General features: G+C 63.8%; 88 protein-coding genes (2 of these 88 only partly in view). 48 read left to right on the top strand and 40 right to left on the bottom strand.

Going from position 1 to position 115,343, the window contains the following annotated elements:
* Positions 1–4,034: the 5' portion of an RHS repeat-associated core domain-containing protein gene (locus ABIC75_RS17995; protein ID WP_354015267.1), read on the bottom strand. The gene continues 1,324 nt to the left of window position 1, outside the view; 4,034 of the gene's 5,358 nt are visible here — the first part of the coding sequence; it begins with the start codon at positions 4,032–4,034; its stop codon lies beyond the left edge, outside the window.
* A gap of 155 nt (positions 4,035–4,189) precedes the next feature.
* Entirely contained in the window at positions 4,190–11,344 is a 7,155-nt protein-coding gene (locus ABIC75_RS17990) for an IPT/TIG domain-containing protein (RefSeq protein ID WP_354015266.1), read from the bottom strand.
* Positions 11,345–11,571: 227 nt separating this feature from the next.
* On the opposite strand from ABIC75_RS17990, the gene ABIC75_RS17985 reads away from it, so the two are divergent.
* Together ABIC75_RS17985 and ABIC75_RS17980 are read left to right on the top strand one after the other, a co-directional pair.
* The gene (locus tag ABIC75_RS17985; RefSeq protein ID WP_354015265.1) at positions 11,572–12,075 is read left to right on the top strand and encodes a hypothetical protein; all 504 of its coding nucleotides are present in this window, start codon (positions 11,572–11,574) and stop codon (positions 12,073–12,075) included.
* A gap of 17 nt (positions 12,076–12,092) precedes the next feature.
* Positions 12,093–13,142 (top strand): cytochrome-c peroxidase, encoded by a 1,050-nt coding sequence (locus tag ABIC75_RS17980; protein WP_354015264.1) that lies wholly within the window; start codon positions 12,093–12,095, stop codon positions 13,140–13,142.
* A 71-nt stretch (positions 13,143–13,213) separates the two neighbouring features.
* Here ABIC75_RS17980 and ABIC75_RS17975 read toward each other — a convergent pair whose 3' ends face one another.
* Together ABIC75_RS17975 and ABIC75_RS17970 are read right to left on the bottom strand one after the other, a co-directional pair.
* The gene (locus tag ABIC75_RS17975; protein WP_354015263.1) at positions 13,214–14,305 is read right to left on the bottom strand and encodes a PA0069 family radical SAM protein; all 1,092 of its coding nucleotides are present in this window, start codon (positions 14,303–14,305) and stop codon (positions 13,214–13,216) included.
* Between the two features lie 52 nt (positions 14,306–14,357).
* Complete coding sequence (locus tag ABIC75_RS17970) at positions 14,358–16,577, bottom strand: hypothetical protein (RefSeq protein WP_354015262.1); 2,220 nt, start codon at positions 16,575–16,577, stop codon at positions 14,358–14,360.
* Between the two features lie 199 nt (positions 16,578–16,776).
* Between ABIC75_RS17970 and ABIC75_RS17965 the strand changes: the two genes are divergently transcribed.
* A complete protein-coding gene (locus ABIC75_RS17965) occupies positions 16,777–17,037 on the top strand; it encodes a GlsB/YeaQ/YmgE family stress response membrane protein (protein WP_354015261.1) in 261 nt (86 codons plus the stop codon).
* A 65-nt stretch (positions 17,038–17,102) separates the two neighbouring features.
* On the opposite strand, the gene ABIC75_RS17960 is transcribed toward ABIC75_RS17965, so the two are convergent.
* Both ABIC75_RS17960 and ABIC75_RS17955 read right to left on the bottom strand, forming a co-directional pair.
* Positions 17,103–18,761 carry an MFS transporter gene (locus ABIC75_RS17960; protein ID WP_354015260.1) on the bottom strand — a complete coding sequence of 553 codons (1,659 nt, stop codon included), beginning with the start codon at positions 18,759–18,761 and terminating at the stop codon, positions 17,103–17,105.
* A gap of 176 nt (positions 18,762–18,937) precedes the next feature.
* Positions 18,938–20,446, bottom strand: a complete 1,509-nt coding sequence (locus tag ABIC75_RS17955) for a hypothetical protein (protein WP_354015259.1) — start codon at positions 20,444–20,446, stop codon at positions 18,938–18,940.
* Between the two features lie 217 nt (positions 20,447–20,663).
* Between ABIC75_RS17955 and acs the strand changes: the two genes are divergently transcribed.
* Both acs and ABIC75_RS17945 read left to right on the top strand, forming a co-directional pair.
* The gene (acs, locus tag ABIC75_RS17950) at positions 20,664–22,604 is read left to right on the top strand and encodes an acetate--CoA ligase (RefSeq protein WP_354015258.1); all 1,941 of its coding nucleotides are present in this window, start codon (positions 20,664–20,666) and stop codon (positions 22,602–22,604) included.
* Between the two features lie 82 nt (positions 22,605–22,686).
* A complete protein-coding gene (locus ABIC75_RS17945; RefSeq protein WP_354015257.1) occupies positions 22,687–23,361 on the top strand; it encodes a response regulator transcription factor in 675 nt (224 codons plus the stop codon).
* 91 nt (positions 23,362–23,452) lie between these two features.
* On the opposite strand, the gene ABIC75_RS17940 is transcribed toward ABIC75_RS17945, so the two are convergent.
* Positions 23,453–26,917, bottom strand: a complete 3,465-nt coding sequence (locus ABIC75_RS17940; protein ID WP_354015256.1) for a hybrid sensor histidine kinase/response regulator — start codon at positions 26,915–26,917, stop codon at positions 23,453–23,455.
* A 106-nt stretch (positions 26,918–27,023) separates the two neighbouring features.
* On the opposite strand from ABIC75_RS17940, the gene ABIC75_RS17935 reads away from it, so the two are divergent.
* Positions 27,024–27,665, top strand: coding sequence for a 4'-phosphopantetheinyl transferase family protein (locus tag ABIC75_RS17935; protein ID WP_354015255.1), 642 nt, complete (start codon positions 27,024–27,026; stop codon positions 27,663–27,665).
* Between the two features lie 72 nt (positions 27,666–27,737).
* Positions 27,738–28,481, top strand: a complete 744-nt coding sequence (locus ABIC75_RS17930; protein WP_354015254.1) for a pyridoxine 5'-phosphate synthase — start codon at positions 27,738–27,740, stop codon at positions 28,479–28,481.
* Positions 28,482–28,816: 335 nt separating this feature from the next.
* Here the strand turns inward: ABIC75_RS17930 and ABIC75_RS17925 are convergent, their stop codons facing one another.
* The 9 genes from ABIC75_RS17925 to dnaA form a co-directional block, all read right to left on the bottom strand.
* A complete protein-coding gene (locus ABIC75_RS17925) occupies positions 28,817–29,233 on the bottom strand; it encodes an ExbD/TolR family protein (protein WP_038622740.1) in 417 nt (138 codons plus the stop codon).
* 5 nt (positions 29,234–29,238) lie between these two features.
* Positions 29,239–29,652 (bottom strand): ExbD/TolR family protein, encoded by a 414-nt coding sequence (locus tag ABIC75_RS17920; RefSeq protein ID WP_354015253.1) that lies wholly within the window; start codon positions 29,650–29,652, stop codon positions 29,239–29,241.
* Between the two features lie 11 nt (positions 29,653–29,663).
* A complete protein-coding gene (locus tag ABIC75_RS17915) occupies positions 29,664–30,410 on the bottom strand; it encodes a MotA/TolQ/ExbB proton channel family protein (RefSeq protein ID WP_354015252.1) in 747 nt (248 codons plus the stop codon).
* Between the two features lie 49 nt (positions 30,411–30,459).
* A complete protein-coding gene (locus tag ABIC75_RS17910) occupies positions 30,460–31,119 on the bottom strand; it encodes an energy transducer TonB (protein ID WP_354015251.1) in 660 nt (219 codons plus the stop codon).
* A gap of 198 nt (positions 31,120–31,317) precedes the next feature.
* A complete protein-coding gene (locus ABIC75_RS17905; RefSeq protein ID WP_354015250.1) occupies positions 31,318–32,607 on the bottom strand; it encodes a tetratricopeptide repeat protein in 1,290 nt (429 codons plus the stop codon).
* Positions 32,608–32,919: 312 nt separating this feature from the next.
* The gene (gene gyrB, locus ABIC75_RS17900) at positions 32,920–35,334 is read right to left on the bottom strand and encodes a DNA topoisomerase (ATP-hydrolyzing) subunit B (protein WP_354015249.1); all 2,415 of its coding nucleotides are present in this window, start codon (positions 35,332–35,334) and stop codon (positions 32,920–32,922) included.
* Positions 35,335–35,409: 75 nt separating this feature from the next.
* Complete coding sequence (recF, locus tag ABIC75_RS17895; protein WP_354015248.1) at positions 35,410–36,504, bottom strand: DNA replication/repair protein RecF; 1,095 nt, start codon at positions 36,502–36,504, stop codon at positions 35,410–35,412.
* A 79-nt stretch (positions 36,505–36,583) separates the two neighbouring features.
* Positions 36,584–37,684, bottom strand: a complete 1,101-nt coding sequence (dnaN, locus tag ABIC75_RS17890) for a DNA polymerase III subunit beta (RefSeq protein ID WP_354015247.1) — start codon at positions 37,682–37,684, stop codon at positions 36,584–36,586.
* Positions 37,685–37,935: 251 nt separating this feature from the next.
* Positions 37,936–39,288 (bottom strand): chromosomal replication initiator protein DnaA, encoded by a 1,353-nt coding sequence (gene dnaA, locus ABIC75_RS17885; protein WP_354015246.1) that lies wholly within the window; start codon positions 39,286–39,288, stop codon positions 37,936–37,938.
* Positions 39,289–39,500: 212 nt separating this feature from the next.
* Between dnaA and rpmH the strand changes: the two genes are divergently transcribed.
* From rpmH to ABIC75_RS23100, 6 genes are all read left to right on the top strand, one after another.
* Positions 39,501–39,638: a 50S ribosomal protein L34 gene (rpmH, locus tag ABIC75_RS17880; protein ID WP_038622724.1), complete on the top strand. Its 138-nt coding sequence runs from the start codon at positions 39,501–39,503 to the stop codon at positions 39,636–39,638.
* 13 nt (positions 39,639–39,651) lie between these two features.
* The gene (gene rnpA / locus ABIC75_RS17875; RefSeq protein WP_354015245.1) at positions 39,652–40,050 is read left to right on the top strand and encodes a ribonuclease P protein component; all 399 of its coding nucleotides are present in this window, start codon (positions 39,652–39,654) and stop codon (positions 40,048–40,050) included.
* 58 nt (positions 40,051–40,108) lie between these two features.
* Entirely contained in the window at positions 40,109–41,800 is a 1,692-nt protein-coding gene (gene yidC, locus ABIC75_RS17870) for a membrane protein insertase YidC (RefSeq protein WP_354015244.1), read from the top strand.
* 74 nt (positions 41,801–41,874) lie between these two features.
* A complete protein-coding gene (gene mnmE, locus ABIC75_RS17865; protein ID WP_354015243.1) occupies positions 41,875–43,215 on the top strand; it encodes a tRNA uridine-5-carboxymethylaminomethyl(34) synthesis GTPase MnmE in 1,341 nt (446 codons plus the stop codon).
* 137 nt (positions 43,216–43,352) lie between these two features.
* A complete protein-coding gene (locus tag ABIC75_RS17860) occupies positions 43,353–43,703 on the top strand; it encodes a DUF805 domain-containing protein (protein WP_354015242.1) in 351 nt (116 codons plus the stop codon).
* 159 nt (positions 43,704–43,862) lie between these two features.
* Complete coding sequence (locus tag ABIC75_RS23100; RefSeq protein ID WP_436407940.1) at positions 43,863–46,424, top strand: DNA translocase FtsK 4TM domain-containing protein; 2,562 nt, start codon at positions 43,863–43,865, stop codon at positions 46,422–46,424.
* Here ABIC75_RS23100 and rbsK read toward each other — a convergent pair.
* Both rbsK and ABIC75_RS17840 read right to left on the bottom strand, forming a co-directional pair.
* Entirely contained in the window at positions 46,416–47,312 is an 897-nt protein-coding gene (gene rbsK, locus ABIC75_RS17845) for a ribokinase (protein WP_354015241.1), read from the bottom strand. The genes ABIC75_RS23100 and rbsK overlap by 9 nt on opposite strands.
* 133 nt (positions 47,313–47,445) lie before the next feature.
* On the bottom strand, positions 47,446–47,892 hold the full coding sequence (locus tag ABIC75_RS17840; protein ID WP_354015240.1) for a hypothetical protein: 447 nt from the start codon (positions 47,890–47,892) through the stop codon (positions 47,446–47,448).
* 146 nt (positions 47,893–48,038) lie between these two features.
* Between ABIC75_RS17840 and ABIC75_RS17835 the strand changes: the two genes are divergently transcribed.
* Together ABIC75_RS17835 and ABIC75_RS17830 are read left to right on the top strand one after the other, a co-directional pair.
* Positions 48,039–48,737 (top strand): glutathione binding-like protein, encoded by a 699-nt coding sequence (locus tag ABIC75_RS17835; RefSeq protein ID WP_354015239.1) that lies wholly within the window; start codon positions 48,039–48,041, stop codon positions 48,735–48,737.
* A 124-nt stretch (positions 48,738–48,861) separates the two neighbouring features.
* Positions 48,862–51,138 carry a S9 family peptidase gene (locus ABIC75_RS17830; RefSeq protein ID WP_354015238.1) on the top strand — a complete coding sequence of 759 codons (2,277 nt, stop codon included), beginning with the start codon at positions 48,862–48,864 and terminating at the stop codon, positions 51,136–51,138.
* Positions 51,139–52,102: 964 nt separating this feature from the next.
* On the opposite strand, the gene ABIC75_RS17825 is transcribed toward ABIC75_RS17830, so the two are convergent.
* From ABIC75_RS17825 to lptM, 7 genes are all read right to left on the bottom strand, one after another.
* Entirely contained in the window at positions 52,103–52,717 is a 615-nt protein-coding gene (locus ABIC75_RS17825; RefSeq protein WP_354015237.1) for a hypothetical protein, read from the bottom strand.
* Between the two features lie 36 nt (positions 52,718–52,753).
* Positions 52,754–54,091 (bottom strand): ATP-dependent protease ATPase subunit HslU, encoded by a 1,338-nt coding sequence (gene hslU / locus ABIC75_RS17820; protein WP_354015236.1) that lies wholly within the window; start codon positions 54,089–54,091, stop codon positions 52,754–52,756.
* A 126-nt stretch (positions 54,092–54,217) separates the two neighbouring features.
* The gene (hslV, locus tag ABIC75_RS17815; protein ID WP_354015235.1) at positions 54,218–54,751 is read right to left on the bottom strand and encodes an ATP-dependent protease subunit HslV; all 534 of its coding nucleotides are present in this window, start codon (positions 54,749–54,751) and stop codon (positions 54,218–54,220) included.
* A 204-nt stretch (positions 54,752–54,955) separates the two neighbouring features.
* A complete protein-coding gene (xerC, locus tag ABIC75_RS17810; protein ID WP_354015234.1) occupies positions 54,956–55,843 on the bottom strand; it encodes a tyrosine recombinase XerC in 888 nt (295 codons plus the stop codon).
* 4 nt (positions 55,844–55,847) lie between these two features.
* Positions 55,848–56,531 carry a DUF484 family protein gene (locus ABIC75_RS17805; RefSeq protein WP_354015233.1) on the bottom strand — a complete coding sequence of 228 codons (684 nt, stop codon included), beginning with the start codon at positions 56,529–56,531 and terminating at the stop codon, positions 55,848–55,850.
* Positions 56,532–56,616: 85 nt separating this feature from the next.
* Positions 56,617–57,450 (bottom strand): diaminopimelate epimerase, encoded by an 834-nt coding sequence (gene dapF, locus ABIC75_RS17800; RefSeq protein ID WP_354015232.1) that lies wholly within the window; start codon positions 57,448–57,450, stop codon positions 56,617–56,619.
* Entirely contained in the window at positions 57,450–57,821 is a 372-nt protein-coding gene (gene lptM, locus ABIC75_RS17795) for an LPS translocon maturation chaperone LptM (protein ID WP_354015231.1), read from the bottom strand. The genes dapF and lptM overlap by 1 nt, the downstream gene beginning before the upstream one ends.
* Before the next feature lie 156 nt (positions 57,822–57,977).
* On the opposite strand from lptM, the gene ABIC75_RS17790 reads away from it, so the two are divergent.
* On the top strand, positions 57,978–58,661 hold the full coding sequence (locus ABIC75_RS17790; protein WP_354015230.1) for a hypothetical protein: 684 nt from the start codon (positions 57,978–57,980) through the stop codon (positions 58,659–58,661).
* Positions 58,662–59,524: 863 nt separating this feature from the next.
* Here the strand turns inward: ABIC75_RS17790 and ABIC75_RS17785 are convergent.
* Positions 59,525–59,989 (bottom strand): GNAT family N-acetyltransferase, encoded by a 465-nt coding sequence (locus ABIC75_RS17785; RefSeq protein ID WP_436407939.1) that lies wholly within the window; start codon positions 59,987–59,989, stop codon positions 59,525–59,527.
* A 387-nt stretch (positions 59,990–60,376) separates the two neighbouring features.
* Between ABIC75_RS17785 and ABIC75_RS17780 the strand changes: the two genes are divergently transcribed.
* Positions 60,377–61,897 (top strand): RimK family protein, encoded by a 1,521-nt coding sequence (locus tag ABIC75_RS17780; protein ID WP_354015228.1) that lies wholly within the window; start codon positions 60,377–60,379, stop codon positions 61,895–61,897.
* Between the two features lie 187 nt (positions 61,898–62,084).
* Here the strand turns inward: ABIC75_RS17780 and ABIC75_RS17775 are convergent, their stop codons facing one another.
* Positions 62,085–62,342 (bottom strand): hypothetical protein, encoded by a 258-nt coding sequence (locus tag ABIC75_RS17775; protein WP_354015227.1) that lies wholly within the window; start codon positions 62,340–62,342, stop codon positions 62,085–62,087.
* 155 nt (positions 62,343–62,497) lie between these two features.
* Between ABIC75_RS17775 and aroE the strand changes: the two genes are divergently transcribed.
* The 6 genes from aroE to ABIC75_RS17745 all read left to right on the top strand — a co-directional run bounded on the left by aroE (position 62,498) and on the right by ABIC75_RS17745 (position 67,751).
* Positions 62,498–63,328 (top strand): shikimate dehydrogenase, encoded by an 831-nt coding sequence (gene aroE, locus ABIC75_RS17770; RefSeq protein ID WP_354015226.1) that lies wholly within the window; start codon positions 62,498–62,500, stop codon positions 63,326–63,328.
* Between the two features lie 10 nt (positions 63,329–63,338).
* Positions 63,339–63,626 (top strand): YkgJ family cysteine cluster protein, encoded by a 288-nt coding sequence (locus ABIC75_RS17765; RefSeq protein ID WP_354015225.1) that lies wholly within the window; start codon positions 63,339–63,341, stop codon positions 63,624–63,626.
* A gap of 127 nt (positions 63,627–63,753) precedes the next feature.
* A complete protein-coding gene (locus tag ABIC75_RS17760; protein ID WP_354015224.1) occupies positions 63,754–65,520 on the top strand; it encodes a peptide-N4-asparagine amidase in 1,767 nt (588 codons plus the stop codon).
* Positions 65,521–65,672: 152 nt separating this feature from the next.
* Positions 65,673–66,710 (top strand): energy transducer TonB, encoded by a 1,038-nt coding sequence (locus tag ABIC75_RS17755; protein WP_354015223.1) that lies wholly within the window; start codon positions 65,673–65,675, stop codon positions 66,708–66,710.
* Between the two features lie 58 nt (positions 66,711–66,768).
* Positions 66,769–67,059, top strand: a complete 291-nt coding sequence (locus ABIC75_RS17750; RefSeq protein ID WP_354015222.1) for a hypothetical protein — start codon at positions 66,769–66,771, stop codon at positions 67,057–67,059.
* Between the two features lie 143 nt (positions 67,060–67,202).
* The gene (locus tag ABIC75_RS17745; RefSeq protein ID WP_354015221.1) at positions 67,203–67,751 is read left to right on the top strand and encodes a hypothetical protein; all 549 of its coding nucleotides are present in this window, start codon (positions 67,203–67,205) and stop codon (positions 67,749–67,751) included.
* 533 nt (positions 67,752–68,284) lie between these two features.
* On the opposite strand, the gene ABIC75_RS17740 is transcribed toward ABIC75_RS17745, so the two are convergent.
* Together ABIC75_RS17740 and ABIC75_RS17735 are read right to left on the bottom strand one after the other, a co-directional pair.
* Entirely contained in the window at positions 68,285–68,821 is a 537-nt protein-coding gene (locus tag ABIC75_RS17740) for a gamma carbonic anhydrase family protein (protein ID WP_354015220.1), read from the bottom strand.
* Between the two features lie 49 nt (positions 68,822–68,870).
* Complete coding sequence (locus ABIC75_RS17735) at positions 68,871–70,586, bottom strand: patatin-like phospholipase family protein (RefSeq protein ID WP_354015219.1); 1,716 nt, start codon at positions 70,584–70,586, stop codon at positions 68,871–68,873.
* Between the two features lie 140 nt (positions 70,587–70,726).
* Between ABIC75_RS17735 and ABIC75_RS17730 the strand changes: the two genes are divergently transcribed.
* The 10 genes from ABIC75_RS17730 (at position 70,727) to ABIC75_RS17685 (ending at position 80,665) form a co-directional block, all read left to right on the top strand.
* Entirely contained in the window at positions 70,727–72,769 is a 2,043-nt protein-coding gene (locus ABIC75_RS17730) for a M3 family metallopeptidase (RefSeq protein WP_354015218.1), read from the top strand.
* A 60-nt stretch (positions 72,770–72,829) separates the two neighbouring features.
* Positions 72,830–73,609: an exodeoxyribonuclease III gene (xth, locus tag ABIC75_RS17725; protein WP_354015217.1), complete on the top strand. Its 780-nt coding sequence runs from the start codon at positions 72,830–72,832 to the stop codon at positions 73,607–73,609.
* Between the two features lie 31 nt (positions 73,610–73,640).
* The gene (locus ABIC75_RS17720; RefSeq protein ID WP_354015216.1) at positions 73,641–74,318 is read left to right on the top strand and encodes a YecA family protein; all 678 of its coding nucleotides are present in this window, start codon (positions 73,641–73,643) and stop codon (positions 74,316–74,318) included.
* Between the two features lie 183 nt (positions 74,319–74,501).
* On the top strand, positions 74,502–75,335 hold the full coding sequence (locus ABIC75_RS17715; RefSeq protein WP_354015215.1) for a pirin family protein: 834 nt from the start codon (positions 74,502–74,504) through the stop codon (positions 75,333–75,335).
* Between the two features lie 362 nt (positions 75,336–75,697).
* A complete protein-coding gene (locus tag ABIC75_RS17710; protein ID WP_354015214.1) occupies positions 75,698–76,156 on the top strand; it encodes an SPFH domain-containing protein in 459 nt (152 codons plus the stop codon).
* A 163-nt stretch (positions 76,157–76,319) separates the two neighbouring features.
* Complete coding sequence (gene rsmG / locus ABIC75_RS17705; RefSeq protein WP_354015213.1) at positions 76,320–76,955, top strand: 16S rRNA (guanine(527)-N(7))-methyltransferase RsmG; 636 nt, start codon at positions 76,320–76,322, stop codon at positions 76,953–76,955.
* Between the two features lie 52 nt (positions 76,956–77,007).
* On the top strand, positions 77,008–77,871 hold the full coding sequence (locus ABIC75_RS17700; protein ID WP_354015212.1) for a ParA family protein: 864 nt from the start codon (positions 77,008–77,010) through the stop codon (positions 77,869–77,871).
* 2 nt (positions 77,872–77,873) lie between these two features.
* On the top strand, positions 77,874–78,746 hold the full coding sequence (locus ABIC75_RS17695) for a ParB/RepB/Spo0J family partition protein (RefSeq protein WP_354015211.1): 873 nt from the start codon (positions 77,874–77,876) through the stop codon (positions 78,744–78,746).
* Positions 78,747–79,471: 725 nt separating this feature from the next.
* Positions 79,472–80,188, top strand: a complete 717-nt coding sequence (locus tag ABIC75_RS17690; RefSeq protein ID WP_354015210.1) for a glycosyltransferase — start codon at positions 79,472–79,474, stop codon at positions 80,186–80,188.
* A gap of 108 nt (positions 80,189–80,296) precedes the next feature.
* Complete coding sequence (locus ABIC75_RS17685) at positions 80,297–80,665, top strand: DUF488 domain-containing protein (protein ID WP_354015209.1); 369 nt, start codon at positions 80,297–80,299, stop codon at positions 80,663–80,665.
* A gap of 4 nt (positions 80,666–80,669) precedes the next feature.
* Here ABIC75_RS17685 and ABIC75_RS17680 read toward each other — a convergent pair whose 3' ends face one another.
* Together ABIC75_RS17680 and ABIC75_RS17675 are read right to left on the bottom strand one after the other, a co-directional pair.
* The gene (locus tag ABIC75_RS17680) at positions 80,670–81,629 is read right to left on the bottom strand and encodes a patatin-like phospholipase family protein (protein ID WP_354015208.1); all 960 of its coding nucleotides are present in this window, start codon (positions 81,627–81,629) and stop codon (positions 80,670–80,672) included.
* 94 nt (positions 81,630–81,723) lie between these two features.
* The gene (locus tag ABIC75_RS17675) at positions 81,724–82,695 is read right to left on the bottom strand and encodes a helix-turn-helix transcriptional regulator (RefSeq protein WP_354015207.1); all 972 of its coding nucleotides are present in this window, start codon (positions 82,693–82,695) and stop codon (positions 81,724–81,726) included.
* A gap of 143 nt (positions 82,696–82,838) precedes the next feature.
* Here ABIC75_RS17675 and ABIC75_RS17670 point away from each other — a divergent pair, with 143 nt between their 5' ends.
* Together ABIC75_RS17670 and ABIC75_RS17665 are read left to right on the top strand one after the other, a co-directional pair.
* The gene (locus ABIC75_RS17670; protein WP_354015206.1) at positions 82,839–83,738 is read left to right on the top strand and encodes a hypothetical protein; all 900 of its coding nucleotides are present in this window, start codon (positions 82,839–82,841) and stop codon (positions 83,736–83,738) included.
* 112 nt (positions 83,739–83,850) lie between these two features.
* Positions 83,851–84,675, top strand: a complete 825-nt coding sequence (locus tag ABIC75_RS17665; RefSeq protein WP_354015205.1) for a DUF481 domain-containing protein — start codon at positions 83,851–83,853, stop codon at positions 84,673–84,675.
* 66 nt (positions 84,676–84,741) lie between these two features.
* Here the strand turns inward: ABIC75_RS17665 and hemC are convergent, their stop codons facing one another.
* Positions 84,742–85,659 (bottom strand): hydroxymethylbilane synthase, encoded by a 918-nt coding sequence (gene hemC / locus ABIC75_RS17660; RefSeq protein WP_354015204.1) that lies wholly within the window; start codon positions 85,657–85,659, stop codon positions 84,742–84,744.
* 137 nt (positions 85,660–85,796) lie between these two features.
* Between hemC and ABIC75_RS17655 the strand changes: the two genes are divergently transcribed.
* Positions 85,797–86,465: a tetratricopeptide repeat protein gene (locus ABIC75_RS17655; RefSeq protein ID WP_354015203.1), complete on the top strand. Its 669-nt coding sequence runs from the start codon at positions 85,797–85,799 to the stop codon at positions 86,463–86,465.
* A 25-nt stretch (positions 86,466–86,490) separates the two neighbouring features.
* Here ABIC75_RS17655 and ABIC75_RS17650 read toward each other — a convergent pair whose 3' ends face one another.
* The 3 genes from ABIC75_RS17650 to ABIC75_RS17640 form a co-directional block, all read right to left on the bottom strand.
* Positions 86,491–87,195, bottom strand: coding sequence for a LytR/AlgR family response regulator transcription factor (locus ABIC75_RS17650; protein WP_354015202.1), 705 nt, complete (start codon positions 87,193–87,195; stop codon positions 86,491–86,493).
* A gap of 10 nt (positions 87,196–87,205) precedes the next feature.
* A complete protein-coding gene (locus ABIC75_RS17645) occupies positions 87,206–88,252 on the bottom strand; it encodes a sensor histidine kinase (protein ID WP_354015201.1) in 1,047 nt (348 codons plus the stop codon).
* A gap of 61 nt (positions 88,253–88,313) precedes the next feature.
* Positions 88,314–88,979 (bottom strand): alpha/beta hydrolase, encoded by a 666-nt coding sequence (locus tag ABIC75_RS17640; RefSeq protein ID WP_354015200.1) that lies wholly within the window; start codon positions 88,977–88,979, stop codon positions 88,314–88,316.
* A 215-nt stretch (positions 88,980–89,194) separates the two neighbouring features.
* Between ABIC75_RS17640 and ABIC75_RS17635 the strand changes: the two genes are divergently transcribed.
* Both ABIC75_RS17635 and ABIC75_RS17630 read left to right on the top strand, forming a co-directional pair.
* Positions 89,195–91,630: a S9 family peptidase gene (locus ABIC75_RS17635; RefSeq protein WP_354015199.1), complete on the top strand. Its 2,436-nt coding sequence runs from the start codon at positions 89,195–89,197 to the stop codon at positions 91,628–91,630.
* Positions 91,631–91,896: 266 nt separating this feature from the next.
* Positions 91,897–98,673 (top strand): autotransporter outer membrane beta-barrel domain-containing protein, encoded by a 6,777-nt coding sequence (locus ABIC75_RS17630; RefSeq protein WP_354015198.1) that lies wholly within the window; start codon positions 91,897–91,899, stop codon positions 98,671–98,673.
* Positions 98,674–98,766: 93 nt separating this feature from the next.
* On the opposite strand, the gene ABIC75_RS17625 is transcribed toward ABIC75_RS17630, so the two are convergent.
* Positions 98,767–99,591 carry an AraC family transcriptional regulator gene (locus tag ABIC75_RS17625; RefSeq protein ID WP_354015197.1) on the bottom strand — a complete coding sequence of 275 codons (825 nt, stop codon included), beginning with the start codon at positions 99,589–99,591 and terminating at the stop codon, positions 98,767–98,769.
* 238 nt (positions 99,592–99,829) lie between these two features.
* Here ABIC75_RS17625 and ABIC75_RS17620 point away from each other — a divergent pair, with 238 nt between their 5' ends.
* The 5 genes from ABIC75_RS17620 to ABIC75_RS17600 all read left to right on the top strand — a co-directional run bounded on the left by ABIC75_RS17620 (position 99,830) and on the right by ABIC75_RS17600 (position 105,007).
* Complete coding sequence (locus ABIC75_RS17620) at positions 99,830–100,069, top strand: hypothetical protein (RefSeq protein ID WP_354015196.1); 240 nt, start codon at positions 99,830–99,832, stop codon at positions 100,067–100,069.
* A 170-nt stretch (positions 100,070–100,239) separates the two neighbouring features.
* Positions 100,240–100,611, top strand: a complete 372-nt coding sequence (locus tag ABIC75_RS17615; RefSeq protein WP_354015302.1) for a MarR family winged helix-turn-helix transcriptional regulator — start codon at positions 100,240–100,242, stop codon at positions 100,609–100,611.
* A 29-nt stretch (positions 100,612–100,640) separates the two neighbouring features.
* Positions 100,641–102,110, top strand: a complete 1,470-nt coding sequence (locus ABIC75_RS17610) for an efflux transporter outer membrane subunit (protein WP_354015195.1) — start codon at positions 100,641–100,643, stop codon at positions 102,108–102,110.
* Positions 102,111–102,121: 11 nt separating this feature from the next.
* Entirely contained in the window at positions 102,122–103,318 is a 1,197-nt protein-coding gene (locus ABIC75_RS17605) for an HlyD family secretion protein (protein ID WP_354015194.1), read from the top strand.
* Positions 103,319–103,486: 168 nt separating this feature from the next.
* Positions 103,487–105,007 carry a DHA2 family efflux MFS transporter permease subunit gene (locus ABIC75_RS17600; RefSeq protein ID WP_354015193.1) on the top strand — a complete coding sequence of 507 codons (1,521 nt, stop codon included), beginning with the start codon at positions 103,487–103,489 and terminating at the stop codon, positions 105,005–105,007.
* Positions 105,008–105,631: 624 nt separating this feature from the next.
* On the opposite strand, the gene ABIC75_RS17595 is transcribed toward ABIC75_RS17600, so the two are convergent.
* A complete protein-coding gene (locus ABIC75_RS17595) occupies positions 105,632–106,147 on the bottom strand; it encodes a lipid A 3-O-deacylase (RefSeq protein ID WP_354015192.1) in 516 nt (171 codons plus the stop codon).
* A 265-nt stretch (positions 106,148–106,412) separates the two neighbouring features.
* Complete coding sequence (locus ABIC75_RS17590) at positions 106,413–107,333, bottom strand: bestrophin family protein (RefSeq protein ID WP_354015191.1); 921 nt, start codon at positions 107,331–107,333, stop codon at positions 106,413–106,415.
* A gap of 121 nt (positions 107,334–107,454) precedes the next feature.
* Between ABIC75_RS17590 and ABIC75_RS17585 the strand changes: the two genes are divergently transcribed.
* The 3 genes from ABIC75_RS17585 to ABIC75_RS17575 all read left to right on the top strand — a co-directional run bounded on the left by ABIC75_RS17585 (position 107,455) and on the right by ABIC75_RS17575 (position 111,301).
* Complete coding sequence (locus tag ABIC75_RS17585; RefSeq protein ID WP_354015190.1) at positions 107,455–108,048, top strand: DUF2239 family protein; 594 nt, start codon at positions 107,455–107,457, stop codon at positions 108,046–108,048.
* Between the two features lie 28 nt (positions 108,049–108,076).
* The gene (locus tag ABIC75_RS17580) at positions 108,077–109,555 is read left to right on the top strand and encodes an MATE family efflux transporter (RefSeq protein ID WP_354015189.1); all 1,479 of its coding nucleotides are present in this window, start codon (positions 108,077–108,079) and stop codon (positions 109,553–109,555) included.
* Positions 109,556–109,654: 99 nt separating this feature from the next.
* On the top strand, positions 109,655–111,301 hold the full coding sequence (locus ABIC75_RS17575; RefSeq protein ID WP_354015188.1) for a multicopper oxidase family protein: 1,647 nt from the start codon (positions 109,655–109,657) through the stop codon (positions 111,299–111,301).
* An 818-nt stretch (positions 111,302–112,119) separates the two neighbouring features.
* Here the strand turns inward: ABIC75_RS17575 and ABIC75_RS17570 are convergent.
* Positions 112,120–112,431, bottom strand: a complete 312-nt coding sequence (locus ABIC75_RS17570) for a hypothetical protein (protein ID WP_354015187.1) — start codon at positions 112,429–112,431, stop codon at positions 112,120–112,122.
* Between the two features lie 250 nt (positions 112,432–112,681).
* Here ABIC75_RS17570 and ABIC75_RS17565 point away from each other — a divergent pair, with 250 nt between their 5' ends.
* Complete coding sequence (locus ABIC75_RS17565) at positions 112,682–114,694, top strand: alkaline phosphatase family protein (RefSeq protein WP_354015186.1); 2,013 nt, start codon at positions 112,682–112,684, stop codon at positions 114,692–114,694.
* Between the two features lie 72 nt (positions 114,695–114,766).
* A complete protein-coding gene (locus ABIC75_RS17560; protein ID WP_354015185.1) occupies positions 114,767–115,237 on the top strand; it encodes a DUF3617 domain-containing protein in 471 nt (156 codons plus the stop codon).
* A 43-nt stretch (positions 115,238–115,280) separates the two neighbouring features.
* On the opposite strand, the gene ABIC75_RS17555 is transcribed toward ABIC75_RS17560, so the two are convergent.
* Positions 115,281–115,343, bottom strand: partial view of an efflux RND transporter permease subunit gene (locus tag ABIC75_RS17555; protein ID WP_354015184.1) — the 3' end only. Its footprint extends 3,093 nt past the window's final position; only the last 63 of its 3,156 coding nucleotides appear in the window; its start codon lies off the right edge, out of view — the gene reads right to left on this strand; the stop codon is at positions 115,281–115,283.

Genomic DNA, 115,343 nt, shown 5'->3' with positions numbered 1-115,343 from the left:
CGGTTGTCCGTGTCATACGCAAACTGCACGGACTCCGTACCCTGGGTGATTGTGCTGAGTCGATTGGCATCGTCATAGGCGTAGTTGACGATCGCTTGAGCAGCTGGCGTCATGCTTGTACGTCGGCCCGCGGCGTCGTAGGTGTAACTAACGCTCCCCTGCGCGCTCGCCTCGCTCGTCAATCGATCCAGACCATCGAAAGTCCAATTGGTCGCGCCGGCAGCCGAATCCATCAGACTGGTCACGCGGTTTCCTGCGTCATAGCTCGCTTGCGTGCCGGACCCGTCAGCGTAGGCAACGAGCGTGCGGCGATTGAGCGCGTCGTAACTGTAATCGGTCGTTTGACCTTTTCGGTCGGTGTGGGTGAGAACGTGACCGATGCCATCGTACGTCCAGGACTCGCTCTGCTTCAGCGCGTCCGTCCGTGTGCTTGCTCTGTTACGACCGTCATAAACGAGATTTATCACGCCCTGGTTGGGTAGCGTGACACTCGTTGCATTGCCATTGCCGTCATAGGTGATCGACGTGGTCTGGTTTAGCGCATCGATCACTGACGTGACGCGATCGTTGACGTCGTACTGCGTCAGCGCCACGTTCGCCATGGGATCACGTACGGCGATACGGCGCCCCAAGTTGTCGACGGCAAAGCTCACGGTTCGATTCAGGGGATCGGTCACGCTTTGCAAGTCATAACCTTGGTACGCGAAGAGCGAAGTATTGCCCATGGCGTCTTTGGCTGCCACGGGCTGACCGAAGGCATTGCACTGAAGCGTAGTGGCGTTCCCCAAGGGGTTGGTGACCTTCGTGAGGCACCCGCTGGTGTAGCTGAGCTGCGTGACATGACCCAATGGATCTCTGATCGACGCCAGCTGAGCATAGTCGGACGTGTACGTAAACTGCGTGGTCACCGCGTTGGCAGTGCCGGCCAGCTTCGTCACGGTCAGCACGTTGCCCAGACTGTCATAGGTATAAGACGTTGTGCGGCCCAGCGCGTCGGTTGCGGAATCCACCAACCCGGATGCTTCACGCACAAAAGTTGTTGTCTGGGCCAGCGACGTACCGTAAGCGGCGGTGACACTCGACGGATAGCCACTGGTCGGATCGAAAACGATCTGTTGCTGATGGCCGTTCGGATCCGTGACGATCGTCGAGGTGACTTTCTTGTTGGCATCAAGATTGTAGGCAAACTGATTGCTGGTGTTATCCGCGTAGGTCTGTTTCGTGGTTCGGCCATTAGCGTCGTACTGATTGGTGACCCATACCGTACCGCGCCGATCCTGCATGGTGAGCATGCGGTGGTTGGCGTCGTAGGTGTACTGCTCGGTGGTTTGGTCAGGGTACGTCACCGTGGCGAGGCTACCGGCAGTGTTGTATGCGTACCCTACTGTGCGGCCTGAGTTGTCTGTTGCGCTCGTTACCCGGTTGCTGCTGTCGTAGTTGAAGTTGATAGTGCGTCCGCTGGGCGACACCATCTGGGTCATGAGCCCACCGTTGTAATTGAACTGGACCTGGTTACCGTAGCGGTCCTGGATCCACGAGAGCGAGTTGGGTATGTGACGGGTGAACGCCATTTGCGTTCCATCTTTCAGTGTCACGAGCCAGTGCGCGCCGATAGCCGTCGTGTCGAACTGAAACTGCATGGTGGCGCCGTAGTACGCGGAACGTGTCGCCGTGTGTTGCCAGAGCGTGCCCGCCGGGAAGGGCCAAGTCGCGGAGCCACTTACAAGGTTGAAGTTAATGGCCTCGCCGCAGGGAAGTACCAGAGTACTTGAGGTGAAGGTGCTGCCATTGCTGCTGCTGTAGAGATGCATGCCGAAGTTGGCATTGCCGCCTATACCAAAGGCATGTGAACTGATGTCCGCGGACGAATAGGCACGTGTCAGAACCAAAGGAACAATGTCGCGAATGGCCAAATCATTCCACTCGTGGAACAAGATGCCCGTCTGCAGGTCGATGGGTTCGCCCGTGGAGCAATTGTTTGGCTTTTGCGAAGTCGGAGGATTTGTATTGTTCTCCGATGCGCCCGCACCGAGCGCCATCGTCAACGCCACGCCGGGGTCCGGTGCAAGATGCCTGGCGTCGGTCGTGACATGCCCCTGGCCATACATCTGCCAGCCTTCCTTCGTGTTGTAAACCCAGAAGTCGCCCGATGATGTGGGCTTTGCGCCGCTGTAGTTGGGGTACACCACGCGGATACCTTTGGCAGCCTCTGGAGTAAGCCCCTGCACCACCGCATCACCCGGCTGGATGGTGAAGTACATCGGGAAGTTGGCGGGTAGCGGGAACGGTGCGTGGTCCACCGGCGTGGGAACGATCGCTATATGCGTGAGCACATGGCCGTCCTTATCCTTGAACACCGCGCCGGCCGGCACGTGCAGTTCAAGGCCAGGCATGTCGGGGTGATGGATCACCACTTCCTGCGTCGTGGGTGATGGCAATGCGACCTCGTCGCGCGGCAGCACGCGGGGCAAGTACATCACATACGGCATGTGCGAGACGGTGTGCGCCTTGATGTCGGCACCCACCAGAAAGCGGCCATAGTTCACCGCATCATGGCTCGCACTACCGCCATCGACGAAAAGATCCTGTCGACCTCGGGGAATGTCGGCAAGCACAAAGACACCGCGGGCATCGGTGCGCACTTTACGATCACCGATACTTATTTCCACATTTGCGACAGGCGATTCATCAATCTGCCTGACCTGACCCACGAGTGCCGTCGCGCCCTTGGGCAGCAAGGCTTCCATGGCGCGCGTGTCGGGCAAGATCTGGTTGGACGTATAGAGACGCCAGTGGCCACCGGTGAAGTCCGGGATGTTGTTGCGTCCGGGGAACCACGCACCGTCTTTGATATAGCTGTGCTGGCGACAGACCTGGTCGTCCTTGCATTCCTCACGGCCGGCACCGGCCATGATCTGCATGGCCGGTAAGCCTGCGTCGGTTTGCGGCATGGCAGGCGCGGGACGCTCGCCCGAACCGGAAATAACCACACTCGCATCGCCAGCCTTGGCTGTCTTGAAGCCAATCGCTTCGAACGGCAACTCTATGCCGTCGGTCGTATGCAGTCCTTTGACGAACAGGGTGTATTGCGATGCCGGGTAAAGGTCGTCTGGCAATTGCACGAAGGCGAGGCGACCGCCTTCTGTACCCACTACGCGCGCCGACACTGTGCCTTCCGGCCCAAGTAGCGTGACAGTGCCGTTCGCAAGCTGTTTCACATCGACCGGTGATGTAAAGCGTAGTGAGAGCGGACCGTGGATGGATGCATCGGTGCTGTTCTTGGCGGGGAAGCTTGCCGCGATTCCAACATTGATGTGTCCGTCATGCGCATAACTGACATCGACCATACGAGATGCTGAGGGATCGAGCCGCGTGGAATCGACAACGGGATGCCCGAAGTTATCCACACCGCCTTGCAGCAGCAGCGAGCCATCCGCGGTCAACGTCGTGCTGCCACCGATGCGCGACGCATGCGTTGTGCCGACCGGAAGATCGACGAGCTTGCGCGGCGTGTCTTGCCAGAGCGTCACGGTGTCCGCTAGGTCGCCTTTATCCGTCCAGCCACCGGCGAGCACTAGCCGACCGTCGCTGAGCACCGACAGGGTATGTCCCGCGCGCGCCGGCAAGCCCAGACCATTGGCATGGATCAGCTGACCGGTGACGGGGTTGAGCCAGTCGCCATCGCCGAGCACCCTTCCTTGATCGTCGATGCCACCCCATAGCAGCACCTGACCGCCAGGCATGACGGTTATGGAGGTGAAGCGCCGGCGCTCGGGTAGCGTGATCTTCTGGCGGTTGGAGCCGCTGCCCAGATAGATCACGCCTTCGTCGCCGCGAAGTTCCATGCTGCGACCATCGGGCAAGGTAGCTCGTACGATATTCGCACCGGCAGGAATGAACAGCTCATGCCCGGCGCTTTGAATACGCTCCGGAGCATTGGCTGATGGCATGGCCAGCGCGAGAGCAGTCAACGCGCTGACGCCCAGCAAGCCGACCACGTGAGCTACGCCCAGCCCCTTCCCCTTAATACCCATTGCCCACTCCCTTGATCCATGCGATGCCGTGTGTCGGTATCACCGACTTCATCCACGGCTCCAACATCTGCTATCGGCGTCACACGCGCTGCCACGACTCCGGTGTTCACCATGGGCCATCGCACTATGCCCCGTGCGGCGGCCCCCAGCATTGATTACTGCGGTGACAAACTCAGCGATGCAGCCGACGGCAAGCCGCCGTTCTGAATCACGATCACGGTATACGTGCCGCTCACCGGCAAGTTCGGCAGGCTCAACGTGCTGGAGTCACTCGAGCTTGTCTGTGCATACGCGTTGGCCGGTGTGATCGTGCCGACATCCGGCCGATACACGTAGATCGATACCGGCTGCCCGTTGGGGCTCGTCGTGATATTGGCAAGCTGTAGTGCGAGATTGTCGCCAGCATTGGCATTGAACATGAAGCGTTCGACCGGTGTGGTGGTGGGACCAAAAAGGATGGGGTTGCCGCTAGTAAGCAGCCCGCCCATCACGTCACGCTTGAGCTTGGCCCGCACTTGCACCGTGCCAGTGGCAGACCCGGAGATCGCCACGCCATACGTTCCGCCCGCAAGATTCCACAAGGGGAGATTGCAGCTCGCGCCGGGAGTTTGAGCACTACAGTTGAAATTGCTGACGTTCTTCCCACTCGCATCGTAGATGCCGATCGAGACCAGACCGTTGCTTCCTCCGCTGGCGACCATGTTGTCGAGCGTCAACTCCAGATTGTCACCTGGACTGCTACCCAAACTCAGATAGGTACGCGCACCGGTTGTCAGAGCCATTGTCTGGCCATCGCCATCAGCGACAAGCGTGGGGTTGAATGCCGGGTTCAAAGCAAGCTGGCCAGAGAAAGGCACACCATATGTCGCATACGCAAGCACCGTGTACGTACCACTGACCGGCATCGATGGCATGTTTAGGGTGCCACCATTGGATGTCGACAACTGTGCGTAGTAGTTGCCGTTGCTGGCGCTGCCACTCCCATCCGTGAGGATGGCGCCTGCATCCGGGCGATAGACGCTCATGTAAATCGTTTGGTTCGCTGGAGTTATCTGTATCGACGATAGGGTAAGAGCAATATTCTGACCCGCTGCAGCGTTGAAGGTGAATCGTTCGATGTGACCCTGAGGAATCGAGAACAGTGTGGGTTTTGCGCTATCGAGCAGCGGACCGACCACGTCAGATACAAGCTGGGCGTTGAAAGTCATGGCTCCGTTAAAACCGGGCGAGACCACTGCCTTATAGTCACCGCCAGACGCATTCCATAGGGGGAACATGCACACGGCCCCGCCGCATGTGCCCGAGTAGTAAACCTGTCTTCCTGCCGGGTCGTACAGCTGTATGGCAATCGCGCTCGTGAACGTGTTCTGAGGCACGTTGACGCTGTTGAAAGCTAGCTCAAGATTGTCACCAGGGTTTGTATGCAGGGTGATGTTGTACTTCTCGTTGGTTTGCTGCGCCGTGAAACTCTGGGAGGGACCATCAGCGACAAGTGATCCTTGCAGGCCATTGCCCAGAGTCATCGTGCCTGTGACGGGAACACCGGAAGGTTGTGCCGTGAGAATGACCGTGTAAGTGCCACCCACCGGCATATTCGTCATGTTCACGGTAGGTCCGTTGCTGCTGCATATTTCAACGTACTCATTACCATAGTAGCCCGAAGCCCTTGGATAGTTATCGGGGCGATATACGTCGGCACATAGACCTTGGCCTGACGGATTTGACACGACGTTGGACAAGGTGAGGGCCAGGTTGTCGCCCAGGTTCGCGTTGAACGTATAGCGCTGCGTTTCGCCCTGACTCAGGCTAATGGGCAACGGCACATTCAGAGTAATTGGCGGCTCGAGAGTGTCAGGTTTGATGAGGACATTGAAACTGTAGCCATACGAACTGGTGACAACTATCGAATAGTCGCCACCCGCCAAGTTCCAGAGTCCGTTGACACAGCTCGCTCCCTTGCTGCCTGAGCTGCAACTGAGGGTCCCCACTTGCACGTGATTTTTGTCGTAAACCGTCGCAGCAACGGATCCCGTGTTGTTGAGCAGACTGAACTCCAGATTATCCCCACGGTTGGCGCTGAAGGTCAGATAGGTGTTCTGTCCGCCTATGCTCGTCCCATAGGTTGGTGACATCGCTCCGACAGCAACCGTGCCTGTAATACCGGGCAGCAGCGTCAATGTGGCTTGGGCTGGTTCGGCATTGTCACTGGAGAGGACTACGGTATAGGTCCCACTCTCAAACAGGTCGGGCAGGTTAAGCACGGTGGAACCGCCGGTAGATACCTGTCCGTTGTTAAAGCTGGTAAGCGGAATACCCGAATCTGGCCTATAAATCGTCGCGGTAACAGTTCCTCCGCTCGGCACGGTGCTTACCGATGCGAGGTTCAGCGCAACCGTATCCCCGGCATTTGCGCTAAACGTCACGCGCTCTACCTGACCGAATGCCAGGCTCACGGGAGTCGGCGCGTTAAACGCCAGCGCCGGTCCGGTGATATCCGTCAGCAATTGCATGGCAAAACTCATCTGTACCGTACTCTGTGGCGTAATCAGCACCGAATACTGGCCGGGTGCCAGGTTCCACAATGAAAGGTGACAGTTCCCGGCTCGCGAACTGGAATAACAAGTCCCGTAACTCACTTGGTTACCAGCCGGGCCAAGCACTTGAATCTGGGCGCTGATCGATGCGCCACCGTTCCCCTGAAGATTGCCAAGCGTGAGTTCGAGATTGTCGCCTCGGGCTGCATTGAAGGTCGTGTATACGGCTTGGCCGGCTGCAGCCGTGCTTACGCTCCGCGCTGCGGCGTCCTTGACCAACGCCGGCAAGCTGGCTGGCACGAAATTCAGGTTGACACTGCCAGGTTCACCGTAAGCCGTATAAACCACTACTGTGTACGTACCACTCGCCGGCAGGTTGGCCAGATTGATGGCGCTCGCACTTGTGGTGGATGTAGTGGCATAAGGCGTTCCGAAGAAGCCGGTGTCCGGTCGATAAACGTTCACGGAAACGGGCTGCCCCGCGGGCGTCGTTGATGCCCCCGATAGCGCCAATGAAATATTGTCTCCCGCGTTGGCTGTGAACGTCAGACGCTCTACTCCGCCCAACGGTAGGCTGACAGGCGTCAGCGTATTGGCTGCAAGAGCTGGCCCGACAATGTCCGGCATGATCTGTGCGTTGAAGTTGATCGTCCCACCCCAGCTTGGGGAGGCGACCACCTTGTAGGAACCCGCAATCAGATTCCACAGTGTGAAACGACAGGCGCCACCGGGATTGGAGGCGTAGCAGTTGGCCCAAGTCACCTGCTTACCTGACGGGTCGTAGACGTCCACGCGGAAGCCGTTGGTGCTGGCTCCAATCACGTTGATGCCGCTGAAGGTCAGCTGCAAGTTATCGCCGTCGTTAGCGTTAAACGTCATGGTGACGTTCTGACCTGCAGCAGATGCCGTTTGCGTTATCGGCGTGCCGTTGTTACTAAACGTTGGCGTGCCATACACGGGTACCGTCGATGCATCAGACACCAAGCTCACCTGGGCATTGCCCTGTAAGCCGTACTGAGGCATTACCACCATGGTGTATGTGCCACTGACCGGCAGCACGGGCAAAGTGATGTTCTGCAGACTGCTCGTCACCAGATAGGAGGCAAAACTTGCGGCGGTTTGGGAGAAGGCGCCTATGTCCGGACGGTAGAAAGCCAAGGTCACGCCGTAACCGGTGGGCCAGGTCGATTCGTTCTGGACCAGGAACTTGACCGTGTCTCCCGCACGACCGCTGAACGTTACACGTTCCACCTGACCTGCGTTCAGAAGGAATCCTTGATAGCCCGGAACTGTGAGCGGTGGTCCCACAATGTCCGGCTGAAGTGAAGCATTGAACTTCAGGGTGCCGCCGTTCGAACCGGAATAGGGCGACACAATGGCCGTGTAGGTGCCTGCTGCCAAATTCCACAGCGGCTGCATGCAGCTTCCATTGGGATTACTTTGGGCGCAATTGAACGATGTGATTTGAGAGCCGGCAGCGTTGTATACGTTGACGCTGGCAATGGCGCTACCTCCGCCCGAGATAGTGACACCGTTCAACGCTAGCTCCAGGTTGTCGCCTGCCTGGGCTGCAAATGTGAGATAGGAAGCCTGTCCCGATACATTGGTAGTGACGCTCTGTTGCGCACCCGTGTTAGGCAAGGCTCCTACGGACCCTCCGTACAGTCTTAGCTGTGCGGTTGCGGGCGTATACATGTCCGGCACCATGATGACGGTGTATTTGCCGCTGAACGGTAGGTTCCGGAGATTGAACGTCGACGTCCCCATGACGTCGGTCGACGCATAGACATTGCTGAACCGAGAAATCGCAGACGGCGGTTGATAGACGTAGAACGTGACCCCTCGGTTGGTCACCGTTGGCGTGGTAGATACGTTGGCCAACTGCAGCGCCACTGTGTCGCCCGCGTTCGCGCTGAAGGTAAAGCGTTCTACCTGACCTATGGAGTTGTTGACGGTTACCGGATTACCTGAAGTGAGGTCCGGTCCAAGCACATCGCGTTGCAGCTGCGCACTGAAACTCTGGATACCGGTCAGGGAGTAGAGGCTGGCAGTGATGCGATAGGTGCCGGCCTGCAAATGCCAGAGGTGTATCTCGCAACTTGGTAGTTCGGTGCCGTCTGAAGTCTTCTGGGCCGAGCAGTTGGCACTGGTGATGTTGTTTCCGTTCGAATCAACGATATTGAAGGTCGCCATTGCGTAGCTGGCTGCGGTGACCGACATGTGCGTGATCAATAGCTCCAGGTCATCGTCCTGCTGCGCAGTAAAGGTCATATAGACGATCTGACCTGACGCACTGGAGGCGAACGACGTCGGCTGATCGCCGGCTACCAGGTTGCCGGCGAGTCCCGGCAATACGGCGACTTGCCCCGTCATAGGCAAGCCGTAGAAAGGTATGACTACGATGGAATAAGTGCCAGAAACCGGCAGATTGGGCAGATTAACTGTGGGAACGCTGTCAGTGCGCGTAGATGCATAGATTGCTCCGCCACCGTCCGGCAGATAGACATTTATCGCTACCGGCTGGTTTCCAGGTATCGTCGCGAGGTTGGACAGGTTCACCGCGAGCGTGTCGCCCGCATTGGCATTGAACGTATAACGTTCAGCTTGGCCTGCACCGAGATTGATGGCTTGCGGCGTGCCTACCTGCAAAGACCCGCCTTTGATGACATCCTGCAGCAGCACGTTGAAACTCATGGGGCCGCCCTGCGTCTGAGACACAAAAACGGTATAGGTTCCGGCCCACATGCCCCACAGATTCAATATGCAGCTGCCGGCCGGGCTCGACACATAGCAGGTTGTATAGGTCACCTGTCCACCCGCCGAGTTGTAGACGTAGACGTTGACGCTGCTATTTCCGGCGACTGTCAGCTGGTTGAGAGTGAGTTCAAGGTCCTCACCCTGCGTTGCAGTAAACGTGAAGTACACGCTCTGCCCCGACCCGTTCGCGGTTAGCTTGGTAGCTGCCCCATTGGTGGTAATTCCACCCGTCGTGCTTGGATACAACTGCACTTGTCCCGTGGCGGCAAGGCCGTAGTCCGCCGTCGCAACGATGGTATAGGTGCCGCTGACGGGGAGTGCGGGTAAGTTCAGTACGGCGACGTTTGCCGTATCGAAGGACGCAAATACCGTCGTGGCACTTGTGATAGGCCCAGCATCAGGGCGATAGACTTGATATGTCACACCCACTCCACCAGCAGCGGGCGTGGTGCTTGCGTTAGCTTGGATGGCAAGGAACTGTCCAGCTTGTCCAGTGAAGGTGAAGCGCTGGACCTGACCTGCAGGAAGAGCAACGGCCTGCGCACTGTTGGGAGAAAGGGGCGACACACTGTCCCGCTGGAGCACGGCATTGAAGCTCATTGTCGCGGCACTGCCTGGCACGACGATCACCGTATACATCCCACCCGCTGTCTGCCAAAAATGTTGCAGGCAGCTGCCCCCTGGGTTATTCGAATTGCACGTGAACTTTGCGACCTGCGTGCCTACTGCGTTGTACACATAGGCAGTGAGACTCGGATAGAGCGTTGTTCCGACGGTGACGTTATTGAGCGTCAACTCCAGATCCTGCCCAACGAGCGTATTGATCAGGAATCGCTTGTTCTGCCATCCGCCAGGTGTCACCACGTTCAGCGGCTGCCCCGCAGCGAGCACGGAATTAGCTTCCAGGCTCAGCGTCATCTGTGCCGCCGCCGTGGTGGGCGTGAACGTCACCAAGTAAGTGCCATTGGCAGGCAGCTGTGCCAGATGGATGCTCGGTGCCGTCGAGGAGATGCTACCCGTCTGCATCACCACATTGCCCGGCGCGTATACGGTGAAGTTGATCGCGCTGGAGGTCGTTGTAATGGCACCGGCTTGCAAGCTGAGCCAACTGCCGATCGTTCCGTCGAACAGTACAGCTCCGATCTGGTTGGCTGCGGGAATATTGAGACTTGCCGTCTGCCCGGCGGTCGAAACGTAACCGGTGCTCACCACATTCGCTGGATTGATGCTCGGAGGAACCACGATGACCGGCGCGAGACTTCTCGCCTTGCCATACGGCGTTTGCACCGCTACGTAGCCACTGGAGCCGTTAGCCGGCACTGCCGATTGCAGCCGGGTATCCAGCGCACCGGACAGCGACATCTGCTGACCACCAATCTGAACTGTCGTCTCGCCAGTCACTGGATAAAGATGTGTGCCGGTAGTCGTCAGGGTCGAACCCGCTGTCGCTACGTTGGGGCTTATTTGCGTGATGACTGGTGGCAATCCGGTATTGTCGATGACGAACGGCGACGAGCTGGCTGCCGTCTGCATGCCTGCGGTGACACTGATCGGGCCGGTGCTGGCACCGTTGGGAACGGTAACGACCAGTTGATTCGCGGAAGCAGAGAGGACCGTGGCCCCTGCGCCGCTAAAGGTGACCGCGTTGCTCGCCGGTGTGCTCGCAAAGCCCTTGCCGGAGACGACCACTTGCGTACCCGCCGCGCCATGCGTCGGCATGAAGGAGAAGATGGCGAGCTGCCCGGGCCCTGCCGAGCTAATCTGCAACAGGTTACCGTTGGCGTCGTAACTGTACTGCGCGGCGTTATCGTTCTGTGTCACACCCACAAGACGACCGTTGGCGTCGTAGGCGTAATTGCTGGACTGCGCCAGGGCGGCGACGTTCCAGCAGAGCAGCGCCAGTAGGACGAGCGCCACGCGAAATGGGATGGCCGAATGCTTCAACCAGACCGCCCCGCGCATGCCATCACACGCCATGGCGCGAGCACGCGCCATCCACACACAGCCCTGCGAGTCCATACGCACGCCCTTATCGCCGTTCCTTCGGATCGGCTGGCTAATTGTCTATATCACTTCCCCTGGGAGCGGACTCCCCTATCGCGCACTATTGAGTGACACGTTTTTAGTTGTCAATATCACTAAAGTGATCCAGACGAAGACAATGTGATGCCGTTCGCACTCGCTGGCGATGCGATCACCTCAGGATTACACACTGAAATGGATTGCCCCGTGTCTCAGGAGAACATATGAATCGGATCGTTCATTGGATGGGTATGGGCGCATTGCTTGTTGCGCTAGCAGGATGCAACCACCCGTCTGCCACAGAGACAACGTCTGCCAATACCAGCCCGGAAGCCAAACTTCAAAAGCCTGCAGCCACGGCAGATGAAAACACCTGGGGCAGTTACCTCGCGGAGCAAGGCAAGCTGCACGGTAAGGATGTCGGCATGCATCCTTACATCTACGTTATTCCGGCTGGCGAGAGCATTGCCGCCAATGATCGTCGCGAAAATGAGATCGATTCGGTCGTGCACAGCATCGGCCCCATCTTGATGCCTGGCGGCATGCTGATCCTTGGCGGTGCCGATGGCAAACAGACAACAGCATTCATCGCCGACTTAGCCAAGCAAGTTAAGGCCGACTCACTTAAAGGGATTGTCGTGCTCGTGGTGAGCGAGCGCAGCGAAGAGGCGACAGTGAAGGAGTCGCTGAAAGCCAGCGGTGCGGCCGTTCGATTCGTCGCGATGTAAACCACCCTGTGTTTGACATGCGCTCTAGCGCCAACGGAATACGGTTGATCCTAAGGCGGTCGGCTTGGGCGTGGCTCACGCTAGCCCTTCTCGGATGTTCTCAGCCATACGGTAACGCCGATGCAGCGCTCCAAAGGGAGCGCATTGACCTGGGCCGCAGGCTTTTCAGCGACCCACACTTGAGCGCCGACAACAACATCAAATGCGCTTCGTGCCACATTCCTTCGCTTGCCTATACCGACGGCAAGCAGGTTGCTGTTGGGGTCGGTGGAAGGACGGGATCACGAAATACACCGAGCCTCTCTGCGCTGGATTCAATGGACACGAATGCCTCGTTCTTCTGGGACGGTCGGCGCAGGCAACTGGAAGAGGCCGTGCTTGATCCGATGACCAATCCCGTCGAAATGGGGTTGCGTGATCGAGGCGAATTGCTCCAGCGCGTTCAGGGTAATGTTGAATACCGAGAGCGCTTTGAGCATATCTTTCATCGCCAGAACATAGAAGGCGAAGATATCGGAATCGTCTTGGCTGACTATGTCCGTTCGCTTAGTGCAGAACCCAGTGCATACGACCGCTATGTGACGCAGGGGGACCGTATGGCACTCGATACCCGCGCCGTGCTGGGCCTGACACTTTTCGCGGGTAAGGCCGGGTGCTCTCAATGCCACTTGTTGAGCGGCAAGCCCGCCGCGCTGACAGACGAGAAGTTTCATCGCACAGGCGTCGGCCTTGATGACATTGCGCCCAGTCTTTCGATGCTGACCCAGGAGGTTGTGAAGTCGTCGCTGAAAGGTTCAGCCATCGGTGATCGCCTGGCGACGCATCCTGATGAAGCGCAACTTGGGCGCTTCAATGTGACGCGCGAACCGGCAGACATCGGTCTGTTCCGTACACCGTCGCTTCGGGGTGTCGCGAATACAGCGCCTTACATGCACGATGGCAGCGTACCGACGCTGGAAGATGCTATCGATCGCGAGATCTACTACCGAAGCCTCCAGGCTGGTGAACCGCTGAACTTGAGCGCGGAAGAACGGGCGAACCTGAGGGCTTTTCTGGAAACACTCTGAGCGACGAAACCTGATAAATCGACCTGTGGTGGAACCTAACTCATGACGCGGCCCCAGAAACTCAGCGACGCTCAGAACAGTTGCCCCTGCGGCGACGGCTTGCGAGGCGGAACGAACTTGGTGGTGTCGAGCGACAGCTCGCGGGTGCGACCAAAGCCATGCTTGCGGCACGCGACGTCGAAACGGCGACGGATGGGTTCGGCGAACACGCCCTGCCCGCGCATGCGCGTGCTGAAGTCGCTGTCGTAGTCACGGCCGCCGTGCATCTGCTGCATCAGGCTCATCACGTGCGCCGCGCGTTGCGGCACGTGCAACGCCAGCCATTCGCGAAACAAGGCCTTCAATTCGTACGGCAGGCGCAGCGTGGTGAAGCCCGCGCACGTGGCGCCGGCGTCAGCGGCTTGTTCCAGCACGGCTTCCATGTCGCTGTCGTTGAGCGCGGGGATGATAGGAGCCACCAGCACGCCTACCGGTATGCCTGCCTCGTGCAACGTTCGCACGGCCTTGATGCGCCGATGCGGCGCGCTGGCGCGTGGTTCGAGTTTCGCGGCGAGATGATTGTCCAGCGAGTTGATCGACACGAATACCTGCACCAGGTTCTCGCGCGCCATCGGCGCAAGGATGTCGATGTCGCGCTCCACCATCGCGTTCTTGGTGACGATGGTGCATGGATGACGACACTCGGCCAGCACCTCCAGCGCCGCGCGCGTGAGCTTCCAGCGACGCTCGATGGGTTGATAAGGATCGGTATTGCTGCCGATGTTGATCGGACTCACCGTGTACGAAGGCCGCGCCAGCTCGTGGCGCAACACTTCGGCGAGATTGCTCTTGGCACGTAGCTTCGTTTCGAAATCGAGGCCGGGCGAAAGATTGAGGTAGCTGTGCGAGGGGCGCGCGAAGCAATAGATGCAACCATGCTCGCACCCGCGGTAGGGATTGAGCGCCTGGTTGAAATGGACGTCCGGCGAATCGTTGCGTGTGATGACGCTGCGTGCGCGTTCTTCCGTCACCTCGGTGCGAGGGCGCGGCGCTTGCTCGTCGAGCAACAGGCTTTGCCAGCCGTCGTCTTCCGCGTGATGACGGATCGACTCGAAGCGTCCTTCCGGATTGGAAGCCGCGCCCCGGCCTTTGAGGGCCTGCGGTGGGAGAAAGGATTCAGCCATGCCGACAGTGTGCACCGGCCATGTCTCAGCCGACGCGACACCTCGGCCTGCGTCACTGCGCGTTTGGTGCGAGCTGCGCCTGCAGGGCCTTGCCCATCGTCTGCAGCGGGTAGAGGTCCAGTTGCCGGCCGAGTTCGGTGAAGACCGGCGTGGAGATGGTCCAGCCCAACGGAATGGGATAATTGCCTGGGCACAGGCGGAAGTGCCACAGCAAGTCGCCGCGCGCGGGGTCCGCCTCGTTGGGCCGAAGCGTGTTGAGCAGTTGCACGCGTGCGTACTCGCCGCGTGCGCTGCGCGTATCGAGCAGCGCATTCAACGGCGCAATGGCTTCGCCACTCACCGGTTCATGCACCACGCCGGGTACCGAGGGGCATGCGGCGGAATAGAACGGCATCGGATGGCTGGCGTCGTGTTGCTCGATGAAGTCGGTCATTAGCGGATCATTGCTGATATGGATCACGATGAAGCGCAGCGACAAGCCTTGCTGTTTCGCCTTGCCGCGCAACAGCCGCAGGAGTTCGAGCAGCGTGGTGGTGCCGGAGTTTTCGAAGTAACCGCCATCGACAAGTTGCATGCGATCGGGCACGGGCGGATTGGCCAGATGCGTCTCCAGCGTGCCGGCCGGGCTCACATAGGTGAAGCGCGCGCTGTTGAGCACCACTTCGCTCAGCGGTACGCGCGGATCAAGCCAGCTCGAGCCATCCAGTCCCGCCGTCCACGGTTGTCGTTGCGGCGTGGCAACCGGCTGGAACGGATGCTGGATGAAACGCTTGCCGTCGGCCACCGTGGTGCTGTTGAGGAACAACGCTGGCAGTCGCGTCGACGGCAGCGTGCCTGCCTGCCCATAGAGTGCGGAGAACGGTTCATCGAACGCCGGCATACCTTCCTTGCGCGCTGCCGATTCCCAGGCTCGCGTCAGAGCGCGCGCACGATCGTCGAGCCACGCACCCGGCAGCCAGCGCTGCGTGAAGTCGACAAAGAACGTGTTGGCCAAGGTGGGTGCGAGGAAATCGTGGCTGAGCATGCGCTGCGCACGCGCTTCCAGCGTGGATGCGTCCACTGGTTGCGGCTGCGCCAGCGAACTCACATAGACGGCCAAACCCAGGCTTCCCCCTGAAACGCCGCTCGCGCCGAACAGATAGCGGGCAAACAGTGGCCCAACGTTCGACGGCTGACCTTGCTGCGTGACGGCGGTGAGACGGCTGAGCACCAGCGCCGACCACGCCGCACCGCGAATGCCGCCACCCTCCGCCGCCACGAGGATCACCGGGCACGGGTGGTGACCCACGCAGCGGTCCGCAAGCCACGCATCCACATAGGCATCGAACGAAGGCCGCGTGTCGGCTGGCTGCAACGCGGGGTGCTCGTGCGTGCTCATGCCCGCGTACTGCCGCACCTTGTGGTTGTCGTTGAGATGCAGCCAATGCAGCGAGGCACTGAGCAGCAGCATGATCGTGAGCAAGGGCACGCCGCGCCGGTCGCCGACCATGCACAGCAAGCTGCCGCTGTAGCAGAGAAAGGTGGCCGCGATGAGCAGGATGGCCAAGGGGCCCATGCCATCGAGCAGTTCGGGCACGAAGGCGATCAGCACGGTAGCGAGCACATTGAGCGTCACCACACTGATGTACATGACTATCGCAAACCTGCCGAGGTCGCGCACGCGCCACACGCGCTTCTCGTCGCGGGGCCGTGCATGCGGCGTGCTCACGCGCGGCACGCGGCGTGACAGCGCGCTCCACAGCCGGCGGCGAGTGACAAAGAACACGATGAGGACCGCCGACTCCACGACCAGACCGAGCGCACGCCAGCTACGTTGTACACAGTGCTCGGTGATGCCGCAGGGCCCATGGGGCAGTTTGGTCAGCGCGAGCACGTAGCCCAGGCACACCAGCATGGGCACCGAGGCGCCGAGCAGGCGGGGCAGCCAGTCGCGCAGAAGGGCGGCGCGTTCGTCCTGGAGCGCGGGCCAGCGCGGATAGCGCAAGCGGTACGCGTTGCGCGCCGCATGCCACATCGCCAGACCCGCCAACGCGCTGCTGAGCAGCAAGGCCACGTAGCGCGCTTCGCTGGGGTCGGTCCACAAGGCGATAAGAAAAAGTTCGGCGGCCTGGTCGACGCCAATGGCCACGACCACCGCGACAGCCACGATGAGCAGCGACACGCGCACCGGCTTGAGGTGATCGAGCACCAGCGCGGTCCAGCCCAGCATGCGTCGCCAGCGGCGGCGAATCGTGGGTTGCCGGGTATCCCTTGTGCGTTCGATGTCGGGCATGCGGCTCCCTCCCAGGTGCCGTGCATCGCCATGGCCGCGACCATAGTAGAGCGGCACCGTGCTGTCACCCGTGACCGCGTTGGCATGCACGTTTCGGCGACGTCGCCGTCTCGACGCTGAAGGAAGGTTCTTGCGTCACACCCATGCGACGCGGGGCTGTGGATACTTTCGTCCACCGTTGCGCGGCAAGGAGAATGCAATGACCACTGAGGGCCTGCTCGTTTTCCTGTTGATCGGCGCCATCGCCGGCTGGCTCGCCGGGCTGATCGTGCGCGGCTTTGGTTTCGGGCTGATCGGCAACATCGTGGTGGGCATCATCGGCGCGTTCTTCGCGGGATGGTTGCTTCCAAGGCTGGGCGTGCATTTCGCGATGGCCAGCCCGTTCGTCAACAGCGTGCTGCATGCGTTGATCGGCGCGGTGGTGCTTCTGGCCATCGTCGGCGTGATACGCAGCGTCTGATGCGAGTGCGTGAGAAAGGCGCGACGGTTGCCCGTCGCGCCTTTTCGTTGTCGCCAGGCAGGTAATCAGCCGCGGATATCGACATCCTTGGTTTCACGCAGGAACAGCAGGCCGATGAAGAACGTGGCGATGGCCACGATGATCGGATACCACAGGCCGTAGTAGATATCGCCCTTCCACGCCACCAGCATGAAGCCGATGGTCGGTACGAAGCCGCCGAACCAGCCGTTGCCGATGTGATACGGCAGGCTCATCGAGGTGTAGCGGATGCGCGTGGGGAACATCTCCACCAGCCAAGCGGCGATGGGGCCATACACCATGGTCACGTAGAACACGAGGATGGCGAGCAGCACGATCAGCATCGGGTAGTTGCTTTGCGCCGGATTGGCCTTCTCGGGATAACCGGCCTCCTTGAGTGCACCCGTGAGTTGCGCACCGAACGCCTTGCTCTGGTCGCCAAACGCCTTGCCGTCCAGTGCCGCTCCTTCAAACGAGCTGATGGTGCGATCACCGATCTTCACTTCGGCGATGCTGCCGGGCTCGGCCGCCACGTTGGAATACGGAATGCCCTTCTTCGCGAGGGCGCTCTTGGCCACGTCGCACGAGCTGGTGAATTTCGCCTTGCCCACCGGATCGAACTGGAAGCTGCAGCCGTTGGGGTCGGCGACCACCTTCACCGGTGAGGTTGCCGCTGCCGTCTCGATGGCCGGATTGCCGAAATGCGTGAGGCCCTTGAAGATCGGGAAGTAGGTGAGCGCGGCGAGCAGGCAACCGGCGAGCACGATGGTCTTGCGGCCGATGCGATCGGATAGCCATCCAAACAATACGAAGAACGGCGTGCCGATGGCCAATGCCGCGGCAATCAGCAGGTTGGCCGTGGTGCCGTCGATCTTCAGACTCTGGGTGAGGAAGTACAACGCATAGAACTGGCCCGTGTACCACACCACCGCCTGGCCAGCCGTGGCGCCGAGCAGCGCGAGTATCACCAGCTTGAGGTTCTTCCACTGGCCGAACGCTTCGGTCAGCGGCGCCTTGGAGTGCTTGCCCTCGGCCTTCATCTGCTGGAACACCGGCGACTCGTGCAGTTGCATGCGGATGTACACCGACACGATCAGCAGGATCGCCGAGACCCAGAACGGAATACGCCAGCCCCAGGATTCGAACGCTTCCGTGCCCAGGCCAAGTCGCGTGCCCAGGATGACCAGCAGCGAAAGGAACAGGCCGAATGTCGCCGTGATCTGGATGAAGCTGGTGTACAGGCCGCGCTTGCCCTGCGGCGCGTGCTCGGCCACGTAGGTCGCGGCGCCGCCGTACTCGCCACCCAGTGCAAGGCCCTGCAACAGGCGCAATGCGATGAGGATGGTCGGTGCCGCCACGCCGATGGTGGTGTACTCGGGCAGCACGCCGACCAGGAAGGTCGACAGGCCCATGATGACGATGGTGATGAGGAAGGTGTACTTGCGGCCGATCAAATCGCCCAGACGGCCAAACACGATGGCGCCGAACGGACGCACCGCAAAGCCTGCTGCGAACGCGAGCAGCGCGAAGATGAATTGGCTCGTTTCGTTCAATCCGGTGAAGAAGTGCTTGCCGATGAGCGCGGCGAGCGATCCGTAGAGGTAGAAGTCGTACCACTCGAACACGGTGCCCAGGCTGGAAGCCAGGATGACGCGGCGGTGGCCGGTGTCGAGCGATCCCCGCATGTCGACGGCGGTCGTAGCCATGATGTAGCCCTCAGTTGTGACACCCCATCGAATCGATGGATGTGGTTTCAGGTGCAACGTGATGGAGCGGCGCGTGCCACTCGGTATGCCTCTCCACTAACCGGTTCGGGCGCCTCCCGTCGCCCCGCCCGGTGGTGCCGATGGCAACGCCGCCTGGCGGTGCCATCGTCGCTTGCCTAGAACTTGTACATGCCGCTGAAGCTGACCTGGTTGCCGTTGACGGTCTGGCTGGAAGACGAATTCTTCAGCTGGTAACGCAGATCGTCGTAAATCCACTCCACGCCCAGCTCGTAGTTACCCGAGGCATATTGCAGGCTCAAGGCAGACATGTTGTTGCGCAGGAGTGCGGTGCCCGGGGCCGCCGCCGTGCCGGCCGGCGTCCATGCAAGCACGTCGTCGCGGTTGGGACGCGCCGCCGCGAAGAATCCATTGACGCTCCACTTCGGCGTGAAGTTGTAGCCCGCCTGCACGAAGCCGCCCGCTTCCTTGATGTTGCCGAACTGCGACATCGCACCGAAGATTTCACCCAGTGCCTTGCCGGTATAGATGAGGCCCTTGAACGTCCACGGACCGGGCTTCCACTGGCCGCCCAGGTCGTAGCCGATGCTGTTCAACTTGTCGCGCGGCGGCTTGGGCGCGATGTCGCCCACACCGTGCAGATCGATTTCGGAATAGTGCGCGGTGAGGTAAGCCAGCCAGTCCTTGCCCTGCGCATGCAGCCGCGCTTCGAATTGCGGATTGAAATGCGCCGCGCCGGCATTGAGGTAGTTGGTGGTGGCGTTGCCGGCGGGGTTCTGCGGGCCGCTCCAGTTGCCTTCGAGCAAGGCGAAGTCGAAGCGCCACTTCACGCCTTCGGTGCCGTGGTTGAGGTCCTGCATCACGATCACACCGGGATAGCGCCAGCCCACCACGCCCGAGCCATAAGCCAGCGGGAAGGCGATGTGCGACAGCGAGGTCGGCGTGTTTTCCAGCGGGAACATCAGGTCCCACATCTGGCCCACGCGCACGGTGGTGCCCCAGTTGGGGTTGATGATGTCCATGTACGCCTGGCGCAGGCGTGGAATCGGCTGCTGCTGCGCATACGCGCCGGTGCCGTTGTTGCCGCCGAAGAAATCCATCTCGATGCGGCCGCTGCCGTTCCAGTCCTCGTTCAACTTGGCGCCGGTGAAGTCGAGCCAGAAGCGTGTGTTGCGCACGTCCGCACCGCTGAGCGAGCCGGTGTAGCCGTTGGCCTTGTTGGCGGCGGTGGGCGGCGCGGGAATCTCCGCATTCTGGCCGTTGCCGTAGTTGATGAAGGTGCGGTCCTGGCCAAATACCGTGGCATCGACGAAACCATGCAAGGCCACCGTGAGGCCCGGCGCCGTGGTGAACTGCGGCTTGGGCGCGGCTTCCACCTTGGTGGAGGTGGCCTGCGCGGTGGTCTGTGCCTGCGTGGCGGCCACCTGTGCCTGCTGGGCCGTCTGCGTGGCCTGCGTGGTGGCGGCCTTCTGCTCCTGGATCATGGCCTTCAGTTCGGCCAGTTGTTGCTCCAGCTGGTTCACACGCTGCTCGAGTTGTTGTTCGCGCGTGGTGCCTTTGCTGCTTTTCGTCGTGCTCTGCGCATGGACGCCCAAGGGCAGGCTCAGCGCACAAGCGATGCTGAGAGCCAACAGGCCATGGCGGCGTGTGGTGGTGGTCAATGTCATAGCAGGCCTCCCCAGGTCGATGACCACCCGAGCATGTCCATGCTGCAATGCGGACGCCTATTCACCATTGGTCGAACCTCGACCAAAGTCGAAAGTGGGGCGAAACGTCTCGATCACCGGCCAGCCGCTACACTCGGTCGTTATCGCCGACAGTGGGTTGCTGCGGCGACATTCAACGCATGAGGAGGCCGGCAGGGCCGGCCGCAGGAGCCCCACGATGACCAAGCTCTACCCCGTCAAGCCCGATTTCGCCGCCAAGGCACGCATCCGCAAGGACGATTACCAGCGGCTCTACGCCGAGTCGGTGAAGGATCCGGAGGGTTTCTGGGGCAAGGTTGGCCAGCGCCTGCAGTGGAGCAAGGCGCCGTCCCGGATCAAGAACGTCTCGTTCGACCCCAAGGACCTGCACATCAAGTGGTACGAAGACGGCGAGCTGAACGTGTCGGCCAATTGCCTGGACCGTCACCTCGCCGAGCGTGGCGACAAGACCGCCATCCTCTTCGAAGGCGACGACCCGAACGAGTCGCGCCACATCACCTATAGGGAACTGCACGCCGAAGTGTGCAAGTTCGCCAACACGCTGAAGCACCTTGGCGTGGCCAAGGGTGATCGCGTAGCCATCTATATGCCGATGGTCCCCGAAGCGGCGGTGGCCATGCTGGCTTGCGCGCGCATCGGCGCCATCCATTCGGTGGTGTTCGGCGGCTTTTCGCCCGATTCGCTGGCCGGCCGCATCGCCGACTCGACCTGCAAGGTGGTCGTCACCGCCGACGAAGGCGTGCGTGGCGGCAAGAAGATTCCGCTGAAGACCAACGTGGACGCCGCACTGGAACGCCCGGGCACCAACAGCGTGGAGACCGTGATCGTGGTGCGCCGTACCGGCAGCGCCGTGCCCATGCAGTCGCCGCGCGACCGCTACTATCACACGCTGATGGAAGGCCAGTCCGCCGATTGCCCGCCCACGCCGGTGGAAGCGGAGCATCCGCTGTTCATCCTCTACACCTCCGGTTCCACCGGCAAGCCCAAGGGCGTGCTGCACACCTCGGGCGGCTATCTGGTCTACGCCAGCTATACGCACGAGCTGGTGTTCGACCTGCGTGAAGACGACGTCTACTGGTGCACGGCCGACGTGGGTTGGGTCACCGGCCACAGCTACGTGGTGTACGGGCCGCTGGCCAATGGCGCGACCACCGTGATGTTCGACGGCGTGCCCAACTATCCCGACACCAGCCGCTTCTGGAACGTGGTGGACAAGCACAAGGTCACGCTGTTCTATACCGCGCCCACGGCCATCCGCGCTTTGATGCGCGAGGGCGAGGGGCCGGTGAAGAAGGCTTCGCGTGCATCGCTGCGCCTGCTGGGTTCCGTGGGCGAGCCGATCAATCCGGAAGCCTGGGAGTGGTACTACCGCGTGGTGGGCGACGAGCGTTGCCCCATCGTCGATACGTGGTGGCAGACCGAAACCGGCGGCATCCTCATCACGCCGCTGGCCGGCGCCATCGACGAGAAGCCCGGTTCGGCCACGCTGCCGTTCTTCGGCGTGAAGCCGGCGATCGTCGATGCCAGCGGTGCGGTGCTGGAAGGGGCGACCGAAGGCAACCTCGTCATCACCGATTCGTGGCCGGGCCAGATGCGCACGGTCTACGGCGATCACCAGCGTTTCATCGACACGTATTTCAGCGCCTATCCCGGCAACTACTTCACCGGCGACGGCGTGCGCCGCGACGAGGACGGCTACTACTGGATCACCGGCCGCGTGGACGACGTGATCAACGTGAGCGGTCACCGCATCGGCACGGCCGAAGTGGAGAGCGCGCTGGTGTCGCATCCCAAGGTGGCCGAGGCCGCCGTGGTGGGCGCGCCGCACGACATCAAGGGTCAGGGCATCTATGCCTTCGTCACCCTGGTGGCCGGCGAAGAGGGAAGTGACGAACTGCGCAAGGAACTGGTCGCCTGGGTGCGCAAGGAAATCGGCCCCATCGCCACGCCCGATTTCCTGCAGTGGGCGCCGGGTTTGCCGAAGACACGCTCGGGCAAGATCATGCGCCGCATCCTGCGCAAGATCGGCGAGAACCAGCCGGACCAGCTCGGTGACATTTCCACGCTGGCCGATCCGGGCGTGGTGAAGAACCTGGTGGACGAACGTCTCATCAAATGACAAAGGAGTGAGTGAAGAGGAGCGAGACACGAGAGGGCAATGCAGCTCTCACTACTCACTCCTCTCCACTATTTTCTGCCCTATGCCCGACGTACTGATTGCCGATGATCACCCGCTGTTTCGCGATGCCCTGCAACGCGCGGTTGTCGCCGCGATTCCGGACGCCGACGTGCACAGCGCGGACAGCGTCTATTCGCTGCTTGGCCTGATCGAGCAGTTTCCCGACGCGGAGCTGCTCCTGCTGGATCTGCACATGCCTGGCGCGCGCGGCTATTCCGCACTCGCGCATATTCGCGGCCAGAACCCCGGCCTGCCCACCATCGTGGTGTCGGGCCACGAGGACGTACAGGTGGCGCGCCGCGCGCTTGCGCACGGCGCATCGGCATACATTCCCAAATCAACGCCGGGCGAAGACATCATCACCGCGATCCGCAAAGTGCTCGACGGCGATGTATGGCTGCCACACCAGCTGGTGGGCGGCGGCATGGAGCTGAAACCCGACGAAGCCGCCGTGGCCGACCGCGTGGCCACGCTGACGCCGCAGCAATTTCGCGTACTCACCATGATTGCCGAAGGGCTGCTCAACAAGCAGATCGCCTATGACCTTGGCGTATCCGAAGCCACGGTGAAGGCGCACATGACCGCCATCATGCGCAAGCTCGGCGTGAACAACCGCACGCAGGTCGCGCTCGCCGCCAGCCATCTCGCCATCGACCAGGAAGCGATGCCGGCGTTGCCGGCGGATGAGGAAGGCTGAGTAAAGCCAGAAGTGAGTGAAGAGGAGTGAGCAGCGAGTCGGCCGAACGGTGCCACTCTTACTTCTCACTCCTCTTCACTCACTCCTGCCCCTAAGCCGTCTGCCTGCGCACCAGCGCACTCAGCAACGCACGCAACGCCGCTGGCCGCACCGGCTTGTGCAGGATCGGATAACCCAACGCCCGCGCGCGCTGCTTCAACTCACTGCTGCCATCGGCGGTTATCATCGCAATGGGCGGAAGATCGCCAAGCACATGGCGCAACGCATCGAGCGCCTGCAAGCCATCCATGTCATCCGTGAGATGGTAGTCGGCGAGGATCAAGTCCACGCCGCCACGCCGCAGTTCCTGCTCGGCCTGCGCCACGTCGATGGCGGTACGGCAATCCACGCCCCAGCGCCGCAGCAGCGCACACATGCCGTCGAGAATGGCGGTGTCGTTATCCAGGCACAGCACGGTGAGCGGCAACTGTTCGCTCGACACCGGATGGACGTTCGTGCGCCGACGCGGTATCGCACTTTCCGCGCGTGGCACGCGCACAGCGAAACGGCTGCCCTTGCCTTCGCGCGAATCCAGTTCCAGCTTGTGATGCAGGATGCCGGCGATGCGTTCGCAGATGGAAAGGCCAAGGCCCAGACCCTTTTCGCCCCAGGGTGAAGGACGATCCAGCCGCTGGAACTCGCCGAAGATGCGCGCGCGTTGCTCGGCGGCAATGCCGGGCCCCGTGTCCCACACTTCGATGCGCACTTCGTCGCCCATGCGACGCGCGCCGACCAGGATGCCGCCTTCGCGCGTGTAACGCAGCGCATTGGAGATGAAGTTCTGCAGTACGCGGCGCAGCAGTTGAGGATCGCTGCGCACCGCCAGCTTGGTGGACACCACGCGGAGTCGTAGCCCACGCTGCTGCGCAATCACCGCGAACTGCGCCTTGAGCGACTCGAACAGATCCGACAGCGCCACGTTGCTTACATCGGCGCGATAACTGCCGGCATCCAGGCGCGAGGTATCCAGCAGCGCATCGAGCAGATCTTCGGCGGCGCGGAACGAGGCATCGATGCGCTCGGCGAGCAGGCTTGCCTCGCCATCGAGGCCCGGGTGTTGACGCAAGGCCGCGGTGAACAAACGCGCTGCATTCAACGGCTGCAGCAAATCATGACTCGCCGCCGCGAGGAATCGCGTCTTGGATGCGTTGGCCATCTCTGCTTCGCGGCGCGCATGCGCTGCGGAGTTCAGCGCTTCGCTCAACTCGGCTGTGCGTTGATCGACACGCTGTTCGAGATTCTCGTTCGCTTCAATGAGCGCCTGTTCCGCATTCTTGTACGCGGTGACATCGGTGTAGGTGGTGACGTAGCCGCCGCCCGGCAGCGCGCGGCCACGCATTTCAATCACTGATCCGTCGGGGCGGGTGCGTTGAAAGATGTGCGGCGAACCCGCGTGCATGTGCGCGATGCGCTTGGCCACATGCGCCTCGACTTCCCCGGGCCCCAGTTCGCCGTGCACGGCGTTCCAGCGGATGAGATCGGCCACCGGCATGCCGACATAGACCATGCCATCCGGGTAGTCGAACAATTCCAGATAGCGCCGGTTCCATGCCACCAGGTGCATGTTCGCATCGACCACGCTGATGCCTTGCGACACGTTCTCCAGCGTCGTGGAAAGCAGTTCGCGATTGAAACGCAACTCTTGCGACGCTTCGTCCATCAGCGCCATGGCTTCGGCTATGTCCAGGCCCGAGCCGGACAACGCGCCCATCAGGATACGGCGCGCGCTCGCGGCACCGACGGCCGAGGCGAGCAGCCGCTCCGTGTACTGGATGAGGGCGCGATCGGCCGCTTCGCTGGACTGCAGCGGCTTGCCGCGGCGCTCCGCATATTCCTCGAACGCGCGCTGGCTGCTGCGTTCGCCCACGATGCGCTCGGCGATGGTGCGAAGATCGGCCACCGCTACGCGTCCGCGCCAATCACCGGCACCGCGGCTATCGATCGCATACGGATCGATGAACATCGCCGCATGCAGGCGTTCTTCCAGGTTGGGACGAAAGCGTAGCGAGACGAAGATAAGGCACGACACGTTCACCAGCAGCGACCAGAACGTGCCATGCATCACCGGGTCCCAGCCACTGAGGTGGAACAGCGCCTGCGGCTGCAACCAGCTGAGGTGCATGGGTCCGGTGTCCAGCCAGTCGGCCGTGCGATTCATGCCGGGCAGCAACAACGTATAGACCCACACGAGGAATCCTGCCGCCAGACCGGTGGCCACGCCCTTTCGACTGGCACCGCGCCAATAGAGCGCCGCGACAATGCCGGGCGCAAACTGCGCCACCGCTGCGAAGGCGAGCAGGCCGGTGGTCGCCAGGTTGGTCGTGTCGGCGACCACGCGGTAGTAGACGTACGCCATCGCCGCCAACGCGATGATCGCGACGCGTCGTACCAGCAGCACAAGTTGCGAGAGATCGGCACGCTGCTCGAGCTTGAACGCGTGGATGCGCAACAGCATCGGCATCACGATGTCGTTGCTGATCATCGTGGACAAGGCCACGCACGCGACGATCACCATGCCCGTGGCGGCGGAGAAGCCGCCAATGAATGCGAGCAACGCCATGCCGCGATCGCCATAGGCCATGGGCAGCGTGAGCACCCACGCGTCCTTGTTGCCCGCTTGCAGCTGCGGCAGGTGAAGTCCTGCGGCCACGATGGGAAGCACGGCAAGACTCACGATCACCATGTAGATGGGGAACAGCCAACGCGCACGCGTGACGTCGTGCGGGTCTTCGCATTCCACCACGCCGATCTGGAACTGGCGCGGCAGGCAGAACATGGCGCAGAACGCGAGCAGGGTCTGCGCGAGGAAGCCTGGCGAGACGCCTTCGGAAAACTCATTGACTGGCAGTTGCGCCGTGACAGCGAGGCCAGGTCCACGCCACAGGGCGTAGCCTGCCAGCGCAATGAAGACCACGAGTTTGATCAGTGACTCGACCGCGATGGCGAGCATCATGCCGTGGTGGTGTTCGGTGGCATCGATGGTGCGCGTGCCGAACAGGATGGCGAACGTCGCCAGCAGGATCGCGCACCACAACGCGCTGTCGCTGAACTGCGAGGTGCCCGGCGGAGAAGGGCTGCCGAGCACGGCATAGGACATCGCCACCGCCTTGAACTGCAGCGCGAGGTAGGGCACGACGGCGATCACGGCAATCACCGCCACGAGCGCGGCCAGTCCGTGCGACTTGCCGAAGCGCGCGCCGATGAAGTCTGCGATCGAGGTGATGTTGCGCTGGCGTGCCAGCAACACCAGTCGGCGCAGCAGGCCGAAGCCGAACACGAACAGCAGGATGGGGCCGAGATAGATCGGCAGATAGCTCAGGCCTTCGCGCGCGGCCGTACCCACCGCGCCGTAGAACGTCCACGACGAGCAGTACACGGCAAGCGCCAGGCTGTACACCAGCGGACGCAGGCGCGGCTGGCGCGGGTAGAGCGGCCGGCGATCGCCTGCATAGGCAACGACGAACAAGAGTCCGACGTACAACAGGGAAACCAGCAGCAGTAGCCATCCGGCAATCAAGCGGTGCTCTCCGTCGTGTGGGCATCCCTGCGGTGGGTGCGCGCGGCGGGCGCTCTACACCTCGCCGTGCTTGTAAGTATCGCCTCTTGGGCGGCAACATGCGCGGATGATCACGACCGACGGCCAGACGCCGACCGATTTGGCGGCGGAGCTGGGTGAGGACATTCACGTCTGGCGGCTCGCCTACGACCATCACGACGGCCGGGCGCCGCTGCTGGCCATGCTGGGTGCCTATTTGGGCGTACCAGCGTCCCAGGTACAGGTCGAGGCGTCCGAACACGGGCGTCCCGCGCTGGCGGGCACGCAGCGCGACGCGTTTTCGTTCAACTGGTCCCACAGCCATGACCAGGCATTGATTGCGATCACGCGCGGCGTGCTGCCGGGCATCGATCTCGAACGGCTGCGCCCGCATCCCAAGGCGGTGCCCATCGCGCGGCGCTATTTCAGTCCGGATGAAACGGCCGCGCTGGAAGCACTGCCGGCTGACCAGCGCGACCGCGCGTTCCTGGAGTTATGGACGGCGAAGGAAGCCGTGCTGAAGGCGTTGGGCCGGGGCCTGGCTTTTGGGTTGCACCGCCTGAGCATCGCCGGGCCATCGGATCTTCCCGTGCTGCATCGCCTGGATGGCTATGAGGCCGCGCAGTGGCAGCTTCATCGTCTGATCCTCGACGATGCCCATGTCGGGACGCTGGCCTGGCGGGGGACACCGCGTCGCATCCGCCAGTGGACACTTGCCGGTACCGATTGATCGGCGCAATGTGTCCAACCCGCCGCCGTCGCGGCGCTTTGCTACGCCTTGCCAGCGAGTATTGCCCAACCTATGACCCTGCTTAGCGTCAACGTCAACAAGATCGCCGTGCTGCGCAATTCACGCGGTGGCACCGAACCGGACATTCTGCGCGCCGCGCATACGTGCATCGATGCCGGTTGCGGCGGTATCACCGTCCACCCACGTCCCGACCAACGCCATATCCGGCCCGACGATGTGCGCGCACTGGCTGCCATTACGCGTGGCCGGGTCGAGTACAACATCGAGGGCAATCCGTTCGCCGGCGCCCGCGGCAGTTATCCCGGCCTGATCGAACTGGCGCGCGAGACGAAGCCCACGCAGGTCACGCTGGTGCCGGATGGCGATGGGCAGATCACCTCGGACCACGGCTTTGACCTCACGCGCGATATCGACACTCTGAAGCCTCTCGTGGCAGTGCTGCGCGACATCGGTTGCCGGGTGAGTCTATTCGTGGATTCCGGTGCTACCGGGTTTGAAGCCGCTGTCGCCATCGGCGTGCAGCGAATCGAAATCTATACCGGCCCTTACGCGCAAGCCTTCGAGGAAGGGCACGTGCAGGAGGAGCTTGCACGTTGCGCCGATACCGCGCGACGCGCGCAGCACGCTGGCCTGGCCGTCAACGCCGGACACGACCTGAGCCAGGCCAACCTGGGCACGTTCAAGGCGGCCATTCCTGGCTTGGCGGAAGTGTCCATTGGGCATGCGCTTATTGGCGAAGCCTTGTACGAAGGCATGGCGACCACGGTGCGGAAGTATCTACAGATCCTTCGCTGATTTCTTCGCGGGCGCTTTTCATTTGGACGTCCATACGTCTGGAAGTGTCCTGCGCTAATAATCTCGTCATTCCGGCGCAGGACGGAATCCAGTGGCGGTACACCATGATTGCCGCGCCAACTGTGATTCGCCTTTATGCGGCGGAAGCGGGTAACTCGACAATCAAGAGCGACCGTGTGAGCGCGATAACCCTTCGCACCGCTACTGGATTCCGGCCTGCGCCGGAATGACGAGCAGGAACTCAACACCCATCCGCGATAAGCCAAAAAAAACCCCCGCGCGAGGCGGGGGCTTTAAAGGGTAGTGTTGCGGTAATGCCTTACGGTATTACTGAATTACTGACCTTCAGTGAAGCCGATCTTGGTGAGACCGTAGCTCTTGGCATCCGCCAAGACACGAGCGACGTGCTCGTAGGCCACACCATCGTCCGCGTTGATCTGCACCTCCGGCTGCTTGGCCGGATCGCCCAGACCACCGATCACCGCGAGCTGTGCCTTGAGGCCCAGCTCATCCACCGGCGTATCGTTCCAGTACAGCGCGCCGGACTGGTCGATCTTGAGGCGGACGGGTTCCGGCGGATTTTCCGGCTGAACCACGTTCGGGTTGGGCTGCGGCAGGTCGATCTTCACTTTGTGGGTAAGCATCGGCGCCGTGATCATGAAGATGATCAAGAGCACCAACATCACGTCGACGAGCGGCGTGACGTTGATGTCGGCCATGGGCCCCTTACCACTTCCAGAACTGAATGCCATGACTCTTACTCCTTACCGGTCGTCATGAAGCCGACATGCACCATGCCTGCTTCCTTGGCGTCGGAGAGGACCTTCTTGACGATCTTGTATTCCGTGGTCTTGTCCGCACGGATCTGAAGTTCAGGCTGCGGCGTCAGCGTCGCCTTCACCGCAAACTGGGCCTTCAGTTCCGCCTCGGTGACTTCGACGTCATCGAGATACAGCGTGCCATCAGGCTTCACGGCCAAGTCCATCGGCGTCACCTGCTCAGTATCCGGAACCTTCGGATTGGCAGTCGGCAGCTCGACGGTGATTCGATGAGACATCAACGGCGCGGTGATCATGAAGATGATCAGCAGCACCAGCATTACGTCGACGAGCGGCGTAACGTTGATCTCCGACATCGGGCCGCCGGAATCGCCTCCGGTACTCATTGCCATGGGTCAGATCCTCACTTGCCTTCGACGCGAGCGCCGGTGGCGAAGAAGTCGTGCAGGTCGTGCGCAAACTCGTCGAACTGAGCGTACGTCAGACGGTTGGAGCGGTTGAAGAAGTTGTAGGCGAGCACGGCCGGGATAGCAGTGAACAGACCGAAGGCGGTCATGATCAGAGCTTCACCCACCGGACCGGCCACGGCTTCCATCGAAGCGTTGCCCGACGCGGAGATCTTGATCAGCGCGTGGTAGATGCCCCACACGGTACCAAGCAGACCGATGAACGGTGCCGACGAACCGACCGTGGCGAGCAGGGTCAGGCCGCCTTCCAGGCGCAGGCTCTCGCGAGCAACGGCCTGGCGCAGGGCGCGATCGATGAACTCGGAGCGGCTCAGCGACTCGGCGAGGCGACCACCACCGGCCGAAGCCTGCTGGTGGTGAGCGACGGCCGAAGCGGCGTCGAGAGCGATCTTCGAGAACGGTTCGCCCTTGGGCTGCGCTTCGAGTTCGCGAATGGCGTCCTGGGTGGAGCCATTGGACCAGAAGCCGTTGATGACCTTGTCGGCGCGACCGCGAACCATCGAGTTGCGGATCGCGTTGGCGACGATGAAGTACCAGGAAGTGAAGGACATCACCACCAGCACCACGAACACGATCCAGCCAAGGAAATCGAAGTTGTGGATGAGGTGATCGAAGCCCATCGACTTCATGGCTTCGGCGTTGGTGGTACCGCCCGCGGGGGCCGGAGAAGTTTGCAGGAACATAACGCTACCCTTGGAAAGTCAAGCGTGAACTGATTGACCGTAACCGAAGTTACAGCTGATTGAGATTGAAATTGACCGGGACGCGGACATAGCCTTCCGTCTTTTGCCCGTTCCTGATGTTCGGATTGAAGCGCCACTTGCGTGCCGTTTCAATCGCGGCCTGGTCCAGCTCGCGATAACCGCTGGACGCTTCCACCTTAATGTCCTTAGGCGAACCGTCCACACCCACCAGAATCATCAACGTGACCGTGCCCTCGTGACGCTGGCGGATAGCCTGCGGCGGATACTTGGGCTGGATACGGCTGTTATAGCTGATGTCCTGACTGGCGGTGATATCCGAAGGCGGAGCCGGAGGCGCAGGCGGTGCCGGCGGCGGCGCTGGGATAGCGTTGGTCGACGCTTCCTCAACAGCCGGCGGCGGAGCCGGCGGCGGCGGAGTCGGCGGCGGCTTGACCTGCTGAATGATCTTCGGCGGCGGCTGCTTCGGCGGCTCCGGCGGCGGCGGCGGCGGTGGCGGTGGCGGCGGAGGAGGCTCGATAAAGTTGACCTGGACCGTGCGTTCTTTTTCTTTCTGTACCTGCTTCGGCGGTGCCATAGGCGCCACCAGCAACAGGAACGCGAACGCATGCAGCGCGATGGCTACGGCCAGCGCCCAGGTACGCCTCCAATTGAACGGCCCTTGGCCGGTTGCTTCGTTACTTGAGGCCATCTGTCACTATCTGGAGCTAATCAATCGGTGAGACGTGGTCACGAACTCATGTGGCAAATCGATCCAAAGGGATGACATTTGCCACTGGACGGGAGCACGGAAAGGTTTCAACGGTACAACAGCACATGGCATTTGTATAGCACTTGTGAGGCAGGCAAATGGACGTCTATCTGCCCCACACTTGTTACACGTTCTGCCTTACTTGCTCGCGCCCTGCGCCTTCAGCCAAGCCTTTGCTTTGGCGGAGGTTTCGGGATCCTGTGCGGCCTTCTCCATGGCTGCGATCGTGCCCGGCTTGTCCTTCAAGCCACGGCACGCTTCGGCCAGCAACATATAAGCCGTGCCCTTGTGCTGCACGCCCTTGTCGATGCCCTGTTGGATGAGGCTCTTCGCCTCGCTGAACTTGCTGTCCTGGATGAGCAGCTGGCCGGCGCGAATGTTCGCCTCGCCGTCCTTCGCCATCGGGATAGCCTTCTGATAGGCCGCCAGCGCGCCCGACGTGTTGTCGGCCATGTAGGACGCCGTACCGAGCAGCATGTAATTGTCGGCCGTGGAGGTGACCACGCCCTTGTTCAGGCCTTCCTGCAGGACAGCGACGGCCTTGGTCGCCGGATCCTTCTGGTCACCGCTCTGCTGGCCGGAGACGAGATAGAGCTTGGCGAGGTTGACGTAGTCCTTCTCGGTCTTCAGCTGACCGTTGGCGCGTGCCTTCTCCATCAGCGAAATCGCTTCCGGATACTTCTGCGACTGCATGAGCACGGCGACGGCGTTGTTCAGCGCGTTCGGATCGTTCGGGTTGGAAGCAAGCTGCTGCTGCGCCATCTGGGCAGCCTGGTCGCTCTGGCCCGATTCCGAGTAGCTGGCCATGAGGATCTGGTTCCAGCTGTCGCTCGGCTTGTCGGTCATCGACTGCGCCTTCTTGATGGCGGCAATCGCTTCCGGGAATTTCTCAAGGCGGTAGTACGCGTTGCCTTCGAGCGCGTACGAATCGGCGGTTTCCTTCTTGCCTTCGTTGCGCCACTTCTCGACGGTGTCGATGCTCAGCTGGTACTGCTCATTGGCCAGGTAGAACTGGGCGAGCATGTACTCGAGCTGGAAGTACGTATCGTTCGGCATGGTGCCGTTGTCGAGCGCACGCTTGAGCAGGTCGATGGCGCCCTTCACGTCGCCGTCGTTGTAATGCACGTTCGCCAGGCCCTGCAGAGCCAGCGCCTGTGCGTACTTGCTCTTGCTGCCGTCGGCGATCGGCTGAAGGATCTGCGTCGCCTTTTCCTTGTCCTGGTTGTTAACTGCGTCGAGGCCTTCGTTGATGGCCTTCTGGTCCTTTTCGCTGGTGAGATCCAGCTTGGGTTCCTGACGCGTGGCGTTGGGGTAGAGCGCTTCCTTCTTGTCCTTGGAAGTGCTGTCCTTCGCGATGACCGGGGTGCTCACCACGGCCAGGGCCAGCGCCGAACCAGCGAGCATCTTGATCAGGGGAACACGCTTCATGGCAGTCCTCAATATGGGTTTCACGCGCCGAAGACGCGGGGGATCGCTGAGCGTAACCTGACTAGGCGCCAGATAACAAGTCGCAGCGCGACAACAAAGATTGTTAAAAATCAATAAGTTGAACCATACGCCAGCGACTGGACATGATTTTCGGGCTAAAGCCCCATGTCACCCGTGACTTTTCGGCCTGGAAACACGCTATCGGCAGCCGTTTCCCTGACTTTAGTTAATGTGCTAATGCGTTAGCACATGACATGAGAAAAGAGGGCTGCAGCGATGCGAAGACAGCTCGCATCGCTGCAGCCCCAGTCGTCAGATATCCAGGTTGGCGACCTTCAGCGCGTTGGCTTCGATGAAGTCGCGACGCGGCTCCACCGCCTCGCCCATCAGCATGGAGAACATCTGGTCGGCCGCGAAGGCGTCTTCGATGCCCACCTGAAGCATGCGGCGCGTTTCCGGATTCACGGTGGTTTCCCACAGCTGCTCCGGATTCATTTCGCCCAGGCCCTTGAAGCGCTGGATGGTGCGGCCCTTCTTGCCCTCTTCCAGCAGCCAGTGGCGAGCCTCGGCAAAGCTCTGGACGCCACGCGAACCGTTGCCGCGACGGACCACGGCATCCGCCTGGACGAGGCCGGCCAGCTGCTGGCTGGCATGCAGCACCGGTCGGAATTCCGCGCTGCTGAAGAACGGCTGCGGCAGCAGCCAGGTGTGGCTGAGGCCGTGCTGGTCGCGCACTACTTCGATGGCTGCCGGTTGCTCGTCCACTGCAGGCCGCAGCGCAAGCTTGTAGCGCGGCTTGCCGAGGCCGCTGGCGGCCAGACGGCCCTCCACAGCCTTCAGCCAGCTCTGCATGGCCGCAGCATCACTCCAGAGCGCCGGCTCAATGGCCGTGTGCTCAAGCAGCGCCGTGAGCACGGTGGCATCGAAGCGGTGGCCGAGGCGCTCGATCTGGTCCAGTGCAGACTGGTAATCGCGCAACAGCTTTTCCAGTGCTTCGCCGCTGATGCCCGGCGCGTCGGCGGCGTACTGCAATTCCGCGCCGTCCACGGCGGTGGAGACGAGGTAGCCGTTCAAGGCCGCATCGTCCTTCATGTACATCTCGTTCTTGCCCTGCTTGATCTTGTAGAGCGGCGGCAGGCCAATGTAGACGTGGCCGCGCTCGATCAATTCCGGCATCTGGCGGTAGAAGAACGTGAGCAGCAGCGTGCGGATGTGCGAGCCGTCCACGTCCGCGTCGGTCATGATGACGATGCGGTGGTAGCGCAGCTTGTCCGGGTTGTACTCCTCCTTGCCGATGCCGGTGCCAAGCGCGGTGATCAGCGTGCCGACTTCGGCGGAGGACAGCATCTTGTCGAAGCGGGCCTTTTCCACATTGAGGATCTTGCCCTTCAACGGCAGCACGGCCTGGGTCTTGCGGTTGCGGCCCTGCTTGGCGGAACCGCCTGCGGAGTCACCCTCGACCAGGAACAGTTCGCACAGCGCCGGATCCTTTTCCTGGCAGTCAGCCAACTTGCCCGGCAGGCCGGCGATGTCCAGCGCGCCCTTGCGGCGGGTCATCTCGCGCGCCTTGCGAGCGGCTTCGCGGGCACGCGCGGCGTCCACCACCTTGGAGGCGATGGCCTTGGCCTCGTTCGGGTGTTCCAGCAGGAACTCGCCCAGCTTCTCGTTGACCGCCTGCTCCACCGCGGTCTTCACCTCGGAGGAAACCAGCTTGTCCTTGGTCTGCGAAGAGAACTTCGGGTCAGGCACCTTCACCGACAGCACGGCGATCAGGCCTTCGCGCATGTCGTCGCCGGAAAGGGCGACCTTGGCGTTCTTGGCCAGGCCTTCTTTCTCGATGTAGCCCTGCAGCGAACGTGTCAGCGCGGCGCGGAAACCCGTGAGGTGAGTACCGCCGTCGCGCTGCGGGATGTTGTTGGTGAAGCAGTACATCGTTTCCTGGTACGCATCGGTCCACTGCATCGCCAGTTCGACCGAGATGCCGTCCTGCTGGGCGCTCAGGCTGATCACGTTGGGGTGCAATGCGGTCTTGAGCTGGGCCAGGTGCTGCACGAACGACTTGATGCCGCCTTCGTAGGCAAAGCGATCGCTACGCCCTTCCCCGCGTTCGTCCTTCAGGTCGATGGTGACGCCCGAATTGAGGAACGCCAGCTCGCGCAGGCGCTTGGCCAGGATGTCGTAATGGAATTCGACGTTGGTAAAGGTGCCCGTGCTGGGCAGGAAGCGCACGGTGGTGCCGCGCTTGGTGGAAGCGCCGACTTCCTTGATCGGGTACAGCGGCTCGCCGTGGGCGTATTCCTGCTGATACTCCTTGCCCTCGCGGCAGATCGTCAGCCACAGGTGCGAGCTGAGTGCGTTCACCACGGACACGCCCACGCCGTGCAGGCCGCCGGAAACCTTGTAGGAGTTGGCGTCGAACTTGCCGCCGGCGTGCAGCACGGTCATCACCACTTCCGCGGTGGATCGGCCCTCTTCCGGGTGGATGTCCACCGGGATGCCGCGGCCGTTGTCGGTGACGCTGACCGAGCCGTCGTCAAGGATGGTGACCGTCACATGGTCACAGTAGCCAGCAAGAGCTTCGTCGATCGAGTTGTCGACGACTTCGAACACCATGTGGTGCAGGCCGGTGCCATCATCGGTATCGCCGATGTACATGCCGGGGCGCTTGCGCACCGCCTCCAGACCTTTCAGAACCTTGATGTTGCTCGAATCGTAGGATGCGTTCATTCGTCGACCGTTTCCTGGGCGCCTTTTCCCGCCCGGACGGCGCCTAGAGGCCGGGCTGGGGACATAATCGGTTGATTATAGCAGGGGGCTGATACGTCCCTGTTCCACGTGGAACACCTGCGTGGGACCGCATTGCAGAGCCTCCGGAACCTCCGTGCCAGTGACCAAGACCTGAGCACCGACCGACCTCAACTGGTTCACGACGGCGGCTTGATGCGCCTTGTCCAGCTCGGAGGCTAGATCATCCAGGCAGACGACGGGCCACTCGCCCCGTCTTTCCGCGTAGAGCGCCGCTTGAGCCAGCACACAGCCAAGCGCCGTGAGCTTCTCCTGCCCGCGCGACAAGTGCTCACGCTGCGGCGCATGTTCGAACACGATGGACCAGTCAGCTCTGTGGGACCCCATGGTGGTGTGGCCCCTGGCGAGATCTCTCCCGCGCTGGCTGGCCAGCAAGTCGCCCAATGCACTTTCTTCGGACCAGCCTCGGCGGTACTTCATTTCCACCGAGCCAAGCTCGGGCAACAGACCCGCCATCGCTTGTTCTATATGGGGGCGAAGAGCCTCCAAATACAGGGTGCGAAGCCGGTCGATCACTGCTGCCGTGGCGTCTAGCTCGGCCTCCCAAGGGAGAAAAAGTGCCTCTGGCGCCGCAGATGCGGCACGGAGCAGCGAGTTTCGCTGCTTGAGCGCCCGCTGATAGCGCCTCCACGCGGACATGAATTCATGTTCCACGTGGAACACGCCCCAATCGAGGTAACGGCGCCGTTCTTCAGCCCCGCCCGCAATCAGCGCGTGTGAACCCGGTTCGAAGCAGACAACGGCGCATTCGCCAACCAGCTCGCTCAAACTGACGGCCTCGCCGTCTATCCGAGCCTCCCATCGGGCTCCCTGCCTGCCGAGCCCTAGGCGGCGCACACAACCATCTGCGTGCCTAAGTTCCGCAAAGACCGACAACGCCTCGGCACCACGTTCGAGCAAGGCATCTTTGGCCCCGGAACGGAACGATCGGGCATGCGACAGCAGGAAGGCTGCCTCCAGGATGCTGGTCTTCCCTGCCCCATTGGCTCCAGCGAACACGGTAACGCCGAGTTGCAGCGGGATCACCGCATCGCCCAGACAACGCAAACCACGGATACGAAGGCTTTCCAGCCACATCAGCAAACGGCCCAAGCAAGAACGCCGGAGCGTCTCTCGACGGCTCCGGCGTTCGTTTCTTGCTTGCCCGACTCAGGCAAACGGAACATCGACATCAGAGGCGAAGCGGCATGATCACGTGGCGTGCCTGGTCGTTGTCGTCTTCCTGTACCAGACAGCTCGACTGCGCGTCGCGCAGGTTCAAGCGCGCACGCTCGCCGCGCAATGCGGCCAGCGCGTCCAACAGATAACCAACGTTGAAGCCCACGGCCAGGTCAGAAACCGGCGTATCGGCCTCGAGCTCTTCCACCGCCTCTTCCTGCTCCGGGTTGTGCGCCACGATGCGCAGCTTGCCCGGCGACAGTTCCAGCTTCACGCCGCGGTACTTTTCGTTGGAAAGAATCGCCGCACGCTGCAGAGCCCCGCGCAGTACTTCGCGATCCAGCGTGGCGTGCTTGTCGGCGCCCAGTGGAATCACCGCTTCGTAATCCGGGAAACGACCGTCGATGAGCTTGGAGGTGAACACCACATCGCCACGGCGGACGCGCAGGTGGTTACGGCCGAATTCGAGCTCCACTTCGCCATCGCCCGTCTCGAACAAACCGATCAGCTCGTTCACGCCCTTACGGGGGATGATGATCTGGCGGCGCGTGGAAACCTTGCTGTCCAGCTTGGTTTCCTTCAACGCCAGGCGGTGACCGTCGGTAGCCACGCAACGAAGCGTGTGCTCCTGGAGGTCAAGCAGCATGCCGTTCAAGTAGTAGCGCACGTCCTGATTGGCCATGGCGAAGGCCGTGCGTTCCATGAGATCGCGTAGCACTTCTTCCGGTAGCGCTACTCGCTCAACCAGCTCTATTTCATCGATGGTCGGGAATTCGGTGGCCGGCAACGTGGCGAGCGTGAAGCGGCTACGCCCTGCATTCATGGCGACGCGATCGCCATTGAGCTTCAACTCGATCTGCGCGCCATCCGGCAGTGCGCGCACGATGTCGAACAGTTTGCGCGCAGGAATGGTGATTTCACCATCGACCAGCCTGTCGGCGGCCGTGGTGGCGATCATTTCCACTTCGAGATCGGTGCCGGTCATCGACACTTTGCCGTCGGCTACCTTCACCAGCAGGTTGGCTAGAACCGGGAGCGTTTGTCGGCGTTCGACGACGCCAACGACCTGCTGCAACGGTTTGAGCAGAGCTTCTCGTTGAATGCTGAATTGCATGTATGCGCTTCCCCAATCCTGCTTTTCTGTTTTTAAAAGAAGTTCTGTAGTGGTGGTAGGCGGCGTGGATAACTCAAAAAACTGAAATTATCCATGAGAATCAAGGTTTTACCCGATTCTCACATTGTGTTCCAAAGAGCCTGATCACTGTGGGCCGATTGTGGATAACTTTCCAGTCCAAATCGTCCACCTATTATCCACAGGTTGCCACCGTACTTTTCAAGCAATCCGTGCACAGCCGCCCTGCTTCCTCAACCCGTGAGGATGCGGATGAGCTGTTCCCAATCCTGACGCATGCGTGTGTCGGTCTCGCAAAGCTTCTTGATGGTGCGGCAGGCGTGCAGCACCGTCGTGTGGTCGCGGCCGCCGAAGGCCTCGCCGATCTCCGGCAGGCTGTGTTCGGTCAACTCCTTGGACAGCGCCATCGCGATCTGGCGAGGACGCGCCAGCGAACGCACGCGACGCTTGGACAACAGATCCTGCAGGCGCACCTGGTAGTAGTCGGCGACGATCTTCTGGATGTTGGGCACCGTCACCGCCTGCGCGTGCGTAGCCAGCAGATCGCGCAGGGTTTCTTCCGCAAAGTCGATGGTGATGGGCTTGCCGTAGAAGTTCGCACGCGCCGCCAGCGTGTTGAGCGCGCCTTCGAGGTCGCGCACGTTGGAGCGGATGCGTTTGGCCAGCAGCATCGCCACGTTTTCGCTCACCGCCACGCCCTTGTCGTGCGCCTTGGAAAGCAGGATCGCCGCGCGCGTTTCGAAGTCCGGCGGCTCGATCGCCACCGACAGGCCCCAGCCCAGGCGCGACTTCAGGCGCGGCTCGAGCTTGTCCACTTCCTTCGGGTAACGGTCGCAGGTAAGGATGATCTGCTGCTTGGACTCGAACAACGCGTTGAAGGTGTGGAAGAACTCTTCCTGCGTGGTGTCCTTGCCAGCGAAGAACTGGATGTCGTCGATGAGCAGCGCGTCCACCGAGCGGAAGCGTCGCTTGAACTCGTCCATGCTCTTGGTGCGTAGGGCCTCGATCATCGAGCCCACGAACTGCTCCGAGCGCAGGTAAAGCACCTTGAAGTCCGGATTGCGCTCGCGCATCAGGTTGCCGGTGGCGTGCATCAAGTGCGTCTTGCCCAGACCGGTGCCGCCATACAGCAGCAGCGGGTTATAGGCGCGGCCCGGATTCATGGCCACCTGCATGGCGGCGGCCTTGCCCAGCTGGTTCGACTTGCCTTCGACGAAGGTTTCGAAGGTGTAATGCGGGTCCAGATTGTGGCTGAAGCTGGGCGGCGGGACTTCGGCCACGGCCGGCGCGGGCTTGACCGGTGCCGCCACGGGCGCCGGCGCCTTGCCGCTCGCGGTGGCGCGCGGCGAGCTGGAACCCACCTCCAGGCGAACCGTCAGGTCGTGACCGGTCAGCTGGCTGATCACCGTTTCGATGCGCGCCAGATAGCGCTCACGCACCGTCTCCAGCGTGTATGGGTTCGGCGCGAACAGCTGCAGGCCATGGGTGTCGTCGCGTGCCTGCAGTGGCATCAGCCAGGTGTGCAGGTCTTCGGCGTTCAATTCGCCCTCGAGGCGCTCGAGACAGCGCCGCCACAGGTCACTCATGGGAAGTCTTCAACCACTGGAAGGAGCGCTTTCGCGCGGGGTGGACCGGCAAGTCTAGCAGCACGAACCCTCCTTCATGGCATGGATATCCACACGGATATCCACAGGAAGTAAACAGCCTTTTGTCAACCCGCGAAATACCCCCATTTGACAAGCGCCAAACTTCCCTCGCATAATTTCCAACCTTTTTACCAACTTAACCGGAGGAAGCCATGTCCAAGCGGACCTTCCAGCCCAGCAAGCTCAAGCGTGCCCGCACCCACGGCTTCCGTGCTCGTATGGCAACGGCCGATGGCCGCAAGGTGCTGAACGCACGTCGCGCCAAGGGCCGCAAGCGCCTGATCCCGTAAGCGGCTCGCCACCATGCGTGCCGCCGGCCTGCCGCGTGAAGCGCGGTTACGGAGCGCCGGTGATTTTGCAGCTCTGCGACATACCAGCGGCCGCCTCGGCGGCCGCTGTTTTTCTGTGCGCTATCGGGTCAACGAACTGGGCCATCCGCGTCTTGGCCTGGCCATTTCCAAACGCGTCTCCAAGCGCGCGGTCGATCGCAACCGCATCAAGCGCCTGGTGCGCGAATCTTTCCGTCGTGCCCGCCTTGACCTTCCGCCCGTCGACCTCATGGTGATGGCGCGCGAGCAGGCGTGTGGCCTGCCCGGCCCGGAGTTGCTCGCCGAATTGCAGCAGCTGTGGAAGAAACTGCGTTCCGCGAAGGTCGAGCCCACGTTGAAGCCGGGCGACCCGACCGGCACAATCGTGCGTTGACCTTTTTCCATCCCCTTCCGCGGCACGGCGTCGCGGCATGCACCGGATCTGCTCCGCGATGAATCAAACGCGTACGTTCCTCATCTTTGCCCTGCTGGCCGTGGCCTATCTCCTGTTCCAGGCCTGGGAGAAGGATTACGGCCCGCAACCGCCGGCGGCCGCCGCGCCCGTCGCGGGAACCAGCACTGACAACAGCGTGCCCGGCGCCAGCGCCTCCACCGCGCCCGCCGCCGTTCCCGGCACCGTCAGCGAAGCGTCCGCGCAATTGATCACGGTCAGCACCGATGTGCTGCGACTGACCATCGACACGCGCGGCGGCAGCGTGGTGCGCTCGGAGCTGCTCAACTATCCGGCGGTGCCGCGCACCAAGAAGGATCCCGACCCCGCGCCGGCTCGCCTGCTCGATGACGACCGCGCGCAGTACTTCGTGGCGCAGAGCGGCATCGTGAGCAACCAGGGCGACGCGCCCGATCATCGCGCCGTGTTCGCGACCGCGCAGACCAGCTACGCACTCACCCAGGGCCAGGACGACCTGAAGGTGGACCTGACCTGGCAGAACGCCGCCGGCCTCAAGGTCACCAAGACCTTCGCGCTCAAGCGCGGGAGCTACGTGGTCACCGTTGACCAGAAGATCGAGAACGGTGGCAGCGCGGCCTGGGCCGGCAACACCTATGAGCAGCTGCAGCGCGTCGCACCGACGCAGCAGAAGAGCTGGCTGCAGAACTTCACCGATCCCTCGTCGCACAGCTTCTATGGCGCTGCCTGGTACAGCCCGGAAGACAAGATGACCACTCTGCCGTTCACCGACTTCGCCAAGAAGCCGCTGAACCACGCCATCACTGGCGGCTGGGCGTCGATGCTGCAGCACTACTTCTTCGTGGCGTGGATTCCGGCCGCGCAGGACGCCAGCACCTACAGCACCAGCGTGATCAATCCGGATACCGCCCAGCCGGTGTACCTGATCCGCACGGTCGGCCCGTCCATCAGCGTGGCACCGGGCCAGAGCGCAACGAGTGCGTCGCGCCTGTACATCGGCCCGAAGCTGCAGGGCACGCTCGATTCGGTGGCGCCCGGTCTGGACCTCACCACCAATTACGGCTGGCTCACGGTAGTGGCGCAGCCGTTGCACTGGTTGCTGTCGCAGCTGCACGCCATTGCCGGCAACTGGGGCGTGGCGATCATCCTGCTCGTGCTGCTGCTGAAGGGCGCGCTGTGGAAGCTCACCGCCGCGCAGTTCCGTTCCGGTGCCCGCATGCGCAAGCTGCAGCCGCGCGTGAACGCTCTGAAGGAGCGTTACGGCGACGACAAGATGAAAATGCAGCAGGCCATGATGGAGCTGTACAAGAAGGAGAAGGTCAACCCGATGTCGGGCTGCCTGCCGGTGCTGATCACCATGCCGGTGTTCTTCGGCCTGTACCGCGTGCTGATGGAAAGCGTCGAGCTGCGCCACGCGCCGTTCTTCGGCTGGGTACACGATCTTTCCGCGCCCGATCCGTTCTTCGTGTTGCCGGTGATCTACATCCTGGTGATGCTGGCTACGCAGTGGCTCACCCCTGCCGCCGCGGGCATGGATCCGGCACAGCAGAAGATGATGAAGGTGATGCCGGTGGTGTTCGGCTTCTTGTTCCTGTTCTTCCCGGCCGGCCTGGTGCTGTACTGGGTCATCAACGGCCTCACCAGCCTGACCCAGCAGTGGCTGATCACGCGCAGCGTGGATCGCGCGGAAGAGAAGGCCAAGGCGGCGGCCTGATTAGAAGCAAGGCGTCGCAGGAAAAGGCCGCTGACGCGGCCTTTTTCTTGGCCAGCAAGCCGCATAATTCCCGCATGACTCACACCGACACCATCGCCGCCATCGCCAGTGCACCCGGTGCCGCCGGCGTCGGCGTATTGCGTGTGTCCGGACCCGCCGTGCCCGCTATCGCCGCTGAATTGTTCGGCCGCGATCCCGAACCGCGGCGCGCGCATTTCACGGCGTTCCGCGAAAGCGACGGCGAACTGATCGATCGCGGTCTGCTGCTCTACTTCCCCGCACCGGCCTCCTACACCGGCGAACACGTGCTGGAACTGCAAGGTCATGGCAGCCCGGTGTTGCTCGACGCACTGTTGCGCCGCGTGTGCGCGATTGGCGCGCGATGGGCGCGGCCAGGCGAATTCACCGAACGCGCCTTCCTCAACGGCAAGCTCGATCTCGCGCAGGCTGAAGCCGTGGCCGATCTCATCGCGGCGCGCTCGCACGCCGGGGCGCGCGCCGCGCTGCAATCGATGGAAGGCGTGTTCTCGCGCAAGGTGCATGATCTGCTGCAATCGCTCATCGCGCTGCGCGTGCACATCGAGGCGGCCATCGATTTTCCCGAAGAGGAAATCGATTTCCTGGCTGACCCGGTGATCACTCAGCAGCTGCACGCATTGCGTGCCGAGCTCGATGCGCTATTGCACGAGGCGCAACGCGGCGTGCGCCTCAACGACGGCTTGCGCGTCGCCATCATTGGACGTCCAAACGCCGGCAAATCCAGTCTGCTCAATGCGCTCGCCGGCAGCGACCGCGCCATCGTCACGGACATCGCCGGCACCACGCGCGACGTACTGCGCGAACAGCTCAACCTCGACGGCATCGCGCTGGAACTGGCCGATACCGCGGGCCTGCGCGACACCGACGATCCGGTCGAACGCGAAGGCGTGCGCCGTGCCCACGGCGAACTGGCGCGAGCCGACGTCGCACTGCTCGTCACCGATGTCGGACACGCAGAACACGACCTGGCGCTGCTGGCCGACCTTCCTTCGCACGTCGAGCGCATCGTCTTCGTCAACAAGATCGACCTTGGCGATCATGCGGTAGGCTACGACGTTCGCGCCGACGCCATCTGGGTCTGGGCTTCCGCGAAAACCGGCGACGGACTGGAAGCGCTGCGCAACCATCTCAAGCAGCTTGCCGGTGCGGGCGGCGGCGAAGGTGCCTTCAGCGCGCGCCGACGCCACGTGCTGGCGCTGGAACAAGTGGCCGTGCATCTCGCGCGCGCTGATGATGTGTTGCAGGCCACACGCGCCGGCGAACTCGCGGCCGAAGAGTTGCGACAAGCCCAGCATGCGCTCGGTGAAATCACCGGTACCTACAGCAGCGACGATCTGCTCGGGGCGATCTTCAGTTCATTCTGCATCGGAAAGTAAGGCGCAATACGTAAGGCGCACGCAGATTTCAGCAGATTCCGATAGAACGCTTGCCGCCTTCCCCGCATCGTAGCGCGACCTGCTGCATAACGGTCGCGCACTCGCGTGACCCTCTGAAACAACGATGGGGAATTTTCATGGAATGGTATTTGAAAGTGCTCAAGCAGCACTACGCGGACTTCAGTGGCCGCGCGCGCCGCAAGGAATATTGGATGTTCACGCTGGTGAACATCATTATCGCCTTTGTGTTTGGCTTCGTCTGTGGGTTGATCAAACTACCTGCGTTGAGCATGGTTTACTCGCTGGCCGTCCTGGTTCCCGGTATCGCCGTTACGGCGCGCCGGCTTCACGATATCGGCAAGTCCGGCTGGTTCATGCTGATTGCGTTGATTCCGTTGGTCGGTCTCTATCTGATCTATGTGCTCACGCTCGAAGGCGACAACGGCAATAACGCCTACGGTCCGAATCCGAAAGCGGTGCTCGCCTGACGAAAATGGCCGGCCATGCGCCGGCCATTTTCTCAGCTCTTCACGCCAAACGCGCCAAAAAGCTCCCTAAACAGCACGTCTTGTGGCGCGACGCGCTAACGTTCGCGAGGCGTTGGCGCTAACATGCTGAGTTTGCAAGCGGTCGCTCGTGATTCCGGCATGCTCCATCTCTTCTTCGGTGCCCTCGGGCTATCCACACTCTGGTTGATTCCATGGATTTGGCGCCTCGCCAGGAGTTTGCTGGCCAGGCGCAGCCTGTCCCGTGGCGGTGAAGGCACGATCCGCTTCTGGTTGGGCGCGCTCGTGGTCATCCTGGCCAGCGCAACGTTGGAAGGTCTGGTCATCGACCAGTACACCGACGATCCGAATGCTGGTGGCGTTGTTTGCCGGGCCCTTTCGCGCCTCATCGGCGGCCTGCTTGGCGGGTGGCTGACCACCGTCGTCATGCTCGGTGCCATCGCGGTCGCGCTGCCGTGGTATCTCGGCATGAACTGGCGGGCGATGTTCAAGCATGTGTCTGCCGGCGTGGACGTCATTGCCGCACTGCTTCAGCGTGCGATCGATGCGTTGGCTGCGCGTCGCAGTTCATCGACGGGTCTTCGATCGAATGGCGCCGTGCGTCGCCCGAAGCGGGTGGAACCTGCTGCGCGGCGCGCGAAATCCGCCGCCACGCGTCGCGTACCGGCTGCGGCAGCCGTTGTTCCTTCGCCGAAACTCACGCCCGCGCCGGAGACGGAAGTGCGGCCGGCACCCGTTTCCATGTCGCGCGTTCGTCAGGCCGCGCAGCACGAGAAAGTGATACGCGAGCCATGGCTGACACCGAAACGCGGCCAGCCTGCTCCACCCGAACCGAGGGTGACCCCAGGTCGTCTCGCGACGGTCGTGCCCATCGCGCCGAAGACGACCGCGGCCGCTACAACCACGACGCCCGAGCCTGCAGTTCCCGCGGTCGATTTGCCAATCGGCATCGACACTACCTCGGCGTCTTCGTCACCCGTTGCCGAACCGATGGTCGACACCGCCCTCGCGGTTCCGGAAGATGAGCCCATGCCGGCGAACGCGGAAGAATTATCCGTCGATCTTCCCGTCGAGCCCGACGTCGATCTCGCTGCCGTGAGCGCATTGCCGGTGAGCACGTCGGTCGTAGCGGCGCGCCGTCTGGCAGCCAACGACGAAGAGCCGAGTCCTGCGCCAGTCACCGTCATGGCATCGCCTTCGAACGTCGCGACGCGTCAACGCACGTCCGTCATGTTGCCACCGCTTTCGCTGCTTGCCGCACCACGTCAGGAATTCGCTGCCATCGACGATGCACAGCTCGCCGAGACCGGCGAACTGATCGAGCAGCGCCTGCGCGAGTTCAAGGTGCCCGTGGCGGTGGTGGGCGCATCCGCCGGGCCGGTCATCACGCGCTTTGAAGTGGAGCCCGCCGTGGGTGTGCGCGGCAACCAGATCGTCGCGTTGATGAAGGATCTCGCCCGCGGCCTGGGACGGACGTCCATACGCGTGGTCGAGACCATTCCCGGCAAGACCTGCATGGGCCTGGAGTTGCCGAACGAGCAGCGCCAGATGATCGCGCTGTCCGAGATTCTCGATTCATCTGCTTATCGCGATTCCGATTCGCTCCTGACCCTCGCGATGGGCAAGGGCATCACGGGCGAATCGGTGGTAGCCGATCTGGCCAAGGCGCCGCACATGCTGGTGGCCGGCACGACCGGCTCGGGCAAATCCGTCGCGGTGAACGCGATGATTTTGTCGATGCTCTACAAGGCCACGCCCGACGATGTGCGCATGATCATGATCGACCCAAAGATGCTGGAACTCTCGGTGTACGAGGGCATTCCGCATCTGCTGGCGCCGGTGGTGACGGACATGAAGCTCGCCGCAAACGCGCTGGCATGGTGCGTGGGCGAGATGGAGAACCGCTATCGCCTGATGTCGGAACTGCGCGTGCGCAATCTTGCCGGGTACAACCAGAAGATCCGCGAAGCGCAGGCGTCTGGACGTCCATTGCTCAATCCGTTTCCCGCGCATCCGGAGGTGCCGGAGAAACTCGATACGCTGCCCATGATCGTGGTGGTGATCGACGAGCTGGCCGACCTGATGATGGTGGCCGGCAAGAAGATCGAAGAACTCATCGCGCGCCTGGCGCAAAAGGCGCGCGCGGCGGGCATCCATCTCATCCTCGCCACGCAGCGTCCGTCGGTCGACGTGATCACCGGCTTGATCAAGGCGAACATTCCCACGCGCGTCGCGTTCCAGGTGTCGTCCAAGATCGACTCGCGCACCATCCTGGACCAGATGGGCGCGGAAACCCTGCTCGGCCAAGGCGACATGTTGTTCCTGCCGCCCGGTACCGGTTATCCACAGCGCATCCATGGCGCCTTCGTGGCCGATGAGGAAGTGCATCGCATCGTGGCGCACCTCAAGCTCTATGGTGAGCCCGACTACAAGGAAGAAATCCTCGCCGGCCCGCCGAGCGAAGGGTCAGGCGAACTCTTCGGCGAGGAAGGCGGTGATGCCGAACTCGATCCGCTGTACGACGAAGCCGCAGCCTTCGTGTTGCGCTCGCGTCGCGCATCGATCTCGTTCGTGCAACGGCAGTTCCGCATCGGCTACAACCGCGCCGCGCGATTGGTCGAAGCGATGGAAGCGGCTGGACTCGTTTCGTCGATGGGCATCAACGGCCAGCGCGACGTGCTGGCGCCGGGGCCGTCAGACTGATCGATCGCGCAGGAACTGATCGAGTTCTCGGCGACTCGGCATGCCACCTTGTGCGCCGAGCTTGGTCACCGACACCGCCGCCGCCGCGCAGGCCTTGCGTACCGCCGTCGGCAGGCCTTCGCTCAGGAATACCGCCAGCGCGGCATTGAAGGTGTCGCCGGCGCCGGTGGTATCGACAGCAGTGACTTTGAAACCCGGCTGATGCTGCGGCTCGCCGCCATCGCGATACCACGCGCCGTCGCTGCCACGCGTCAGCACGACTGGCGTGGGTGCGTGCTTCATCAGCGCGACGAAATCTTCATCGCTGTCCGCACCGAGCAGGATCGCCAGCTCGTGCTGGTTGGGCGTGAGGTAGCGCGCCAGCGTCAGCCATTCCACCGGCAAGGTCTGCGCGGGCGCGGGATTGAGGATGACCGGCTTGCCCAGTTTATGACCGAGCCGAAGCGTGGCCTCGACGGATTCAAGCGGGATTTCCATCTGCACGAGGATCGCATCCGCACTGGCCAGCGTGGACTGTGCACGCTCGATCTGTGCGGGCGTGACGCGCGCGTTGGCCGCGGGCACGACGATGATGTGGTTCTCGCCTTCGGCGACGGTGATCGAGGCCGTGCCGCTGCCGCAGTCGGCGATGCGCGCAACGTGATCGAGCGAAACGCCTTCGTGCGCCAGGCCATCGTGCAGCTGCGCGCCGAAGGCGTCATCGCCCACGGCACCGACCAGCGCCACGTCCGCGCCCAGGCGCGCAGCGGCCACAGCCTGGTTGGCGCCCTTGCCGCCGTGCACGGTGAGGAAGCGTTCGCCAAGAATGGTTTCGCCGGGTTGGGCAAAGCGCGATGCCAGCGTCACCAGATCCATGTTGATGCTGCCGATCACGACGACGCGTGCCATACCTGCTCCATCCGTTCTTCATGCGAGGACGGAAAGGATAAGGGATGGCGCCAACGTGCAGCACGCGGCGCCACAACACCACGATGCCTCTCCAGGCGGAAACCGGAACGCGTAGTGCGATGGCGCGCGCCGCTCAGCCGCCGCTGCTGCCCGCTGTCGACGGCACGTTCTGCCCGCGCTTCTCCTGCATGCGCTCCATCGCCTTTTCGCGCATGGCCTTCCACTTGTCGCGCTGTTCCTGGGTGAGCACGCCGCCGATCTGGCTTTCGCTGTCCTGCATGATCGTCATCGCCTTGGTGCGACGGTCGGCCGGCTTGAGGCTGCTGTCGCCGTGCAGCGACTGCAGCTGTTGGTCGCGTTGCTGCAGCATCGGGCCAATCTTGGCCTGTTGATCCGGCGTCAGCTGCAGCTGCTTGGTCAGTCGCTGAAGCTGCGTCTGCGCATCAAAGGCGTGCATGTGTTGATTACCGGGCGCAGGCGGGTTGCCGCCGGCACCGGCGGGGGCGCCTTGTTGGGCGAAAACGTGACCCGACAGCGTGACGGCCAGCGCGAGCGTAGCGAGTGCGGGAAGGCGTTTCATGGGCGGCTCTCCTTGGGGTTACCAGCGGGAACGCGGGCACGCAACGGCGGTTGACGGTGGTGCTGCCGGCCCTGGCTTGAATCCAAGCCTAGCGCCCCGAACATCAACAGACCGTCCCCACACATTGTCCAGCTCAGGGAACCGTCATGATCGAATTGCACTACTGGCCCACGCCCAACGGCCACAAAATCACGCTTTTTCTCGAAGAAACGGGCACGCCCTACACCATCAAGCCGGTGAACATCGGCAAGGGGGAGCAGTTCCAGCCAGCCTTCCTGGCCATTGCGCCCAACAACCGCATGCCGGCCGTCGTGGATACCGCGCCGGCGGATGGTGGCGAGCCGGTCAGCGTGTTCGAGTCCGGCGCGATCCTGCAGTATCTCGCCGAGAAAACCGGCCGTTTCCTGCCGGCCGACCTGCGCGGCAAATACACCGTGCTGGAATGGCTGTTCTGGCAGATGGGCGGGCTAGGCCCGATGCTGGGGCAGAACCATCACTTCAACCGCTATGCGCCGGAAAAGATTCCCTACGCCATCGACCGCTACGTCAACGAGACGCGCCGCCTGTACGGCGTGCTGAACAAGCGCCTGGAAGGCCGCGCCTTCATTGCCGGCAACGACTACACCATTGCCGACATGGCGGCGTATCCGTGGATCGTGCCGCATGAAAACCAGGGCATGACGCTGGACGATTTCCCGCACCTGAAGGCCTGGTTCGAAGCGATCCGCGAACGCCCGGCCACCCAACGCGCCTATGCCCTGGGTGACGAGATCAAGGGCAGGTTCGACCTCACCACCGATGAGGAAGCGCGCAAAATCCTGTTCGGGCAAGGGGCCAAAGCCTGATCCACGGCGGTGCGTTCGATATCGAATGCACCGCTTTTCATGGGAAATCGCTGGCTTCCGGGCGCACTACGCGGTCTAATCGCCGCTTGTTCTTACGTACGACGCGTCGCCCAAGGAAGTACTCATGCGCGCCCTCTTCTTTGCCGCCCTGACGATGGTGGCCTTGCCGACCATGGCCGAAAAACTCACGATCGAACGCATCTTCGACGGTGGAAACCTGGCTGGCGCCGCACCGCGCGGCCTGGAAATTTCTCCCGACGGCAGCCGCGTGACCTTCCTGCGCGCCCGCCCGGACGACCAGTTCCAGCTGGATCTGTGGGAATACCAGCTCAAGGACAACAAGACGCGCCTGCTGGTGGATTCGAAGAAACTCGAACCCAACGGCGAGCAGTTGTCGGATGCGGAAAAGGCGCGACGCGAGCGCGAGCGCACCGCTGGCTTGCATGGCATCGTGAGTTACCAGTGGTCGCCGGATGGCAAGCAGTTGCTGATCCCGATCAACGGCAAGCTCTATGTGGTTGCGCTGGCCACGCCTGATGCTGCGCCTACGCAGCTCGACACCGGCGACAACGTGATCGATCCCAAGATCTCGCCCAAGGGTCGCTATGTCTCTTACGTGCGCGACCAGAATCTGTGGGTGATCGACCTCACCACTGGTGAAGCGAAGCAGCTCACCCACGACGGCGGCGGCACCGTGCACAACGGCGAAGCGGAGTTCGTGGCGCAGGAGGAAATGGATCGCAGCACCGGCTATTGGTGGGCGCCCGATGATTCGGCCATCGCCTTCGAGCGCTACGACGAAGCGAAGGTGCCGGTGACCAAGCGCACCGAGTTGTTCGCCGACCACACCGACGTGGTCGATCAGCACTATCCCGCGGCCGGCGCGGCCAATGTCGCCGTGAAGCTCGGCCTGGTCTCGCCCGGTGGCGGCCAGCCGCGCTGGATCGACCTGGGCAAGGACGCGGACATCTATCTCACCCGCGTGAACTGGCTGCCGGATGGCAAGCGCCTCACCTATCAGCGCATGCCGCGCAGCCAGCAGAAGCTGGATTTGCGACTGGTCGATGCGAAGACGCTGGCGCAGCGCACGTTGCTCACCGAAACCAGCGACACGTGGATCAACCTCAACAACGACCTCACCTTCCTCAGGGACGGCAAGAGTTTCCTGTGGGGCAGCGAGCGCAGCGGTTATCACCATCTGTATCTGTATGGCCTCGATGGCACGCTCAAGCACGCGGTGAGCGAAGGCGACTGGCCCATCGACGGACTGCTGGCGGTGAACGAACACACGGGCACCGTGTTCGTGGCATCGAACAAGGACGCCGTGCCGGAGAAGCAGATCTACGCGCTCAAGCTCGACGGCAGCAACGCGAAAGCACCTGCGCGCGTCAGCCAGGGCGCGGGCACGCATGCGGCCACGTTCGCGCCGGATGGCAGCTTCTATCTCGACAACTTCTCCAGCGTCGACACGCCGCCGCAAGTCAGCCTGCACAAGGCGGACGGCAGCCTCGTCACCTGGATCGAGCCGAACAAGCTCGATGAAAAACACCCGTTCTGGCCTTTCCGCGATAGCCTGATCAAGCCGGAATTCGGCACGCTCAAGGCGGCCGACGGCCAGACGCTGTACTACCGCCTCTACAAGCCGGCCGGATTCGACCCCGCGAAGAAGTACCCGGTGTTCGACACGTACTACGGCGGCCCGCACGCGCAGATGGTCAGCAACCTGTGGGGCGATTACTTCAACCAGTACATGGCCAATCAGGGCTTCGTGGTGTTCACGCTCGACAACCGCGGCATGGCCCGCCGCGGCCGCCAGTTCGAGAACGCCATCTACCAGCAGCTCGGTGCCGCGGAAGTGGACGATCAACTGGTCGGCATCCGCTGGCTGAAATCGCAATCGTGGGTCGACGGCAAGCACGTCGGCGTATTCGGCTGGAGCTACGGCGGCTACATGACCACCATGATGCTGGCCAAGGCTTCCGATGAACTGGCCGGCGGCGTGGCCGTGGCGCCGGTGACCAACTGGCGTCTCTACGACACCTTCTACACCGAGCGTTACCTCGGCCGCCCGCAGGACAACGACGCCGGCTACACCCGCAGCTCGCCCATGGCCTGGCTCGATGGCCTCACCTCGAAGCTGTATCTCGTGCACGGCATGGCCGACGACAACGTGCTCTTCCTCAACTCCACCGAGTTGATGGCGGAGCTGCAGAAGCGCGGCACGCAGTTTCAGTTCATGGCGTATCCGGGTGCGAAGCATGGACTCAATTTGCCGGGACAGCGCAGCCACGTGTATCACCTGATCGAGAATTTCTTTCAGCAGCAGGTGAAGGGGGCGGCGGCGCCGGTGCCGGTTGCGCCGAAGCCGGTGGTGCAGCCGGCGGCTGCGACGACGCGGTAGGTCTTTGCTCGTCATCCCGCCGTACCCCCAAAGGGGCGAGGCCGGGATTCCAGTTTTCGGATCGCTTGGTTGTCGCGATGTGGCTAGGTTGCTCGCCTGCGGCGGGCTTCCGACCTCCTGCCGGAGGCCGGGTCACTTTCTCTTGCTTGCCCAAGAGAAAGTAACCACCGAGATGGTGGCAATGCCAAAGAGAAAGGCACCCCGGATGACGCGCCTTCCGTCCGATGGACGGAAGGTACGCGTGCGGGTTGCGGGGTTTTTCGACAGGACATCCGTGTCCTGTCGAAAAACTGGCCGCATCCCTGCGGCCACCCTACGGGCTTTCCTCCACCCGCCCGCCGCTGTCATACGGGGACCCCAAGAGCCAGAGCCAAAGCTCGCAGCAGTAGTGTTTTCGCGAGCACCCGCCCCCCTCTCCCCAACCCTCTCCCACAAGGGGAGAGGGAGAAGTGCCGTGCACGGAGAGGACGTGAAGAGCGGAGCCAAAAGCAAAGGCCGATGCGCAGCGAGGCTCCGCTTTAAGTCCTCTGCGATTCGGGCGCGTTGCGCAGCGCTGCGGAGTACCCGCTGTGTGGCCTCCCATGGGTGTCCCGCGCCAACCAGCCTCAAGCGTTCGGGCTTATCCCAACACGATGCTGCGAGCCCTTGCTCTGAAGGCCATTTTCTTTGGGTTACTTTTCTTTTGGGCCAGCAAAAGAAAAGTGACTCGAGCGGCGGCAGCCGATCGAAACGCCCGCCGCGTAGGCGGCCAGGTCGCGGGATCACCGCAGACGAGCGACAACAACGCTCCCGCGACAACCAACTAGAAAGTCACAGGCCGCCCAGCCGCCGGCCACCAAAAAGTCCCCCTGCCCGCGCCACCACGATGAGAAGCAAAAACGCGGACCACCCCACTCCTTCCGAACGACAACCAAAAAGAAAGGCCGCCCTAAAGGCGGCCTTCTTTCATCTCAATCAACAACAGTTACTGCGCATGCCCCACACCCGAATCGCCCTGCTCCAGCGGCGGCGGCGTGCCAGCCACGGCCAGCAGCGACGTGGCATAGCCATCCTCGATGCTCACCGTCGACACCTCATCCCACGAGAAGAACGACGCCTCACGCAGCCATTCCGCATCCGGCGAAATCTCCTGCATGTTGAAGCCATCCTCTTCCACGCTGATCAGCCGGCCGATGTAACAGACCTCCGACTCGTCCTCGCTGTCCACGTGCACACCGATGACCGGTGCCTGCGCAGCCGCGGCCTGGATCACGCTGCGGATGTCGTCCAGCGGGAAGCCGCGTGGCGTCCGCGGCATCAGGTGTTTGAGCACCAGCGCCTTTTCCATGAAGGGGGCGTGTTTGTCCGGTGCTTCCAGTTCGGACACGTCGCGGTGACGCATCACATACATGCCGTCATAGGTGATGCCATCGCCGACGACCCACAGCAGAAAGAATTCACGGCCAACACCACCCACGTAACCACAGAAGCTGCCGTGTTCGAGTTCGCCGCGCCATAACCGGACCAGCTGATGCTGCTGCTGCGCTTCGCGTAGCTGGGCCCGCTGTCCGGTGGTCTTCAGTTCAATCACATTTCCCATGGTCAAAATTTTACCAGCCCGGGGCTTTCCCCTTGTTTACAGGATGTAACGCGACAAATCCTCGTCCTGGACCAATACGCCGAGGTTTTTATCGACATATTCGGCGTCGATCGTGTAGTTTTCGCCGGATTTGTCGGCAGCTTCGTAGGAGATCTTCTCCAACAGGCGCTCGATGACTGTGTGCAGGCGGCGGGCGCCGATGTTCTCGGTCCGCTCGTTCACCTGGAAAGCCACCTCAGCCAGACGGTCGATGCCTTCCTCGGTGAAATGGATCGTCACGCCCTCGGTACCCAGCAGGGCGATGTATTGCTTGGTCAAGGCGTTATGCGGCTCGCGCAGGATGCGCTTGAAGTCGCCTACCGACAGCGCCGACAGCTCCACGCGGATCGGCAAGCGGCCCTGCAGCTCCGGAATCAGGTCCGAGGGCTTGGCCAGCGAGAACGCGCCCGAGGCGATGAACAGCATGTGGTCGGTCTTGATCGGGCCGTACTTGGTCGACACGGTGGAGCCTTCCACCAGCGGCAGCAGGTCGCGCTGCACGCCTTCACGGCTCACGCCGGCACCGCCCCATTCGGAACGCTGGGCGATCTTGTCGATCTCGTCGATGAAGACGATGCCGTTCTGCTCGGCCGACTGCATGGCCTGCGCGCGCACTTCTTCCTCGTTGAGCAGCTTGGCCGCTTCCTCTTCCACCAGCATCGGGCGGGCCGCCTTGATGGCGACCTTGCGCTGCTGGGTCTTGGCGCCGCCCATGTTCTGGAACATCTGGCGCAGCTGCTGGCCCATTTCTTCCATGCCCGGCGGGGACATGATTTCCACGCCGACGTTGGTTGCGAAGTCGAGCTCGATCTCGCGATCGTCCAGTGCGCCTTCGCGCAGCTGCTTGCGCAGCTTCTGGCGGGTGTCGTTCTGTTCGTTGCTGGGCGTGGCGTCGTGCGACCAGTCGGACGGCGACTGACGGCGCGGCAGCAGTGCATCGAGGATGCGGTCTTCGGCGCGGTCTTCGGCCTGCGTGCGCACGCGCTTCATGGCCTGCTCGCGGACGAGCTTGTAGGCCACGTCGGCGAGGTCGCGCACGATGGATTCGACATCCTTGCCCACGTAGCCCACCTCGGTGAACTTGGTGGCTTCCACCTTCACGAACGGCGCGTTGGCCAGCGTGGCGAGGCGGCGGGCGATTTCGGTCTTGCCCACGCCGGTGGGACCGATCATCAGGATGTTCTTGGGTGTCACTTCATCGCGCAGCGACGGTTCGAGCTGCATGCGGCGCCAGCGGTTGCGCAGCGCAATGGCCACGGCGCGCTTGGCGTCGTGCTGGCCGATGATGTAGCGGTCGAGTTCGTTGACGATTTCGCGGGGAGTAAGTTCGGACATGAGTTCACCGGAAAGGATGGGTTTTCTCGTCATCCCAGCAAAAGCCGGGATCCAGTGTCGTTGCCTTGAAGGCGCTGGGTCCCGGCTTGCGCCGGGACGACGATGGGGAGCCGTCGCGCCGTGCGCTTACAGCTCCTCGATCGTGGTGTTGTGGTTGGTATAGATGCAGATGTCACCGGCAATTTTCAGCGCACGCTCGACGATGGCGCGCGAATCCATCTCGGTGTTTTCCAGCAACGCTAGCGCGGCGGACTGCGCATACGGGCCGCCCGAACCGATGGCGATCAGGCCATGCTCGGGTTCCAGCACGTCGCCGTTGCCGGAGATCAGCAGCGAGGCTTCCTTGTCGGCCACGGCGAGCATGGCTTCCAGGCGGCCCAGGCGGCGGTCGGTGCGCCATTCCTTGGCCAGTTCCACCGCGGCGCGGGTGAGGTTGCCGCCGTGCTTGTCCAGCTTCTGCTCGAACAGCTCGAACAGGGTGAAGGCATCAGCCGTGGCGCCGGCGAAACCGGCCAACACGTTGCCCTTGCCGAGGCGGCGGATCTTGCGGGCGTTGGCCTTCATCACCGTGTTGCCGAGGGTGACCTGGCCATCGCCGCCAATCACGACCTGCCCGTTGCGGCGCACCGAAACGATGGTCGTGGCGTGAAAGGATTCCATGGGGGACTCCGTAAAGAGTGAATTCGCCAGAGGTGGGGCCGCGCGGGCGGAAACCAAGCCAGGACGCCGCTGGCCCGGCAGGAGCATCGTCCGTAGTTCTACGGAAAGGCTGCGCCCGGCGGTGGTCCCAGGTCATGGCAAGCAACGCTGACAACCGCTGTCTGCGGGCCGCTGAGCGACGTCACCGACGGTCCGTCGCGCCGATCATTTGCGCTTGGCACGCGGGTGCGCCGCGTCATAGACCTTGGCCAGGTGCTGAAAATCCAGGTGCGTATAGATCTGCGTGGTGGCGATGTCGGCGTGACCGAGCAACTCCTGCACCGCACGCAAATCGCCGGACGATTCGAGCATGTGGCTGGCGAATGTATGCCGCAGCAAGTGCGGATGAATGCGCTTGGCCAAGCCTTGCTGCAGCGCCAGCGTCTTCAATCGCAGTTGCACCGTGCGTGGGCTGATCGGCGCGCCGCCACGACCCTTGAACACCGGCTGCTCGGCAAGGATGCCTTCCGCTTCGCCGAGCGCGCGCAACGCGGTCACCGCGTGACGACCCACCGGCACGATGCGCGTCTTGCTGCCCTTGCCCAGCACGCGTACTTCGCCGGCATGCAGATCCAGGTCGATCCAGCGCAGGCCGGTAAGTTCGGACAGACGCAGGCCGGATGAGTAGAACAGTTCCAGCATGGCGCGGTCGCGCAGGTTCAGCGCGCCCTCGGTGTGCGTTTCCACCAGCGAGGTGGCTTCATCCACGTCGAGCACCTGCGGCAGCTTGCGGTGCACCTTCGGGCCGCGCACGCCGGCGAGCGGATCGTGATCGAGCGAGCCTTCGCGCGTGAGTTGGCGGAACAGGCTGCGGCACGACGACAGCAGGCGCTGCAGGCTCTTTGGCGACAGGCCCGCGCGATGTTCCGCGGCCACGAAGCCGCGCATGCGATTGGGTTCGAGCGCGCCGAAATCCGCGACGCCCTGTGCTTCCATCCAGCGCAGCAGCTTGGCCAGATCGCGGCGATAACCATCGACCGTATGCACCGAAGCCTGCCGTTCCCCCGAGAGCCGGGACAGCCAGGCGTCGACCTGGGCCTGCGGATTGGGCATGGTGTTACATGACTTCCTGGGCGCGGCGCAGCGCGGCGGTGACGGTGCCCGCGATCATCTTGAGGAACACTGTGCCCATGCCCGGCTGGAAATGGTCGGCGTCGCCGCTGCCGATGGCCAGGATGCCGAACTCGCCCAGCGGCATCATCGCGGCGGAGCGGATCTCCGGCGCGTGATCGCCGAACAGGCGGTAAAGGCGCTCGGCCGAGAGGCGGCCGGCGATCGGCTCGTGGTGCGCGAGGAAATCCGAAAACTCCGGCACCTGCGAGCGCCCGCCCGGAATGTGCACCAGCCAGTCGGCCGGCGGCAGGCCGATGGGACCGAACAGCATCAGGCGCACCTGATCGGTCTGGAAATCGTCGGCGAGCCGCGCCACCACGCTGCGCGCGGCCACGGCCGGCGTGCCGGCACGCAGCACGGCGAGGTTGAGTTCGTGCACCCGCTGCATCAGGCGCTCGTTCTCGGCGGCAATGTTGATGAGGCCAGCCAGCTGCTTTTCCAGCTCCGCGTTCTTCTCGCGCAGGCTCTGCAGCTGGTAGACGGCCAGCGAGGCCACCCGACCCTGCTCGCGCGGCAGCGTGAGCTGCGCGGCGATGTCGGGATAGTCGGTGAGGAACTCCGGATGGCGCCGCAGGAAAGCCGCGACGTCGCTTGCGGAAAGCGTGTCGGCAATGGCGGTGTCGGACATGGCTACCTCAGCAGGATCGATGCGTCGCGGGCCGAGTGTGCGGTGTTCGGCTACCGGCTTCAACCGACACGGACAGGAACCCGCGTCAGCCCAGCCATTCGCCTTCGAAAACGAAGGTGGCCGGCCCGGTCATCCACAGCGTTTGTCCCGGGCCGGCCCATTCGATGGTCAGCGTGCCGCCGGGCAGCGTCACCTGCACTTTCTCGTCCACCTCGTCGCGCAGACGCAGGACGGCCATCGCGGCGCAGGCGCCGGTGCCGCAGGCCAGCGTCCAGCCGCTGCCGCGTTCATGCACGCGCAGGCGCAGCTGGCCGCGATCGATCTTCTGCACGAAGCCGGCGTTCGCGCCGTCGGGGAAACGTTCGTGGCTGGTCAGCATGGGGCCGACGCGATACAGCGACGGCGCCTGCAGGTCGGTCACTTCCAGCACGGCGTGCGGATTGCCCATCGACAGCGCACCGATTTCCAGCACGTCGCCACCCACGTCCATCGAATAGCGATCGGCCTGCCCGTCGGCGCGGAACGGAATGTGCTCGGGCGCCAGGATAGGCACGCCCATGTCGACCGTGACTTCGGTCGGGCCGCTGAGGCGCACCGTCACCGGCCCGGACGGGCTTTCCAGCCGCACCATATCGCCGATGGCCAATTCGCCCGCGCGATGCAGCCACGCTGCCACGCAGCGCACGCCGTTGCCGCACTGGCCCGACGGTGTGCCGTCGGCGTTCCAGATGCCGTAGTAGAACGCGCACGACGCATCGCGCGGCGGCTCGATGCTGATCAGTTGATCGAAGCCCACGCCCATGTGGCGGTCGGCAATGGCGCGGATCTGCTCTTCGTTGAGCGGAAACGCGCGCTGCCGGCAGTCGACCATCACGAAGTCGTTGCCGATGCCGTGCATCTTGGAGAACGGAAGCTTCATTACATGAACTTGCCGCCGGTGATCCGGCCGTTGGCGTCCAGTTCGGCGAAGTAGCGGCTATTGTTCGTGCGCATCTCGCGTGTGGCGATGCTGCCCGGCAGCACCAGCAGCACATCCGGGTACGCCGCCTTGAACTGGTCGGGCGTGGGATGCGTGGCAATGAATGCGTCAAACGCGGTCATGTCGGTGACGAAGCCGCGCACCGCTGCCGGCGCCGCTACAGCCGGCTTCGTCGCCGGCGCAACCGGCGCGGCGGGATGCACGGTGGCTGCCGGCGTGGCCTTGGGCATATAGAGCGGCCCCTTGTTGCCGCATCCGGCGAGCAGGGCGAAAACGGTGCACAGCGGAAGCAGCAGGAGTGATCGGCGCATGTCGGGGTATCCGGCGGGAACCCGCGCAGTATAGGCAAGCCCCGAAAACGTGGCGAGCGAACGGTTTTGCGCGTTCAGCGGCCGGCGATGCCGCGCCAGCCGCTATGATGCGGCCGTCGCCGCCGCGAGCGGTTTGAATGCACAAGAAGTACGACGATGGATTGGACCGCGCTGCTGCGCCTCCCTTCGACGATCCTGCTGATCCTGGCAGTGATCGCACTGATGTTCACGCTGTTCCAGCTGGTGGCGCTGCGCCAGCGCCTCGATGACCGGCAACGGCTGGCGGCGGCGGGGCGCTCCGCGCTGCTGATCGTGGGCTTCGCCGTCACGCTGGCATTGACGGGCATGGGTTTCGCGCTGCGCGGCTATCGCCTGCTCAGCGAGGAAACGCCGGTGGTGGAGATCGACGCGCGCATCCTCTCGCCGCAACGCTGGTCGCTGGTGCTGCACTGGCCCGACGGCGCCACGCGCCGCGTGGACGTGGCGGGCGATGCCTGGCGCGTCGAAGCCGTGGTGCTCAAGTGGAAACTGCCCGCGATGCTGGCGGGCGTGCCGCCTCTGTATCGCCTCGATCGCTTGTCGGGTCGCTATGACGATGCCAACGATGAAATGCACGCGCCGCGGACGGTGGTGGATTTCCGCGAAGCCGGTGGTTTCGATCTGCTCGACTTGCACAAGGAGTATCCGCGCTGGGTGCCGGACGTGGATGTGTTGTTCGGCAGCGGTGTGTTTTTGCCGTTGGTGGATCAGGGGCATTACACGGTGAGTCTGATGCGTACCGGGGCGTTGGTGGCGAGGCCGGATGAGGCGACGGTGCAGCGGATCGCGCAGCCGTTTTGAGGTTGGGTTTTTCTTCTGCGTTCGCTTTTAGGTCGTCATTCCGGCGTGGGCCGGAGGCGCCTTACAACAGCCGGAGCCTGGTCACCCGTGGCTTTGGACTCGATTGTCGCGTGACCGCGATCTGGCTCGCCTGCGGCGGGCTTCCGTCCTCCTGCCGTAGGCCGGGTTACTTTCTCTTGCTTGCCCAAGAGAAAGTAACCACCGAGATGGTGGCAATGCCAAAGAGAAAGGCACCCCGGATGACGCGCCTTCCGTCCTTTGGACGGAAGGTACGCGGTCGGGTTACGGGGTTTTTCGACAGGACATTCATGTCCTGTCGAAAAACTGGCCGCATCCATGCGGGCCACCCTGAGGGCTTTCCTCCACCCGTCCGCCGCTGTCATACGGGGACCCCGAAGAGCCAAGAACGAAAGCTCGCCTTGGCTACGCTGCCGCGAGCACCCGCCCCTCACCCCGACCCTCTCCCACAAGGGGAGAGGGAGAAGTGCGGCGCATCGCGTATGACCTTGAAGAACGAAGCCAAAGCAACGGCCGATGCGAAGCGAGGCTTCGCTTTAAGTCCTCTTCGCATCGACGCGTGGCGGTGTAGCCGCACCGTTCATTAGGAAGATCGTGACGATCCGGGCTCCAAAACCGTCAAGGCTCGTATCCCACAGAACGCTATGAGCTCGAAGCTCTAAAGGCCATTTTCTTTGGGTTACTTTTCTTTTGGGCCAGCAAAAGAAAAGTGACTCGAGCGGCGGCAGCCGATCGAAACGCCCGCTGCGTAAGCGGCCAGATCGCGACATCGCCACATACGAGCGACAGCAACACTGCCACGACAATCCCAGCGCAAGGTCATCCGATGGATGACCAATAGGCGCTCACCCCAACACCTTCTCATACCGCCACGCATCCGCCCCATCACCGTAGTAACGGTCATACCGCCCAATCCGCCGATACCCCAGCCGCTCATACAACCGCAGCGCATCCTCGTTATCGGTGCGCACTTCGAGCCGCAGCGACGTGCAACGCCGCCGCATGGCCAGCCGCTCCGCCGCCTCCAGCAACGCAGAGCCCACGCCCTTGCCGCGTGCCTCCGCCTTGGTGGCGATCGAATACAACCGCGCCACGTGCGTGCTCTTGCGGAAGAACACCACGGCGGTGCCGAGGAAGTGGCGGTGGTTCGCGCTGGCCACCAGCACTTGCGCGCTTTCGCTGTCGAGGTGGCGGCGGTATTGGGCCCGGCTCAGGCGATCGGTGGCGAAGCTGCTCTCTTCCAGGGCAACGAGGTCATCGAGATCGGAGAGTTCGGCGCGACGCACGCGCACAGCGGCGGTCGCGGGCATGGGTGTCATCAGGGGCGGTTCCGCAGGCGCGATGAAACAAGCGGGGCACTGTAGTCCCCGCATCACTCGGGGGCAACGATGACTTGTGGCGCATTTCAGAGCGCGTTCAATCTCGGCACGTGGCGGGCCCGGGATGTAAGCAAAAGGTGCAGGCGCTGCCGTGGCGCCGTGACCATCGTGCGTTCTTGCCGTGCGCCGGTTGGCAGCAAAACCGCGATGCTCGTCAGAGGAGCCTCGCGCCGTGCCGGCAAATGTTGAACCGCCTATGAGCCGGGCCATCGACCCGCCTTGTGCCGAGCCACGCATGTGCCAAACTGCGGCCCTTGCGCCGTGCCGCCCCGTTTCCCCGCGTGACGACACTCCTCGGTTTCATCTGACAGAGGTGTCATGACCCGTCTCGTCCTTGTAGTCGAGAAGGCCTCCGACTGGAGCGTCTACTACCCGTCCGCAGACGTGGTCACAGCGATGGACTACTTGCGCGAACCCGTCGGCGTCGACGACGAGCGCACGCACGTCATCAACCTGTGCCGCAGCTACAAATACCTGGGCACCGGCTACTACGTCTCGCTGCTCGCCGAGGCGCGCGGGCATCGCGTGATGCCTTCCGTGCGCACGGTGAACGACCTGCGCCGTCGCTCGCTGTACGGCCTGGAGATCGAGGACCTGAGCGCCAAGCTCACCCATTTCCTGCCGGCCGGCGGTCGCGACACCACCGACTTCGGCATCCTCGTGTACTTCGGGCAGACCGCGCACCCGGCGCTGCAAGATCTTGCGCGCCAGGTGTTCGAAATGTTCCCCTGCCCGCTGCTGCGCATCGAGTTCGAGCGCGACCGCGTGTGGCAGATCAGCGCCATCAAGCCAGTGGGCCTGCAGACGCTCGACGACGCGCAGGAAGATGCTTTTGCCGAAGAGCTGGACCGCTTCAGCAAAAAGCTGTGGCGCAAGCCCAAGGCGCGCAAGCAGTTCCGCTACGACATCGCCATGCTGGTCGATCCGCACGAGGCGATGCCGCCGTCGAACAGGAAGGCGCTGAAATCGTTCATTGCCGCCGGCAAGGAGCTGGGCATCGAAGTCGATCCCATCGGCAAGAACGACTACCAGCGCCTGGCCGAATACGACGGCCTGTTCATCCGCGAAACCACCGCCAGCGACAACCACACCTACCGTTTCGCGCACCGCGCGGAGAAGGAAGGCATGGTGGTGATGGACGACCCCACCTCCATCCTGCGCTGCACGAACAAGATCTTCCTCAACGACCTGATGGTGTCGCGCAAGCTCGCCGTGCCGCGCACCGAAATTCTCTATCGCGACGATGCGAAGGGTTTGAAGGAGCTGTCGGAGAAACTCGGCTATCCGCTGGTGCTGAAGATTCCCGACGGGTCGTTCTCGCGCGGCGTGGTGAAGGTGGAGAACGAGGCCGCGCTCAACAAGGCCAGTGCCGAACTGTTCCAGCACAGTGCGCTGCTGCTGGCGCAGGAATTCGTGTTCACCGAGTTCGACTGGCGCATCGGCGTGCTCAACAACGAGCCGCTGTACGCGTGCAAATACTTCATGTCGCGCGGCCACTGGCAGATCTACAACCACGGCGCGAAAGGCGCATCCAAAACGGGCGACTCGGAAACCATTCCGATCGAACGCGCTCCGGCCGACGTGGTAAAGCTCGCACTCAAGGCCACGCAGGCCGTGGGCGATGGCCTGTACGGCGTGGACATCAAGCGCGTCGGCGACAAGCCGGTGGTGATCGAAGTGAACGACAATCCGTCGATCGATCACGGCGTGGAAGACGAGCACCTGGGCGAAGCGCTCTATCTCCGCATCATGCAGGAGTTCCTGCGGCGCATGGAGCGCAAGCGCGCTGGCGAAACCCCAATGAGCGCGATGCAGGACCGCGCCGTGCGCCGCTCTTGAAAACTCGGCCTGGTGGGGTGATTACGGCAGTTCTTCCCTGAACTGCCGTCACGCGGGCGCGTTCCGTCGCGCCGCTCCGGCGAGGTGCCCAGCCATCCTGCGGTCAGCAGGTCCTTGCCATCGCACGGAGCCCCACGCCACGGCGTTCCTGCCGCGGCATCCACTGCCAAGTGAATTCGTTGTCGCTTCAGTTCCAGATCAGTGCCGACGCCGTGCGACGGCGCGGGCGAAACAGCAGGCCGAGCAGCTGGCGTGGCAGCGACGGCTCCAGCGCCAGCAACACCACCAGCGGCGCGCCCACCAGCCAGAACGCGGGCGTCCAGCCCAGCGCATGGGTATGTACCGGCACCAGCGTGGTCAGCAGCAGCGCCGCGCCACCCAGCAGCCACAGCAGGGCGGCACCAAGCAGGCGTTCGTGATGGGCGAGTCGGGCGGTCGGGCGCATGGAAGTGTTCCGTCGTCGATGTGGAGCCCAGCGTGCCCGGGGCCGATCTCAAAACCTGCGATGCCTCACCGGGCGCGGCCTGCGGCGGGTAAAATGACGATCCCGGCCCAGCCGGACACCGCCATCGGCGGCATCGACTTTCATCAGGAGCGCGCATGAGTGCAGGACAGTTCGCGGTATTTGGCCACCCCATCAGCCATTCGCTGTCACCGCGGATCCACCAGGCGTTTGCGCGCCAGTTCGGCCTCGAGCTGAGCTACCAGACCATCGACGCAGCGCCGGCACAGTTCACCCACGCCGTGCACGAGTTCTTCGCCGAGGGCGGCCGCGGCGCGAACGTCACGCTGCCGCACAAGAAAGCCGCCTTCGACATGGCGAACGAGCGCAGCGACGCGGCTGTGCGCGCGGGCACCGCCAACGTGCTGACGTTGCTGCCCGGCGGCCGCATCGCCGCGCATAACACCGATGGCGCGGGCCTGGTGCGCGACATCACCGAACGTCATAGCGTGGACCTGCGCGGCCACACCGCCCTGCTGCTGGGCGCCGGTGGCGCCGCACGCGGCGTGGCGTGGGACTTGCTCGATGCCGGCGTGCACACGCTCACCATCGTCAACCGCACGCCGGAAACGGCCGACGCGCTCGCCGACGCCATCGGCGAACCGGCACGCGCGCATACGCGTTACTGGGAAGACCTGGCCGATCTGGGCGCGTTCGACCTGATCGTCAACGCCACGTCGGCCGGCGTGCTCGGCAAATCGCTCGATCTGCCGTTCGCCATCGTGGGCAATCGCGCGCTCTGCTACGACCTCTCCTACGGCCTGGCCGCCAGCGGTTTTCTCGCCTGGGCACGTACGGCGGGCGCGCGCTACGCGTTCGATGGTCTGGGCATGCTGATCGAAACCGCGGCCGATACCTTCGAGCTGTGGCATGGCAAGCGTCCTGACACCGATCCGGTGTACGCCGAACTGCGTCAGCAGTACGCCTGAGCGAGTCGACATGCAGGGCCTGGCATTCACGGCGAATGCGCCCCGTTGCCGGGCCGGCTGTGGCGCGTGCTGCATCGCGCCGTCGATCTCGTCGCCAATTCCCGGCATGCCCAACGGCAAGCCTGCAGGCGTGCGTTGCGTGCAACTCACCGATGACAACCGCTGCGCCATCTTCGGGCGGCCGGAACGCCCCGCCGTGTGCTCCAGCCTGCGCGCCGACGTGGCGATGTGCGGTGATTCGCGCGGCCATGCCATGGCCTATCTCGCGGCGCTTGAAGTCGCAACCTGTAGCGGCTGACAAAGCCTTCACCTTGCTGACGCATCGCAAGAACCTGCATGCGCAGAGTGCGGACGCATAGACGTCTGAGGCACGCATCGCCGTGCTAGCGTGCGCGGCGCAGGGGGCACATCACGGGGAGAACGTTATGGTGCCTGAGGGATTCGTCCGCCTTGGGGCGGCGGCAGCGCTGGCCGCGACGCTGGCGCTTGGTTTTGCTGCGCAAGCTGCGGCCGATCCGGTCGTCGGTTCGAGCAACGTCGCCACGGCCGACCCGACCGTGCCGCGTCCACCCGGTCAACCGTGCGTGGTGACGCTGTTCACCAACGTCGCCTTCGACGATTTCAACGCCCGCCCCTACAGCTATGCGCCGCCCACGTCATGCACGGGCGCATGGTCGAAGGTGGTGCTGGAGGCGGATTTCTCGGTCACCGCCGGGCGCCAGTACGACCGCACGGCCACGCTGTGGCTGGGTGGCGTGAATCTCTACTTCGGCACCACGCAGGAACCCTCGGCCAGCGTGTCGCCCGCATGGCATGTGGAGCGCGACCTCACCGACTACGCGGCGCTTCTGCGCAACGCGGGGCAAGGCCAGGCGATCATCGGCAACCTGGTGAACGACACCTACACCGGCGTGATCCACGGCACCGCGCGATTGCTGTTCTATCCCGCGTCGGCGCGCGCACGGGCGGCGGATGTGCCCGGTGCCGTGTATCCGCTGGGCAGCGATCCGGTAGGCAGCACGGCCACACTCAATACGTCGACCGACAAACTCGCACGCACACTCACTTTGCCGACCAATGTGGAGCGCGCCTATCTGGACGTATTCACGCAAAGCCAGAGCGGCGATGAGTTCTGGTACACCTGCGTGCCCGATGCGTATGCGTCGGAAACCAACGAATGCGGCGGCGGTAATTTCCGCGAGGCGGAGATCAGCATCGATGGCCAGCCGGCTGGTGTCGCGCCGGTGTATCCGTGGGTCTATACGGGCGGTATCGACCCTTACCTGTGGCGTCCCACGCCCGGCGTGCAGGCATTGAACTTCATGCCGTACCGCGTGGACCTCACGCCCTTCGCTGGCCAGTTGAGCGATGGCCAGCCGCACGAAGTGGCCGTGCAGGTGGCCGGTGCCAACGGTTACTTCGCCGCCACGGGCGCCTTGCTGGTGTATCGCGACGCCCACGCCAAACAGGTGACCGGCAAGATCACGCGCAACACGCTCGTCGGCCAGGCCGCCACGCCGACCATCGGCAGCACGCTGGCCTCAGCGAGCAATGGCGACATCAGCGGTGACATCACCACCAGGATCGACCGCCACTTCGTGATCGAGGGTTACGCAAACACTTCGCACGGACGCATCACCAGCACGGTGACGCAGAACACCGGCTTCGACGACACGCAGACGTTCACCATCAACAGCAGCACCTACCGCCAGCAGACCGCGCAGCGCACCTGGTCGGACAGTACCAGCCAGAGTCGCCTCGGCAACTTCCTCACCGCCGAGCGGCATGAGCACTTCAACTATCCGTTCTCGCTCGACTACAACCAGCAGCTGGCCAGCGACGGCAGCACCAACGCCGCCTCCACCGTGCACCAGGGCTATCGCCAGCACGACGAACTGCGCCTGCTGGGCCTGACCGTCTATGGCGCCGATGTGGACAACACGGTCGATACGCAGGACACGCTGGTGTTCGACGCCAGCGGCAACCTGAGCAGTCACGGCGGACAGCAGAGCGCGCAGTCGTTCGCCTTCCGCGACACGCTGGGCAGCTGCTATCGCGCCACGCTCGCCACGCAGGCCGGCGCGGTAACCAGCACGAACGCGGGCAAGGGTTGCCCGGATGGCAGCAACCGCGTGTCGTGGTTCGCCCATCCTGACGGCTCGCCGGACAGCAGCCTGTTGCCGGGTCGCTGATGATCCATTGCGCAGTTCACACGCCATGATCGACACATCGGACGTGTGAACTGCGTCACGTCTGTCGATGCGGGGCAACATCGCCGCAACATGACGCATCTAAGCTTGCGCGCCCAGCCGGCGCGCCGGCTTCCTTTGTCCATGTGTGGCCCATGTCCCCCGCTTCGTCGCGTCGTCGTGCCCAAGGTGTCGTCCGTTACAGCCTGCTGATCCTCATCGTGCTCATCGCAGTGGCGGGTGGCGTGATCTTCTGGCAGATCAAGCATGGCCAGGATGCCGATCAACCCTCGCAAGGCGTGGTCGCCGCGGCCGGACCGGTGGTGCGCGCAGGCATCGGTACCGACGAATTGCTGCAGCACGCGCGTGATGCCATGGCGGCACAGCGTTTGCTGGCGCCCGCAGGCAACAACGCCTTCGAGCTGTACCTCGCCGTGCTCAAGCGCGAACCGGGCAACCGCGTGGCGCAGGATGCGTTGCGCGAGATCTTCCCGTTTGCCGCGCACGCCGCCGAGCAGACCATCGACAACGGCGACGATGCCGAAGCGCAGCGGCAGATCGATCTGCTGACCCGCGCTGATCCCCAGAACTACACGCTTACCCTGTTGCAGGCCAAGCTGCAGGCACAGCGCACGGCCACTGCCGAGCAGGCGCAGCAAGCGAATCGTCGCGAACCACCGCCGTCATCGACCGCCAAGACACCATCGCCGACGCCCATGACTCAAGCCGTGGCGGCTGCGCCGGTTCCGCCGCCGCCGTCGCCAACACCTGCGCCGGCCGCGCCCGCCAAGCCGGCCAACACGATGACGCCCGCCGAGCTGGCCATTGCCCAGTTGCATGTCGAATCTACCCAGGTGGAAGCCGCGCCGAAGTCGGCCGTCCGTCCGCGCGCGCCTGCACCCGCTCCCGTGGCCGACGCCAATGGTGCGAGCGCGCCCGTGCTTACGCATCGCGTGGAACCGGCGTATCCGCCGGATGCCAAGCGCACGCGTCGCCAGGGCTGGGTGGACGTGACATTCACCGTGGAACCGGATGGCTCGGTGATCGGCGCCACCGTGGCCGACGCCGATCCCAAGTACGTGTTCGATCGCGCGGCGGTCAGCGCGGTGTCGCGCTGGCAGTTCACGCCGGGCATGCAGGACGGCAAGCCGGTGGCCTTGCAGATGCATCAGCGCATCGAGTTCCGCCTGTAATGTCGTCACGCAGGAACGAAAGCGCATAATCGGTCGCGGCCCATTGCGGAGTCACGTCATGCAGCGCTTCATCGCCCTTGCCGTTCTCGCCGTCGCCATGATGCTGGGTGCATGCCAGGCGACGACCCCCGTCACGCCCACGCCGGTGCATGGCTTCGTCACGGACATGAAAGCGTTCGACACCTTCATCGCCACGCATCCGACGCCCGAGCAGTTTCGCGCGACGTATCCGGACGTGCAGCTGGTAATGCCGGGCAGCATCACCACAATGGAATTCCGCTCGAACAACAGCCGTTACTATCCGCAGCTCGACAAGGATGGACGCATCATCGGCGGCCACTTCAGCTGAGCGCGCAACGGTGCGGACGTCCATACGTAGGCGGTTCATCAAGTCACATCGCTGACATGATGTATCGATAATGTGACACAGTTCCGCCGGGACGCCTGAAGGCAGGCGTGCCTGCGTGCGGGTCACATCGATGTAACGGTGCCATGTCTCGTCTTGCTTCCCTCGCGCCGCGTCAGCGTGTGCTCGTCGTCGTGTCCCTGACCGTGCTTGTCGCCATTGGCGGCGGCATTTACTTCTGGTCGAAGGGTGGTTCCGCATCCGGTGCCACCACGGCGTCCGCGGCGGATGCGTCGGCTTCCGGTGGCGACGACAGCGGCGTCGGCATTCTGCTCGGCCTGGCCAAGACTGCCGTGTCCGAAAAACGCCTGGTGGCGCCGGCCGGCAGCAATGCCTATGAGTTCTACCTCAGCGTGCTGCAGCTCGATCCGCAGAACAAGGTGGCGCTCGATGATTTGCACGAATCGTTTCCCACCGCCTCGGCGGACGTGGAGCGAGCGATCAACAACAACAACCTCGACGAAGCCCAGCGCGAACTCTCGCTGCTGCGCGAATTCGACAGCACCAACTACATCCTCTCGTTGCTCGGCGGCAAACTGGATGCGCAGCGCCAGATCCAGATCCGCCAGGACGAAGCCCGCGCCGCCGCCATGCAGGCGCAGCAGCAATCGGCGGGCAACGGTTCGATGCTGTAAATCGATCAGGCACAACAGCTAGCGTTGATTTCTAGAAGAAAGCGATCAGCTTTAAGTCCTCTTCGCCTCGGCGCCTAGCGGCGTAGCCGCAACGTTGATTAGAGAGATCGCCACGCTTCCGAGCCCCTCAGCCGCCAAAGCTCATATCCCACAGAACGCTATGAGCCCATCGCTCTAAAGGCCATTTTCTTTGGGTTACTTTTCTTTTGGGCCAGCAAAAGAAAAGTGACTCGAGCGGCGGCAGCCGATCGAAACGCCCGCCGCGTAGGCGGCACGCTGGCGGCAGAGCTGCAGAACGACGACAGCAACGGTTTCGCGACAATCACAACGCAAAGTCACTGGATGACCAGCCTTCGGCTGTTGAAAAGCGCCTCCTGCCTTCGCAGGAATGACGAGCTGGGAGGTTCCTGGCAGCTGAAAGACGCCTCCCACCCTTGCCCCCTTTTGGGGCTCGCAGGAATGACGGCATGGATGGGACGGTCACGCAAACGTCCACCGCCCATGTATCTCGATAAGACAGCAAAACAACCCCATCACTGCGCCGCGAGATAATCATCCTTCATGCGAACGTAATGATCCGCCGAGTAGTGCAACTGCTCGATCTGCTCAGCACTCAACACGCGCACCTTCTTGGCCGGGTTGCCCAGCCACAGCTCACCCTCGCCCACCACCTTCCCCGGCGGAATCACGCTGCCCGCGCCCACGAAACCGTGCTTCTTCACCACGGCGCCGTCCAGGATGGTGGCGTGCATGCCTATCAGGCAGTAATCCTCGATGGTGCACGCATGGACCACCGCGCCGTGCCCGATGGTGACGCCCTCGCCGATGATCGTGGGCATGCCGCCCGGCGAGTAGGGGCCATCGTGCGTGACATGCACGACCGCCGCGTCCTGCACATTGGTGCGCGCACCGATACGGATGAAGTTCACGTCGCCGCGCAGCACGGCGCCCGGCCAGACGGAGACATCGTCGAACAATTCCACCGCACCGATGACGGTGGCCGCGGGGTCGACATAGACGCGCTGGTGCAGCGTGGGCCAGATGCCCTTGTATTTGCGTAGAGGATCCATGCGGCCATGTTACCTCGCCGGTCCGTGTGCGGCGCGAAAAGCCGCGCGTTCACGACAGTTTTTCCAGCATGTCCCTCGTATAGAGATAGCCCGCTTCCATCGCGCGCTCCCAGTCTTTCCAGTCGAGCATGCCGATGTGTTCCAGCGGCGGCGTCAGCAGGAGGTCGGCCCGGTCGCGGCGATGCTCGCTGGGGCCTTCGCTGTTGACCATGGCAGCGCGCACCAATGTGGAAACCAGGCCCGGCCGCTGGATGTCCTGGCGCCCCAGCACCAGCTGCCACCACGGCGGCGTGGCGAATTCCTCGGCGGTGGTGAGTAGCGAAATCTCCGCGCGAATGTCGATCGCGGTGATGTGGGCCATGCCGTCGTCGGCCATCACGTCGGTGGGCAGGTTGTCGACCAACGCGCCGTCCACGAATACGCGGCCGTGATGCAGCACCGGCGGCAACACGCCGGGAATGGCGCTGGACGCGCGCAGCCACAGCCACAGCGGCCCTTCGCGGTGAACCATCATGCCGTCGCCCGACAGGCAGGTGGACACGCAGAAGAACGGCAGCGTGAGGTCTTCGATGTCGAGCGCACCGAACGCGCGACGCAACATCAGCGCGGCGCGGCGGCCGCGCGTGAGCGCCACGATCGGCAGCGTCCAGTCCGACAGCGGGCGGCCCTGCACGAACGCGCGGCGCAAGGTGTCGATGGTGGTGTCCAGATCCCAGCCGGCGGCCACGCTGGCGCCGATGATCGCGCCGATGCTGGTACCGCCTACCGCGTCGAACGTGTGGCCAGCCTCGTACAGCGCGCGCAATGCACCCAGGTGCGCCACGCCGCGCGCACCGCCGCCGGCCAGCACCAGTCCACGCGCGTTGCCGCTGATCACGCGCGCCAGGCGTGCCATGTCCGAACGGCCGCCCACGTGATGGTGCTGCACTTCGCCGCTGAACTGCGCACGCCAACGCTGCGCCGCCCCCAGCGCCGGCTGCCGGCCCGGATGCAGCAGAATCAGATGGCGTGGACGATGTCCCGCACGCGCGGGATGCATGGGCGCCGCTTCCGGCCAGGGGCGCGCCGGCTGCGCGGCCAGCGTGGGCAGCAACAGCACATCCGCCTGCCGCAGGCATCGCTGGCGCCACAGTTCATCGCCGATGCTGTCCAGGTAGATGACGAAACGGGCCTGCGCCTCGCGTTCGGCGAACCAGTCGCTGCCGCGTCCGGCGCCATGTTCGGCGTCGATCACCGCGCAGCTGCCCCAGCGCTCCAGCTCCATTGCCAGCTGCATGGCCAGCGAACGGGCAGGGACGTCCGCGTTCGCCGGCAGCAAGGCGAAGGTGCGCGCAACGCCTGGACGCTCATCGCCGCGCATGCGCTCCTGCATGCGCGCGATGGCAACGCGCGCCACACCCATCATCGCCTGCGGATGGCGCTGGATCAGCGCCTCGTAGGTGGCCAGGTCCAGCCGCAACAGCTCGCTGTCGCGCAACGCCCGTGCGGTGTAGTGGCGGCTCTCGCCGGTGATGAGGCCGATCTCGCCGATGCTGTCGCCCGCCGCCACCAGGCGCACCCATTCGGTGGGGCCGGCGAACACGCCCAGGCTGCCGCTCATCACGAAGTAAAGCGCGTCCGACGGATCGCCCTGTTTGAACAGCGTGCGGCCACCAGGCAAGGAAAACCATTGGAGTTCCGGGACCAACGCCGCCAGTGCCGCGTCCCCCAGGTGTCCGAACACATCGCTTCGACGCAGCAGGGCGGAAAAATCGGGCTTGGACATGGCGCGGGATGGTACGGGCAGGGTTGTGACAAATCGTGACGACCGGGTGTCGTGGCCGCTTGATTTCACCCACCCGGGTCGCCACGCTGGGGTGCAGCCCGCAGACCCGCCATCGGCAGGCCGGGCGTTCAGGAGACACCATGGAAAACACCAATCCGCTGCTGGCCGACGACACGCTGCCGGCGTTTTCGCAGATCCGCCCCGAGCACGTCACGCCCGCCATCGACACCTTGCTGGCCGATTACCGCGCCGGCATCGAGGCCCTGACCGGCCCCCACGCGCCGCACGACTTCGACAGCGTCATGCTCACCCAGGAACGGCTGGAGCAGCGTCTGGCGCGCGCCTGGGCACCGGTGGGTCACCTGCATTCGGTGGCGGACAGCGAAGCGCTGCGCGAGGTCTACGGCCCGGCGGAGGAAAAACTCACCGATCACGCCATTGAGGTTGGCCAGAACCGCGAGCTCTACCAGGCCGTGCAGGCGCTGGCCGATGCGCCGGACTTCGCCAGCCTGTCGCGCCCGCAGCGCGCGCTGGTGGAACATGCGTTGCGTGATTTCCGCCTGTCCGGCGTGGCGCTGGAAGAGCCCGCACGCTCGCGTTATCGCGAAATCGGCGTGGAGCTGAGCCGCCTTTCCACCGAATTCTCCAACGCCGTGCTCGATGCCACCGATGCGTGGCACGAACACATCACCGACGAGCGCGACCTGGCCGGCATTCCCGAATCCGGCCGCGCGGTGCTGCGCCAGTACGCCAAGGAGCAGAACCTCGACGGCTATCTCGTCACGCTCAAGCAGCCCAGCGTGCAGGCCGTGCTCACCTACGCCGACAATCGCGGCCTGCGCGAACGCGTGTACTGGGCTTATCAGACGCGCGCTTCCGACCAGGGTCCGCAGGCCGGCAAGTACGACAACAGCCAGCGCATCGAGCGCATCATGGCGCTCCGCTACGAAGCCGCGCGCCTGCTCGGCTTCGCCAATGCCGCCGAGGAGTCGCTGGCCACCAAGATGGCCGGCTCGCCCACCGAGGTGATGGAATTCCTGCACGACCTCGCGCAGCGCGCCAGGCCGGTGGCACGCAACGAACTCAACGGCCTGCGCGAATTCGCCACCAACGAACTGAAGCTCGACAACCTCGAATCGTGGGACGTCGGCTACGCCTCGGAAAAACTGCGCCAGCAGCAGTACGACCTCGACGAGGAACAGCTCAAGCCCTACTTCCCGCTGCCGGCGGTGATCGACGGCTTGTTCGGCCTCACCCAGCGCCTGTACGGCATCACGCTGAGCGCGCGCGACGACGTCGACGTGTGGCATCCGGACGTGCGCTATTACGACGTGCGCGATGCCGATGGCCGCGTGTTCGCCGGTGCCTATGTCGATCTGTATGCGCGCACTGGCAAGCGTGGCGGCGCATGGATGGATGTGTGCCGCGCACGCTTCCGCGATGGCGACAACGAACAGTTGCCGGTGGCCTTCCTCACCTGCAACTTCGCGCCGCCTACCGAAGGCCGCCCTGCGCTGCTCACGCACGACGACGTGCTCACCCTATTCCACGAATTCGGCCACGGCCTGCATCACCTGCTGACCGAGATCGCCCTGCCTTCCATCGGCGGCATCGACGGCGTGGAATGGGACGCGGTGGAACTGCCCAGCCAGTTCATGGAGAACTTCGGCTGGAACCGCGAAGCGCTCGATCTGTTCGCGCGTCATTACGAAACCGGCGAACGCCTGCCGGACGAGCTGTTCCAGCGCATGCTGGCCGCGCGCCATTTCCACGCCGGCCTGTTCCTGGTGCGCCAGCTCGAATTCGCCATGTTCGATTTCCTGTTGCACCTGGAATACGACCCCAGCCAGGGCGCACGCACCATGGAAGTACTGGAGGAAGTGCGCCACGACGTGGCCGTGCTGCATCCGCCGGCATGGCAGCGTTTCCCACACGCGTTCTCGCACATCTTTGCAGGCGGCTACGCGGCCGGTTACTACAGCTACCTGTGGGCCGAACTGCTCAGCGCCGACGCCTTCGGCGAGTTCGAGGAACACGGCGTGATCGACCGCTCCACCGGGGATCGCTTCCGCCGGGAAATCCTCGCCGTGGGCGCCAGCCGCCCGGCCATCGAAAGCTTCATTGCCTTCCGTGGCCGCGCGCCGGAGCCCGAAGCCCTGCTGAAAAGCCACGGCCTTGCCTGAGGCATGCCGCCGCCCGACACGGGCGGCAGTGTCCGGCCAGCCTTCGCATACAATGGCCCGATGAAAATCGCCTCATGGAACGTGAACTCGCTGAAGGTGCGCCTGCCGCACCTCACGCAGTGGCTGGCCGACGCACAACCGGACGTGGTGGCGTTGCAGGAAACGAAGCTGGAGGACGGCAAGTTCCCGGTCGATGAACTGGCGGCCGCCGGCTATCGCGCGGTGTTCTCCGGCCAGAAGACCTACAACGGCGTGGCCATGCTGGCGCGTGCGGACCTCAAGGGCGAATTCGAGGACGTCGTCACCGACATCCCGAACCTGGACGATCCGCAGCGACGCATCCTGGCGGCCACCATCGGCGGCGTGCGCTTGGTGGATCTGTACGTGGTCAACGGCAAGGCCGTGGGCGACGAAAAATACGCGTACAAGCTCGATTGGCTGGCCAAGATGCGCGAGTTCCTGGCGCGTGAAATCGAACGCCATCCCCACCTCGTGGTGCTGGGCGATTTCAACATCGCGCCGGACGACCGCGACGTGTACGACCCGGTCGCCTGGGGCGAGGACATCCTGTGTTCGCCGCCCGAGCGCGAGGCGCTCAAGCGCATCACCGATCTGGGCCTGCACGACAGCTTCCGCCTGTTCGAACCGGCGGGTGAACACTTCAGCTGGTGGGACTACCGTCAGGCTGCCTTCCGGCGCAACATGGGTCTGCGCATCGACCTGATCCTGATCGGCGACGCCCTGAAATCCGCGGCAAAAACGGCCTCCATCGACCGCACGCCGCGCACTTGGGAACGCCCTTCGGATCACACGCCGGTAACGGTTGATCTGGATATCTAAGCACCAAAGCAACACCGCAAACAGGCAACGGATGAATACACCCAACACCGAGTGGCCCAGTTCGCTAGGCGACGACGAACTCGACGAACTGGATACCTACCTGCGCGGCCATGTCGGCGAGGGCGACCTGCTGCTCGACGGCGTGCACGGTCTGCTCTCCGCGCTCGCGGTGGGCCCAATGCAGGTGCTGCCAGAAGAGTGGCTGCCCGAAGTGCTGCACGAACCCTTCACCGACGAAACCGAAGGCAATCGCGTGCTGGCCTTGCTGGCCAAACTCAACGATTCGATCACGGCCGAACTCGACGTCGACGCCTACGAACCCATCCTCGGCGAAGTGGATACGGAAACCGGCCCGGTACTCTCCGCCGCCGGCTGGTGCGAAGGCTTCAGCCGCGGCATCGACCTGCGCGCAGGACTGTGGGAAAAGCGTCTTGCCGACGACCCGCATCTGATGGAAATGCTCGGGCCGGTGATGGCGCTGGCGGTGGACGAAGGCATCCTCAACGCTGATGCGGAATTCGAAAAGCTCAGCGACGACGAATACGACGAGTGCTTGGCGCAGGTGCCCGCCGTGCTGGTTGCGGTGAATCACTACTGGGACGAGCATCCGGTGAGTGAGTCGGAAATCGAAGCCGCCGTGCGTCCGGCCGCGGAAAAGGAACCGTCGTCGGCACCGCCGCGCCAGCGCAGCGGACACTGGGTGCATTGAGTGCAGGAGTGAGTGACGAGGAGTGAGGGGAGAGAGGAAGGCGCTTCACTCGCCGCCTTCGCTTACTTCTCACTCCCCTCACTCACTTCTCGCTCTCAGCGAACAATCCGTTCCCCGCGCGCGTCTTGGACCCACGCCACCGCGGCGCCATCATGTTGGGCAGTCCACTTTCTGGAGACAGCCATGACTGAGCGCAGCATTCTCCGCCGCATCCGCGGCGTCGACACATCCGATGGCGCGGGTGTGAAGCTCAAGCGCGTCATCGGCCAGCCCGGCCTGGACATGCTCGATCCGTTTCTTCTGCTGGACGAGTTCCGTTCCGACCAGGCGGGCGATTACATCGCGGGATTCCCCGAGCATCCGCATCGCGGTTTCGAAACCGTGACCTACATGCTCGCGGGCCATATGAAGCACCGCGACAACCACGGCAACAGCGGCGACCTGGTGCCGGGCAGCGTGCAGTGGATGACCGCTGGCCGCGGCATCCTGCATTCGGAAATGCCCGAGCAGGAAGACGGCCTGATGTGGGGCTTCCAGCTGTGGGTGAACCTGCCCGCGAAGGACAAGATGATCGCGCCGCGTTACCAGGACATCGGTCCGGAACGCATTCCGGTCGTGCGTCCTGCGGAAGGCGTGGAAGTGAAGGTGATCGCCGGTGAGTTTGCCGGCGTGACCGGCCCAGTGGCGGAGATCGTTACGCAGCCGATCTATCTCGACATCTCGGTGCAGCCGGGTGCCTCGATCACCATCCCGTTGCCCGAAGGCCACGCAGGCTTTGCCTATGTGTTCGATGGCAAGGACGCCGACGTGGCCGGCCAGCCGCTCGCACGCAGCGATCTGGCCGTACTGTCGCGCAGTGGCGATCTGCGCATCGCCGGCCGCGACACGGCAGCGCGCGTGTTGCTGGTGGCCGGTCATCCGCTCGATGAGGCAGTGACCCGCTACGGGCCGTTCGTGATGAATACACCCGAAGAGATTCATCAGGCGATTGCGGACTTCCGCGCCGGCAAGTTCTGACGCAGGGCAGCCACACAGTCGGCCGCAACACCCGCCACCCCGGTTCGCCGGGGTGGCTTTTTTCTGGGAACTGCCGGGTCAGGTGCGCCACGCCGGCGAGGCGGCACTCAAGGCATCCCTCGAGCCGCCGTTAACAACTTGTAAGGGAGTTCGAGCGGCAACGGCCGACTTGGCAAGATCGATGCATGACCATCGTGCCTGCTAGCAAGTTCTCAAAATCAGAGAGTTAGCGCAAAAGTTGGGTTGTAAGCGGGCGCCAGGATGTCGTTAAATAAGGATTAATCTAAACCGGTGCAAGTGGCTGTACTATCTACTTACAGTTCTTGCGAAGAAAACATACATAACTCGTTGTATCTATTGCCATGAATGCCCTGATTACTCTCGTTGTCCTGGCCCTGATCGCGACGTTCGTCACCGCGATCAAGCGCGTGCCGGCCGACCAGGTGCATAGCCTCTATCGTCGAGGCAAGCCGTATCGCCTGCTGCAGCCGGGTACCCATATGGCGCTTCCACTGATCGACCGCGTGGAGCACCGCATCAACCTCTGCGGCCAGGTGCTGCGTTTCGAGGAGCCGCTGCCCAACGCCCACGACGTGCGTGGCACGGTCTACTGGCAGGTGCTGGAGCCGGAACGCGCTGACGCCGTGATCGACCAGGCCGACCAGCTGATCCGTGGCGGCGCCCTGGCGGCGCTGCGCGACGAGCCGGAAGCCTTCCAGGCCGATCGCCGCGACCTGGGCTCGCGCCTCAAGCAGAGCATGAATGGCGCCCTGCGCGAGCGCGGCATGATGGTGACGCGCGTGGAGCTGGAATTCGCCTGATCCGGTGTGCTGCCGGACAGGCCCTGGCGAAGGTGGCCTAAGAGCACCCGCCACAGGGGAGACCCTTGAAGCCCGCTACGGCGGGCTTTTCTTTATCCCGCGTGCTGGCATCGCGGGCCATCGGCCCGGATACTTGCGGCCCTATTTGTTCCAGGCGCTCTCCATGACCTCACGCCAAGACCTGCAAACCCGGTTGGAACGCGGCATCGCCGCGCTTGGCGTGCAGCTGCCGGCGGGCGCCGTGGAGCGCTTGCTGGACTACCAGGCGCTGCTGGCGCGCTGGAATGCCACCTATAACCTCACCGCCATCCGCGATCCGATGGAAATGGTCAGCCGCCATTTGGTCGATTCGCTGGCGATCCTGCCGTACGTGCAAGGCCAGACGCTGGCCGATCTGGGCACCGGCCCGGGCCTGCCGGGCATTCCGCTGGCCATCGCGCGGCCGGAGTTGCAGGTGCTGCTGGTGGATTCCAACGGCAAGAAGGTCCGCTTCCTGCGCGAGGCCATTCGCTCACTCAAGCTTGAGAACGTGCGTGCCGTGCAATCGCGCGTGGAAGAGGTCGAAGGCCAGTTCGACTGCATCACCGCGCGCGCCTTCGCCAGCCTGGAGGACATGCTGGCCTGGGGTGGTCACCTTTTGACCAAGGACGGCATCTGGCTCGCCATGAAGGGCAGACATCCCGACGAGGAATTGCCCGGCGTGCCGGCCGGTTTCGAGGTGAGGGGCATCCATACGCTGGTGGTGCCCGAGGTGGGCGGCGAGCGCCATCTCGTGGTGCTGGGCCACACAGCCGGCTGAGCAGGCTGCTAATCTAGCCCCCTTTTCACTCGTTCACGGTATCGACGACACCATGGCCCGCATCATCGCTGTCGCCAACCAGAAAGGTGGTGTCGGCAAGACCACCACCGCCGTCAACCTCGCCGCCGCGCTGGCTGCCGCCAAGCGCAAGGTGCTGCTGGTCGATCTCGACCCGCAGGGCAACGCGACCATGGCATCGGGTGTGGACAAGCGCGTGGCCAAGCCTAATGGCTGCGAAGTGCTGCTGGACGAGGCGCCGATCGAGCAGGCCATCGTCAAGACCGAAGCGCATTACGACCTGCTGCCCGGCAATGGCGACTTGACCGCCGCCGAGCTGAAGCTGATGGACGCGATCGCTCGCGAGAGCCGTCTGAAGGATGCGCTGGCCAAGATCGCCGACCGCTACGACATCGTCCTCATCGACTGCCCGCCCTCGCTGCACCTGCTCACGCTCAACGCGCTGGCGGCGGCCACGGGCCTGTTGATTCCGGTGCAGTGCGAATACTTCGCGCTGGAAGGTCTTTCCAGCCTGCTCGACACGGTGAAGGCCGTGCGCCAGCGCTTGAATCCCAACCTGGAAATCGAAGGCCTGCTGCGCACCATGTACGACGTGCGCAACAACCTCGGCAACGAAGTGTCCGCGCAGCTGACCACGCATTTCGGCGACAAGGTGCTGCGCTCGATCATCCCGCGCAATGTGCGTCTGGCCGAGGCGCCCAGCCACGGCCAGCCGATCCATCTGTACGACCGCAGTTCGCGCGGCGCCATCGCCTATATCGGCCTGGCCGGCGAGATGATCCGCCGCGATCGCAACCAGCAGGCGGCGGCGCAGGATCAGGCCAACGACGTGATCACGCCGACGCTGCACGAGAGTGACGAGACGCTCGACGACATCGTCGACATCCATCAGGAGTAAGCATGTCTGCTGCGAAAAAACGGGGCCTGGGTCGTGGGCTCGATGTGCTGCTCGGCGGCAACGACGAACCCGGCAAGCCCTCGGTGCTCGAGCAGGAAGGCGAGCTTCGCACACTGCCGATCCAGCAGATCCAGCCCGGCAAATACCAGCCGCGCCGTCACTGGAACGATGAAGCACTGGACGAACTGGCCGCATCCATCCGCGCGCAGGGCCTTATCCAGCCCGTGGTGGTGCGCCAGATCGGCAAGAACCAGTTCGAGCTGATTGCCGGCGAACGCCGCTGGCGTGCCGCGCAGCGCGCGCAGCTGTCGGAACTGCCGGTGCTGGTGAAGGACGTGCCCGAAGTGGCCGTGCCGGCCATGGCGTTGATCGAGAACATCCAGCGCCAGGACCTCACGCCGCTGGAAGAAGCCGACGCGCTCAAGCGCCTCATCGACGATTTCGCCCTCACCCACCAGCAGGCCGCCGAGGCCGTGGGCCGCTCGCGTGCCGCCGTTTCCAACCTGCTTCGCCTGACGGAGCTGCCGGTATCCATCAAACGCCTGCTCGATGAAGGCAAGCTGGAAATGGGCCACGCCCGCTGCCTCATCACGCTGCCCGAAGGCATGGCCGAAGGCCTTGCGCTGGAAGCGTCGCGCCACGGCTGGAGCGTGCGCGAGCTGGAAGAAGCGGCGCGCCGCGCCCAGACCGCACCCAAGGGCAAGGCCAAGAACGCGCCTGCGCGTGATCCGAATATCGATGCGCTGGAACGCGAGCTGGGCGAGCGCTTTGCCACGCGTGTGGAGTTGGCGCATGGGCGCGGTGGCAAGGGCAAGCTGGTGATCCACTATCACAGCAATGACGAGCTGGATGGAATTTTGGGGAAGATTCGCTGAGGCGAATCGGCTCGCTTCTTTGTTCTTGCTCTGAGCGTTTGCTTGTCGTGTGATCGCGACTTGGCTCGCCTGCGGCGGGCTTCCGACCTGCTGCCGCATCCCTGCGGCCACCCTACGGGCTTTCCTCCACCCGCCCGCCGCTGTCATACGGGGACCTCGAAGAGCCAAGAGCAAAAGCTCGTCTTCGCGACGCTTCCGCGAGCACCCGCCCCTCACCCCGACCCTCTCCCACAAGGGGAGAGGGAGAAGTGGAGTGCGCGGAGAGGACGTAAGAGCGAAGCCAAAGCAAAGGCCGATGCGAAGCGAGGCTCCGCTTTAAGTCCTCAGCGATTCGGGCGCGTTGCGCAGCGCTGGGGTATACCCGCTGTGTGGCCTCCCATGGGTGTCCCGCCACAATCGTCCTCGAGCGTTCGGGCTTATCCCTGCACGATGCTGCGAGCCTTTGCTCTAAAGGCCATTCTCTTTGGGTTACTTTTCTCTTGGGCCAGCAAGAGAAAAGTGACTCGAGCGGCGGCAGCCGATCGAAACGCCCGCCGCGCAGGCGGCCAGGTCGCGGAACCCCTGCATAAGGGCGACAACAACCCCGCCGCCACAACCACCGGGCGCCTCACCCCTAGATCCTCCCCGCAAAACCCGATGCACCCCAGTCCTGACGCCAAGCCTCCCACCCACTAGAATGGCGCCCTGGCGCCAAGCGCCCCCTGTTAAAGACCAAGGCTCTCCCCATGCCACAACTGTCCGTCGTCGTGCCGGTGTTCAACGAGCGCGACAACATTCCGCCGCTGCTCGCCGAAATCGCCGCCGCCCTGCGCGGCCAGGTGGATTTCGAAGTTGTCTACGTGGATGACGATTCCAGCGATGACAGCGTGGCCGTGCTGGCCGCGGAGAAGGCGAAGTACCCGGAACTGCGCATCGTGCGTCACCTGACCCGCAGCGGTCAGAGCACGGCGGTGTGGAACGGTGTGCGCGCCGCGCGTTCGCCGTGGATCGCCACGCTGGACGGCGATGGCCAGAACGATCCGGCCGATATTCCCAAGCTGCTTGCCCAGCGCGACAAGAGCGCGCCGGAAGTGCGCTTGTTTGCTGGCTGGCGTACCACGCGTCGCGATAGCTTCAACAAGCGCATTTCCTCCAAGATCGCCAACGCAGTGCGTTCGCGCATGCTCAAGGACTCCACGCCCGACACCGGCTGCGGCCTCAAGTTGTTCGACCGCGATGTGTTCATGCGCCTGCCCTACTTCGACCACATGCATCGCTATCTGCCGGCGCTGGTGAAGCGCGCGGGTTTCCAGAGTACCAGCGTGCCGGTGGGCCATCGTCCACGCACGGCGGGCACGTCCAAGTACGGCATGCTCGATCGCCTGTGGGTGGGCATTGCCGACCTGCGTGGCGTGGCGTGGCTGATGCGTCGTGGCAAGGTGACCCAGGTCGAAGAGATCTGACGCTTACCCCGTAGCGGCACGCGCGAGAAGAGCATCACAGGTCGCAGCCTTCGACGTGCTCTTCATGAGCGTATGCTGATGATTCGTGCTTCGGGAGGCCGCCCGTCCATGAGCATCGCCGTCAAGCGTATCTACGAATCGCCCGCGAAGAGCGATGGCTATCGCGTCCTGGTGGACCGCGTCTGGCCGCGTGGCATGAAGAAGGAGGATGCCGCGCTCGATGCCTGGAGCAAGGAACTCGCGCCCTCCACGGCCTTGCGCAAGTGGTTCGGCCACGATCCCTCGCGCTGGGAAGGTTTTCGCCATCGCTACGCCACCGAACTCGATGCCGCCGCCGAGCATTGGCGGCCGCTGCTGACGCAGGCTTCGCGTCACCGCATAACCTTATTGTTTGGCGCGCGCGACGAAGAGCACAACAATGCGGTGGCGTTGAAGTGCTATCTCGATGCGTTGCTAAAGGCTCACGGCCAGCAGTGAAACCTCAGGGTCGTCCGGCGTAGACGCTGGCGCGCGTCGGCTGCCAGTTGGCCAGCGCCAGGCGCGCCTGTTTGCGGCCCATCTCGATCAGCTCACCCGCGCGATAGAACTCGTACACCGTGGCCACGTTGCGCGGCATGCGGATCAACAGGTCGGGCTCATAGGCCGCCAGGCGCAGGCGCGAGAGATTGGCCTGCATCAGGTCCATCGATTGCATCAGCAGTTCCAGCACGCCCGGTTCACGCGGCTTCTCGGCGCCGTGCGGCATGAGCCTGCTGATGAAGTCGCCGATGCGCGAACGATAGCCTTCGTCGCCGTCCGTGGGTGTGGCCGATACTTCATCCGGCGTGCCGGCATCGGGCGGGCCGTCCATGCTCACGGCGAACAGGTAGTCTGCCGGTTCGCGGATCAGCGGCGTCACCGGCACGGGATTGAGCAGGCCACCATCGATCAGCCGCCGCTCCGACAACATGTGCGGGCGAAACAGGCTGGGAATGGCGATGGATGCGCGAATCGCATCGAACAGCGGGCCGCGCGTGAGCCAGACTTCGCGTTCGCGATCCAGGTCGGTTGCCACGGCGGTGTAGGCAATGGGCAGGTCTTCGATGGCCGCATCGCCGATCAGCCCGCGCATCGTCTCGATGATGCGTTCGCCCTTGATGAGGCCGCCGCCAGAGAGCGTCCAGTCGACCAGTTTCAGCACGTCCATCTTCGCCAGCGAGCAAACCCAGTCGCGATAGACGTCCAGCTTGCCCATGGCGTAGATGCCGCCGATGAGCGCGCCCATCGAAGTGCCCGCAATGGCCACGATCTCGTAGCCCTGCGCTTCGATCTCTTCGATGGCACCGATGTGCGCCAGACCTTTGGCGCCGCCGGAACCAAGTGCGAGCGCGACGGTCGGTCTCTTGGTGACGTTGGCTTCGGCAGGAAGCGTGGAGGGATCGGCGATATCGGTGGCGCTCATGGCTCAGACGACAAGAAGTGAGTGGAGAGAAGTGAGCAGCAAGAGGGTGCTTGGCAGCGCCTCCGGGTTGCTCATTCCTGTTGACCCACTTATCTCACTGATAGCCGCCCAGTGCCAGCTGCAGCTGGATCTTCATTTCCTCGCGCAACGACAACGGCGCCACCACTTCCGCATCCGGACCGTACTTGAGCACGTCCATCAGCAGTTCCTTGGAATTGGAGTAAGGCACCTGCAATTCGTAGCGGCCGTCCGACAGCCACTCGCCTTTCTGTTGCGAGTGCCAGTGCTCGTCCGCCACCCAGCGTGCGGCATGCTGAGAGAAGCGCAGCGTGGCCCAGGCCTTGGGCTTGCCGGCGAAGATGCCATAGCTGGAAGCGAGCGCGTCGTTGAGTTCCTGTTCGGCCACGTCGCGCGCGGCGTCTTCGAGCGCCTGCGGTTCGGCGATGCGATCCACGGCGAAGCTGCGCAGCGCTTCGCGGTCGTGGTCCCACACGTCGAGGTACCAGTTGTCGCGATAGTGCGTCAGGCGCTGCGGCGACACGCGGCGATGACTGTCGGCATTGGTGGTGCGCGCGCGATAACGGAAGCGCAGTTGCTTGCGTTCAAGCACCGCGCCAGCCACCACGCGAAAGACCTGCTGGTCGAGCTTGCGCTCGCCCCAGGCAATGACGCGAATGCGTTCGATCGGCAGCGTCTTGCCGGTGCCCTGGTCGGAGAGCAGATGTTCGATGCGCGCCTTGAACGGCGCCAGCGCACCCGCAAGTACACCAGGCCCGCTGCGACCGATGAGTTCGTTGAGGGCAAGCAATGCCGCCAGTTCATCGGAGGTCAGCCACAGCCCCGGCAATTCGAAACGTTCGCCTTCGCCCACTGCATAGCGAAACGCGGCATGTTCGCCGCCCGCGCTTTCAATGGGCGCACCGAGCGCGTCGCGCAGGAACGCCACATCGCGATACAGCGTCGCACGCGAACACTCCAGCTCGTCCATCAGGCGAGGCAGAGGTACGGGGTAGTGCGCCGACTTCAGCAGTCGATGCAAAGTGAGAATGCGCTCGTAACGGTCCATGAAATGTTTTTCGACGGCTGCGTCTGCGTAGCATGCGCACCGTTTGCGATAGCCGCAAGTCCACCAGATGGTGGAATTCAGCAAGACCACGCCACGGTCACGCGCACGTGATCCCCCCTTCACGTACAAAAGACGCCACCCTCATGAAGCCGCGCCACATCGCCCACCCGCAAGCCGTCGCCGACGGACGAACCGCTCCGCGCGCGCAACCTCGGGCGCTGGCGTCCACGCTGCTGCATGTCAGCGGCTACGACGGCTTTGGCCTATGGATGGCGCTGGGGCTCGCGTTGGCCATCGGCGTGTATCCCGATGGACGCGGCGACGTGCTGGTGCCCATCGCGCTGGGCGCGGCGCTGGTGGCGATGGGTTTGCTCGCCGCGTGCCTGCATTCGCACTGGATGTCGCACTGGCACGGCTGGGTCATCGTCAAAGGATCACGCCCCACGCGCGATGCATTGGTGGCGCTCGCCTGCATCTTGCCCGTGCTGGCGGTGGCCGGCCTGGCGCGCGGTGACAACGCGTTCTGGGCGACGCGCCTGTCAGGCGCGGCCATGGCGTTGTGCGGTTTATGCAGCCTGGTCATCACCGCTTATGGCGATGCACGGCGTCAGGCGCCGGACATGGACATGCGTCTTGCCACCCAGTTGCCGTTGAGCCGCGTGGTCTCGGCCACGTACGGCGGTGGGCTCTGGCTATGGCTTTGCACGGCAGGCCAGGAGGTTGACGACGCCACCCTGCATCCGCGCGCGTGGATCATCGGCCTGTTGGCGCTGGCCTTGCTGCGTGGCTTGGTGGAGAACCTGCGTTGGCAGGCCACCCTGCAGCGGGTGGCAGCGCCACGCGGTCGGCTGGAACTGCCGCCCAGGCGTTATCTGGCGGCACTGCTGGTGTATGCGTTGCCGTGTCTCGCCTTGCTGCTGATGAGCTTCAGCGATGGCTGGCTCGCCCTGGCCTCCCTGGCAGCCGTGAGCTGCACGGTGGGTATGGCGATCGAGCTTAGTTTGTATGATGAAGCCCTGGCAGCTTTGCCGGGCGGCCCGTGACGGGCCCGCCGCGCGTCAGCGCTGAACAAAACCTCCCCCGGTTCACAGGCAGTTCAATCCGCCCCGTTAAGGTGGCGGCCTCCCCATTTTAACGAAAAAGGAACAATCTGACATGAAAAGCACCCTGATGGCGGGCGCCCTGCTCGCAGCGCTGGCCAGTTTTGGCGCTCAAGCCGACGACGCGTCATCGAATCCGGCCAACAACGGCGGATGGACGGGTTCGGGCGAATTCGGTTTCGCGTCTTCCTATGGCAATTCGCGCTCGGAAAACATCAACGCCAAGCTCGGCGTGAGCCAGGAGAATGACCTGTGGAAGAACAATTTCTTCCTCAACGGCCTGCGTTCCAAGGGTGAAGTCGAAGTGCAAGACCAGCAAGGCAACACCGTCGATCGCCTGACCACCACCGCGAACCGCTACGACAGCGGCGCGTCGGTGGGCTACAAGCTCGATCCGCGCAGCTACATCGTTACGGCCGCTCGTTACGAGCACGACGATTTCGGCGCCAACCTGTGGCAGGGCATCGTGTCGGTCGGTTACGGCTACATCGCGCTGAAGACCGAGCGCACCGAGCTCTCGTTCGAAGCCGGCCCGGGTTACAAGCGTTATCGCCCCGCCGACGTCGACCAGTCGGTGACCCAGCCCGATGGCACCACCGAGACGGTGCGCGTGCGCCAGAACACGGTGAGCGAAGCCGTCGGCCGCGGCCTGGTCAACTACAAGTACCGCCTCACCGACAACACGGCGTTCGAAGACACGCTGCTGATCGAAGCGGGCTCGGACAACAAGTACTACCAGAACGACATCGGCCTCTCGGTCAGCATGACCAAGAAGGTGGCGCTCAAGCTCGGCTACCAGGTGCGCTACAACAGCGACGTGCAGCCCGGTACGCAGAGCACCGATTCGCTGGTGACCACCAACCTGCTCTACAACTTCTAAGCGCTCGCGCGCTGCACCGAAACCGCCTGGGCGACCGTCGATGACGGCTCGCCGGGCGGTTTCCTTTTAGTGGCCCAGCAGCGGGCCCGCGCCCAGGTCGAACAGCGCCGCGGCCACCTGCTTGCCCAGGACTTCAGCCTGATCACCCTCGGCCTCGGCCTGCGCGTGCAGCAGGCGTCCGCTACTCACGTCGCCCACCATGCCGCGCAGGTGCAGGCCACGCTCGGTGACGGTGCACCAGGCACCCACCGGCACTGTGCAACTGCCGCCCAGTGCCTGGTTCATGGCGCGCTCGGCGGTTACGGCGAGTCGGGTCTGCGCGTCGTCCAGCGCCGAAAGCAGCGCGAGCACGTCGTGCCGGTCGGAACGCGCCTCGATGGCGATCGCGGCCTGTCCCGGCGCCGGCAGCCAGTCCGGCGCCGCCAGCCGGCCACGGATGCGCGAGGCCAGGCCCAGGCGTTCGAGCCCGGCGCAGGCCAGCAGGATGGCGTCGTAGTGGCCCGCGTCGAGCTTGGACAAACGTGTGCCCACGTTGCCGCGCAGGTCCAGCAAGGTCAGGTCGGGACGCGCCGCGCGCAGCTGTGCCTGCCGACGCAGCGACGAGGTGCCCACGCGCGCACCCAGCGGCAACGCGGCGAGGTTGGCGTAGTCGTTGCTGACGAAGGCATCGGCCGCATCGGCGCGCGGCAGGATGGCCGGCAGCGTGAAGCCAGGCTCCAGTTCCGACGGCACGTCCTTCAGCGAATGCACGGCCAGATCGGCGCGGCCTTCCAGCATGGCCACTTCCAGTTCCTTCAGGAACAGGCCTTTCCCGCCGATGGTGGCGAGCGGTTTGTCGAGGATCTCATCGCCCCGGGTCGACAGCGGCACCAGGTCCACGAACAAACCGGGATGGACTGCGCGCAGCTCCGCCGCGACGTGTTCGGCCTGCCAAAGGGCAAGCGCGCTCTTGCGGGTGGCGATGCGCAGCGTGGTGGGCGTCATGGTGGTCTCGTTGGGGGCGTCGCACGAGGCTTCGTCGGGGGCCCCATTGTCGCGTAAATATTGCCGCGGCTGCATTAGGTGCGCGGTCGCGGGACGGGCTATGCTCGCGCCGGGACGGGACAGCAAGGAGTGTTGTCATGAAATTCCGCAGCGTGGTTTGCGCAATGCTTTTCGCCATGGCGGGCCACACCGCCGTTGCGGCGAACATTCCTTCAACGGCAGGCAATGCCGGCACGGCGCTTCCCGTGCTGCTGCCCGACGGTAGGCCCTACACCGATCCCGATGTGTCCGCGCGCGGATTGCCCGAGGCTTCCGCGTTCCATCAGGTCGGCTCTTCCGGCGCGTTTCCGCAGATTTCGCCCGTGCGCAAGCTGACCGATGAAGGCTGGCTGGCGGCGAGCACGCATCGCGCCAGTGCGGCGCAGGTCAATTTTCACCGCGCCCTGCGCATCAAGCCGAACGATCGTCGCCTGCTCTGGGCCTATGGCTGGAGCATGATCAATCTCGGCGATCCGGCCTGCGCGCTCGAGGCATTCCAGCGCAATCTCTCGTTGCGTCCGCAGCAACGACCCCAGTGGGTGCCGATGGCGATGGCGCTGACCTACACCGCATCCGGCCAGCGCGATGCGGCGCTGGCGTGGTATCGCGCCGCCGCGCTCAGCGATCCGGTGCGCTTTGGCACCGACAACGCCACCTTGCGCACCACGTTGCACTGGACGTCGAGCGAGCGAGCGCTCATCCGGCAATTGATTGGCTTTGCGAACCAGGGCGATGGCGTCGATTCGCGGGAACTGGCCTCGCGTTGACGAGTGACGGAAGCGCGATGGCGCTTCAACCCATGCGCAACAGCTTGCGCAGCGCCGGCAGATTGCGGCGACTCACTTCCGGCATCAGGTCCGTGCCGCCGAGGCGCGCGAGTACGCGGCCATCGGTCAGCGTCTTCAGCCCGATCAAGCGCTGCGCCGGCACGAGGCAATTGCGATGCAGGCGGATCAGCGTATCGGGATAGGCTTCTTCGAGCTGGCGCAGCGACTCTTCCAGCAGCAGCTGCCCGCCACGGTGCTGCACCACCACGTACTTCTCTTCGGCCAGCAGGCAGATCACATCGTCCAGCGCTACGCGAACCTGTTCGCCGCGCAGGCGGCCGTGCAGGTAGCCGCCGGACTCGCGCGGTGTGTGCTGTAAGCGCTGGCGAGCGCGCTGCAGCGCTTCGTTGAGCCGCTCCAGGCGCACCGGCTTGAGCAGGTAATCCACCGCGCCCAATTCGAAGGCGTGTAGCGCATGGCTCTCGTAGGCGGTGCAAAACACCACCAGCGGACGCTTGCTGCCGGCCAGCCGCTGCGCGATCGCGGTGCCGCTGATGCCGGGCATGTTGATGTCCAGCAGCAGCACGTCGGGATGCAGTTCGCCGAGCGCGTCGAGTGCGGCTTCGCCATCGGCCACGCTGCCTGCGATCTCCACGCCCTCGCATTCGCCGAGCAACGCGGCGAGTCGCGTGCGGGCCAGGGGTTCGTCGTCAACAATGAGTACGCGCATGGAGTTCGGTCTACGGTGCAGGCAGCTGGAGACGCACGACGAAGCGCTCGCCCTCGGGGCCGGCGGTGACGCGCGCGCGCGGGCCGTAGCGATAGGCCACGCGGCGGCGCACATTGTCCAGGCCGTGGCCATGGCCGCCGGGTGCCGGCTCGCCGGCCAGCGGGTTGTCGATTTCGATCAGGATGTCGCCGCCTTCGCACCGCCCGCGCAGGATCACTTCGCCGCCTTCGCGCAGCGGCTGGATGCCATGGCGCACGGCGTTCTCCACCAGCGGCTGCAGCAACAGGCGTGGCAGCGGAAAGGCATCGGGCAGATCGTGCAGCTCGCGCCGCACGCGCAGGCGTTCGCCCAGGCGCAGTTGCTCGATGTCGAGGTAACGATCGACCAGGCTCAGTTCCTCGCCGAGCGTGCCGTCGCGCGTGCTGTGCTCGCCCAGCGCGGCGCGAAAGAGTTCGGAGAGGTCTTCCACGGTGCGCTCGGCCGCCGCGGGATCCACGCGCACCAGTGCCGCCACCGTGTTCATGCTGTTGAACAGGAAATGCGGGCGGATGCGCGCCTGCAGCGCCGACACCTGCGCCTGCGTCACCGCTTCCAGGCGGGTCTGCCACTGCGCGAGCAGGTAGAAATAGCGCAGCATCGCGGCGCCCAGCAGGGCGGCGATCAAGGTGTTGTTGAGTACGAAGTCGCCGGTGCTGTCGTTCAGCAGTTCCATCTGCATGGCGGCGTCCATCCAGTGCACCAGGGCGCTGCCGCCCATCACGATCAATACCATCGCCAGCCACACGCCGGCATAGGCCGCGTGTCCCGGCAGACGCATCAGGAGCGGGCGCAACTTGCACAAGGCCACGCCGATCACCACCGCCAACCAGTCGGCGAACAGCATGCCGACGCTGAAACCGCGCCAGCCATGGCTGTTGTTGGGCGCCAGCCACATCACGGTGACCGTGACCGAGGCCATGATGAGCAGCGCGAAGATCACCGGCCCGCTGCAGAAATCGGGTAGCGGGCGATGCTCCGCGCGACTTGGCGCCGGTGTATCGGTGGTGGACTCCCTCATGTGAAGGAGTATGCCGCATCAAGGTGCGTGCTTCTTTGCGCGCCGTCCCGGCGCACGGGGATCAGGCGCCGAGGCGCACGGTCATCCACTGGCGCAGGTCGGCCACTTCCTCGGCGCACACGGAGTGCGGCATCGGATAGGTATGCCAGCTCACTGGATAGCCCATTGACTGCAGCAGGTCGCGCGAATTGACGCCGCGCGTCAGCGGCACGATCGGATCGGCGGTGCCATGGCCCCAGAACACCGGTGTACGCCCGTTGGCGAGGTGGCGCTCGGTACCGAAGGCGTCCTGCAGCGGCAGGTAGGTGGACAACGCGATGATGCCCGCCAGCGCCTCGCCGTAGCGCAAGCCAGCCGACAGGGCGATCGCGCCGCCCTGCGAAAAGCCGGCAAGCAGGATGTTCGAGGTCGGCACACCGCGCTCGTTCTCGCGCGCGATCAGCGCATCGACGCTGGCGATGGACGCGCGCATGCCGGTTTCGTCCTGGCGGGAGATCAGATCCACCCCGACGATGTCGTACCAGGCGCGCATCGGCATGCCGCCGTTGACCGTCACCGGTCGCACCGGCGCATGCGGAAACACGAAGCGCAGCGCTGGCCACGCCGGCGACACCAACTCCGGCACGATGGGGGCGAAGTCGTTGCCATCGGCGCCCAGTCCGTGCAGCCAGATCACGCTATGGCCCGGATTCGGGGCGGTTTCGATCTCAACGGTGGGCAGGGGCATGGTTGTTCGCCGGCATGGGGACTTCGGAGATAGCACGCCTTCAAGACATGCAGGGGGAACCTCACGGAACGCATGGACCGCAGGTTGGCCGACACGGCGCCGGCAGGGGAACCCCAAAGATTAACTGCCTAGGCGATCAGTTTGTACGGGACCAACGGCGCTTGTGCCGTTCGGAGGCTTGGTTATGCTCCGGCGTTTTGACTGTGGAGCCATCCATGCGCCGAACGCTGTTCGCCGGCCTTGCCGCCCTTGCCACGCTGCCCGCGGCGGCCCTGTCGCCCCCGTCGTCCGGTGGCCAGCTGGACCTGGAAACCATCATGGCCAATCCCGACTGGATCGGCGCCGCGGTGGAACAGCCCTACTGGAGCGTGGACGGCCACAGCCTGTACTACTCGCTCAAGCGCGACGGCAGCAAGGTGCGCGACCTCTACCGCGTGGATGCCGCCAGCGGCCAGAACACCAAGCTCGATCCCGCCGCCATGGCGCAGGCCGAAGGCCCGGCGGTGTACGACCGCACGCATCGTCATGCCGCCTACGTGATGCACGGCGACATCTTCATGGTCGACCTTTCCAGCGGCCGCCGCGTGCAGGTGACCCGTTCGACCGAAGCGGAATCCGCGCCGCGCTTCTCCAGCGATGGCCGCAGCCTGCAGTACCGCCAGGGCAACAACTGGTTCGTCTACGACCTCGCCGGCGGCGTGAGCGCGCCGGCCGCCGTGCTGCGCTTCGTCGACGATCCGCAGGCCAAGAAGCCCGACCAGCTCAAGGACATGCAGCTGGAACTGTTCCGTTCGCTGCGCGAGAACAAGGCCGACAAGGACGCCTCGCGCGACAACGACGACGCGCTGATCGCCGCCGATCCGAACCGCGCACCCAAGCCCATCTACCTGGGCGAAGGCGCCGAGCCGGCCGACACCGAACTGTCGCCGGACGGTCGCTGGATGCTGGTGGTGACCAAGCCCAAGGGGGCCAAGGAAGGCAAGCGTCCCGAAGTCACGCATTACGTGACCGACTCCGGCTACGCCGAGCAGCAGGAAACGCGCGTCTACGTGGGCCGCAACGATCCCGCGCCGCAGTCGCTGGTGCTGGTGGACCTCAAGTCCGCCAAGTTCTATCCGCTGAAGACCGATGCGCTGCCCGGCATCAAGGACGATCCGCTCAAGGACATCCGCGCCAAGACCGTCGCCGCGCTGGAAAAGGATGGCAAGGGTGATGAAGCCAAAGCCTTGAAGGCTCCCGATGTTCGCCCGGTGCGCATCGTCTCCGGCGCCGAGGACGGCGGTGGCGGCGGCATCGTGTGGAGCGACGACGGCCAGAACGTGGCCGTGCAGCTGCGCGCCATCGACAACAAGGACCGCTGGATCACCAGCGTCGACTTCGACAAGCACGCGCTGGTCACCCAGCATCGCCTCACCGACAACGCGTGGATCAACTGGAACTTCAACGATTTCGGCTGGCTCAAGGACGGCCGCACGCTGTGGTATCTCAGCGAGGAAACCGGCTATTCGCAGCTCTATTCCAAGACGCTCGGCGGCAAGGCCAAGGCGCTGACCAGCGGCAAGTTCGAAGTGAGCCATCCGGCGCTGAGCGAAGACGGCCAGTGGTTCTACGTGCGCACCAACCAAGTGGCGCCGTACAGCTACGACGTCTATCGCGTGCCCAGCGCGGGCGGTGAACTGACGCGCCTCACGCAAGTCCAGGGCATGGACGATTTCGCGCTGTCGCCCGACGGCCGCCAGCTCGCCGTGCTGCATTCGGCGCCGTACACGCTGGCCCAGCTGGCCGTGCAGAGTGTCGACGGCGGCACGCCGCGCGAACTCACCAACACCATGAAGCCGGCCTTCACCGCGCACCAGTGGATCCAGCCCAAGATCATCGGCGTGCCGTCCTCGCATGGCGCGGGCACGATCTGGGCGAAGTACTACGGTCCGGCCGATGAAGCCGCTGCGGCTTCGCGTCCGGCGGTGATCTTCGTGCACGGTGCGGGCTACCTGCAGAACGTCACGCTGTCGTACTCCAACTACTTCCGCGAGCAGATGTTCCACAACCTGCTGGTGCAGCAGGGCTACGTGGTACTCGACATGGACTACCGCGCCTCCGACGGCTACGGCCGCGCCTGGCGCACGGCGATCTATCGCCAGATGGGCCATCCGGAACTGGAAGACCTGCTCGACGGCAAGGCCTGGCTGGTGAAGAACCACGGCGTCGATCCCAAGCGCGTGGGCATGTATGGCGGCAGCTACGGTGGCTTCATGACGCTGATGTCGCTGCTGCGCGCACCGGGCGAATTCGCCGCCGGTTCCGCGCTGCGCCCGGTGACGGACTGGACCAGCTACAACCACGAATACACGTCCAACATCCTCAACGATCCCCAGCTCGATCCGGAGTCGTACCAGGTCAGCTCGCCGATCAACTTCGCCGACAAGCTGCAGGACCCGCTGCTGATGGAGCATGGTTTGATCGACGACAACGTGCTGACCAGCGACACCATTCGCCTGTATCAGCGCTTCATCGAGCTGCACAAGAACAATTTCTGGATGTCGCTGTATCCGATGGAGCGCCACGGCTTCACGCATCCGGACTCGTGGTACGACGAATACCGTCGCATTGATGAGTTGTTCAACACCTATGTGAAGCCGGTGAAGCAGTAACGCCTATGTCGCTCTCCCAGCCGCGACGTGGACTGGGGTGAAAGTCGAGCTCTCGAAGCCGCTCCAACCGGAGCGGCTTTTTTTGTTCGCCATCCCGATGCCGGCTCTGCCACGGGGCCATTCCGCCAGGGCCAGCCCAGTTCACGGCAGGTGCACGCAGATCACCCGTATATTCTTGCGACAACATGGAATGCCCCTCAGACGAGGTGGATGAGAGGACGTTCTTCCGGCCATTTCGGCCAGAACGACCATCACGAGATTCCAAAGTGGCCAAGCCCTATCAGGGTAGGCATCGTGGGCCGGGCTCCCTGACAGCCCTCGTAGCGCTGCGTATCGCACCGCTCGCGCAAGGACTGTTGCTGACGGGACTGTTGCCCCTTGCCACACCTGCCAGCGCGCAGCAGGTGGTCGCGAACGGAACGACGCAAACCGCTAGCGGTGTCATCAATACCGGCACAGTGGCGAGCACGGGGGGATTCGCACTCTACGCGCTGAATGGCGGCACCATTAACGGCGTCAGCGGACTCAGTCTGACCACCGGCGGCGCCAGCGCCATGGCGACTTATGCAGCGGGCGCGGGCAGCTCGATCCATGTGATCAACACGACCATTCTGACCACCGGCGACGGCTCGTACGGCTTATATGCGCCGGGAGGCACCGTCACGGCTACGGGCGGGTCGGTGACGACGAATGGCGCCAGCAGCCTCGGTATCGGCGCAATCAATGGCCCGACGAGTGGAACGGTGACAGCGACCGGCGTCGCGGTGGTGACCCATGGCGCCAACAGCGGCGGCGCGAGCGCGCAAGGCGGATCCGTCGTCAACCTAAAGGACGTGTCGATCACAACCACTGGGACCACCGCCAACGGCATGTACACGGTGGGCGCGTCCTCTAGCGGAATCGCGTCATTGCTGGTGGCGGATCATGTGACTGTACTGGTGACCGGAAACGGCGATCTCACTCATGCCGCCGCAGTCGTCCGTGGCGGTAGCAGCATGGTCATTCAGAATGGCAGCAGCATCACCGCCACGGGAACAGGCATGGCGGGGCTGAGCGCATCAACGGCGGGTTTGGTGAACACGCTGACGGTGACCGACAGCAGTGTCACGTCGGCTCTGGATACCGGCCTCCGGACGAATGGCGCCCCCTTCAATGTATCGCTCACCCGTTCTTCGATCAGCGGCGGCAGCTCACTCCTCAATACGATCAACGGCGGCATCCTCAACCTGACGGCGGATGCGTCGAACCTGACCGGTGTGGCGATGACCGACACGGCGACCAACTCCGTTTCGAACGTCACATTGAAGAATGGGTCACTCTGGAACCTATCCGGCAATTCCACGCTGAGCAGCCTGATCCTGGACAACGCGACGTTGCGCTATCAGGCGCCGGCGGCCATCACCTTGGGCTCTGCATCGCCTTCGATTTCGCTTGCTTCTGGCGGTGGAGCGATCGACACCAACGGCTTCACTATCGTGGAATCGCAAACCTTCAGCGGCGCCGGTGGGCTCACCAAAGCGGGGGCAGGCACGCTCATTCTGCCCACTGACAATGCTTATACCGGTGGGACGACGATCAGTGCCGGCACGTTGCAGGTCGGCAACGGGGGCACGACGGGAAGCATCACTGGAAACATTGTCAATAACGGCACGCTCGCCTTTTTCCGTAATGACCCCAGTACGCCCATTCTCATAACCAACGCTGTTTCTGGTGGGGGCGATATTCGCCTCATGGGCACGGGGGGCCAGGACGAATCCGCGTATCAGGTGAGCGCAGCCGGCGGCACATTCACCGGCCATATCTATGTCGAGCAATCGCGGCTGACCATCACTAGCGCTGCCGCAGCCGTTGGCACGGGCATGACTGTGGAAAACGGCGGCCAGCTGTGGCTCCAGGCCAATGCAACTTATGCCGAGCCGCTCTTCATCGAAGGCGATGGCTGGTTGGAGACCCTGGGTCGTCTCGGAGCCTTGCGCATGGCTAATGGAGCCACGGCAAGCGGTGCCGTGACGCTTATCGACGACGCGCAGATCGACCCCTACTTCAAGAATGATACCGGCACCATCAGCGGCGCCATCAGCGATGGTGGTCATGGCTTTGCCTTGGAGAAGATCGGCGCGGGAACGCTCACCCTGACCGGCGCCAACAGCTATACCGGCGGGACGCTCGTCAGCACCGGAACGTTGCGCGTCAACGGCAACCAGGGTGCGGCAACCGGACTGACCAGCGTTGCATCGGGTGCAACGTTGGGCGGCAGCGGCACGATCGGCGGCAGTGTCGTCATCGACAACGGTGGCATCCTCGCGCCGGGCAATAGTCCCGGCACGCTGACGATCAACGGCGATCTCACGCTCAATGCCGGTTCGTTGATCAACTATGAATTGGGCCAAGCCAATGTCGCGGGCGGATCGTTCAACGACCTGGCCTCGGTGGGCGGCAACCTCGTGCTCGACGGCACGCTCAACGTGACGGTGTCCGCGGGTGGCAGTTTCGGAGCGGGCGTGTATCGCGTGTTCGGTTATGGCGGAACGCTCACCGACAACGGCCTGGCGATCGGCACGATTCCGTCGCCGAACTATTTCGTCCAGACCTCGGTCGCCAATCAGGTCAATCTGGTCAACACCACCGGCCTGACGCTGAACTACTGGGACGGCGCCGCGGGGCCGAAGAACGACGGCGTGATCAACGGCGGCAATGGTGTGTGGCAGAGTTCGACCGGCAACGACAACTGGACCCAGATCACCGGGACCCCCAATGCACCGTGGAGCACGAACGCTTTTGCGATCTTCCAGGGCGCCGCGGGCACGGTGACGGTCGACAACAGCGTCGGCGCAGTCAGCGCGTCAGGGATGCAGTTCGCGGCCAACGGGTATGTGCTGGGCGGATCGATGCTGACGCTGGTGGGCTCGCAGCCGACGATCCGGGTGGGCGACGGCACTGCGCTCGGCGCGGGTTACACCGCGACCGTTTCCGCGCCGCTGGCGGGCAGTGGCGCGTTGCTCAAGACCGATCTCGGCCGTCTGATCCTGAGCGGCGCCAACACCTACAGCGGCGGCACGACGATCGCGGCGGGCACGCTCGAAGTCGCGGCCAATGGCGCGCTGGGTGCGGGCGCGGTGACCGCGGGCGTCGATGGTACCGTCACCACGCTCCAGGTCGACAACGGCGCCACGATCGGCAACCGGGTGCTGCTCAATGCAAACAGCCGGCTCGACAATCGCGGCACCGTCTCTCGCATGGCGGCCGGCCAGTTGGCGGTGGAAGGCCATGGCACGGGAATCGTCGTGACCAACAGCGGCACCGTCGCGGGGGATACGGGCGTGCTGCTCGCAGACGGCGGCACCGTTGCCAATACCGGTGCGATCACCGGGGCAGGCCTGGCGGTCAGCATCCAGGGAACCACGGGAGGCACGATCTCCAATGCGGGCTCCATCACTGGTGGGACGGGCGGCATCGCGCTGTTCCAGGGCGGCACGATCGACAACGCACTCGGCGGGAGGATTTCCAGCAGCGGCGGCACAGGAATATCTCTCGCCATTGACGGTTCGGTGGCCCCAGTGGGCATCGCGATCAACAACGCGGGCACCATTGAAGGAGCGGCCGTCGGTATCGATCAGGCGATCATCCTTGAAGGCGCTGCCGGCGCTTCACCGTTTTCCGCACTGGTCAGCAATGGCGCGAGCGGCACGATCTCCGGCAATCAGGCTGGCATCCGCATCGGCCTTGACACCGACGTGACCAATGCGGGTGTGATCGCTGGCGATACGGCCGTCGTATTGGGAAGCGGCACGCTGACCAACGCGGTCGGGGCCCAGATCAACGGCAACACCCTGGGTGTCCAGATCTACGGCGGTGCGAGGGTCAGCAACGCAGGCCGCATCACCGGCACGGTCGACCTGGATCCCGTTGGCGCGGTGCCCGTCAACGCGGTGACGCTGTTCACCGGATCGAGCATCGCTGGCGATCTGAACATCGGCGCCAACGCGAGTTCGACCCTCACGCTGGACGGCGCAGGCACGCAGCTTTACTCCGATGCGGTGACGGGAACGACGAGTTTCGTCGGCCCGCTGACCAAGACCGGCGACAGCCGCTGGATCATCGATAGAGCACTGACGCCCGCGAACACCACGATCGTCGGCGGCATACTGCAACTGGGCAATGGCGGGACGGTCGGCTCCATCACCGGTGATATCGCCGACAGCGGCGTGTTGGCGTTCAACCGTTCGGACGTGGTGACGTTCAACGGCGTGATTTCCGGCAGCGGTGCGGTCGGGCAGAGCGGCACCGGCACCACCGTGCTGACCGGCACGAACACCTATCTCGGCACGACCACCGCGAGCGCCGGGCAACTATGGATCAATGGCAACCAGAGCGCGGCCACCGGTCTGACCCAGGTGCTGAGCGGCGCGACGTTGGGTGGTGTCGGCATCATCGGTGGCGATGTCACCATCGCCGACGGCGGCCACCTGGCGCCCGGCAACAGCCCCGGCACGCTGATCATCAACGGCAATCTCGCGCTCCATGCCGGCTCCATCCTCGACTACGAATTCGGGCTGGCCAACACGCCGGGTGGCGCGCTCAACGATCTGACCGTGGTCGGCGGCAACCTCGTGCTCGACGGCACGCTCAACGTGGCGGTGTCGGCCGGCGGCAGCTTCGGGCCCGGCATCTACCGCGTGTTCGATTACGACGGCACGCTCACCAACAACACGCTCGCCGTCGGCACGATCCCGTCGACCAGCTATTTCGTGCAGACCTCGATTCCCCATCAGGTCAATCTGGTCAACACCGAAGGCCTAGTGCTCAACTACTGGGACGGCGCGGCGGGCCCGAGGAATGATGGCGTGATCAATGGCGGCAACGGCCCGTGGCAGGCCAGCGCCGGCAACGACAACTGGACGCAGATCACCGGCACGCCCAACGCGCCGTGGGCCGATGGTGCGTTCGCGATCTTCACCGGCAGCGCCGGCACGGTCACGGTCGACAACAGCCTCGGCGCGGTCACCGCCAACGGCATGCAGTTCGCGAGCAACGGTTACGTGATCACCGGTGATGCGCTTACCTTGATCGGACCGCAATCGATCGCGCGCGTCGGCGACGGCACGTCGGCGGGCGCCGGCATGACCGCGACGATCAACGCTGCACTCACCGGCGACACGCTGTTGTTGAAAACCGATCTGGGCACGCTTGTACTGGGCGCCGCCAATGACTACAGCGGCGGCACTGTGCTCGAAGGCGGCACGCTGCGGCTCGGCAACGCGGCGGCGCTCGGCCCGGGTCGGCTGGACATGGTAGAGGGCACCACGCTCGATTTCAGCGGCAGTTACACCATCGCCAACAACATCACGCTCTCGGGTGACCCGACGATCAATACCGCCAGCGGCTTGACCGACACGCTGAGCGGCGCGATCAGCGACGGCACCGGTCCCGGCACGCTGGAGAAGATCGGTGCCGGCACACTCGTGCTCACCGGGGCAAGCAGCTATTCCGGACTGACCCTCGTGCAGGCGGGCACGTTGCGCGCGGGCGGCGGCAACGTGTTCAGCCCGATCTCGGACTTCACGGTGGCGAGTGGTGCGACCGTGGACCTCGCCGGCTTCAGCCAATCGATCGGCGCGCTGAGCAACGCGGGCCTGGTCGATTTCGGCACGGGTACGCCGCCGGGCACGGTGCTCACCGTGCATGGCAATTACACGGGCGTGTCGGGTGCCTTGGGGCTCAACGCGTTGCTCGGCGACGACAACTCGCCGTCGGACCGCATGCTGATCGATGGCGGTATCGCCGGCGGTTCGACCGTGCTCGACATTCGCCAGAGCGGCGCAGGTGCGGTCACTACGGGCAACGGCATCGAGTTGGTCGGCGTGTTGAATGGTGGCACCACGCAGGCCGGTGCCTTCCATCTGGGCAGCCCGGTGATTGCCGGGCCTTATGAATATTCGCTTCAGCGCGGCGGCGTTGATGGCAGCGACCCGGAGAACTGGTTCCTGCGCGACACGCTGGCGCCACCGCCGCCTCCAACACCGCCTTCGCCACCTTCTCCACCGGCGCCTCCCACCCCACCTCCGCTTCCGCACTACCGGCAGGAGGTCTCGCTCTATGCGGCGGCTCCGGCGCTGGCGATGATCCAGGGACGGCAGATGATCGGGACGCTTCACGAGCGCATGGGCGACGAGGAGCAATTGCTCGGCGATCCGTTGCGTGAACCGCCAGGCGAGTCGAACGCCATGTGGGGCCGCGTCGTTTATCGCGAGGGCAAGACGCAGGGCGATCCGATCGGTATCTATGGCGATGGGCCGTCGTACAAGAGCGACATGGTCACCGTCCAAGTGGGCGGCCATCTCTATCGCGCATTGAGTGACAGCGGCCGGCTCGATCAGGTGGGCGTCTATGGTGCTTATGGCAACGCCGATGCCGATGTCGATCACAACCTGTTGAGCCTGCAGTTCAAGGCCGGCTCGATTGGACTCGACACCTATGCGGCGGGTGCGTATTGGACACATTATGAGCCCAATGGCGCCTATCTCGATGTGGTCGGGCAAGCGAGCTGGTACGGGTTCGACCTGAAGGGGCTGCGCCTGCCGCAGATCGAGCCCGACGGCTTCGGCCTGGCCGGCTCGGTCGAAGGTGGCTATCCGTTCAAGATCGGGCACGAGCTGGTCCTCGAGCCCCAGGCGCAGATCATCTATCAGAACCTTTCGGTGGACAGCTTTGCCGATCCGGGAGCACACGTGCGCTATCGCGATCTCGACTCGCTTACCGGGCGGATCGGTGTGCGTCTGGCAACCCAGGGCAACTATGAAGTGTGGGTGCGCGCCAATCTCTGGTACGAATTCCTCGGAACGCCCAAGACCGAATTCTCATCGGCGGCCGGATGGGTGCCGTTCCACGCCGATCTACCCAACCTGATGGGACAGTTGGGCGTGGGCGCGGGCCTGCGAATCACCTCGAATGTCTATGTATTCGGTGTGGCGAATTACGAGAGCACGTTCAACGGCAACTCGCACAGCTGGGACGCCAAAATGGGTGTTCGTATTCGCTTCTGACGGACACGGCCGCCTCGATGGCGGCGTCCGTTCGCAGTGACCAACCATGCGGCTGCTCACGTCTGCAAAACCGGGAACACCGAAACGAGCGTCCTACTGCGTCGCCTGCGCCGCGAAATACCTCGCTGGCGGTTGCCCGAAACTCCGCCGGAACATCGCCACGAACGCACTCACGCTCGCATAGCCCAACGCATCGGCCACCGCAGACACCGGCTCGCCGTCGGCCAGACGTTCCAGCCCATGCGTCAGTCGCGCCAGCTGGCGCCACTGCGCAAAGCTCAGCGCGGTTTCGCCTCGGAACAACCGGCTCAGGCTGCGTGGCGAAAGTCCCGCCCAGGCGGCCCACTCATCGAGGCCACGGTTGTCGTTGGGGTTTTCCAGCAGTGCCACGGCGATGCGCAGCGCGCGTCGATCCACCGGCATCGGTAGATGCAGCGGCTCGCGCTGGGCGCGGCAGATTTCTTCCAGCAGCACGGCGGTGAGGCGTTCCTGGCTTTCGTCGAGCTGCGTTTCCCAGATCCATGAACTGGCGCGGCGCACCAGGGCGCGCATGAGTTCGGTGACGCCGATGACGCAGGGTTCGGCAGGCAGGCAACCGCATTCGGGCGGGGTCACGAATACGCCCCAGCCTGTCATGGGGCCGCTGAGGGTGACGGTGTGCTCCACACCCGGCGGCATCCAGCCGGCGCGGTGGGGCGGCAGCAGCCACGAGCCCTGCGCCGTGCGCACGTGCACCAGGCCGCTTTCGACGCAGTACAGCTGGCCGCGTGCGTGCGAGTGCCAGCCGTATTCGCGGCTGCTGTCGGTGTACTCGCTGGCGACTTCGCCTTCGGTCCAATAGGCGATCACCGAGGGCCCGTCGAGGCGCTCTATCAGGGCATGAAACTGGTGTTCGTCTTTCTCGGCGACGTGGCCCATGGCCGGTTCTCGATAAAGTTTGACCAAATAACGCTAACAGTAATTGGCTGGCCTGCCCAATCATGCTGGCCCTATCCCCGCCGCTGCCGCCGCTCGCGGTCCCCAACGTGTCGTCGGTCGCGGTTCGGGTGTACGTGCCGTGACTCCTGCTTGATCCGGATCCGTCACGCCCGCACCCCGACACACGTCCTGATTCAGCAAGTGGCGTCGATACCCCGGCGCCAGAGGGAGCAGACCCATGTCGACGATTGCCGTACGCACGTCCACCGCCGAGAGCGCGCCGCTCGAGGCTTTCGTGGCCTGTGCGCACCAGATGCTGGACCCCAACACACCCGAAGCGGCCCGCTGCGCCCTGGAACCCCGACTGCTCGCGCTGCTGCCGACGCTTCGCGCGCTGGGCGTGTTCGAGCTGTTCGACGTGCGCCACCCGGCCCTGCGCACCTGGCTGGAGGACGAGATGCAGGAGGGTCCTCATTGAGCTGATTTCAAATTTTGTTCGGGCAAAATGTATCCAGCACATATTTGCCTTGACAAATATATTTTCGGCAATAGAATTGCCGCGGTATGAGCCCCCCAACCCCCCTTTCCGTCCAGAAAGACAGTATCGGCGTCCTGATCGGACTGGTTCGCAGCGAACTGGTCCGGAAGATGGAGGCCGAGTTGCAGGCGTCAGGCGTGGAGCTTCGCTTCACGCAGTTCCTGATCCTCAAGCGCCTGGCCCTGGTAGGCCCGATGTCGGCCAGCGAACTGGCCCGTTCGGTGGAACTGGACGGCGGCGCCATGACGCGCCAGCTCGACCAGCTCGAAGGCAAGGGCCTGCTGCGCCGCTGTCCGCATGAACAGGACCGCCGTGCGCTGCGCATCGAGCTGACGCCGGAAGGCGATGCGATGTGGCGGCAGATGACGCCCTGCAACGACCGCGTGCTGGATGCTGCGCAAAAGGCGCTGGATCCGACCGAACGCGAACAACTGCGCGATTACCTGGAGCGTGTGCTGCACACGCTCCGCGACAAGAACTGACCCGTTTCACTTTTCTGGAAACCAAGCCCATGCGTCTGCAACTCCTTGCGGCAGCCACCGGCCTTACTCTCGCGCTGGCGGGATGCGTCAGCAGTGGCGGCCTGCACCCGGAAGGCACGCTGACCGATGCCTCGTCACTGAAGGCCGATCGCAGCCTGTCCGGCGCCACGCTCTCCCCCGCCGCCTGGCCCGGCGATGACTGGTGGACCGGGCTGGGCGATCCCCAGCTGAGCGCGTTGATCGCCGAAGCGCTGAAGGACAATCCCAGCCTTGCCGTGGCCGATGCGCGCGCCCGCCAGGCGCAGGCGCAGGCCGGTGCGGCCGATGCCGAGCGCGGCCCCAGCGTGAATGCCGGCGCCAACGTGATCGGCCAGCGCCTGCCGCTGACCGCCGCACCGCCGGAACTGGGCGGCGGCAAGTTCACCTGGTTCAAGGACGCCCGCGCGAGCTTTAGCTGGGACCTGGACCTGTGGGGTGGCAAGCGCGCCGCATGGGAAGCCGCCGTCGGCCAGCAGCACGCGGCCGAGATCGAGCAGCAGGCCGCGCGCATCGCGCTTTCCACCAACGTGGCACGTGCCTATGTGCAGCTCTCCTATGCGTATGCGCAGCAGGACGTGGCGAAGGCCGAGCACGAGCGCGCCGCCACCGCGCGCCAGCTGACCCTGCAGCGCGTGTCCGCCGGTATCGACAACCAGCTGCAGCTCAAGCAGAGCGACACCGAAGTAGCCAACGCCGACCAGAATCTGGCCGCGGCCACGCGCGCCATCGACGCCGCGCGTTCGTCGTTGTCGGTGCTGCTGGGCAAGGGTCCGGATCGCGGGCTCGACATCGGCCGTCCGCAGTCACTGAACCCCGGTGCGTTGGCGGTGCCGGCCGACGTGCCGACCGAACTGATCGGTCACCGCGCCGATCTCGTTGCCGCGCGCTGGCGCGTGGAATCGGCGGGCAAGGAGATCAAGGTCGCCAAGACGCAGTTCATGCCCAACGTGAGCCTGAGTGCGATGGCGGGCGTGGCTGCGTTCGGCAGCATCAATCCGCTGCAGCTGCCGGCACGCTTCTACACCTTCGGCCCGTCGCTGAGCCTGCCGATCTTTGATGGCGGTCGCCTGCGTTCCAACCTGTCCGCGAAGGACGCGCAGTACGACGAGGCCGTGGCGCAGTACAACCAGACGCTGGTGCGCGCCGTGAATGAAGTGGCCGATGGCTACGACGCGGTGCAGTCGGCGAAGGAGCAGGTCGATGCCCAGCAGCGCGCCGTCGATGCCGCCTCGCAGGCCTGGCAGCTCGCCCAGCAGCGCTACAAGGCGGGCGTGGGCAGCTATCTCGAAGCATTGATCGTGCGCCAGCAGTTGCTGGGCGCGCAGGAGCGTCTCGCCGCGTTGCAGTCGCAGCAGGTCGACCTCTCCGTGCAACTCATCCAGGCCCTCGGCGGCGGTTTCCGTCCGCAAGCGGGCGCGGCCGACGTGGCCGCTTCACCTTCCTCTGAACATTCGCTCTAAAGGCTACCCCCATGTCTAGCCAGACTCCGCTCGCGGCCGAGACCGCAGCCGCCCAACCCCCCAAGAGCCGTCGCGGTTTCCTGCTGAAGGCACTCGTCGCCGTACTGGTGATTGCCGCCATCGGCTGGGGCCTGTGGTACTTCTTCGAAGGCCGTTGGTATGAAGACACCGACGATGCCTACGTCAACGGCAACATCGTGCAGATCACCCCGCAGGTGTCGGGCACGGTCATCACCATCGGCGCCGACGATGGCGACCTGGTGCATGCCGGCGACGTGCTGGTGAAGCTCGACCCGGCCGATGCCGACATCGCGCTGCAGCAGGCCCGCGCCAATCTCGCCAACACTGTGCGCAAGGTGCGCGGCCTCTACAGCAACGTGAGTGGCGCGCAGGCCGAAGTGGCCGTGCGCAAGGTGGCGGTGGACAAGGCCCAGGCCGACTTCAACCGTCGTCGCGACCTGGCCAAGTCGGGCGCCATCTCGGCCGAAGAACTGTCGCACGCACTCGACGCACTGACCTCCGCGCAGAGCGCCCTCACCACCGCGCAGCAGCAGTTGCAGACCAACAAGGTGCTGGTGGATGACACCGTCGTCGTCTCGCATCCAGACGTCCAGGCCGCAGCCGCCCGTCTGCGTGCCGCCTATCTCGACGACGTGCGCACCGCGCTCGTCGCGCCGGTGGACGGCTATATCGCCAAGCGCTCGGTGCAGCTGGGCCAGCGCGTGGCGCCGGGCACGCCGCTGATGGCGGTGGTGCCGCTGCATGGCGTGTGGGTTGACGCGAACTTCAAGGAAACGCAGCTCAACAGCATGCGCATCGGCCAACCGGTGGAGATCCGCGCCGACGTGTATGGCAGTTCGGTTACCTACCACGGCAAGGTCGAAAGCCTGGGCGTGGGCACCGGCAGTGCGTTCTCCTTGCTGCCGGCACAGAACGCCACCGGCAACTGGATCAAGATCGTGCAGCGCGTGCCGGTTCGCGTGTTCTTCAGCGATCCCAAGCAGCTGGAAGAACACCCGCTGCGTATTGGCCTGTCGACCAAGGTCTCGGTGAATCTGCACGACACCAGCGGCCCGCTGCTCGCCAAGCAGTCGCCCACGCAGCCGGCCTTCAACACCGATGTGTACAAGGAACAGCTGGCCAAGGCCGACGGCATGATCGCGGAGATCGTCCACGCGAACATGGCTGGCGAGAGTCACCAGCAGTAACTCGGTTGGCGTGGAAACGTACGCGTCTCCACGCTTTCCTGAGTACTACACCGCCATTTCGGCCCTCGCCCCCTTTTGCGGGTGCGCCGGAATGACGAGCAAGAAAAACAGCGGCTGCTCTGCACCCGCGCAGAGCGCTGAAACTTCATACCGCAGGTCACCCGTGCGATGAACCAACCATTCCGCCCGCCCAACCTGGCGCTGACTACCATCGGCCTCTCGTTGGCGACCTTCATGCAGGTGCTCGACACGACGATCGCGAACGTGTCGCTGCCGACGATTGCCGGCAACCTCGGCGTGAGCGTGAACCAGAGTACCTGGGTCATCACCTCGTTCGCCGTGAGCACCGCCATCGCCCTGCCGCTGACGGGCTTCCTCACGCGCCGCTTCGGCGAAGTGAAGCTGTTCATCTGGTCGACGCTGCTGTTCTCGCTTGCATCCTTCCTGTGCGGTACCGCGCAGAGCATGCCGATGCTGATCCTGTTCCGCGCCATCCAGGGCGCAGTGGCCGGACCGATGTACCCGATCACGCAGAGCTTGCTGATCTCCATCTATCCACCGGCCAAACGAGGCATGGCGCTGGCGCTGCTGGCGATGGTGACGGTGGTGGCGCCCATCGCGGGCCCCATCCTCGGCGGCTGGATCACCGACAACTACACGTGGCCGTGGATCTTCTTCATCAACGTGCCCATCGGCATCTTCGCCAGCATGGTGGTCGGCAACCAGATGAAGTTGCGCAAGGACGTCACCATGCGTCCGAAGATGGACTATGTGGGACTCATCACGCTGATCGTGGGCGTGGGTGCGCTGCAGATCGTGCTGGACAAGGGCAATGACGAAGACTGGTTCAACTCCAGCTTCATCATCATCACCAGCATCGTGTCGGCCATCGCGCTCGCGGTGTTCCTGATCTGGGAACTCACCGACAAGGAACCCATCGTCAACCTGCGCCTGCTGCGCCACCACAACTTCCGCACCGGCACCATCGCGCTGGTGCTGGCCTATGCGGCGTTCTTCGCCATCGGCCTGCTGGTACCGCAGTGGCTGCAACGGAACATGGGCTACACGTCCACGTGGGCGGGTTTCGCGGCGGCGCCGCTGGGCATCCTGCCGGTGATGCTCACCTTCATCGTGGGCAAGTACGGGCCGCGCACGGACATGCGGCTGCTCGCGTCATGCGCGTTCCTGATCATGGGCGCCACCTGTTTCATGCGCTCGGACTTCTTCACGCAGATCGACTTCATGCACATCGCAGGCGTGCAGTTGTTCCAGGGCCTGGGTGTGGCGCTGTTCTTCATGCCGGTGACGACGATCCTGCTGTCGGACCTGCAGCCGAACGAGATTGCCTCGGGCGGCGGCCTGGCCACCTTCCTGCGCACGCTGGGCGCGAGCTTCTCCGCTTCGCTCACCACGTTCCTGTGGGATCACCGCGCGATCGTGCATCATGCGCATCTGGTCGAACACATCACGCCGTACGACACCTCGCCGCAGGCGACCTTGCAGACCGTGGGCGTGACGGGCCAGGCGAGCAATGGATTGCTGGAGCAGCTGATCAATCAGCAGGCCTACCAGATCTCGTTCAACGAGGTGTTCCACATGTTGGGCTGGGTGTTCTTCAGCCTGATCGTGGTGGTGTGGATGGCACGGCCGCCGTTCAGTGCGAAGGCGGGGCCGGGGGCGGATCATTGATCGCGCTTGATGTTGGGTGATTTGGGGCCGCAGTGATGCGGCCTCAGTTTTTTGGCATTTCTACTCAGTCTCTCCTAGTCGTCATCCCGGCGAAGGCCGGGATCCAGTGACTTTGCTTTCCGATTGTCGCGGCAGCGTTGCGGTCGTCCTTGTGCAGCGCTGCCGCGGTCGGGCCGCTTACGCAGCGGGCGTTTCGATCGGCTGCCGCCGCTCGAGTCACTTTTCTTTTGCTGGCCCAAAAGAAAAGTAACCCAAAGAAAATGGCCTGAAGAGCAAAGGCTCGCAGCATCGCGTTGGGATGAGCCCGAACGGTCGAGGAACGTTGCTACGTGGCAACCTCCGCCGCTACACAGTGGGTACACCGAAGCCTTGCGCAACGCGCCCGAATCGTTGAGGACTTAAAGCGGGGCTCGCTTCGCATTGCATTGAGCAATGCGCGGTGCACGACACTTCCCCCTCTCCCCTTCGGGGAGAGGGCTGGGGGTGGGGGCGATCTAGCCTTATCGTTTCAATCATGGCTTTGTCGTGCTTTGGCGCAGATGTCGTGAATCCTCACAGCCATCCAGACGTCCAAACAACAACGGCCCCATCGGGGCCGTTGCATGTCTGACACCGCTTGTTGGATCAGGGATTGAACGCAAACCCGACCAGCGCCATCGTTTCGCCGCGGTTGGAGCCTTTGATGCCGGCGTTGGAGACGTGGCGGATCTGGAAGGTCCAGTGGTCGTCTTGCCAGCCGAAGGCGTTGACGAATTCGCCGCCGCTGCTCAACGCCAAGGTTCGGCCCGATTGGGCGGCAACCTGCGTGGTCCAGAAAAGGTGGTGATACCAGTCGCTGCTGTTGCCGTAGTGGATGCGCACGCCGCCGGCGAGCAGCCATACGTCATCGGACACCTTGTTGCCGTACTTGGACACGTTGCGCCCGTTGATGAAACCGAGCGAGGCCGCCGGCGACCAGGTGAACTGGCTGTTGCCGAAGGCGTGTTCGCCCCAGATGCCTTCGATCCACGCTGTATTGGTCCAGTAGCTGTCTGAATAGCTTCGGCCGCCGTTGATCTCGATGCGGGGGTCGGCCAGGGTAGTTGCGGAAACGCCCAACAGGGCCAGCGCAACGGCACTGCGCAGGAGGGGAAATCGCATGGTCTTTCTTCTTTGACTTTGGTGGGGAGGAGATTTGTGCACCGCTAAGTTTAATAACTTATTGGACCGACCGGTATTGGAAATAGGTCGAATCGAGACAACACTGCGTTGCCTGGGCGGTACGAATGCGGCCGGGTTCCGTCACGGACACGCGTCTAGCTTGTCTCAACCGGCGTGAAGCGCACGCCTAGGACACCGTAAAACTACGGCAAGGCGCCGCCCTGGCATGGGCGTTTCCGGTTGGGGTTGGGGACGATCCTGCCGTCTAGAGGAGGACGCCATCCACCGGTTGCAGCGGCGCCGGCAGCTCGCGCTCGCCCAGCAGCTCGCCCAGGCCGATCTCCACCGTGCGGCACATGGCGTCCAGCGGCAGGTCGTTGGGTAGGCGGTCGAACGGGTTCTCGATCTGGTCGCCCAGCGCATCGAGCCCGAAGAAGGTGTACGAGAGCACGCCCACCATCAGCGGCGTCACCCAGCCCACGCTGCCGATCAGGCAGAACGGCAGCAGCAGGCAGTACACGTAGACCGTGCGGTGCAGCAGCAGGATGTAGGCGAACGGAATCGGCGTGCCCTGGATGCGCTCGCAGCCGCCCAGCACATACGAGAGGCGCGTCACCTGTGCATCGATGTTGGCCAGCAGCATCGGATCGAGCCGGCCTTCGCGCTGCCATTGCGCATAGCCCTGGCCGATCATCCCGAGCAGCACGTTCGGCGGATTGGGGCGGCCGGTCAGCGCAGCGGCTTCCTCGGGTGCCAGCCAGCGCGATACCTCATCGCCCGGCGGCGTCCCACGAAGCTGGTGGCGCAGCGCGTGGGCGAACGCGATCAGCCGATGCACCATGCGCTCCCGTTCCGGCGTGGAGAGACCTTCGGGCAGGCTCACCGTTTGCCGCGCCAGATTGCGCACCACGATCAGCAGTTCGCCCCACAGCGTGCGCGCTTCCCACCAGCGCTCGTACGCCACGGTGTTGCGAAAGCCCAGGAAGATCGCCAGCGTCAGGCCCATCAGTGTGAGCGGCACGGCGCCCAGTTCCACGCCGGTGTGCGGCAGGCGCTGCTCCAGCAGCACCACCGCCACGGCCAGCAGCACCATGCCGGTCACCCGCTTCCAGATCACCGGGATGATCGAGCCGCGCAAGGTGAACAGCATCAGCCGGAGCGAGCGGTGCGGAGGATGGACGAACATGGGAGGCGCGCGGCAGGAGGATGAAAAATTTTACCCCGCGGCGAGGGCCACGCTGCCGTGGTGTTGACCTTTATTTATTACCCGGGCAATATCCACCACCTGTTTATACCCGGGCAAAAACATGTCAGCAGCTGATATCGCTTCCTGCATCGCCTTCGATGGCTATCGCCGCATTGCCGCCGGCTCGCTGGCGGACGTCGCCCTGGCCACCAAGCACGCCGTGGATGCCGGTGTCGACGGACCGGTGCTGGTCTTCGACGACCTCAACGGCCGTCCGCTGGAACTGGACCTGCGCGGCACGCCGGACGACGTGCTCGCCCGCCTGCCCGCCTCCGCCTCGGACGACGAACCCGCGCCGCGCGGCCCGGGTCGTCCGAAACTGGGTGTGATCGCACGCGAAGTCACTTTGCTGCCGCGTCACTGGGACTGGCTCGCCAGCCAGCCGGGCGGTGCCTCGGCCACCTTGCGCCGCCTGGTCGAAGAAGCGCGTCGCAGTCATCGCGAGCGTGACGCGGCGCGTCTCGCCGGTGAAGCGGTGGATCGCTTCATGAGCGCGATGACGGGTAATCTCCCCGGCTACGAAGAAGCGTCGCGTGCGTTCTGGCGAAAAGAGCGCGAGCGTTTCATGCACGTGACGGATGCATGGCCAGCCGATGTGCGCGAGCATGTGCGACAGCTGGCCATGCGCGCATGGCAAGCCACCCTCGCCGACTGATCCCCTCTCCCCCTGGCGGAACGATTCGATGTCATCTCTTGCTGCAAAGCAGCCCCTGCTCACCGAAGGACCGATTGCCAAGACGCTGCTGATGTTCGCGTTGCCCATCCTGGGCAGCACGGTGCTGCAGTCGCTCAACGGCTCCGTCAATGCGATGTGGATTGGCCACTACCTGGGCGAAGCGGCGCTCACGGCGGTGAGCAACGCCAACCTCATCCTGTTCCTGCTGCTGGGTGCCGTGTTCGGCCTCAGCATGGCCTGCACCATCCTGATCGGCCAGAGCCTGGGCGCGCGCAACATGCTCGAGGCCAAGCGCGTGGTGGGCACGGGCGTAACGTTCTTCGTCTCGGTATCCATCCTCGTCGCCATCGCCGGCTACTTCGGCACGCCGTGGATGCTCAACGCGCTCAACACGCCCGCCGACGCGCAGGCGTTCGCGGTGCCGTACCTGCGCATCATCTTCATCGCCGTGCCGTCGATGTATTTCTACGCCTTCCTGATGATGACGCTGCGCGGCGCCGGCGATTCGCGCACGCCGTTCGTCTTCATGGCCCTGTCCGTGCTGATGGACATCGTGCTCAACCCGCTGCTGATCTTCGGCGTGGGACCGTTCCCGCGCATGGGCATTGCCGGTTCCGCCACGTCCACCTTGATCGCGCAGTCGGTGGCGCTGGTCGCGCTGCTGGTCACGCTGTACAGGCGCAAGCACTTCCTGCGCCTCACGCGCAACGAGCTGGGTTATCTCAAGCCGGACATGGAGATCTTGCGCTCGCTGGTGTTCAAGGGGCTGCCCATGGGCCTGCAGATGATCGTCATCTCCAGCTCCGCGATGATCATGATCCACATGGTGAACAACTACGGCTCAAAGACCACGGCCGCCTATGGCGCGGCCACGCAATTGTGGACGTACGTGCAGATGCCGGCCATGGCAATCGGTGCGGCCGTGTCCTCCATGGCGGCGCAGAACGTGGGCGCGAAACTGTGGGATCGCGTAAGCCGCATCACCAAGGTCGGCGTGCTCTACAACTTCCTGTTGAGCGGCATGCTCATCGCGTTGATCTACCTGTTCAACCACGCGGCGCTGGGCTTGTTCCTGCCCAACGACGGCGAGGCGTTGTCGCTGGCGCAGCATCTCAACAGCATCGCGGTGTGGTCGTTCATGTTCTTCGGCGTCACCTTCGTGCTGTTCGGCGTTGTGCGCTCCACCGGCGCCGTGGTGCCGCCGCTGGTGATCCTGTTCATCTCGATGTGGTTGTTCCGCCCGCCGTTCGCACTCGCGTTGGCGCCGCGCCTCGGTGCTGATTCGATCTGGTGGAGCTTTCCGCTGGGCTCGCTCGCCTCGATGCTGATGGCGATGGGCTACTACAAGTGGGGCGGCTGGCGTCGCGCACGCATGCTCGCCACGCCCATCGAAAAAGCCGGGCTGGAAAAAGCCGCCGACGAAGCTGCCGTGGCCGGCCAGCAAGCGCCCACCACGGGACAGGGCGTGCCCGCCTCGGCGGAGTGATCGCGTCACCCTTCGCGCGACTGCGCGAAGGGTGAACCCGGTTTCACGCTTTGCCACGCGACTGTCATCCGGGCTGCCTAGGGTTGCCGGATGACTCGCATGAACCCCTCGCGCCGGCAGTTCCTGCGCGGCCTCGTCGACATGGTCGGCGCCGCCACGGCGGCGGAACTTGGTCTGCTCGCCTGGTCATCGCCCGCCATCGGCGATGAAAAGACCATGCGCATGGCCATGCCGCAACTCGCTGCACCCAAGGTGCCGCTGGTGAATCCGGTGACGCTGGCACGCTTCGTCGATCCGTTACCGTTGCCGCCACTCGCCAAGCCGGTAGGACAGCGCGCGCATCCTGCATATCCAGGAAAACAGCTGCCGCTGTATCGCATGGAGATGCGCGCGTTCAAGGCGCAACTGCATCGTGATTTGCCGCCGACGCCACTGTGGGGCTACGGCGGAAGCTTTCCCGGCCCGACGCTGGTCGCCAAACGCAACGAGCCCTTGCTGATCGAATGGGCGAACGCGCTGCCCGACAAACACTTTCTGCCCATCGACCACACCATCCACGGTGCCGAGCGCGACAAGCCTGAGGTGCGCACCGTGACGCACGTGCACGGTGCGCGCGTTCCGCCATCGAGCGATGGCTATCCGGAAGAGTGGTTCGTGCCCGGTCACACCAGCGTGTCGCACTACCCCAACGCGCAGGATGCGGCCACGCTGTGGTACCACGACCACGCGATGGGCATCACGCGTCTCAACATCTACGCCGGCCTGCTCGGCGCGTATCTGATTCACGATGATGCGGAGCAATCGCTCAACCTGCCGAGCGGCGACTGCGACCTGCCATTGATCCTGTGCGACCGCCTCATTGCGAAAGACGGCCAGCTCTACTACCCCGTTTCGGATGATCCGGATGCGCCGTGGGTATCCGAATGCAACGGCAACGCCATCCTGTGCAACGGCAAGCTGTATCCCTTCCTGGTCGTGGAGCCGCGCCGGTATCGCCTGCGCCTCGTCAACGCCGCCAACACGCGCTTCTATGAGATGTCATTGTCGGCTGGCTTGTCGTTCACGCAGATCGCCAGCGACCAGGGCTTGCTGGCGGCGCCCGTGCCGCGCCAACGCGTCACGTTGTATCCCGCCGAGCGCGCCGATGTGGTGATCGACTTTTCGGGCATGGATGGCGAGCAGGTGCAACTGCGCCAGCAGGCAGAGGCCATCATGGAATTTCGCGTGCGCGACCGTGGCCGTCGCGACAAGGGCGTAATGCCGACCACGCTACGCACTATCGAGCGTCTTGCCGCAGCGAGCGCCGAGCGTGATCGCGTGCTCACGCTCGGCGAGCAGGACGATGCCGGCGGCAGCGCCATGATGATGATGCTCGGCGGCAAGCACTGGTCCGCGCCGATCACGGAGGATCCGCGCCAGAACACTACCGAAATCTGGAGCATGGTGAACCTCACCGGCGACGCGCATCCCATGCATCTGCATCTCGTGCGTTTCCAGGTGCTGGAGCGCAGGCCGTTCGATCTGTTCACGTGGAACGAAAGCAAGACGCTCAAGTACACGGGTCCGGCGATACCGCCTGGGCCGGAGGAAATGGGTTGGAAGGATACGGTGCGCGCTGATCCGGGGATGGTGACGCGCATCATTGCGCGTTTTGAGGGGGAGCCTGGGCGGTATGTGTGGCATTGCCATTTGTTGGAGCATGAGGACAACGAGATGATGAGGCCGTTTCAGTTGTTGCCGGCGTGAGGGGTTTGCTCTCGTTTGGTCGATTGAGCCGAAGCAATTGTGCTGTTATCCGTCGTTGCGACAGGAGCCAGTGCCGGCAAGTGCACGAGCACCTTTCCCAGTTCGTCATTCCTGCGAACCCCCGCGGGGGCGAGAGCAGGAGGTGCTTTTCAACAGCCGAAGGCTGGTCATCCAGTGACTTTGCACTTGGTTATCGCGAGTCCGTTGCTCGCTCTTATGCGGCGATCTCGCCAGCGTGCCGCTTACGCAGCGGGCGTTTCGATCGGCTGCCGCCGCTCGAGTCACTTTTCTTTTGCTGGCCCAAAAGAAAAGTAACCCAAAGAAAATGGCCTCTAGAGCTCGCAGCATCGTGTTGGGATAAGCCCGAACGCTTGAGGATGGTTGTGGCGGGACACCCATGGGAGGCCATACAGCGGATACTCCGTAGCGCTGCGCAACGCGCCCGAATCGCTGAGGACTTAAAGCGGGGCCCCGCTTCGCGTCGGCCTTTGCTTTGGCTTCGCTCTTCAAGGTCATACGCGATGCATCGCATTTCTCCCTCTCCCCTTGTGGGAGAGGGTTGGGGAGAGGGGGCGGGTGCTCGCGAAATCGTTGCTACTCGAGCTTTGGTTGTTACTCTTCGGGGTCCCCGTATGACAACGGCGGGCGGGTGGAGGAAAGCCCGTAGGGTGGCTGCAGGGATGCGGCCAGTTTTTCGACAGGACACGGACGTCCTGTCGAAAAACCCCGTAACCCGACCGCGAACCTGAAGGGCTGAAAGCCCGGAAGGCGCGTCATCCGCGGTGCCATTTCTTTTGGCATTGCCACCATCTCGGTGGTTACTTTTCTTTACTCCGGGCATCCTGCCCTCCGCCCTTCGGGCCGGCTTCGCCGTTCGCACGCGCTCCTGCGCGTGCGTGGGCAAGCAAAGAAAAGTGACCCGGACCGCGGCAGCGGTTCGGAAGCCCGCCGCAGGCGAGCCAGATCGCGATCTTTCTACAACTCCGCGATAAACCAACTTCACATTCCCATGCCGATGCCGAAACCACAAAACCTAAGGCCTCGCCCAAGCCGTAAAGACGTCCAAACGTGCGCCACCGCACGATCTCCAACACCCACAGCAAAAGCAAATTCTTGCCGATCTGCAGCAAGGCATCCGCGCCCTAAGCCCGTATCCAAGCATCCGCAAGCCCTCGCACCCAACATTGATACGCAAGCAATTGCGACGTAGCCCCTCTGTCATCTAACCGGAAATTCCTGTCGCAAAAGCGCCAAGGGTCCGTCATCTGCGCGGACCAGACTCGCCGCCGGCTGGGGTCATCAAACGTTGCGAACAGGCCCTGGCCAATCAGGGGGTCCACTCATGCAGTCTTCTTCCGGAAGCTGCTGGAGATCGAAGTCATGTCCATGACGCACGTCCGCAAGCGGCTGTTGCCGTTTGTCATTGGTACGCTTTCCGTCGGCCTGGCCGGCGTGGTGAGCGCCCAGAGCAACTCCACCGATCAGAATGCTGTCTCGACCAGTCAGGTTCCCGCGACTGGCGTCACCGTGCTGCACCGGCCGGGCGGCGACGACAACGACGATCGCACCAACACGCCCATCAAGCACGTGATCCTGCTGATCGGCGAGAACCGCACATTCGATCATGTGTATGCCACGTACACGCCGCCGAAGGGCCAGAGCGTGCATAACCTGTTGTCCGAAGGGATCGTCAACGCAGACGGCACGCCGGGTCCGAATGTTGCCGCGGCCAGGCAGTGGCAAGCCAGCAACACGGGCAAGTTCGCGCTGGCGCCCAAACACACGACGCCCTTCGCCACGTTGCCCGCGATGAACACTGGCGGCGCACCCACGCAGGCACCGTTTGCTTCCGCTGCGCAGGCACAGGCGATCGAGCCGGCGCTTCCGGCCGATGCCTACGGCGAACTCGCCGCGGGCGGTACGGGCCTGCCGAACGACGTGGTCGACACGCGCTTCCCTGCTCAGCTCGCCAACGCACCGGTCGACATGCATGCGTCGATCAGCTACGACGACTACGCCAACAGCCCGGTGCACCGCTTCTTCCAGATGTGGCAGCAGATGGACTGCGACGTGCATGCCGCTACCGCGAAGAATCCCAGCGGTTGCCGCATGGATCTGTTCCCGTGGGTGGAAACCACCGTGGGTGCCGGCACCAATGGCAAGGCACAGGCCGCCGGTTTCAACGACCAGACCACGGGCGAAGGTTCCACGGCCATGCAGTTCCTCAACATGGCCAAGGGTGACGCGCCCTACTTCGCCGAACTCGCCCGCACGTACACGCTCAGCGACAACTTCCACCAGTCGGTGATGGGCGGCACGGGTGCCAACCACATCATGCTGGGCTTTGGCGAGCTGGTGTATTACGCCGATGCCAACGGCGATCCGGCCACGCCCCCGGCGAACCAGATCGAGAATCCGGATGCGCAGTCCGGCACCAACAACTGGTACGTGCAGGACGGCTACAGCGGCGGTTCCTATGTGAACTGCGCGGACGATACGCAGCCGGGCGTGGGCGTCGTGAAGGACTATCTGAAGTCGCTGCCGTATCGCACCTTCCACGGCACCGACTGTAAGAAGAACGCCTACTACCTGGTGAACAACTACAACCCGGGCTATCTCGGCGACGGCACGCCGGCACCGCTGGGTGCGCAGCAGTTCACCATGCCGCCGACGCGCCAGGAGAACCTCGCGCTGCTGCTGAATCGCCATCACGTGTCATGGAAGTACTACGGCGAAGGCTATGCCGATGGCAAGGAAAACGGCGAGGCCGGCACCTTCTGCAACATCTGCGACCCGTTCCTGTATTCCACGCAGGTCATGACCAATCCCAAGTTGCGTGCGAACAACCAGGACATCACCGATCTCTACAACGACATCCAGAATGACACGCTGCCCGCGGTGTCCATCGCCAAGCCGGACGGCATCCTGGACGGCCATCCGGCCTCGTCCAAGCTGGATCTGTTCGAAGGCTACGTGAAGAAGATCGTCGAGCTGGCCAAGGCCAACCCGAAGGTGTGGAACGACACCGTGATCATGGTGACCTTCGATGAAGGCGGCGGTTACTACGACTCGGGCTACGTGCAGCCGATCGACTTCTTCGGCGACGGCACGCGCATCCCGATGCTGGTGATCTCGCGCTTCTCCGAAGGCGGCCACGTGGTGCACACGTACTACGATCACGTCTCCTTCGACAAATTCGTCGAGGCCAACTGGAACCTGCGCGAGACCATCTCCAACCGCAGCCGCGACAACCTGCCCAACCCGGTGTCGCTACCCAACAACCCGTATGTGCCGCTCAACGCACCGGCCATCGGCAACCTGATGAACATGTTCGACTTCGGCAGCAACGGACATGGCCACGGCAACGTAGCCTCGGCTGACACACAGGACTGATGAAATAGCAGCAACCCCGACCCTGCCCGCGAAAGCGGGCGGGGTTTCCCTGTGCCTGGAGTGCCGCTGGCCATGAATCCTTCAAGCTCATTCGCATGCGGCCGTCGTGGCAGCATGGTGGCGCGCGTCGTCGCGGTGCTGGTGTTGCTGGCTGCCGCGTTCCTCGGCGAACCGGGTCACGCGGACCCAAGCGATTTCCAGGCGATGCCAGGCCTGTGGAAAATCGTCACGCGGGTATTCGATCACGGCAAGCCCGGTGAGCCGCAGGTGGCGTGGCATTGCGTGGACGAAGGTCCGGATCCCTGGGCAGAATTCGCCCAGCTGCCGGTGCCTGGATATGACCAGTGCGAACGCGTGGACCAGCATCGCAGCAGTACGGCGTTGAGCTGGGCGTTGCAGTGTTCCGGCTTGACGGATGCAGCGCACGGCCGCGTGAAATTCGACTCCGCCGAACACTACACGGCGGGCGTCAACGTCGGCGGCAAGGACGTGGTGCAGGTGGAGGGTCGCCGCTACGCGGCGTGCACCAGCCCCAAGGATTGAATGCGGGCGCTCCCTCTCCCCGCAGGGAGAGGGGCCTGGAGCATCATCCCGCAGCCAGCTGCGCCTTCAGCGCGCGCTTCGCGGCCCGCTTGGCCCGACGCTTCTC

This window comes from Dyella japonica (assembly GCF_040545895.1).
Lineage (GTDB): Bacteria > Pseudomonadota > Gammaproteobacteria > Xanthomonadales > Rhodanobacteraceae > Dyella > Dyella japonica_D.
The sequence above is the reverse complement of the archived record's forward strand: the minus strand, read 5'-3'. Positions and strand labels throughout refer to the sequence as shown.

Bases quoted from the DNA above. Each gene is read 5' to 3' on its own strand.
- ABIC75_RS17990 (WP_354015266.1), bottom strand. From the start codon at position 11,344: ATGGACTCGCAGGGCTGTGTGTGGATGGCGCGTGCTCGCGCCATGGCG.
- ABIC75_RS17985 (WP_354015265.1), top strand. From the start codon at position 11,572: ATGAATCGGATCGTTCATTGGATGGGTATGGGCGCATTGCTTGTTGCG.
- ABIC75_RS17980 (WP_354015264.1), top strand. From the start codon at position 12,093: ATGCGCTCTAGCGCCAACGGAATACGGTTGATCCTAAGGCGGTCGGCT.
- ABIC75_RS17975 (WP_354015263.1), bottom strand. From the start codon at position 14,305: ATGGCTGAATCCTTTCTCCCACCGCAGGCCCTCAAAGGCCGGGGCGCG.
- ABIC75_RS17970 (WP_354015262.1), bottom strand. From the start codon at position 16,577: ATGCCCGACATCGAACGCACAAGGGATACCCGGCAACCCACGATTCGC.
- ABIC75_RS17965 (WP_354015261.1), top strand. From the start codon at position 16,777: ATGACCACTGAGGGCCTGCTCGTTTTCCTGTTGATCGGCGCCATCGCC.
- ABIC75_RS17960 (WP_354015260.1), bottom strand. From the start codon at position 18,761: ATGGCTACGACCGCCGTCGACATGCGGGGATCGCTCGACACCGGCCAC.
- ABIC75_RS17955 (WP_354015259.1), bottom strand. From the start codon at position 20,446: ATGACATTGACCACCACCACACGCCGCCATGGCCTGTTGGCTCTCAGC.
- acs (WP_354015258.1), top strand. From the start codon at position 20,664: ATGACCAAGCTCTACCCCGTCAAGCCCGATTTCGCCGCCAAGGCACGC.
- ABIC75_RS17945 (WP_354015257.1), top strand. From the start codon at position 22,687: ATGCCCGACGTACTGATTGCCGATGATCACCCGCTGTTTCGCGATGCC.
- ABIC75_RS17935 (WP_354015255.1), top strand. From the start codon at position 27,024: ATGATCACGACCGACGGCCAGACGCCGACCGATTTGGCGGCGGAGCTG.
- ABIC75_RS17930 (WP_354015254.1), top strand. From the start codon at position 27,738: ATGACCCTGCTTAGCGTCAACGTCAACAAGATCGCCGTGCTGCGCAAT.
- ABIC75_RS17925 (WP_038622740.1), bottom strand. From the start codon at position 29,233: ATGGCATTCAGTTCTGGAAGTGGTAAGGGGCCCATGGCCGACATCAAC.
- ABIC75_RS17920 (WP_354015253.1), bottom strand. From the start codon at position 29,652: ATGGCAATGAGTACCGGAGGCGATTCCGGCGGCCCGATGTCGGAGATC.
- ABIC75_RS17915 (WP_354015252.1), bottom strand. From the start codon at position 30,410: ATGTTCCTGCAAACTTCTCCGGCCCCCGCGGGCGGTACCACCAACGCC.
- ABIC75_RS17910 (WP_354015251.1), bottom strand. From the start codon at position 31,119: ATGGCCTCAAGTAACGAAGCAACCGGCCAAGGGCCGTTCAATTGGAGG.
- ABIC75_RS17905 (WP_354015250.1), bottom strand. From the start codon at position 32,607: ATGAAGCGTGTTCCCCTGATCAAGATGCTCGCTGGTTCGGCGCTGGCC.
- gyrB (WP_354015249.1), bottom strand. From the start codon at position 35,334: ATGAACGCATCCTACGATTCGAGCAACATCAAGGTTCTGAAAGGTCTG.
- dnaN (WP_354015247.1), bottom strand. From the start codon at position 37,684: ATGCAATTCAGCATTCAACGAGAAGCTCTGCTCAAACCGTTGCAGCAG.
- dnaA (WP_354015246.1), bottom strand. From the start codon at position 39,288: ATGAGTGACCTGTGGCGGCGCTGTCTCGAGCGCCTCGAGGGCGAATTG.
- rpmH (WP_038622724.1), top strand. From the start codon at position 39,501: ATGTCCAAGCGGACCTTCCAGCCCAGCAAGCTCAAGCGTGCCCGCACC.
- rnpA (WP_354015245.1), top strand. From the start codon at position 39,652: ATGCGTGCCGCCGGCCTGCCGCGTGAAGCGCGGTTACGGAGCGCCGGT.
- yidC (WP_354015244.1), top strand. From the start codon at position 40,109: ATGAATCAAACGCGTACGTTCCTCATCTTTGCCCTGCTGGCCGTGGCC.
- mnmE (WP_354015243.1), top strand. From the start codon at position 41,875: ATGACTCACACCGACACCATCGCCGCCATCGCCAGTGCACCCGGTGCC.
- ABIC75_RS17860 (WP_354015242.1), top strand. From the start codon at position 43,353: ATGGAATGGTATTTGAAAGTGCTCAAGCAGCACTACGCGGACTTCAGT.
- ABIC75_RS23100 (WP_436407940.1), top strand. From the start codon at position 43,863: ATGCTCCATCTCTTCTTCGGTGCCCTCGGGCTATCCACACTCTGGTTG.
- rbsK (WP_354015241.1), bottom strand. From the start codon at position 47,312: ATGGCACGCGTCGTCGTGATCGGCAGCATCAACATGGATCTGGTGACG.
- ABIC75_RS17840 (WP_354015240.1), bottom strand. From the start codon at position 47,892: ATGAAACGCCTTCCCGCACTCGCTACGCTCGCGCTGGCCGTCACGCTG.
- ABIC75_RS17835 (WP_354015239.1), top strand. From the start codon at position 48,039: ATGATCGAATTGCACTACTGGCCCACGCCCAACGGCCACAAAATCACG.
- ABIC75_RS17830 (WP_354015238.1), top strand. From the start codon at position 48,862: ATGCGCGCCCTCTTCTTTGCCGCCCTGACGATGGTGGCCTTGCCGACC.
- ABIC75_RS17825 (WP_354015237.1), bottom strand. From the start codon at position 52,717: ATGGGAAATGTGATTGAACTGAAGACCACCGGACAGCGGGCCCAGCTA.
- hslU (WP_354015236.1), bottom strand. From the start codon at position 54,091: ATGTCCGAACTTACTCCCCGCGAAATCGTCAACGAACTCGACCGCTAC.
- hslV (WP_354015235.1), bottom strand. From the start codon at position 54,751: ATGGAATCCTTTCACGCCACGACCATCGTTTCGGTGCGCCGCAACGGG.
- xerC (WP_354015234.1), bottom strand. From the start codon at position 55,843: ATGCCCAATCCGCAGGCCCAGGTCGACGCCTGGCTGTCCCGGCTCTCG.
- ABIC75_RS17805 (WP_354015233.1), bottom strand. From the start codon at position 56,531: ATGTCCGACACCGCCATTGCCGACACGCTTTCCGCAAGCGACGTCGCG.
- dapF (WP_354015232.1), bottom strand. From the start codon at position 57,450: ATGAAGCTTCCGTTCTCCAAGATGCACGGCATCGGCAACGACTTCGTG.
- lptM (WP_354015231.1), bottom strand. From the start codon at position 57,821: ATGCGCCGATCACTCCTGCTGCTTCCGCTGTGCACCGTTTTCGCCCTG.
- ABIC75_RS17790 (WP_354015230.1), top strand. From the start codon at position 57,978: ATGGATTGGACCGCGCTGCTGCGCCTCCCTTCGACGATCCTGCTGATC.
- ABIC75_RS17785 (WP_436407939.1), bottom strand. From the start codon at position 59,989: ATGCCCGCGACCGCCGCTGTGCGCGTGCGTCGCGCCGAACTCTCCGAT.
- ABIC75_RS17780 (WP_354015228.1), top strand. From the start codon at position 60,377: ATGACCCGTCTCGTCCTTGTAGTCGAGAAGGCCTCCGACTGGAGCGTC.
- ABIC75_RS17775 (WP_354015227.1), bottom strand. From the start codon at position 62,342: ATGCGCCCGACCGCCCGACTCGCCCATCACGAACGCCTGCTTGGTGCC.
- aroE (WP_354015226.1), top strand. From the start codon at position 62,498: ATGAGTGCAGGACAGTTCGCGGTATTTGGCCACCCCATCAGCCATTCG.
- ABIC75_RS17765 (WP_354015225.1), top strand. From the start codon at position 63,339: ATGCAGGGCCTGGCATTCACGGCGAATGCGCCCCGTTGCCGGGCCGGC.
- ABIC75_RS17760 (WP_354015224.1), top strand. From the start codon at position 63,754: ATGGTGCCTGAGGGATTCGTCCGCCTTGGGGCGGCGGCAGCGCTGGCC.
- ABIC75_RS17755 (WP_354015223.1), top strand. From the start codon at position 65,673: ATGTCCCCCGCTTCGTCGCGTCGTCGTGCCCAAGGTGTCGTCCGTTAC.
- ABIC75_RS17750 (WP_354015222.1), top strand. From the start codon at position 66,769: ATGCAGCGCTTCATCGCCCTTGCCGTTCTCGCCGTCGCCATGATGCTG.
- ABIC75_RS17745 (WP_354015221.1), top strand. From the start codon at position 67,203: ATGTCTCGTCTTGCTTCCCTCGCGCCGCGTCAGCGTGTGCTCGTCGTC.
- ABIC75_RS17740 (WP_354015220.1), bottom strand. From the start codon at position 68,821: ATGGATCCTCTACGCAAATACAAGGGCATCTGGCCCACGCTGCACCAG.
- ABIC75_RS17735 (WP_354015219.1), bottom strand. From the start codon at position 70,586: ATGTCCAAGCCCGATTTTTCCGCCCTGCTGCGTCGAAGCGATGTGTTC.
- ABIC75_RS17730 (WP_354015218.1), top strand. From the start codon at position 70,727: ATGGAAAACACCAATCCGCTGCTGGCCGACGACACGCTGCCGGCGTTT.
- xth (WP_354015217.1), top strand. From the start codon at position 72,830: ATGAAAATCGCCTCATGGAACGTGAACTCGCTGAAGGTGCGCCTGCCG.
- ABIC75_RS17720 (WP_354015216.1), top strand. From the start codon at position 73,641: ATGAATACACCCAACACCGAGTGGCCCAGTTCGCTAGGCGACGACGAA.
- ABIC75_RS17715 (WP_354015215.1), top strand. From the start codon at position 74,502: ATGACTGAGCGCAGCATTCTCCGCCGCATCCGCGGCGTCGACACATCC.
- ABIC75_RS17710 (WP_354015214.1), top strand. From the start codon at position 75,698: ATGAATGCCCTGATTACTCTCGTTGTCCTGGCCCTGATCGCGACGTTC.
- rsmG (WP_354015213.1), top strand. From the start codon at position 76,320: ATGACCTCACGCCAAGACCTGCAAACCCGGTTGGAACGCGGCATCGCC.
- ABIC75_RS17700 (WP_354015212.1), top strand. From the start codon at position 77,008: ATGGCCCGCATCATCGCTGTCGCCAACCAGAAAGGTGGTGTCGGCAAG.
- ABIC75_RS17695 (WP_354015211.1), top strand. From the start codon at position 77,874: ATGTCTGCTGCGAAAAAACGGGGCCTGGGTCGTGGGCTCGATGTGCTG.
- ABIC75_RS17690 (WP_354015210.1), top strand. From the start codon at position 79,472: ATGCCACAACTGTCCGTCGTCGTGCCGGTGTTCAACGAGCGCGACAAC.
- ABIC75_RS17685 (WP_354015209.1), top strand. From the start codon at position 80,297: ATGAGCATCGCCGTCAAGCGTATCTACGAATCGCCCGCGAAGAGCGAT.
- ABIC75_RS17680 (WP_354015208.1), bottom strand. From the start codon at position 81,629: ATGAGCGCCACCGATATCGCCGATCCCTCCACGCTTCCTGCCGAAGCC.
- ABIC75_RS17675 (WP_354015207.1), bottom strand. From the start codon at position 82,695: ATGGACCGTTACGAGCGCATTCTCACTTTGCATCGACTGCTGAAGTCG.
- ABIC75_RS17670 (WP_354015206.1), top strand. From the start codon at position 82,839: ATGAAGCCGCGCCACATCGCCCACCCGCAAGCCGTCGCCGACGGACGA.
- ABIC75_RS17665 (WP_354015205.1), top strand. From the start codon at position 83,851: ATGAAAAGCACCCTGATGGCGGGCGCCCTGCTCGCAGCGCTGGCCAGT.
- hemC (WP_354015204.1), bottom strand. From the start codon at position 85,659: ATGACGCCCACCACGCTGCGCATCGCCACCCGCAAGAGCGCGCTTGCC.
- ABIC75_RS17655 (WP_354015203.1), top strand. From the start codon at position 85,797: ATGAAATTCCGCAGCGTGGTTTGCGCAATGCTTTTCGCCATGGCGGGC.
- ABIC75_RS17650 (WP_354015202.1), bottom strand. From the start codon at position 87,195: ATGCGCGTACTCATTGTTGACGACGAACCCCTGGCCCGCACGCGACTC.
- ABIC75_RS17645 (WP_354015201.1), bottom strand. From the start codon at position 88,252: ATGAGGGAGTCCACCACCGATACACCGGCGCCAAGTCGCGCGGAGCAT.
- ABIC75_RS17640 (WP_354015200.1), bottom strand. From the start codon at position 88,979: ATGCCCCTGCCCACCGTTGAGATCGAAACCGCCCCGAATCCGGGCCAT.
- ABIC75_RS17635 (WP_354015199.1), top strand. From the start codon at position 89,195: ATGCGCCGAACGCTGTTCGCCGGCCTTGCCGCCCTTGCCACGCTGCCC.
- ABIC75_RS17625 (WP_354015197.1), bottom strand. From the start codon at position 99,591: ATGGGCCACGTCGCCGAGAAAGACGAACACCAGTTTCATGCCCTGATA.
- ABIC75_RS17620 (WP_354015196.1), top strand. From the start codon at position 99,830: ATGTCGACGATTGCCGTACGCACGTCCACCGCCGAGAGCGCGCCGCTC.
- ABIC75_RS17615 (WP_354015302.1), top strand. From the start codon at position 100,240: ATGGAGGCCGAGTTGCAGGCGTCAGGCGTGGAGCTTCGCTTCACGCAG.
- ABIC75_RS17610 (WP_354015195.1), top strand. From the start codon at position 100,641: ATGCGTCTGCAACTCCTTGCGGCAGCCACCGGCCTTACTCTCGCGCTG.
- ABIC75_RS17605 (WP_354015194.1), top strand. From the start codon at position 102,122: ATGTCTAGCCAGACTCCGCTCGCGGCCGAGACCGCAGCCGCCCAACCC.
- ABIC75_RS17600 (WP_354015193.1), top strand. From the start codon at position 103,487: ATGAACCAACCATTCCGCCCGCCCAACCTGGCGCTGACTACCATCGGC.
- ABIC75_RS17595 (WP_354015192.1), bottom strand. From the start codon at position 106,147: ATGCGATTTCCCCTCCTGCGCAGTGCCGTTGCGCTGGCCCTGTTGGGC.
- ABIC75_RS17590 (WP_354015191.1), bottom strand. From the start codon at position 107,333: ATGTTCGTCCATCCTCCGCACCGCTCGCTCCGGCTGATGCTGTTCACC.
- ABIC75_RS17585 (WP_354015190.1), top strand. From the start codon at position 107,455: ATGTCAGCAGCTGATATCGCTTCCTGCATCGCCTTCGATGGCTATCGC.
- ABIC75_RS17580 (WP_354015189.1), top strand. From the start codon at position 108,077: ATGTCATCTCTTGCTGCAAAGCAGCCCCTGCTCACCGAAGGACCGATT.
- ABIC75_RS17575 (WP_354015188.1), top strand. From the start codon at position 109,655: ATGAACCCCTCGCGCCGGCAGTTCCTGCGCGGCCTCGTCGACATGGTC.
- ABIC75_RS17565 (WP_354015186.1), top strand. From the start codon at position 112,682: ATGTCCATGACGCACGTCCGCAAGCGGCTGTTGCCGTTTGTCATTGGT.
- ABIC75_RS17560 (WP_354015185.1), top strand. From the start codon at position 114,767: ATGAATCCTTCAAGCTCATTCGCATGCGGCCGTCGTGGCAGCATGGTG.